Genomic DNA, 90,793 nt, shown 5'->3' with positions numbered 1-90,793 from the left:
AACGCGATGCTCCTCCGACCGATTCACGCACCTATTGCAGTGGAGAGGAGTGCAGCCCTTTCGGGTGTCTCATGGGAGTGCAAAAGAAGCCCAGCTCTGTGTGAATTACACGAGCTGGGCTTTTTGGGGAGAAAGGGAGAAGGGCAAGGGTTTAAAGAGAATTATTTCCCGAGAAATCCGCCCTCTGACCGAATCACCTGCCCGGTGATCCACTGTGAATCATCGCTTACTAATAGGCTAATCCCTCTTGCAGCATCTTCCGGCAAGCCGATTCGTCCCATGGGGAACATGGGTAGGAAATGTTCTTTCATCTCATCGGTGATCCAGCCTGAATCTGTCGGTCCAGGATCGAAACCATTCACTGTAATATGGAGCGGAGCTAGTCCTACCGAGAGGGGCTCGATCAAACCAATCAAGGCGCCTTTGGTCATAATATATGCCAGGTTGTCTGGGTCAGGTCCTTTTGAAACCATGAATATTATCCGCCCAGGTGTGCCTTGAGGTTGGTGCTGTTCAAATCTTCTAGCAAACGCTGTACTAAGTAAGATCGTTCCACGATTGTTCACTTGATAGTGTTGATCTAACAATCGGATATCAAGGGTCTTGTAATTAGAAGGCGCGCAGTAAGTGGCATTATTAATAAGGATCGTGGCGTGTCCGAGTGTCTTTTCCACCTGATCCATAATAAGTGAAGGCATGTCAGAGTTCGTCAGATCTGCCTCCATATGAGCTGCTCTTACCCCTAAACTCTCTAATTCTTCACGCAATTGCTCAGGCCAATCCCTTTGCCCACCGTTCCCTTGCGTTTCATCAAACGCATGCCAATGAGTGAAGAAAATATCTATACCAAGGTTTGCGAGTGAGCGACAGATGGCGGTTCCAATTCCTGTAGATCGGCTTGCGCCGCTAACGATTGCTATTTTGTTGCTTTTGTTCATTTATAAATTCCTCCATTCATGAATAGGAGGATATGCAGGTAATGATCTAAGAGACGCGTATTTTTTAAATCAAAGACGTATAAACGTTGTTATTCGCAACGATTGGTTTATGCGTTCACCCCTGCGTATCCGTAAGGTAAAAGATATGAATACCAAAAAATATAGCGGATTTCGCTATACTCAGCATTAAGAATCCCTACAGAATAATCCACATGACAGGTTGAAGGCTCCTTTATTCGCATCTCTCTATTGATCATAACGATCATCCTTGTGATGATCAATGTTTTATTTAACAGCTCTAACTCGATACCAGCTCATCATCTCAGTTGCATAGGGAATTCAGATTTATCAAAATAGGATAACAATAAAACAAGGCCGCATCTTTCACTCCAATAAGTAAAAGATGCAGCCCTCTCATCAGCAACCTTATTTCAGCACGCTATCTGCTTTCATTTCCTTCAGTAGCTTCTCCGCAAGCTTCAGGTAGTTATCCCAAGCTGTATTGCGAGTGGTGTAGCCAGACTTGCCATAATCACCTGTGTTCTCGATTGCCGGAAGACCGGACAAGTCAAGCATGTCTTGTGTTTTCAATACTTTCGCTTTCAGCTCATCCATCTGCACGTTGAAGCCGATACGGGAAGGTTCATCATAATCTACACTTTCATACTTGGATTGTCTGTAGAACTGCTTCAGCTTTGGATCTTCGATCTCATCGGGTGTATCTGCAAAAATCTCATCATATCGAAGATCTGTAATCTTGCCGTCTTTTACAACCACTTGTAAACGGCCTGTTAAACCGCCGCCTAATACTTCTGCGATACCGTAGTATTTTTCGTTAGACGCCTTCTCTAGTGTGGGTGCAAGCTTCTCAGCCATAGGCACCATGGATTGCAAAATACTATTGGAAGCACCGGATACAGTGTCTACTTCACCCGTAATGCGTTGTTCTGCCAGCATCTGCTCTTCCGCTTTCAGCACACCTTGAATCCAAGCTGCTCCTTTTGCCTCACCCATGGTAAAGTTGTATGCGGACCAGCGTTTCGATACATTCTGGTAATAACGGTTGTAGTAGTTGGGGCGTGTCATTTCGTTAAATTCAATATGAACAAGCTTATCTTTATCTTTGACTACCTCCAAAGTGCCTAAATGCCCCTGTCTAAAACGCTCTTCTGTTTTATAGTAGTCTCCTTTAATAAGCCCAAGTTTCGGTTGCGCACTCCAATCCAGTTTTGTCATCTCTACTTCTTTTATAGAAGAACCGGTAGTGGAGTCGGTCTGCTCTGTATTCTTATTTGCATTAGCGTCAGCGTTAGCATTTGTTTCTGTTTTCTTCGGTTCAGCATCTGCTTTATCTGCTGTGTTAGAGCAACCTGTAAACATTGCAATAGTCATAAGTGCTGCAAGCATGGTGATTACAAACTTTATACGCTTCGATTTCATTCTTTAGTAGTCCCCTTTATCATGATGTCGATCTAACGAGATAGAATCAGCTTCACCAATTTACCTTACATTTCTATTTTAGTAAGTGATTAATTTCACAATCATGTTTGCGATGAATGACCCGTTAGGTAAGAGGTGCAAAGCCGTAGAGAAGATCCCCTTTCTATTGCTGTACTTAGGGAAATCTTCTCACATTTATGCCGGTTTAGAGCTAGTATGAACCTTTGGAACGTGATTGCATAACTGGCCGCTTTCGCCAGAACAAAGACAACGCGATCTTAGCACACCATAACGAAAATGCCAGAAATAACAGGGACCAGAGAAATGCAGGTACCATAGTAGACCTTGCTAGGTTCGCTGCATCCCCAGCGCCACTCGGTTGAGAAATTGCATATATCAGGAGGGAGAAAGGGCCCATAACCGACTCTTCCAGCGAGAGAAACGCCAGTAAAAGATAGTATGCGTTCCGAATTCGTGTTCCTAGGAAATAGAAGACGAGTGTAATCACAACAAAGATTGTAAGCCATAGTAAACCATAGCCATTACGTACGAATAACACAATCATGAGCACGGCGATTCCCGAGATCGAGAGCAATCCCTCTCCTTGTTTTCGTTTGGCATAGCCGTAGAACATGAGCACCGCAAATAATGACGCAGACATATAACCGGAGAGGGATACGAGTGTTGTTCTCCAGCCGTATTCAAGGACTGACAAGGTTGTACCGCTATGGTCGGGATTCAGTGCAATGCTGAGTACGCGTCCGGATAGGAGCAAAGTCGTAACCGCGTGTCCGAGTTCATGAATCATGGTATCCATAATTCTGAACCAGGAGGAGAAGGGAATGAACCGGGTTAGGATGGCTGCGCCTAATAGATACAAAATGGTTTTGAGCCACTTATTCATCGTACAACTCCTTTTCTCTATAGAGCCTCTCTTCAATGGATGAGTGGAGACCTAACTTTTCGTAATTGGGATGTGTGTTAATAGGTTAAAGCTGGTTGTTCATAAGCAGCAGACAGCAGCCCTTTTCCTATGATAAAATGGAACGTATGTTCCTTGGTTACAAGATATAACGGTTTCTAATAGTATAGATGCACAGTAAGAACTTGTAAAAGAACGGCTCAGCGAATAGGCGGGAATGGTATAATTGGTGGAATGATGGAGGTGCGAATTCATGGATCATATCAAGAAAAATAATAAAAGCAATATCGATCTTATTCAGCATACCATCGTACGTGACAATGATATTCGGTTCGCTGAATTCGAGCTAGGCGGTGAGGAGAGGAATATGCCTCTCCCGGCAAGAAATCCGGAAATGGATAGAAATGAAGGTCGAAGTGGAAGCGTCGATATGAGGCAAGAGAAGCGTGCTTTTGCGGAGCTTTCCACGGCTGATCTTAACTTTTGGGATGCGAAAGAACCTTCTGGGTCGATTACAGCGAAAAATTCTTCCGAGACATATGAGCATGAAGGGTACCAAAGTTCTTCTGCTCCGTCCACCTCTGTAACCCCATCCTATGATGGCGTAAGGTACTATTCCCGAGAACAGCAATTTGCCATAAGAGCCCGTGAGTTGGCTTGGCATGTGGAGCCGGAGCATCCATTTGTACCTTTTAAGAGTTATTGGCCTACCTACGATAATATGACTTCAGCACAGTATAAATGGTATTTCTATTGGCGTGAGGAGGTACGCTCAGGGCGTTATCCTGACAGTGATTTATCGTATTTGTTTCTATATATGTATGAGCTAATTAACGGGATCGGGTGGAGTAATCCAGCTCAAGGCTATCAACTGCTATGTAACGTATGGAAGGCTTATAGGGAGCGATATTCTAAGCTGGACACCTATGCGAGAGAATGGTTGTTCGACTTCTCGTTGATCCACGGCTTGGACATGCCGGTAACGGATACCTATAACCGGATTCCGCGTAGTTTGTCCAGTGAGCTGAAGGAGCTGGAGTGGCTGCGCAGATTATCGGCTCAGCCGATCTTGCTGAACTGGGACTTGCTCTCTGACCTGATAGACTATGAGCCTGACAAGAGTCGATTCTATCAGGAAGGTGGGCGTAAGGACATGAAGACGTATGGCCCGAAGGTGGTCGCCCTTGTCGATGCGTATCTTGGGAGAACGAGAGGGCAGCGTCTTATTGAACTGTTCCGCCCTAGAGAGAAGAAGTCTGAAAGATACGTATTCCGTAGCGCTGTATATGACTATGATATATATGGACGTACGGCTACTGTTATGACGTTACCGATCAGTGAACATCCGCCTCTTCGTCATTATATAACGCAGCTCATTCGGATGATGGAGAATAAACTGCGTGAACTGCGTGGATTCAAGGGAAGACTTCGTGGAATTGAAGTGGATCCGGAAATCGAGGAGCTGGTAGCACGTTTCTTGAAGAAAGAGATACAGCCGCCAGTCAGCGACGATTCCAAGGAGAAGGCCGCACAGCCAGAGGTGCAGATCGATGCTGCAAAGTTACGACGTATTCAGCAGGAGTCGGATGATGTTCGTGACATGCTGTTGATCGATGAATCTGAGACCTTAACGAAGTCGACAACGGGGGCAGAAGTCAGTGCGGGATTACAGCGACAGATAGAAGTATCATCTGTATCTACAGGCAATTCGGCGAGGTCTGCCCAATCTGTGAAGAAAACACAGAAGCGAGATGTGCCACTTCAGATGGATATTTTTGATCTTGGTGAAGCTGGGGGTGATCTTGAAGACAGTATGATGTCTGATCCAGTTTCAGTTGGGCATAAGCCGGATAAACAAGTGGCAATAGAACTTGATGCGGGTGAGGTAAATATTGTGTTTGAAGGGATACTGGCCGAACCAGCTTCCCGGAAAGATATACAAGCTAGTTTAGCCCCTACAGAAGTTGTACCATCTCCTGCGGGCATCATCTGGCATACGGAGCATCTGGATGAAGAGTGGGGAGAGCTGGCCGCGCAGCTTAGTCCAGTACATCTTGAAGTATTGTACGCGCTGATATCAGGTCCGGACATGACCGCACTTCAGGCAGCTGCCGAAGGTGCAGGCTCAATGCCAGCCCTGCTAATTGATGAAATTAATGAGGCCGCGATGGAAACGATCGGCGATCTATTGATCGACGGCGAGACTCTCGTGGATGAATATATAACCATGCTTGATCAATTGATGAGGTGATCAAACGATGAAAGAACTGAAGATACCGAAGCGTCTAACCACCGCGCTGGTCAACTCGCTAACGGCTGGGGTGGTGCCCCGGGTAGGACTTGAACATATTGCAGTCGGCCGTAAGCCAGAAGTCGAAGCTATTTTGCGCGATATGGACAATATTGCAGAAGGCGGAGCAGCTTTTAAATTGATTACGGGACGCTATGGCAGTGGAAAAAGCTTCCTTCTGCAGGTCATCCGTAACTATGCAATGGACCGTGATTTTGTAGTAGCAGATGCGGATCTGTCACCTGAACGTAGGCTGGTTGGTACGAAGGGTCAAGGGCTTGCTACTTATCGTGAGCTGATGACCCATCTCTCGACACGTACTCGTCCTGATGGTGGCGCGCTAGAGACGATTCTACAGAAGTGGATCGCAGCGATTCAACAGGAGATGATGCAAGAGACAGGCCTTCGCCCGGGTGATGCTGCACTGAACGAGCAGGTAGAGCTGCGAATTTATGCAGTCACGAGCAGTATGCAGAATCTCGTACACGGATTCGATTTCGCGAAGGTGCTTGCAGCATACTGGAACAGCTATAAGTTAGGTGATGATGACCGTAAGCAAGCTGCGCTGCGCTGGCTACGGGGTGAATATCCGACAAAGACGGAGGCGCGTAAAGATCTTGGGGTTGGCGTTATTATCGACGATGACAGCTGGTACGACTATATTAAGCTGTGGTCAGAGTTTACAGCGGCAATCGGTTATAAAGGATTGCTATTATTCATTGACGAAGGCGTGAACCTGTATAAGATTACGAACTCCATCTCACGTCAGAGCAACTATGAGAAGCTGCTGACAATGTTCAATGATACGATGCAAGGCAAAGCAGAGCATTTAGGTATATTTATGGGCGGCACGCCTCAGTTCGTCGAAGATGAGCGGCGAGGACTGTTCAGCTATGATGCCCTACGTTCTCGTCTGATAGATGGCCGTTATGGGAACAGCGGACTGAAGACATACACCTCTCCAATCTTGAAGCTGGATATGCTCTCTTATGAGGAAATCCTCATCCTGCTGCAAAAGCTTAGAGATATTCATGCCCTGCACTTTCAATACCCAGCCATGCTCACAGACGAGCAATTGATCGCATTCATGCAGCAGGCAGTTTCGCGCTTGGGTGCGGAGGAATTGCTGACGACCCGTGAGGTCGTGCGTGATTTTATGGACCTTTTACACACACTGCATCAGCATCCAGATACTACATTTGAGCAATTACTCGGTAAGATGGCATCGATCGAACTGCCTGCTTCTAAGGATGGGGCAGCAAAACCAGATGATTCGGATGACATGGGTGACTTCTTGGCGGAGTTTGAACTATGAGTGCGAACCCATTCACTAGACTAGCGCCATTTATACAGGAGTTTATATACCGCAAACAATGGGACACGCTTCGCGAAGCGCAGGTTGATGCTTGCAGGGTGCTATTCGATACATCAAGTCACCTGCTCATTGCTTCGGGCACAGCGTCCGGTAAGACGGAAGCTGCATTTTTCCCTGCGCTTACAGAGCTCTATGAACGTCCTTCTTCGTCCGTTGGTATTCTATATATTGGTCCGCTGAAGGCACTGATCAACGATCAGTTTGAACGGATTCAGGAGCTGCTGCGAGAAGGTGAGGTTCCCGTCTGGCACTGGCATGGAGATGTATCGCAAGCGGAGAAGACGAAACTGATGCAAAAGCCTTCCGGTGTTCTCCAGATTACACCAGAGTCCCTTGAAGGTCTGCTCATGAATCGACCAAATGCGATACCAGCGCTGTTTCAGGACCTGCGGTATGTGATCATTGATGAGGTCCATGCTTTTATGGGGGCAGACCGGGGAATTCAGGTGCTCAGTCAGCTGACACGGATCGAACGGATGGCCTCATGCACTCCTCGGCGAATCGGCCTATCAGCGACGCTCAGCGATTATGAGACAGCAGCAGGCTGGCTTGCCGCCGGGACGCGTTATCCGGTTGAAGTGGTGTCGCCTCAGGGCGGCCGAAAGCTGCGAATTAGTGTAGAGCATTTCTCGTTCCCCGATGCGAGGGATGAGAAGCAGGCAGAGCAGCTGGAGCACGCACAGAAGGCGTACTACGATTTTGTATACAACCATACCCATCTGAAAAAAGCACTCATCTTCACCAATTCCCGTTCGGACGCGGAGCTTACAACACTGGAGATGCGGCGAATTGCCGCGAAGCGGCAGCAGCCGGATGTCTTCCATGTCCATCATGGAAGCATCTCCGCCATGCTGCGTGAAGAGACAGAGGCAGCGCTTCGAAGCGGCCCTGGTCCAGCGGTTGCTGCCGCTACGCTTACTCTTGAGCTTGGCATTGACCTCGGGGAGCTGGAGCGGGTGATCCAGCTCGGAGCGCCATATAGCTGCTCTAGCTTTGTGCAGCGTCTCGGCCGATCAGGACGACGAGGGCAAGCGTCTGAGATGCTATTCTTGTGCCCGGAAGAAGAGGACGAAGAGGCACAGCTTCCGGCTCGAATGCCATGGACGCTGCTGCGGGCCATTGCAGTCATTGAGCTGTATGTGCGGGACAAGTGGGTTGAGCCGCTGCAGCTCCGAGATAAACCCATGGGGCTCTTATATCATCAGACGATGAGTATTCTGAAAAGCATGGGAGAAGCTGAGCCTGCAGAACTGGCAAAAGCGGTACTTACACTTCCTGCATTCCGAGGGATTGAACCAGATGAATATCGGATCTTTCTGAATTACCTTTTGCAGACAGACCATATTCAGCGTACTGATGAAGGTCCTCTGATTATCGGCTTGACGGGCGAAAGAATCGTGAATAATTTCCGTTTCTATGCTGTCTTTAAAGACGATGAGGAGCATGTTGTATATAACGGTTCGGAGGAGATTGGTTCGATTACAACGGTTCCCCCGCCTGGATACTGCTTCTCGCTTGCAGGTAAGCTGTGGAAGGTGGAGGAAGTGGATACGAAGCATAAAGCGCTATATGTTAAGTCATCAAAGGGCAAGGTCGATACCCTTTGGCTTGGTGCAGGTGGTGACGTACATACACGTATTCTTCGCAAAATGCGTGAGATTCTGGCAGATCATACGCTCTATCCTTACTTGGCGCCCGGAGCCGTGAACCGATTGGAGAGGGCCCGGCGTCTGGCCCGCGAGAGTGGACTCTTGAAGTGCGCTGTCATTCCGGCAGGAGGCGACTCCATGTTTATTTTGCCTTGGGCAGGCAGTAAGCAGTTCCGTACACTAGAGCGTCTGCTTAAGCACAACCTGACGAATCGTCTGGCGCTTCGTTCGGTCGTGCCGATGGAACCTTATTATATGGTTGTTGCGGGGAAGACGGATGCGGATCAGCTAATGCATGAGATTATGTCTGAGCTAAATGAGTGTGAATCGGTAGGACCAGAGGCATTGCTGGATGCCGATGAAGCTCCTTATCTCGGAAAATATGACGAGTTTGTAGCGCCTGAATTGATCCGTAAGGCCTTCGCTATAGACGGGCTTGATCTGGAAGGTCTAACTGCGGTATTGAAATCAGAGTAAAACTATAAATTTGAGAGCACGGTCCTTATGACTGTGCTCTTTTTGTGCTGTTATCGATAAGCTAACTTGCTCTTTTTACACCGAAAAACGATTGAATCGAGCAAAATTGGTTAAAAACTTATGTGCTATTAATATTTGATCAATAAATGGGTTGGGGTGAAGTGAAAGTGATTGGAAAACTATTGAAGAACACCGTTTTTACTGTTTCAGCAGTCATCATTGCTGTTCTTGCAATACTTGGAGCCATTGTACCGCAAGCATTCGAGAACGCTGCTTCGTTCTTGTTTGATTTTACGACTAATAATTTCGGCTGGTTCTACCTGCTAGCTATATTTGTTATCATTGTGTTTCTAATCTGGGTGGCCGCTAGTAAATACGGCTCTATCCGTCTGGGCGGTGATAAGGAGAAGCCGGAATATTCCTTTTTCACATGGATTGGGATGCTGTTCTCAGCTGGTTTTGGCGTAGGTCTTGTATTCTGGGGTGTAGCCGAGCCGATGAGCCACTTCTTTACTACACCTTTTGCTGGAGTGGAGACTCAAAGTGTGGAATCTGCACGAATCGCAATGGGGTATTCATTCTTCCACTGGGGAATTAGCCAGTGGGCTATATTTGCATTGGTCGGGCTTGTTATTGCGTTTCTTCAGTTCCGCAAGAAGAAGGATGGACTTGTATCTACAGCACTTGAACCTGTGGTCGGTAAAAAAACGACAGTAAAGAACACGATTAATATTCTGGCTGTTGTTGCAACGGTCATGGGGATTGCCACTTCCATCGGACTAGGTGTCATGCAGATGGGTGGGGGTCTGGAATCAGTTGCAGGTATCAGGAACACTTCACTTGTTCAACTTGGCTTGTTAGCATTCATTTTCATTGCTTATATGATTTCTTCAACGTCTGGGCTTGATCGAGGGATTAAATATTTAAGTAACCTCAATTTGGCTATGGCACTATGTTTCCTCGTATTTGTATTGACCATGGGGCCAACTGTGTTCATCATGGAGTCCTTTACGCTGGCGCTTGGGGATTACTTCACCAACTTTATTCAATACAGCTTACGTCTACAGCCTTATGCCGAAGGGACTTGGGTTAGGGACTGGACGATATTTTACTGGGCATGGGCCATTGCATGGTCCCCTTATGTAGGGGCGTTTATAGCGAGAGTATCCAAAGGAAGAACCATTCGAGAATTTATTATGGGAGTCATGATTGTTCCACCACTCATTGCGTGCCTCTGGATTGCTGCATTTGGTGGAACAGCGCTATGGTTCGATCTGCATGAAAGTACGGGAATTGCGGCAGCTGTCAATGCAGATGTCACTACAGCACTGTTCAGTATGCTTGACCAATTACCACTATCGACGTTAATGTCTGTACTCTCGATTCTGCTGATTCTAACATTCCTCGTTACTTCTGCGGATTCTGCAACGTATATTCTGTCCAGTATGACAACAAAAGGGGATTTGAATCCGCCGATGCTTGCCAAAATTGTCTGGGGCGTGTTAATGGCTGCTATTGCAGGTGTGTTACTATTTACCGGAGGACTGGAGGCGCTGCAGACGGCTTCTCTGATTGCAGCCTTACCATTCACCGTGCTGCTCTTACTGCTTATTGTAGCCATGGGAAAACTGCTGCGTCGTGAACCTATACCGATTCGAAAGGCTGATCTGAAACGGTTCCAGCGGCTTGAAGAGGCTTCGAATAAGGATAAGGTGAAAGATGTGACGAATTAAGTTATAGCGATTTACGATTTATTAGGTATTATGCTTATTCTGGAATGATAAAGGGAGCACTCGGGTGCTCCCTTTTGTTATGTCCGGTTATAGTTAAAAGTAAGCTGTCCCTCGATTGGATAACTATATGGAATCAAGGTCCTTCTGCAATGATGAGCTTGGTGTTTGTTTTTCTGAACTTCTGGATCATATTCTTATTCAGATTTGCATCGGTGACAAGGACATCAATCTTATCAAGCGGGGCGATGGATACAGTGACATCTTTACCGAATTTAGTACTATCTGCGGCCACGTAGATTTCTTTCGACATGTCGATGATCTTTTTGCGGGTAATGGCTTCTTCTAGGTTATAGTCGGAAATTCCCTTCTCCAGGGTAATGCCACTTGCACAGAGAAAGGCTTTCAAAATATTTAATTGGTCAAAGTTAAAGATATAATCATAGGCTACGACGGATTGCTCGTTCAGCCTTATTTTGCCCCCGATGATTACCAGCTCGACACTGCTGTTCATGAGTTCATTAACTATGGGAATGGAGTTCGTAACCACCGTTAAGTTCTTGAAATGTTTAATATACTTAGCGATTTGATAGGTGGTTGAACCACTATCCAGATAGATGCAGTCACCATCTTGAATAAATTCTGTACATTGAAGTGCAATTCTTTCTTTTTCCTCCAGATGACTAACCATCCGCTCGTCCATTGATGATTCAGCAAATTTCGATTCTACGAGTTTAACCCCGCCATAGATTTTCTCGATCTTCTCTTGCTTGGTTAGCGTATTCAGATCTCGGCGCAGCGTATCGACGGAGATATTCAGTTCTTCGGTCAACTCTGAGATTTTCAGAACTTTCTTCAGCTTGAGGAGATCCATAATCTTCTGTTGCCTCTCAAGTGGAAACATACAATCACCCATTCCATGTTGTCATCTGTTGGCTGATATTTCAATCCTAGTGTACTCATAGCCACGCTTACATTCAATAGTCTTCCCTCCTTCATCCATTCATTTCGTACTTATCACAGACAAAGTTGGTCAAGAGTTAGTTATAACTTGGTAATTACATATGCATAATTTACGCAGAATTTACATGGAGAGAGATTCGCTTTTACACTTCGACTTTATACTGAGGATGTGTTTAAGGGGGGTGCAACGTTTGCTAAAGCTGCAAAACATACGCAAACAATTCGATGACAAAGTTGTTCTGGAGGATATTGATCTTGTTATCAATACAGGAGAAATCGTTTCTCTACTCGGTCCGAGCGGAAGCGGGAAGACAACATTACTCAATATTATCCTCGGATTAACGAAGCTCGATGGTGGATCAATTATTTTTAACAATCAGGATTTGAGTAGGGTCCCAATGAAGGATCGTGGATTTAATATCGTATTTCAGGACTATGCACTGTTTCCTAACCTGAGCGCCTACGAGAATATCGTATATGCCCTCAAGAATAAGAAGGGTCTGGTGACAGAGAAAGAGGTTCAAGAGTATATCGACTTTTTGGAGCTCACACCTCATTTGAATAAGAAGATTGGGGAGCTATCTGGTGGGCAGAAGCAAAGAGTAGCCTTGGCAAGAACATTGGTGACGAAGCCCCGAATCTTACTGCTGGATGAGCCGCTAAGCGCTCTTGATGGTGTCATAAAGGAATCGATTAAACAGCGCATCCAGTCCATTGCTAGAGAGTTCAAGCTGACAACGATTATCGTGACGCATGATCCGGAAGAAGCACTGACCTTGTCGGACAAAATTCTAATTATTAACCAGGGCCATATTTCACAATACGGAACACCGAGGGAAATCATCAATCAGCCGAGTAATGATTTTGTGAAGGAATTCATTATCGGTCAGCTACAGATTAAGAGGCACAATATTTATAACTTATTCGGTGAGCAATATGCGTAAGGTGAAGCCCGAAATGCGGGTGTTGTATACACTCATCCTACTGATTTTTGCAGGATTTCTGCTCGTACCTCTGGCTATCTTATTCCTTCGATCTTTGCAGACGAGTCAGGGATTTGGTTTCTCGAATTATCTGACCATCCTCTCGAACCGGGAGTTACTTGTTGCCATTGGTAACAGTGTGAAGGTATCGACGGTGACAGCTGTAATTACAACGATTCTAGCATTTACATTAGCGTACGCGATTGACTGCACCAAAATTTATAGTCCGATCAAAACCATGCTACGAACCGGAATCGTTGTTCCAATGCTGCTACCGACCATTACTTATGGTTTCGCGATTATGTATTCCTTCGGGAATCAGGGGCTCATCACCAAAATCGTAGGGCAGAACGTATTCGAAATTTATGGCTTTAATGGACTGCTGATCGGCTATGTGATCTATACGTTGCCGCCGGCCTTCCTCTTAATTCATAACGCATTTAAGTACATTGATAAGAAATTTATTATTGTCTCTAAGTTAATGGGGGACGGAACGCTGAGAAGCTTCAAAAATACCGTGGCTCGGCCGTTATCCGGTTCTCTAGGAGGTGCATTCGTTCTTTCCTTTATCCTTAGCTTTACGGATTTCGGGATACCCGCTTCAGTTGGTGGTACATACTCCGTCGTAGCGACACAGCTCTATCAGGTCATGCTAGGTTCCATACCGGATTTCAATAACGGTGCGGTCATCGCAGTACTAATGCTGATTCCTGCCGTATTCGGGATATGGTTGCTGGGTTATCTCGAGAAGCTGAACTTCCATTATGACAAAACAAGCGAAGTGGAGTTACCGGAGCATAAAGTCAGAGATGTGAGCCTGGGTATGGTCTCAAGCATCATTCTACTAGCTATGCTGTCCATATTCGTCGTTATGTTCATTGCCCCTTGGATGAATAGCTATCCTTACGATCTCACGTTTACCTTCAAGCATGTGGTCAACGTGTTCCAATCGAGTGATTTATCCGGTGTTTACAAAAATTCATTGTGGGTTGCTGCTCTGACTGCTGTCTTCGGGACATTGATCGCGTACAGCTCAGCGCTTCTGAATGTGAGGACTTCCTTGAAGTCGAGATCCTCGCTAGATGTGATATCCATGATGACTAACACTATACCCGGTATGGTGCTCGGGATATCATACCTGCTGCTCTTTAACGGTAGCAGTCTCAAGGGTACATTCACCATTATTGTACTCTGCAACATCGTGCACTTCTTTACAACACCTTACCTCATGGCGAAGAATTCACTCTCCAAAATGAATCCCTCTTGGGAGACGACAGGAGAGCTGCTTGGAGACAGCTGGCTGAAGACAGTAAGACGTGTCATCTTACCGAATTCAGCCTCGACGGTGATCGAGATGATCAGCTATTTCTTCATCAATGCGATGGTTACCGTCAGCGGGATTATCTTTCTGGTCTCGGCCCAGACATCGCTAGTGTCTAGCAAAATCAAAGAGCTTCAGCATTTTGCGAAGTTTAATGAAATTTTTGTCTTGTCGATGCTGATCTTCTTCACAAATCTGCTTATCAAGGTTGGATGTGATTATGCGCAGAAGAGGAGCTCTGTACGACGTTAGGTTAGACATAAAATATTTGTGCAATTGGAGGAAATAGCTTCAACGGAGAAGCGGAGTTATTTTGGAGAAGCGCAGCGGTCGCCTACAAGTTTTCCACAGGAAAACTGCATCGGAAGCATGTGCCTTTGTCCCTGGATTTCAACCATTGATACAAAACTTTTAAAGAAATCCAGGGACAACAGCGATCGGAAGAATAATCCGCATTCGGAGTGCTGCGATAGCTGATCAAATTTTTGTATCAAATACAATTAAAGGAGATGAATTCAATGTTTAAAACGATGAAGGGTATGTTGTTAACGTTACTGGCTGCAAGTCTGGTACTTACGATGGTCGGATGCAGTGGCAAGGCGGCGGGATCTGACAAGGTGGTCATTTATACGAATGCCGACGAAGAAGCGGTCAGTGCCATGGAGACTTCGCTAAAAAACGGAGGTTTTGAAGGCCAGTATGTCCTTCAGTCCCTCGGAACGTCAGAACTGGGCGGTAAATTGATTGCTGAAGGAAGCAAGATTGAAGCCGATCTCGTGACCATGAGTTCTTACTTCCTCGAAAGTGCACAGAGTAAGAATGCTATGTTCAAAGATCTTGAATTTGAAACGGGTGCTATCGATTCCTACCCTGCCTATTATGCGCCAGTGCTTGGTAATACAGGTTCAATCTTTGTAAACACTGAGGTGCTCAAAGAGAAGGGGCTGCCTGTCCCAACATCTATCAACGATTTGACGAAACCGGAATACAAAGGTCTGGTATCGATTCCTAACATTATGGATTCTTCAACAGCGTGGCTATTAGTTCAATCCGTGATTAGTCAGTATGGAGAAGATGGAGCAAATGACGTATTTAAAAAACTGATCGCAAATGTGGGTCCTCACCTCGAAAGCTCTGGATCTGGTCCGATTAAGAAAGTCCAGGCGGGTGAAGTGGCTGCTGGCTTCGGTCTTCGTCACCAAGCTGTTAAAGCGAAGGAATCAGGCGCACCTATTGACTTTATCGATCCTTCGGAAGGAAACTTCTCGCTTACAGAAGCCGTCGCTGTTGTGAACAAGGATAACGAAACAACAAAATTAGCTATGAAAATGGCGGAGACAATCATTAAAGATGCAAGGGCAGAACTGATTAAGAGTTATCCGGTTGCTCTTTATGAAGGAGAGACGGTATCGGATGTGAACAAGCCGGCACATGCCATGAATTTTGAGAGCCCATTGACTGTGGAGCTGCTTAAGCAGCATCAGGATATTTTCAATGCAGCGAAGTAAGGAAGGCCAGTGGATACTACAGACATTTTGAGGAGGAGCGTGAAGCTATGAATACCTATAAACTTTTAACACCTGGACCGCTCACGACAACGAGCACGGTAAAAGAGGAAATGCTCTATGATCGCTGTACCTGGGATGATGATTATAAAGGCATTACGCAAAAAATAAGAGCGCAGCTTCTAGAAATTGCAGGTGCGGACGAAGAGGAGTATACGGTCGTACTTATGCAGGGCAGCGGTACTTTTGCAGTGGAATCTGTGTTAACCTCTACCGTATCAGACGAGGATAAGTTGCTTATTATTACGAATGGCGCATATGGCGAGCGTATGGTTAAGATGGCAAGTTATCTGGGACTGAATTATACAGAATATAACGTGGAGTACAATGGATATCCGGTTGAGGAAGAACTAAGAGCGATCTTAAATGAGGATCAGGATATTACGCATATTGCGATGGTACATTGTGAGACGACCACAGGGATCTTGAATCCACTTAAGATGATCTCAAAGCTCTCCACGGCATATGGAACAACACTAATTATTGATGCAATGAGCAGTTTTGGTGGTATTGAGATCGATGTATCAGAGCTGGGAATTGACTATCTTGTTAGCAGTGCGAACAAATGTATTCAGGGTGTTCCCGGGTTTGGATTTGTAATTGCCAAGCTGGATAAATTGGAGGCTTGCGAAGGCATAGCGCGCAGTTTGTCGCTGGATTTATATGATCAATGGAAAGAGATGCATAAGTCCGGAAAATGGCGCTATACCTCACCAACGCACGTCGTTGCGGCATTCTCGAAAGCACTGGATGAGTTGGCCGAAGAAGGCGGCGTATCCGCCAGATTTGCGAGATATCAGCACAATAATCAATTGCTCAGGGAGCGATTGGCACAGTTAGGTATTCATGCATACATCTCGGATGAGAGGCAGTCGCCGATTATTACAACATTTTTATTTCCGAGCGAAGGGTTTAGCTTTGATGCGTTCTATGCGTATGTAAAAGAAAGAGGGTATGTTATATATCCAGGTAAGCTGACGGATGTGGATACGTTCCGAATTGGGAATATCGGTGAGATCTATGAGGAAGACATTAATACACTGTGCAATGTTATAGAACAATACATGGGAGTGGTGAGCGTATGAACAAAATCGAAGGTGTAATCTTGGATTGGGCAGGTACTGCGGTTGATTTTGGATGTTTTGCCCCCGTGAACGTGTTCGTGGATATTTTCAAAAATGCGGGTATCGAAGTGACGATGGACGAAGCTAGAGCACCCATGGGTATGCTGAAGATTGACCACATTCGAGCGATGCTCTCCATGCCGAGAGTATCAGCTTTGTGGGAAGAAAAGTACGGAAGAGCATTTACTGAATTGGATGTAGAGCATCTTTACGCTGAATTTGAGCCTGCGCTGATGGCATCTTTATCCGAGTATACGGATCCGATCCCGGGTGTCATAGAGACGGTAGAAGAACTGCGTTATCAAGGATTGAAGATAGGATCAACAACGGGATACACGAACACCATGATGGAGGTGGTTGTATCCAATGCTCAGGATAAGGGCTATAGTCCAGACTGTTATTTTACACCGGATGATACGAACTCTTGCGGGCGACCTTACCCATTCATGATCTATAGAAACATGGAACAGCTCAAACTATCGGCAGCATGGAAGGTTGTGAAGGTAGGCGATACGACTTCGGATATTCATGAAGGTGTAAATGCTGGTGTATGGTCTGTAGGTGTAGCCGTTGGCAGCTCCGAGATGGGTCTGAGCTTAGAGGAATTTAATGCATTGTCAGCAGGTGAACAGGAAGCTGCGATTGCAAGAACAGAGAAGTCTTTTGTCGCGAGTGGTGCTGATTTCACGATTAGAACGATGCATGAGCTTCTTGGATTAATAGATCGTATTAATGAGAGAATTGCGGCTGGACAGCGCCCTGGTCATGTTGAATTGCAACTAAAATAATGAGTGCACAAGTGATCGCTGTGAGAAATCGCGGCGATTTTGCTATATAGGAGTATTCTCCAGCATATGGTAAAATAAGCAAGCGGAGTCGGCATAGGTGCCGCCTCTTTGCAGCCAATCCCATTAGCTGAGGTGAGAAGAGATGAGTAGAGTTCAGAAGAGAAAGAACGAGTTAGAGCGTATTATTTTTGTTGGCCGAACGTTTGAAGAGTATATGCAGATGTTTGATCTTGGATTGCAGGAGCTAGTAGGTAAGAACATTCTTGACTGTCCGGCAGGGGCGTGCTCGTTCACCGCGATTGGAAGTGGGAAGGGACTGAATATCACGGCATGTGACATTGCATATGACCATCCTATTGACGATCTAGAGCACAAAGGGCTACAAGATACCGAGCATGCGATCCAAACGATGGAAAGAGCAAAGGATATTTTTCTGTGGGATTTCTATGAGAATGTGCAGGGACTTAGAGGGCATCGCGATCAGGCACTTCGCGACTGCGTGAAGGATATGAGGGAGCGTCCCGATCGGTATGTAGCTGCGACTATTCCAGAGCTTCCATTCAGAGATGGGCAGTTTGATTTGGTCCTCTCCGCGCATTTTCTGTTCATGTACGGGGATCGACTGGATTATGGATTTCATCGTGATGCGTTACGTGAGCTGCTGCGCGTGACAACAGATGAGCTTCGAATCTTCCCACTCGTAGATCTATCGGGTTCGAGGTATGAGTACCTGGATCAGATCATAGCTGAACTGCAGACAGAAGGATTACAGATTGAGGAACGGCGTGTTCCGTATGAATTTTTCAGAAATGCTAATTCCATACTCTGTATAAGGAAGAGTTAGCGACTCTCTCTATATATAGAAAAGGCACAGACCTTAGAAAGACTAGGGTTTGTGCCTTTTTGAAGTTTAAATACATTATTGATTGAAATAAGGGCCAATTCCTGAGGATTGATTCAGCTGCAATAATTGAGAAACGGTCACGAATTGGTAACCTTGTTTCTTTAATGATTCGAGCACTTCAGGCAGTGCATCTGCCGTGGAAGGATGGATATCATGCATGAGAACAATAGAGCCTGGTTTGATATGAGTCGCAATTTCTTTTTTCACGGCTTGGGCGTTTCGACTTTTCCAATCCAGTGAATCAACAGACCATAGAATGATAGGTGTATTTTGATCTTTTGTTACTTTTCTAACAGCGTCATTAATTGCACCATATGGTGGACGAAACAGTGTAGGCTTTCTTCCAATCGCACCCTCAATACGTTCTGACGCCGTGGTTAGTTGCTTACGGACTTCGCTTAAACTCATATTTGCCAGATTCGGGTGGCTTTCAGAATGACTTGCGATCTCATGGCCAGCTTCGGCTACTTTTTTTGCTAATTTCGGATAGTACTCGACCTGTACACCGAGCATGAAGAATGTAGCTTTTGCGTCATACTTTTTAAGCGTCTTTAATACTCGAGGTGTTACCTTCGGGTGTGGTCCGTCATCAAATGTAAGTGCCACATATTTTCCTTTAGGATCTAATGGAGTCGGTTGAGGGATAGGATCTTCTTTCGCTTCCTCATCCTTTTGAGAGATATTTAATTTATCCATAAGATCTTTATTCAAGTAAGCCCGTAGAGATGTTAAGGGGATGTCCACTTCGATGGTTCCTGCAGCACCAGCTGCTACCTCAAACTTATCAAAGTATAGGCTAAATGCTTCATTACTGATAGACCATTTCCATTTTGAAGTATTGCTCAAGACTTCGTTCAGGAAATCATCGAATACATAATCCGCGACATCCTTTTGTTTCTTTAAATTTTCCTTTACATAGGAACTGATATAATCAATTGCACTTTTATTTAACGTCATAATTTCGGATAAAGGTATAATCTTGTTCTCCGTTGTATTGATATTAAATGCTTTCATCGTTGCATTTCCATTGGCTCCACCGGTAATTTGATAGGAAGTGAACACTAAACTGTACATATGATCATTGATTTTATTCGTATCTACTGTGATATTTAGCTCAGCACGGCGATCGCCGTACAGCACTTCTTTATTTAACTCTACATCGTGTAGAAATTGTTCTTCTTGGTCATTAATCCACTTTTGAATAGGAGTATTTAGTTCCTTGGTACTGGTGAGAGGACTGCTGATAGACAAGATATAATGTTTGGATTCTTTGGTTCTCGTTTCAATGTTTAGTCCAGGGTAAGTACTAGATGTAACTTTGATAGTCTCAATATCGTCGTTGTTTCCAGCTGTCACATCTTGCATAATGAGGTTAATTCCGATGATTGCACCAGCCAATAAAAGAACGGCAAATAGCCAAATCGGCCAACGCAATTTTCTTTTTCTTCTGTTCACTTCAAATCATCCCTTAATTTTTTCTAGTCATAAGCTTTAGGCCACTATTAATCGTACTATATATCTCCTATCATTTCAGACGTTAAAATATGGAAAATGATATAACAAAAATATCCTTAACCCATCCATGCGATGGGCTAAGGATATTCGATGTGTTTTGTGAAGATTTGCTAGGCTCGGTGGAGTCATTTCAGCTTGCCTTGGAGGTAAGCGCGAAGTTCCCCGGCGAAATAACCAAGCATAAAGGTAACCATCATAACAAGGAACAGATAATACGTCTTCATGGGTGCCAAGCCGAATGAGATAAACAGGTCCGAGAGCCAGAAGTTATAAGTGAAACTCACACCTAGTACGAGTAGGGCTGGAAAAGTGAGAATGATACGCTTCATGAGAGAGCCTTCTTTGCTTGCGGTAGATTTCATCGTAACCTCCTGTAGAACAGTTGTTATATACATAACGTTTCGAAGGAGGAAGGGTTACGGTGGTAAGGGGGCAGGGCTACGCTAACTAAGCTAGCACCTTGCGGAATTCTTCCGTCAGCAGCGGTACGATGTCGAACAAGTCTCCAACAATTCCATAGTCGGCTACCTTGAAGATTGGCGCTTCCGGATCCTTGTTAATTGCGATAATGACACGCGATTGACTCATGCCAGCGAGGTGCTGGATCGCACCGCTAATGCCGCAGGCAATATAGATCTCAGGTGTTACCACTTTGCCGGTCTGCCCGATCTGCAGCGCGTAATCGCAATATCCGGCATCGCATGCACCTCGTGATGCACCAACAGCACCGCCGAGCAGATCTGCAAGATCCTCGAGCGGCTTGAATCCGTCGGCGCTTTTCACGCCGCGTCCACCGGAGATAACGATCTTGGCTTCAGCAAGATCGATTTTGCCTGTAGTTTTGCGAACGACATTTTTCACAACGGAGCGAAGGGATGGAGCCGGATAAGGGATGTCTACGATGCTAGGATCCCCGGCGCTTGGCACAGGTGCCGCTGCTGCGATATTGTTCGGACGGATAGTCACAACCCAGGGTCCCGACTGGAACGTACGCTTCTCGAACGCTTTTCCTGCATAAAGGGGACGGGTAAAGTAGGCTTCGCCATCGTAAATCTCAATCGCTGTAATGTCGGATATCTGACCCGCATTCAGCGCTGCTGCCGTTAACGGTGCAAGATCTCGCCCTATTGCTGTGTGACCGAATAGTACAACATACGGCTGTGCTTCATGCATTGCAGCTTGAACTGCTGCCATATAGGCATCCGGAGAGTAGTGCTCCAGATCATCATGTTCAATGGTATAGATGGTATCCACCCCGTAAGGAAGGAAGGTAGAAGCGGCTTCTGTAATATTAGATCCTACCAATAAGATGCGAATGAGATCATCGTTCTTTGAGAGTATGCGTGCTGCACCAAGTGTTTCCAAGGCGACCTGACGCAGCTGTCCTCCGCGACATTCGGCGTACACCAGTAGGGTTCTGCTCATAACATGACCTCCCAGATTTATAAATGAATGAGTTCATCAATCAAGTCAAAGGGGGTCCTTGTAAGAGGATGGCATGACGGACGGCCCCTAAGCCATACAATCAGAGTAAGTAAATGGATAATGAAGCGCATGTCATCGGATTCAGAAGTATGATATTAGACTTTGTTATCGGGTTAGATAACCTTAGACTGGGTACGAAGCAAGGATACGAGCTCATGTGCCATCTCTGCCGAAGTACCTTTTAGAATCTGTCCAGCGCCCCGTTCGGGTGGAAGAAATAGTTCTGACTGCTTCGTTGCAGCGATAACATTGTTCTCCGTGATGCCTAGGTCATCTAGCGTAAGTGTTTGGAAAGGCTTCTTCTTCGCTTTCATAATGCCGGGCAGGGAAGGATAGCGCGGTTCGTTGAGGCCTTGCTGAGCGGTGAATAGTGCTGGAAGGGAGAGTTCAATTACTTCAAGGTCACCCTCGGCATCCCGGTGAACTTCAGCTGTACCACCGCTGATAGAAAGCTTCGTGATAGAGCCTGTATGGGGGATACCGAGTAGACCGGCTAAGCGGACGGCAACTTGGCTGGCTCCTCGATCGACAGAGAAGTTACCGCCAAGAATGAGATCGGTCTGTTTGTTCGACAAATACGCATATAGCACTTTGGAGACGGCGTACTCGTCATCAGGTATACGTTCGTCAGAGATAAGAACTGCATCATCTGCGCCCATCGCAAGTGCGGTTCGCAGCGCTTCTGCAGTTCGAGCTGGTCCGACAGCGAGTAGGGTCACACTTCCGCCGTGCTCATCGCGCAGTTTAACGGCTTCCTCAACCGCATACTCATCGTATGGATTAATGATGAATTTCACGCCATCCTCGGCGATCGAACCATGATCGATCACAATTTTTTCTTCCGTATCAAATGTCTGCTTGAGTAATACGACAATCTTCATCAGATTTCACTCTCCCTTCAATTTGAACATCGAATGCTAATCCATGCTGTTTACTTCGCTCCAGTTGAATTAATCCTCACTCCTTGCTGGAAATGCCGTGCAGGAAGAAGCCCAGTGTATCATCAACCTGATCGCTTAACGGATACTTAGAGCCTGAGATCAGCCAGGAGGTTACGGTTTCATCCATAGATCCGAAGATGAGGTTACGTACCAGCTTAATATTTAGGCTAGGGCGAAAACATCCTTCCTCCACACCTTGTTTCAGAATATTCTCGATGAGCACAATATATGGCTTTAGCGCACTTCCAATTTCTTTTCGCAGTTCCAGATCGCTCTGCCGCAGCTCAATCTGTGTAACATAAGCCAGCTCAGGATGGCTCTCAAGCTCAGTAAAGTGGATATAGCAGACCGTACGCAGCGCTTCTACAGGGTCAGTGATACCTTCCACGCTCTGGTGGAATTTCTCAACCAACTCTCCGAGCTTTTCTTGAAACAGGTGGATCAGGATATCCTCCTTACGTTTGAAGTAGAGATAGATTGTTCCGTCGGCCACGCCAGCAGCTTTCGCAATCTTCGATACCTGAGAGCGGTGATAGCCATGCTCGGCGAACACTTTCAGGGCGCCCTGGAGTATAAGGTGGTATTTCTCGTTTTTTTTAGTGGTCAATATGCTCACCCCGGTGTTAGTATACGTTTAAATTTTATGAATGAATACTCATTCATTTTCTGTTCTCATCATAAAATACGTCATAACCATTGTCAATGCAGTACTTGAAAGCGCTTTATATGTTGTCCTATTTTGTGGCGAGCTTAGATGGTTGGAACACAGATTATGAAGAGTAAGGGGTTGATAAGGATGATTTGGCAGATCATCAATGCGCTGCTCTTCGCCTTGATCACCGGCTGGGCAGTCTACATGTTCGCTACGGTTGTGTATCGAAGGTATTTGTACATCCGTGTAGGACAGTCTGTGGATCTAGACCGAGAAATGAAGGAGCGACTACGCCAATTTATCATTCAGGTATTCGGTCAGAGCAAGCTGTTCAAGGACCGAAAGAGTGGAATCATGCACTTTGTTGTATTTTACGGATTTATTATTTTACAGTTCGGAGCTCTCGATATTATCTGGAAGGGACTAACCGGTCGCAATCTGCCGATTCCCGGTCACGACATATTTATTCTGATGCAGGAAATAACCGTGACGCTCATTCTTCTTGCAATCGGGTACGCAGCATACAGACGGTATGGAGAGAAGTTAAAGCGGTTGAAGCGGGGATGGAAGCCAAGTATCGTGGTCTTCTTCATTGTCTCACTTATGGCATCTGTTCTGCTGACAATGGCTTTTGAGAGACTGAAGGAGGGACTGCCTGCATCTAGCTTGGCACCCATTTCATCGTCTGTTGCCACTCTTTTTACTTGGATGCCGAACATCGTGATAACCACTGGCTACTATTTGTTCTGGTGGGTTCACCTCATCATTTTGCTTTCGTTTCTCGTCTATGTTCCACAGTCGAAGCACTTTCATCTCATTACAGCACCGATTAACATCCTTGTCCGAAGAACAGAGCCAGCAGGTCGATTAAGCAAGCTTAATCTGGAGGATGAGGAAGCAGAGGAATTTGGCGTTGGTAAGATCGAGGATTTCACCCAAAAGCAACTACTGGATCTCTATGCTTGCGTGGAGTGCGGACGTTGTACGAGTGTGTGCCCCGCATCCAATACCGGCAAGCTGCTCTCGCCGATGCACATGATTGTGAAGCTTCGGGATCATCTGACGGAGAAAGGCTCCGTACTTACCTCGAGGTCCCCTTGGGTACCCGCTAAAGTGTTTGGCACTTCGGGCGTACACCGGATGGAGGTAGCGGATGAATCTCTTGCCGATTGGAAGGGGGAGGGCATAACGGACATCAGCCCAACGATGGCTACTCAGAAGCGTGCTTGGCATCAGGTAGAAGGCGTGAGTCCTCAAGATGTGGAGCTGCTCGGCGGGGTCATGACCGAGGAAGAGATTTGGGCATGTACGACATGTCGTAATTGTGAGGATCAGTGCCCTGTAGCCAATGAGCATGTGGACAAAATTATCGATCTCAGACGTCATTTGGTACTGATGCAAGGCAGCGTGCCACAGGAAGGACAGCGGGCGATGATGAACATCGAGCGCCAAGGCAATCCTTGGGGCATCAGCCGCAGTGACCGGAGTAAATGGGTGACAGAAATTGATCCGGACGGAACCCTGGGGCTACAAATACCGACGGTGAAGGAGAATCCCGAATTTGAATACCTCTTCTTCGTTGGATCCATGGGCTCGTATGACAACCGCAGCCGCAAGATCACACGTGCACTCGTAAGGCTGATGAACGAAGCGGGCGTGAGCTTTGCGATTCTCGGCAATGAAGAGAAGAATTCGGGTGATACACCGCGCCGGATGGGGAACGAACTATTATTCCAGCAACTGTGCACGGAGAATATTTCGACATTCCAAAAGTATAACGTCAGCCAAATTATCACCGCCTGTCCACACACCTACAATACACTGAAAAATGAATATTCGGAGTTTGGCCTTACGGCAGAAGTTATCCACCACACCGAGTTGTTAGATAAGTTGGTGAAAGAAGGGCGCCTCAGGCCAGCCTATGAGGTTACCGAGACGATTACGTATCATGATTCTTGTTATCTTGGACGTTATAACAACGTCTACGACCAGCCGCGGGATGTGCTGCGGGCCATACCTGGCGTCAAGCTGAAGGAGATGGAACGCAGTCGTGAGAACGGCATGTGCTGCGGTGCTGGCGGCGGGCGGATGTGGATGGAGGAGGACGAAGGAAAAAGGGTGAATCTAGCCCGGACCGAGCAGGCTTTGGCAGTGTCCCCGACTCTGATCAGTTCAGCATGTCCCTACTGCCTGACAATGCTGGAAGATGGAACGAAGGAGAAGGAAGTAGAGGGAAGTGTGAAGACGAAAGACATCGCGGAAATTCTGGAGTTATCGATATTCGGTCCATCACCCAACCAAGAAGGGGAGGTTGTAATGAAATGAGTAAGCCTTTAACGAACAAAGGAATTACTGGCTCTGGTGACTTAAGTAGAAAAAGGACCATTACCAAGGCTGCCGTTATCGGCTCTGGTGTCATGGGTTCGGGGATTGCTGCCCATCTTGCGAATGCAGGCATTCCTTGTCTCTTACTCGATATCGTACCGAAATCATTAACCTCGGATGAAGAAAAAGCCGGGCTTACCTTAGAGCATCCTAAGGTGCGTAACCGTCTCGCCGCTACAGCCGTGGCGGGATTGACAAAGGCTAGCACAGCACCGCTGTATACAACGGATTTCGTCAAGCGGATTACCCCGGGGAACACCGAAGATCACCTGGATCAGCTCAAAGAAGCGGACTGGATTATTGAAGTGGTTACGGAGCGGCTGGAGATTAAGAAGAGCATTCTTTCTCTTATTGATAGCGTGCGTAAGGAAGGCGCAATCGTCAGCACGAACACCTCCGGTATTTCTGTTAACGAGATGGCAGAGGATTGCAGTGAGGAATTTCGTCGTCACTTTCTCGGAACACATTTTTTCAACCCACCCCGCCATATGAAACTGCTAGAGATTATCCCTGGCTTCGATACCGATCCTGATATTATAGCCTTTATGTCAGGTTTCTGCGAGAAACGGCTTGGCAAGGGTGTTGTTCTGGCAAAAGATACACCGAATTTTATCTCGAACCGGATCGGTACGTATGGTCTCCTCATCACACTTCGAGAAATGATCGAGAACGGATATACGGTAGAGGAAGTGGATGCTGCAACGGGTCCTGTGCTTGGGCGCCCGAAGAGCGCGACATTCCGAACGCTCGATCTGGTTGGCATAGATACCTTCGTACACGTAGCGCGAAATGTGTATGATAGCGTACCAGAAGGGGCGGAGAAGGATGCATTTACCGTTCCAGAGGTGATGAATGAGCTAGTATCCCGGGGGTGGATCGGAGAGAAGGGCGGTCAAGGTTTCTACAAAAAAGTGAAGGGTGAGCATGGCAGCAAAATTTTATCACTCCATATCTCTTCAATGGAGTACAAAGCTAGCGCCAAGATAAGCTCTCCTTCCTTGGATGCAGCCAAAGCTTCCAAGGGCGCTCGTAACAAAATCAAGGCATTCCTCGGCACAGAGGACCGATACTCGGAACTGGCATGGAATGTGTTGAAGCAAGTGCTGGTGTACGCTGCGGAGAAACTCGGTGAAATCGCGGATTCCATTGAAGATATCGACAATGCGATGAAGTGGGGCTTTAACTGGGAGCTGGGACCCTTTGAAACATGGGATTTAATCGGCTTGCCGGCATCTGTACAGCGTATGGAAGCAGAAGGAATGATCGTGCCAGCATGGGTCAAGGACTGGATTGCTGCTGGAAACGAGTCTTTCTACCAACAGAAGGATGGAAGGTTATTTCATTATTTCAAGGGTGAGTACACCGGAATCGAGGAGAAGCCAGAGATCATCTCCTTGCAGACGCTGAAAGCCCAGAACAAGATCATTCGTTCGAATACAGGTGCGAATCTGATTGATCTAGGAGATGGTGTTGCTTGTCTTGAGTTCACCTCGCCTAACAATGCGATAGGGGCAGACATTCTGGTGATGATTCAGCAGAGTGTGGAGGAGGTCCTTGCTAATTACCGGGGACTCGTCATCGCTAATGAGGGACGAAATTTCTGTGTGGGTGCAAATCTGATGCTCATGCTGATGGAGGCCCAGAGCGGGGATTGGGATGAAGTAGATGATATTATCCGCTTGTTCCAAGGCAGCATGATGAAGCTGAAGGGACTTGCGAAGCCTGTGGTGGCAGCTCCACACCGGATGGTGCTGGGCGGCGGTGTAGAAGCTTGTTTACCTGCAGATCGAGTGGTGTTCTCAGCTGAAACGTATTTTGGACTCGTAGAGACCGGCGTAGGTTTAATTCCTGCGGGTGGGGGTTGTAAGGAGATGGCACTTCGTATCAGTGATAGTCAGTCGGACCCTGAGGCTGATTTACAGCCAGCTATTAATAAGATTTTTGAGACAATTGCCTTGGCGAAGACATCTACAAGCGGACATCATGCCATTTCAATGGGATATGGACGGCAGACAGACAGCGTTGTGATGAACCCTGATTATCGCATTTTCGAAGCAAAGCAGACCGTTCTCTCTATGGATCGCGCTGGATATATACCACAGCAGCCAGGTCTTGTCCGCGTTGTCGGACGTGAAGGCCGTGCCGTTCTGCATATGGGCGCGCTAGGCATGAGACAGAGCGGCTACATTAGTGATCATGATCTCCTGATCGCGAAGAAGCTGGCGCATATTTTGACAGGGGGAGATGTACCTGCAGGTACCGTGGTACCGGAGCAGTATATGCTCGATCTCGAACGGGAGGCATTCCTCAGCCTGCTTGGGGAAGTGAAGACCCAGCAACGCATGCAGCATATGCTCGCAAAAGGCAAGCCGCTTCGTAACTGATGACCCATTTTGAATGAATGAGGTGATTGACATGAGAGAAGCCGTTATCGTATCTCTTGCCCGTACAGCGGTTGGCAGGGCGAAGAGAGGAAGTCTTGCTGAGACACGCGCCGAGGATCTAGGCAAAGCGGTACTCGAAGCGGTTATTGAACGGGCACCCGGTCTTAAGAAAGAAGACGTGGAGGATGTCATTCTCGGCTGTGCGATGCCGGAAGGAGAGCAGGGGCTGAACGTAGCCCGGATCATCTCCTTATATGCAGGTTATCCCGTGACCGTACCTGCCCTAACGGTGAACCGCTTCTGTTCCTCGGGTCTTCAAGCCATTGCCTTTGCGGCGGAGCGAATTATGCTCGGTCATGCCGAGGTCATTGTAGCTGGTGGTGTGGAGAGTATGAGTCATGTACCGATGACGGGCTTCAAGCCGGCACCGCATCCGGGGCTGGTGGAGCAAATGCCAGAGGTCTATATGGGCATGGGTCATACCGCAGAAGAGGTGGCCCGCAGGTTTGGTGTCAGTAGGGAGGATCAGGATGCGTTTGCTGTCAGTAGTCACCGGAAGGCAGCGGTAGCGATTCAAGAGGGGAGATTTCGGGATGAGATTGTTCCGCTAAGCGTGAAGCTGACAACGTCTGATGATCAGGGGAGTATCCGGCGCAAAGCATTTGTTTTTGATACCGATGAGGGGGTGCGACCTGACACTTCGCTAGCGGCTTTATCCAGGTTGAAGCCTGCATTCGCCCTTGGAGGAACCGTCACAGCTGGGAATGCATCACAGACGAGTGACGGTGCAGCGGCTGTTATAGTCATGAGCCGTGAGAAGGCAGAATCACTCGGTCTGAAGCCGCTGGCAACGTTCCGCTCTTTTGCTCTTGCTGGCGTAGATCCGGAGATTATGGGCGTGGGCCCTGTTGAGGCCATTCCCAAAGCGCTCAATATGGCCGGAATTACGCTGGATCAGGTAGATCTGTTCGAGATTAATGAAGCGTTCTCTTCTCAATGCCTTCATATTATTCGTGCACTCGATCTGGATGAGCAAAAGGTCAACGTGAATGGAGGAGCCATTGCTCTGGGGCATCCACTGGGCTGTACAGGTGCCAAACTGACAACGAGTCTAATCTCAGAACTGAGACGCCGTGGTGGCGGCTTTGGTGTTGTGAGTATGTGTATTGGAGGAGGGATGGGTGCTGCAGGCGTATTCGAGGTACACGGTTAGCTCATAAACGGTGAAAGGGGAAATCAAGCATGCGTGAGAATCAAACGAAGCAACCCAAAATCGCAGGTGGCGGATTTGTGATTGAGAACCCGGATATAGACCGGATCCTAACACCTGAGGATTTCACAGAGGAGCATCGTATGATTGGTGAGACCGTTCGTGACTTTGTTGAGGGAGAAATTATTCCGCAGGATGAACATATCGAGAAGCTCGATTATAACCTGACCGTAGAATTACTTCGTAAAGCTGGGGATCTTGGCCTCCTGGGTGCCGATATTCCCGAGGAATTCGGTGGTGTAGGACTCGATAAGGTAAGCTCCACGATTATTAATGAATCGCTCGCGAAAGGGTCTTCCTTCGCCCTATCCTTTGGCGCCCATGTTGGGATAGGCACCTTGCCTATCGTGCTTTTCGGTAAAGCAGCGCAAAAACATAAGTATCTCCCGGATCTGGCTACCGGAACCAAAATCGCAGCTTATTGCCTTACAGAGCCGACTTCTGGCTCAGATGCAATGAGCGCGAAGACAACAGCGCGCTTGTCGGATGACGGTGAACACTACATTTTGAACGGGTCCAAATTGTACATTACGAACGCCGGATTTGCAGATATTTTCATAGTATACGCCAAGATCGACGGGGAGCATTTTACCGCATTTATTGTGGAGAAGGGCCTTGAGGGCTTCTCGCTCGGACCGGAAGAGAAGAAGATGGGCATTAAGGGCTCGTCCACTCGTCCACTTTTCTTCGAAGATGTGTTGGTGCCGAAGGAGAACCTGCTTGGTGAGATCGGCAAGGGTCACCGAATCGCATTCAACATTCTGAACATTGGACGGTATAAGCTCGCGGCAGGAACGCTTGGCGCAGCGAAGGAATCGATTGAGCTGAGTGCGGAATATGCAAATACACGTAAGCAGTTCGAGACACCGATTTCGAGTTTCCCACTGATGCGTAAGAAGCTTGCGGAGATGAATATCACCTCTTTTGTGATGGAGAGCATGGTATACCGGACAGCCGGTCTCCTGGATGAAGCGATGCAGGACATCGACTACAGCAGTGATGATGCAGGAGCTCAGGTGGCAGCCGCTGTATCTGAGTATGCGATTGAGTGCTCCATTAATAAGGTGTATGCCTCGGAGGGACTAGATTTCATCGCGGACGAAGCGGTTCAGATGCATGGAGGCTACGGGTATATCCAAGAGTATAAGGTTGAGCGGATTTACCGCGACTCCCGGATTAATCGGATTTTTGAAGGGACAAATGAGATCAATCGCTTGCTCATTCCGGGTACGCTTGTCAAAAAAGCGTTGAAAGGCCAGATTGCGCTGTTAGAGAAGGCTCAAAGCCTTCAGGGCGAACTACTTCAGCTTATTCCGGGTCAGACGTTCGAAGGTACACTTGAGCAGGAAGCTCATTATCTCGATATGAGTAAGAAAATTTTCCTTCTTGCTGGTGGTCTTGCTGTACAGAAGTTCGGTACGAAGCTTGAAAAAGAACAAGAGGTGCTCGCGAATTTAGCGGATATGATGATTGATATCTATGCTCTAGAGAGCGCACTACTGCGCACCCGGAAGCAGGTGAACCGTACATCGGAAGAGAAAGCGGCTAACATGATTGAAATGACGCAGGTATTCGCCTACGAGGCCTTCCAGCGTATTGAAGCGATCGCTAAAGAAACACTTGCCTCGGTGGATACTGGAGATATGCTGCGTATGCAGCTCTCGATATTGAAGAAGCTGACTCGCAGTACACCTACGAATACGGTAGCTCTTAAGCGTAGCATTGCGGCACGTGTGGTACAGAACCAGCGTTATACCGTGTGAGGGCGGATGTATTGCCTGAGCACGTAAGATAAACGTTACCCTATACCTTTCTGATTCATTACGAGATAGCCCACTTCTTAGATGAGAAAGGGCCGCGTAAATTTTCACATGGAGTAGGAGTGAAGGAAGCTTACAGCATCCCTCAGGAAAGGGTTGGTTTTGTATGAATGCAAAGCCTTGGCTGCCGTTTTACCCAACTGAAGTAGCCCCTACTTATGAATATCCGAAACAGAATTTGGCGTTGTTTCTCGTAACATCTGCACAGAAATATCCGGATCGGCCTGCACTGTATTTTATGGGTAAAAGCATAAGCTACAAAAAATTACTAGAGTTGTCCTACCGGATGGCACATGCACTTCGAGGTAAAGGAGTGAGTAAGGGAGATCGGGTAGCAATTATGCTGCCCAACTGCCCGCAGGTGGTCATCTCTTATTATGGAACGCTGCTAGCCGGAGCGGTTGCTGTAATGACGAATCCGCTTTATGTGGAGCGGGAGATTGAGCATCAGATGAGGGATTCTGGGGCCAAAATAATGATCACCATGGATTTGTTCGTGAACCGGGTGGAGAAGGTCATGTCAGAGACAGAGCTCAAGCATATCATTGTAACCTCCATAGCAGATTATCTCCCTTTTCCCAAAAATAAATTGTATCCGATCAAGGCCAAAAAAGACGGCCCACTTCCCGTAGTCACTTATCGTGATTCCGTTCATTCGTTCAAGGCGGTTCTCGCTGCTGCAGCGGACATTCCTGTTTGCGAGAAGATTAACAGTGAAGTGGATTTGGCGCTGCTTCAATATACGGGGGGAACGACGGGTGTGCCCAAAGGGGTGATGCTTACCCATTCGAATCTCATTGCGAACACGCTCCAAAGTGCCCATTGGTGTTACAAGGTAGAAGAGGGAAAGGAACGCTATCTGGCGGCGCTGCCTTGCTTCCATGTGTTCGGTCTCACGGTATTGATGAATCAGGCGATTTACAGAGCGGGAGAGCTGCTTCTTGTGCCAAAGTTCGAGGTAACGATGATTCTAGAGCTGATCCGAAAAAGAAAACCGACCCTATTCCCCGGTGCCCCAACAATGTATATAGCACTCATTAATCATCCACGTATTTTGGAGTATGATCTATCTTCCATAAATGCATGTATCAGTGGTTCGTCAGGGTTACCAGCAGAGGTGCAGGATAAATTTGAGGAGTTAACAAAAGGACGTCTGATCGAGGGCTACGGCCTGACAGAGGCATCTCCTGTGACACATGTGAATCCAATCTGGGAAAGACGCAAGTTGGGTACGATCGGGCTGCCGATGCCAGATACGGAGGCGATGGTGGTGAATCCAGACACGGGGGAAGAGGTGCCGATTGGCGAGCCTGGAGAATTGGTAGTTAAGGGTCCACAGGTGATGAAAGGTTACTGGAACCGCCCAGAAGATACATTTGATACAATTCGCAATGGCTGGCTATTCACGGGTGATATGGCGACGATGGATGAGGAAGGGTACTTTCGTATCATCGACCGGAAGAAGGATATGATCATTGCCAGTGGTTACAATATATATCCGCGCGAAATCGAAGAGGTACTATATGAACATCCGTCTGTGAAAGAGGCTGTTGTCATTGGCACACGGGACGAATATCGCGGGGAGACGGTCAAAGCGTTCATTGTGCTGAAGGATGACGCGAAGTCCGATCCTGAGGATCTAGAGAAATATTGCCGCAGCCAGCTAGCAGCCTACAAGGTACCACGCCAGTATGTATTCCGGGATTCACTGCCTAAGACGATGATTGGGAAGGTTCTGCGGAGAAAGTTAATTGAAGAGGAGGATGAGGGGAAATAACGGAGCATAGCGCATCATGACAGAGGCGAATCGTCCGCTCGTCCGCATGAATAAGAAGTATTTTGGTTAATCAATGAATAGTTAACGAAAACACGAAGAAGGGAGGTACTGTCTTTATGAATCATGCCGATACCGGACCAAGCATGTATCCGAAACCGAATGAAGAGGAACGTGAGGCATATATACAAGCGATGAGCAAGGCTGCAGAGCCAACCTTCTGGGGATACCTGGGCTGTCAGATGGAGTCTGCAAGTGAGGAGGAAGTGGTTGTTACACTGGATGCAGAGCCGCATCATATGAATATGATGGGCATTGTTCATGGTGGTGTCCTGTCCTCGCTGATGGATAATGCGATGGGGATCGCAGTCATGTTAGAGCGCCCTGGGGATCGGACGGTAACGAGTAATTTGAACGTTCACTTTCTAACTCCGGCAAGAGAAGGGAAGCTGACAGTGAAGGCAAGTATCATCCATCGTACACGGCGCTCGGTTACAGTGGAATCTCGGATTTCACATGAGAATGGGGAGCTGGTGGCGATCAGCACGGGATCTTTTCGGGTCAAATAGCGTCAGGTTATGCACCCTCGTATGCAGGTTTATAGCAGGTAACATCCGTGGTCTGCCATTCTTCATTGATGAAGAGGGAGGCCACTTTTTTGCGTTGTCAGGGGAAGTGATACTACTAGTAGTGAACTTCCTAAAATCACCATGTCTGTCTTGTCAATCCTTTGTAGCTATGCTACAATAAGAATGCTGTTTTTATATGTGAAGATGTAAGTATACTTATTGTAATAAATTTAGATGTCTACTCGTTTAGGAGGTGGAAGTAATGGGAATGTTTTTTGAGGTGCTGCTTGTTATTTTCTCGATCGCGTTGATTGCAATTGTTCTTCTGCAGAAAGGGAAAAGTGCAGGTCTTTCCGGTGCCATCTCCGGCGGTGCGGAACATCTTTTCGGTAAAACGAAAGCCCGCGGTATGGAGCTCGTGTTGCAACGTGTAACGGTTGGTGTTGCAGCGGCATTTTTCATTCTAGCCATTGTCGTAGCCGTTTTGAAATAACTCACAAACATAACCTTCGCTTTTTCATCTATGGAAGAGCGGAGGTTTTTTTATTTTTTTCTCATATACATAGGATATGATGCTAAGGATACCCGGGATTAATTTCGTGTATACTAGGGTATGAGTAATAAGTAGGTAAACATTGGACGACATTTGTATTTTAGACGAACAGGTTTGCACGTTCCCTCGAGGTGATAATGATGATAACAGAAGAAAACATATTGGATTTAATGCGGGAAACCGATTATAAACCGATGACGTATCAGGAATTAGAGAAGCATTTTGGAATTAATGATGCACAAGAATTTCGTGAATTTTTAAAGCTATTAAACGAATTAGAGGAATCTGGAAAGATCCTGCTGACTAGTAACCAGCGCTATGGTGTGCCAGAGCGGCTTGATTTTCTGCGTGGAAGACTTCAAGTTCATGCGAAGGGCTTTGCCTTCCTCATTCCGGATGATCGCGAGCATCCCGATGTATATATCCATGCGAATGACCTGAAAAGCGCTATGAATGGCGATATCGTGCTGGCACGTGTTCATTCGAAGAGCGTCGCTGGTGGCAAGCTGGAGGGTGAGGTGGTTCGCATTGTGACACGCGCGGTTACCCAAGTGGTTGGCGTGTTCCAGAATCATGAGGCGTATGGCTTCGTTCTACCGGATGATAAGCGGATTAATCGGGATATTTTTGTACCCAAGCATGCGATAAATGGTGCAGTAGACGGCGTGAAGGTTGTTGTGAAGCTGGTGAGCTATCCAGAAGGACGCGCCGCTGCTGAGGGTGAGATTATTGAGATTCTTGGACATAAAGATGATCCGGGTATCGATATTCTGTCCATTATTCGGAAGCATCAACTGCCTGAAGGATTCCCAGAGGATGTGCTGGCTGCGGCGGATAATGCACCGGACTCCATTACGGAGGAAGAGATCGCACAGCAAGGCCGCCGGGATCTACGCGGACTGAATATCGTTACAATTGATGGCGAGGATGCCAAGGATCTTGATGATGCGGTTAATGTAGAGCGTTTGGCTAACGGTCACTATAAGCTTGGCGTACACATCGCAGATGTAGGCTACTACGTACGCGAGGGTTCGCCACTGGATATTGAAGCCTATAACAGGGGTTGTAGTGTGTACCTGGTAGATCGGGTTATTCCGATGCTGCCACACCGGCTCTCGAACGGGATTTGCAGCTTGAATCCTCAGGTGGACCGTCTTACATTGTCCTGTGAGATGGAGTTCGATGAGCAGATGAAAGTTGTGAAGCATGATGTGTTCACAAGCGTGATTCGCACGAAAGAACGGATGACCTACAATAATGTCCGTAAAATTTTGATCGACGAAGATCCAGAATTAATCGAGCGCTATAGTGATCTCGTTGATGATTTTAGACTGATGCGTGAGCTGGCACTCAAGCTTCGGAATCGCCGGATGCAGCGCGGAGCGGTGGATTTCGATTTTGTGGAATCCAAGGTCATTGTAGATGAGAACGGTAAGGCTGTAGACATTGTCAAAAGAGAACGCTCTATTGCAGAGCAAATCATAGAGGAATTCATGCTTGCGGCGAATGAGACCGTGGCAGAGCACTTCCACTGGCTGAAAGTGCCGTTTATTTACCGGATTCACGAAGATCCGGATCAAGAGAAACTGCAGAACTTTATGGCATTTGCTGCGAATTTCGGTCATCACGTCAAAGGACGGGGCAACTCGATTCACCCGCGTGCACTTCAAAGCTTGCTTGAAGACATCCAAGGTACGAAGGAGCAGACCGTACTTAGCACGATGATGCTTCGCTCGATGAAGCAGGCGAAATACGATGCAGAAAGCACGGGCCACTTCGGACTTGCAGCAGAGTATTATTCTCACTTTACATCCCCGATCCGCCGGTACCCGGACCTTGTTATACACCGGGTTATTCGGGAAGTTATTGAGAACAACAATATATTGTCAGAGAAGCGTCAGGAGTATCTGGCAGAGAGAATGCCGGATGTTGCACAGCAATCATCCGAGCGGGAACGTGTTGCAGTCGATGCTGAGCGTGATACGGAAGCTCTTAAGAAAGCGGAGTATATGCTGGATAAAGTCGGCGAAGAATTCGAAGGTATTATCAGCAGCGTAACAAGCTTCGGGATGTTTATTGAGCTGGAGAACACGGTTGAAGGCTTGATCCGTATGGGTGGCCTTACTGATGATTACTACCACTTCGATGAGAAGCACATGGCCCTGATTGGTGAACGGACATCTAAGGTGTTCCGGATCGGTGATGAGGTGAAAGTGCGTGTAGCGAACGTGAACATGGCGGAGCACACCATCGACTTCGAGATGGTAGATATGAAGCCACGCGGAGGCCGTGGTGGCAATCGTGGTGGAGCTGGATCAGGCGCCGGAGGCCGCGGTTTCGGCGGTGGTTTTGGTGGTAATCGTGAAGGCGGCAATGGTAAAGGTGCCGGCCCTAAAGGCGGCGGACGCGGTAAACGTGGCGGCGATGCACCAGCTACTGGCGGCGGCGAGAACGGCAGCTATGGTGCAAGACGCAGTAAGGGCAAGCGCGGTACTGGCGATCCAGCAGCGCGTGGTAATGAGAGCGCAGGTCATACAAGTGGCGGGCGTGGTAAACGCAGCGGTGATGCTGCTGGCCAGTCCGGTTCAGCGAGTCAAGGAATTGCGATCAACAAGGGTGAAGTAAGAGCACCTGAATCGGCTGGTGGCGAAGAGAAGCGCAGCTTTGCTTTTGGCTCAGGTAAAGGTGGATATAGCTCGAAGAGTGGTGGCAATCTTGGGTTTGACCGTAACTCCCGTAGCGGCGGAAGCGGCAAGGGACGCCGGAAGAAGACAACGGGCAGCGGGATCTTCATCGGTGACGGACCTACTCCTGGTCAAAGCGCTGGCGGTGAGAGCAGCGGTAACGGTGGTCGCAAACGGAAGAAAAAAGGCGGCAACAGCACAGCGGCTTTTGTACGGAAGAAGAAAAAGTAAGTAATACTGACGGGAATATCCCTTGAAGTGATGTGGTCGTGGATACCGACTGCAAATGAGAGGTATAGTGTGTCAAATACCCTGAAGTCAGAGAGATAGGGAGCACGAAAGCGGGTACGAGTGGTTTCATATTCTCCTACGGGATGATCGATCTTGCTTAAACCCGCGCTCCTTCTCGCATGTGAGAACGGCGCAACCGCCTGTCCTTTCTTGCTTTTGACCCATTCAGTTGGTACAATGGACTTCTGGTATGATTGCTGTTTGAGGCGGTCTTCCGGAAGTCCTTTTGATTAATAATGAAGTGATATGACGATGATAAGGAGTGAGACCATGGGTAAGAAAAGTGACGGGAAGGTTCTGGCCCAGAACAAAAAAGCTTCCCATGATTACTTCATCGAAGATACGTATGAAGCCGGTATGGTGCTGACAGGTACGGAGATAAAGTCCATACGTAATGGCCGTGCGAATATCGGGGATGCGTTTGCTACGATTCGAAATGGCGAGATTCATATCCATAACATGCACATCAGTCCTTTTGAACAAGGGAACCGGAATAATCCCACAGATCCGACGCGGACCCGGAAGCTCTTGATGCATAAGGAACAGATTCGCAAGCTGCTCGGTCAATCCAAGCAGGATGGATATTCAATCGTACCACTTAAGGTATACATTCGTAACGGTTACGCGAAGCTGCTGCTTGGTCTTGGTAAAGGTAAGAAGCAGTACGACAAGCGTGATACGGCTGCGAAGCGGGATGCACAGCGTGATATCCAGCGTGCTCTTCGTGAGAAGCAGAAGATTGCGAGATAAGCTGAGATTTATATGAGAAATATGAATTTGGCATGATGATTAATTCTTGGACATATCGTGTAATGATATACACAGTGGATGGCAGCAATTAGCTGCTTTCCCTGTTAAATATATATCACTGTACAGCAGAATGTGATATACTAAGTGATATAAGAGATCACTAAGATCATTGAAAACAAGCTTTAAGCTTCGTCATTCTTTCTTGGAGGGAAAGAATGCGGAATAGATCGATCTGCTATGGCTGATCGTCTTTGATCTAATCCGGAAGCCCTTTTGAGTAGACAGTTGACCTTATAAGGTAGATACTGTTTCTCATATTAAGGGGGCGTTTTTGGATTCGACGGGGATAGTTCGGGCATGAGTAGCGGGTAGTGGGGACGCGTCCACTTCATCAACGCTAAAGCCTATTAAACGGCAAACAACAAAACAACTACGCTTTCGCAGCTTAATAACCTGTGAGCGTGCTCTCGCTCTGTATCGCCCATGTACCGGGATGAGGGCCCAACTTTAGTGGGATACGCTGTCACATCTCCGCCTGGGGTGTGCTGAAGAAGACAATCAGGCTGACCCAAAGTAGAGCCGGTTACGGGGCGCTACTCGGGTGACATCAAAACTGTAACTACACCCGTAGAAGCTTGTGTTGTCGTTATCTTCGGACAGGGGTTCGACTCCCCTCGCCTCCATACATAACACTAAAAAGACCGCCTTTTCAGGCGGTCTTTTTTTACATTTAGAAGGATAACCAATTGTATAGTAGAGATTTTGCTTACCTTGATAGTTTTAAGAGAGATAATGTTAAGGAATTAGCTGTGTGCTTCTTTGTTCTCGATGTGACAACTTCCTTTAGATCAAAAATTTATAAGCCTGGAAGGTTAATATGTACTGAGACTGCCCTTGAGAATATTATTATGTGGTACATTGAAATAGTAAAAATTTAGGATGATAGGGGTTAATGAATTCTGTGGATGCCATAAATGTATCGAGAAAAGAAACTCATAAAAAGAGCAAACACAGAGATAGGTTGCTATTTTTATTGGATGAAATACTTTGGAATAGAATTTTATGGGGAATATTAGTTAGTGCTTTCATCAATTTGGCAGCGTATAGTTTTATCACGAATAATTTTAGGACCTATATGGCTACGGAAGAAAATGTAAGGAGTATATTAACAAATACAGTTACAATTGTATACGGCATTGATAGTATAGAGAAAGTGAAATTTAATTATAAAATTGGCGAAGTAGATTATGATAAGGATAAAGGAATAAAATCTGTGGGAATAATCTTTCAACCTCTTGACCCTGCTTTTGATGCTTCCGATTTTGTAGTTAGTACAGGAAGCGGAGAAAAAATGGAACTTGATAATGTTAGGATATTTGGTGAAGGAACCTTTGGGGTTTACATACAAAACAGAAGAACCAATGAAGTGGTAAATAACATGTTCTCATTAGGATATACATTACGTGATGAGATAGAAATAAAAGAGATTTTAAAAACCGAGTCTACATCAACATTTGCAAAATGGTTTTTAGACACTTTTAAATAAGATGATCTTAGTTTAATGAGTGTATGCGTAATTTTTGAAAAACTTTAAATCACATCAGAACTGTAACTACACCCGTAGAAGCTTGTGTTGTCGTTATCTTCAGAAAGGCCTTCGACTTCCCCGATTACATACAATATTAAAATCCACAACCGCCTAAGGTTGTGGATTTTTGCTATGTGTAATGAAACGCTAATTTTTCTCGATTCGTTAGCAAATATCAACGTACACTACATTTGAAAATCCCCGTGTACTTTCCTTGCTTCTCAACAGCAATCAATGCTTCTCTTAACGTCTTATTCTATAATTCAATCGGGTACTCAAAGCTCGCCTTATACTTCTTGCGATATTCTGAGGGAGAGATTCCCTCCTCCCGGCGAAACGCCCGTGTAAAATGATGCTGATCGTCATATCCGAGTCTGTCTGAAATTTCCTTCATTGAATCGGAGGTAAACAGTAAGAGCTCTTGAGCTAGCTGCAGACGGAGCTGGGTGACGTATTTCATCGGAGATAGACCTAACTCTTTCTGAAACAAAAAACGAAGATGCTCCTTGCTGAGTGAAACAAGCTTGGCAAGTTCCGTCAGTGACGGGCGCTCGTGCAAATGTTTCTTAATATAGTCGCATACATCATAGACACGATTATCGTAAGTCACCGGCTGTTCAGGCAGCTTATGCTGTAACGATTCAAATAACAGATGGACCCACAGATTGCCTAAGGAACGAATCTTAAGATACTGACTTGTTTGCTTTGTATCGAAAATAAAGACAGGGTAGTCCTCGTTTCTTGTTTTTCCTCGCTCTGGGCAGTTCAAATTCTTTTCATTGAGACCATGAAGTAGGCGTTGAAAGTTATCCGAGAGCTCGAACCAAAGACGGACCAACTCTTCGTAATCGCGATGGTCGGAAAGAGTTGTATGGTTAGGGAAGCGGTATAACCGCAGCAGATCGAATGCACCCACTTTAGCCTCGCAAGCAAGCGAAAGATAATGAAAGGGTCCTTCGCTCCCGAGGGAAATCCATTTATGATAAGATTGCGCGGGAAGCGCCACAATATCGTATTTTTTTACCTCGTACACGTCCTTGTTGAACTGCATCGTAGCGCTTCCTGACAACACCAGCCAAAACGTATTATAGGGCAAGGGCCCTTCGCCCGTATGTTTAAGACTAGAACGTCTCCATTCCTTCATCCAGCGTATGTTGATGTATAGATTATCCAAGGAACTTCGGTTATTCAATTCCATCTGCAGCATTTGCATGCCCCCTTATTGATGTCTTCTAATCGTGATTTCTCCGGGTGAAAGTCGCGAGGTCATCTGTATTTTTGAAACATTTATCCCCGCCTTGGGTACATCCGAATGTTCATCGATATGGTAGAGTTAGGCACAAACCTGAATATTAGGGATATATGATGAAAGCTGGTTATGCGAATTTTTGACCGCAGCAAAGCTTTTTAAGTCCCATTATACATTGACATCCAATAGAGGAGGGCCATTATAGATGAGTAATCAAAATAGCAGTACAGGCGTCAAGCGTCCAAACGTTATCTGGATTTTCGGCGATCAGCACCGCGGACAGGCATTAGGCTGCAGTGGAGATCCGAATGTATATACGCCAAACATTGATAACTTGGCAGCTTCCGGAGTGCATTTTACCAATGCGGTAGCAGGGACTCCCTTGTGCTGCCCGTGCCGGGGATCGCTAGTAACTGGGAAATATCCGCATCTTGCAGTACCCGGCCATGAACATAGGCTTCCATCGGATCAACTGACAATAGCACATGTCATGAACGAATCTGGATACAAGACAGCATACTTTGGGAAGTGGCATCTCGACGGGTTCAAAGAGCGACATGGCAGAGCGGCCTTTCATATCATCCCTCCGGAGCGGCGGGGCGGATTCAGCCACTGGGTTGGGTATGAAAATAACAACAGCCAGTGGGATTGCTGGGTTCATGGCGGTGAAGGCGCTAATGCCTTCCATTACCGCTTGCCCGGCTACGAGACGGACGAGATGACCAAACTGTTCGTCAAATACTTGCAGGAGCGAGGGGACGAACAGAGGGAACAAGAACAAGATCAGCCTTTTTTCGCCGTATTATCGGTTCAACCGCCGCATGATCCATACATTGCACCGGAATCATTTCGCGGGAGGCACAACGCTGCCGGCATTAAACTAAGGCCCAATGTTCCGTCGATCCCTCGCATTGAGGAACAGGCTCGCAAGGATTTGGCTGGATATTATGGGATGATTGAAAATTGGGACTGGAATATAGGACAGATCATGACAACGCTGCGGGAGAATGGGCTTGCGGAGGATACACATGTCATGTTTTTCAGCGACCACGGGGACATGCACGGTTCCCATGGCCAATTCCGCAAAATGTCGCCGTGGGAAGAATCTATCCGTGTACCGATGATCATCAGTGGGGAGCAGTCGTTCTATGGGCGCCAGACAGGAGTATCGAACATCCCGTTTAACCATGTCGATGTTGCCCCAACTACGCTTGGCTTATGTGGAATCACTAAACCGGATTGGATGCAGGGTACGGACTTGTCGGCTTTGCGACTAGGTGGATCCGTTCCAGAATTGCCCGATTCCGCCTACTTGCAGTCCGTCATACCGACAGGTCATGGCCACAGCGTGGATCGTCCGTGGCGGGGAATCGTCACAACGGACGGTTGGAAATACGTATGTCTGGAGAATACGCCATGGTTGATGTTCAACCTGAATGAGGATCCTTACGAGCAAGTAAATATGGCTTACAATTCGCTCTATAACCAAGAGCGTAAACGCCTTAACGACCGTTTGCGGCAGTGGGTAGCGGATACGGAAGATGAGTTTTTGCTGCCTACGGTTTGATACCTGTGTTACTTTTCATGAGGGCACCCGAGAGGGTGTCTTTTTGTGTTTAATAAGCAACATAGTTTTGTGCATAAAAATCTCTAGGAATAGTCCTAGTCTAAAGTCTAGGATCAGATACCTCCTCAGACGGTTATGTCGACTCAATAACGCAGATATAATGGACTTATAATTCAGTGCGTGATTGATGAAGCCAAGGGAGTGTTTGAATATGAAGGCAACAGAAGCGACTGCAGCGGCGCAGTCAGGGAAGGTGAATTGGGTGCTGTTTAACTCAAAAACCTATGCAACGATCCTCTATTTACTGTTAGCTCTCCCGTTAGGGATTATTTATTTTACAGTAGCGGTTACAGGAGTTGCATTGTCCATCGGCTTAACTCCGGTACTTATCGGAATCCCGCTGTTTTTTGGGGTAGCTAAGCTGCTCAATGGGATTGTGAATTTTGAACAAAATATTATCAGACAAATTTTAGGGCTACCTACTCCTCCTGTTTCTTATACACACAAGGGACAAATGGAAACCGGACAAAATTGGTTGAAGCAAATGGTGAGAGGATTTGATGGAGGATTATTTATCCGAAATTTGCTTCTCGTATTCCTAAGATTTGTTACGGGCATCGTATTCTTTGTGATTATGATAACGGCCCTTTCACTTGGACTCGGATTTATTGCACTTCCCGTTGTGCATATTATTTTGATGAATGAAATGCAGCTGGATATTCTAGAGAATAGCTTGTTTAGCTACTTCCATATCGATTGGACATATAATCAGCAATATTTACTGTATGTAGGTGTTGGACTTATTCTTTTCTGGGTCGCGCTTCGTATTGTGAATGGACTTATGCAAATTCAGCGCAGAGTCATGTATGTGGATGAGCCATATCAGCAGTCAGCCATGCCGCAGGATGAAGCCCCCATCGATGAACTTGTTCAATCTCAATATTTCGAGTATCATGCGGATCAACCCACGCAAGGGACGATGCAACCAGCCCATAGAGAGCTTTAGAAGCCCTCTTGTTTAAGGAATATTGGAGGTTGTAGACGCGGGGAATAATAAGTTTAAAAGCAGCCTCTCCTTTCGGGAGGCTGCTTTTTTTATGTAATCTATGAATTCGTTTGTTGCTCTAGCAGCTCTTTGATTTCAAGATACTGCGTATTCGTTATGTGTTGAGATTGATGAATAGCATCTAGTTTGTCTTCTATTTTTTTCAGGCGAAGCTGTGTTTCTTCTTGGGTTTGCTCGGTCTTCTTTTGAGTTTTGGAGGTATCCATAATGACTAATATGGTTAGGCCCGCGCTAAAGACGGTTAACCCTCTTGCGATTTGATTCAAATCGGGCTGTTTCAAGGCAATCAGGCAATCGGCAAATCCAGCTCCGATGAGTAGACCACCAATCGTGACAATCCCAGTCCTTTTCCATCGATCCAGAATGATATTTAAGGGTTGCTTCATGGGGTAGAGATCTCCTTCAGCTAGGTATTATAGTATGGCGATTAGGAATCTATATTTACTAAAGCACAAATATTGGAATAGGAAAAGGAGAAACGTTTAATAAGATAGGATGACTTTAAAATATGTCGTATTGCTTGGTTACCCATACCCGTTGAAATGTTGCCTGTGATGTTTTTCATATTATGTAAATGGATTATAAGAAATAATTACCACAACAAAGGGTTGTGCAAAAAGGAACAAGGAGGTTCGAATCTACTGGCTTGCAATCGGTTTCAGTTAACATGCTGGCGAAGCTCTTTTAAGTCTTCGCTTTATGGGTTTAGCCATGATCTTTCGTGTTACGTTCTTGTAGAGATGTAACACGGGTGTGGTGCACATGTGCTACCGTGATTATCCCTAGGTGTTGAGCTGTTTTATGCTAAATGAGGTTATTTGTAAAGCCGTTTCTTTTTGTGTAATCGTGTTACTTTTCGAATGAAACGTGTTATTTATTCAGCACATGACAGAGGGAATAAGACAGCGAAAGAAGGTAGGTAAAGATGAGTAAGCATCTAGATACATATGTAATAAGAGAGATTGAGCTCCATGAGTTGACCTCGGTTATGCGTTTCGTACTGGAGATTATACGGGAAGTGTTTCCTATGCTTGACCCGAACCGCATTCCCCCGGATATGGCAGCATTTCAAGAGACTTATTATCGATCAGATACAGCGACCTTTCTTGCCGCATTCGATAAAGAAGGGGCTATTGCAGCTACCTCAGCTTTTCTTCCGTATGATGATCGGATCCCTGAAATTAAAGGAAAATACGTACCGAAGGTTACCGCAGAGTTGGTTAAATGCTATGTCAAGCCGGAGCTAAGACATCAAGGACTGGGGACGGAATTAGTCAAAAGATTGCTTCCGATTGCTCGTGCCAAAGGGTATGAAACGATGTATTTGCATACGCATCGATTTTTGCTAGGAGCAGTACCCTTTTGGGAGAAACAAGGGTTTCAATTCCAGCTGGAGTCATTTGATTCCTTTGAAACCGTGCATATGGACAAGAGACTGGGATAAGTTGGCAGGATGAGCATTTCCAGATTGTTCGTTCGTTATAGTGCCTAACCGGCCTGTCCAATAAGCAAAAAAACGAAAGTCTTATCAAAACTCAAAATCTAAAACTTTAAGGAGAGTTACATCCATGACAAATCCGCCTAATCGTTCATTTAAATTGACTTACCTGCTAATCATTATGCTTATATCTTCTCTTCTAGTCACTGCATGTAACGGAACGCCTTCGGGATCGGCGGCAGAGAATAGTAACAGCTCTAAGGCCGAGGGAAAGATCATTCGATTCTCGTCTGCTAACGATATTGGCCCACTCAATCCCCATATGTATGCTCCAAACCAAATGTTCGCGCAAAATATGGTCTATGAATCACTTGTTAAATATGTTGAGGGGAAAGTGGTTCCTCATCTGGCTGAGAAGTGGGAGATCTCAGAGGATGGTAAGGAGTATACGTTCTTTCTTCGTCAAGATGTTAAGTTCTCTGATGGCTCTGACTTTAATGCGGACATTGTGGTTAAGAACATCAAAGCGGTTTTGGCTAATAAAAAGCGCCATAGCTGGCTAGAGTTAGTGAATCAGATCAAAGATGCAACCAAAGATGGGGAATACCGCGTAACCATCTCTTTACATAATCCTTACTATCCGATGCTTCAAGAGCTAGCCCTAATCAGACCCCTTCGTTTCTTGGGAGAGGCGGGATTTCCTGCAAGCGGCAATACTTCGGAAGAGATTAAGGCACCGATTGGAACTGGACCTTGGGTCTTGACGGACTACAAGATTAATGAATACTCCGAATTTAGTGTTAATGAGAACTATTGGGGAGAGAAACCGAAGGTAGATCAAATTCGCATCGCTGTAATACCTGATGGGGAATCCAGAGTGCTGGCATTTGAAAATGAAGAAATTGATGTGATCTACGGTGATGGGAGCATCAGCCTGGATTCATTTAAATATTTGAAGGAGACAGGCAAGTACGAGACAGCCATTTCTGCCCCTCTCTTTACGAAATCCATAGCCATTAATTCAAGTAAAGGTCCCCTTCAAGATATAAACGTGAGAAAAGCTATTGAGCACGCCTTCAACAAACAATCAGTTATCGACAATGTGTTTTACGGTACGGATAAACTTGCGGACACCCTATTTCCAGCCGACTTTCCGTATTCTAACGTGAATCTGACGCCTTATACATACGATGTGAGTAAAGCGGAACAATTGCTGAATGATGCGGGTTGGGTATTACCTGCGAAGAAAGAGTTTAGAGAGAAAGATGGAGCTGTACTGGAATTGGAGCTCAGTTTTGATAGTGCTAACAATGTACATAAATCTATCGCGGAAGTGCTGCAAGGTGACCTAAGGAAAATTGGGATTCAAGTAAAACTAATTGGTGAAGAGAATCAATTATTCGGACAGCGTCAAACAAATGGTAATTTTGATATGATCTTCAGCGATACATTCGGCATACCGTATGATCCTCATGCAATGGTATCATCCATGCGAATACCTTCACATGCTGACTATCAGGCACAAGTAGGATTACCGATGAAAAAGGAACTTGACGAGAAAATTGAGGAGGCACTACTAAGTACAGACGAGGAAACACGGCAAGAGCTATACACCTATATTCTCACTACACTTCATGAGCAGGCTGTGTATCTCCCAATATCGTATGGTACGAACTTAACGGTCTATCATCAGAACATTAAAGGTCTTCAGTTTGGACAAATGAATAGTGAGATCCCCTTTGAGAAAATGGACAAGGAATAGGAGTTAATGTGGGATGGTCAGGTTTATTGTAAAGCGAGTGCTCAGCATCATACCCATTCTATTGGGCGTTTCTATGATTACATTCCTGCTTGTTCGTCTCTTGCCCGTCGATCCAGCTGAAGCGTATTTAAGGTTATCCAAAATCCCTATCACCGATGATGCAATTCAGCTTGTCCGGACAGAACTCGGATTAGATCAACCGCTATTTATTCAATATGTGAATTGGTTAAGCGGTGTTCTCAGACTAGACTTTGGCAATTCTTATATAAGTAATAAGCCTGTGTGGGATGAGATTTTAAATTACCTCCCGGCAACACTAGAGCTTACATTCTCATCAATTGCTCTTGCATTTATTATCAGTCTGCCGATCGGCATCTTCTCAGCACTGTATAAAGATCGAATGTTCGATCACTTTAGCAGGACACTCTCATTTATCGGAGCGGCTACACCTAGTTTTTGTCTAGGATTTTTGCTTATTTACATTTTTTCATTAAAGTTGGGCTATTTTCCTGTATCGGGGAGGGGAAGTATACTGCATCTTATTCTACCTTCCCTCACCCTTGCCTTGGCATCCGTAGCCGTGTACACACGGATGCTCCGAGGCAGTACGATGGACGAATTGCATCAACCCTATGTTCTTTATGCCAGAGCAAGAGGGGTTCGAGAGAAACTCATTATCGGAAAGCATGTGCTGAAGAATGCAATTACCCCCCTGATTACAACAATGGGTATGCATATCGGTCATAAATTAAGCGGTTCAATTATTGTGGAAAATGTATTTGCATGGCCAGGCATGGGACGTTATTTCGTCAATGCTTTGTCTGCTAGGGACTACCCGGTAATTTTATGTTATGTGGTGCTTGTTACAACGATTATTATTATTTGCAATTTATTAATTGATATTTTTCATGCGGTTATTGATCCGAGGGTACGCAAGAGAGGAGTGTACTAGTATGGATGCCGTAGTGTTCAAAAAGCTGGTAAGCAATAAACTAACAGGGATCAGCTGCCTTATGCTTGTCCTCATGCTTGTTCTAGCCGTCTTCGCACCGTGGCTTGCGCCACATGATCCCAATTTCGTTAGTCTTGAGCATAAGCTAGAAGGGCCTTCATCTACATATCTGCTTGGTACAGATCACTTAGGAAGAGATATTTTATCCCGCTTGATCTATGGTACACAAATTTCGCTCGGGATCTCATTTATCGTGATGCTGTTGATTATTTTAATCAGCGTAGTTGTTGGAACGTGTTCGGGTTATATCGGCGGCGTTATAGATCGTATTTTTATGCGTTTTTGTGATCTATTCATGGCATTTCCCAGTCTGATTCTGTCACTCGCTATGCTAGGTATCCTTGGGCCGGGCATGGGCAATGTTATTTTTGCTATGGTGATGTCTTACTGGGTTTGGTACGCGCGCTGGATCCGAGGCATGGTTATTACAGCTAAGCAGCAGAACTTTATTTTAGCAGCCAAAATTGCTGGAACGCCAACTTATAAAATCATTTTATTTCATATTATCCCTACCATATTACCTCCAACCATTGTACTGGCCACTTTAAACTTAGGGAGCATCATTTTAAGTATTTCGGGTCTTTCATTTTTGGGGCTAGGCATTCAGCCGCCTATACCGGAATGGGGGGCCATGCTAAATGACAGTAAGCAATTCTTGAAGAGCAGTCCGTTGCTAATGCTATATCCGGGTGTATGTATTATGCTGGTCGTCATGGCTTTTAATTTTATCGGAGATGCTTTGAGGGATGCGTTAGACCCTCGCCAAGAAAGAATTGAGGTTAAGTAAATGAACAATCCCATCGTTTTAAATGTCGAGCACTTGCATATTCGTGTTTCCACGCTACAAGGAATGAAGAAGATTGTGAACGATGTCAGCTTTCAACTGAAAAAAGGAGAAGTATTAGGTCTCGTTGGAGCCAGCGGAAGTGGTAAAACCATGACTTGTCTTGCAATTATGGGCCTGCTCCAAGAGTCAGCAATCATAGAGCAAGGATCGATACATCTGGGGAGTAGAAATCTACTTCAATTAAATGCCAATCAAATGAGAAGTATGCGCGGTAAAGAGCTTGCAGTCATTATGCAAAATCCGATGAGTGCCTTCAATCCTACAATCACGATTGGTAATCATTTTATAGAAACCCTTCGAGCACATGGTTCATTCTCACGTGTAGAAGCTCATGAAATGGCCGTGACATATCTCGCCAAAACAGGTCTTCCTCATCCCGCAAAAATAATGGATCAATATCCGTTTCAATTGAGCGGTGGGATGCTCCAGAGAGTGATGATTGCGATAGCGATGTCTTTACAGCCAGCTGTATTAATCGCCGACGAGCCGACTACGGCCTTGGACAGTGTACATCAGGTGAAACTGCTAGAACAAATGTATCTATTGTGTCAGGAACAGAATACAGCAATGCTGCTTGTTTCCCATGATCTTGGCGTCATTGCATACATGGCAGATGAAGTGATGGTCATGAACAATGGGAGTGTTGTAGAAAAAGCCCCAGTAGCTAAGCTATTCGACCAACCAGAGCATCCGTATACCCGTATGTTGCTAGAAGCAAGACCTGGAATGGGGACAGCTATACCTGAATATGAACAGCCGGAAGTTAGGTAGAGGTGAGCATATGCTTGAATTATTAAATGTGAACAAAAGTTATACCCTGGGTGCGGGAAGCATGTTTAACAACAAAAAGCTAAAGGTGGCGGACAACATATGCCTAACCTTAGACCAAGGGATGTGCCTGGGTCTGGTTGGAGAGAGCGGTTCCGGTAAAAGTACACTGGGAAAGATGATCCTTGGTCTTGAGAAACCAGATCAAGGAGAAATCCGGTTCGAAGGAAAAGACCTGGTGACCATGAGCAAGAAAGAGCGTTTAGTTGTTCGTAGAAAAATCCAAACCGTATTCCAAGATTGTTATAGTTCATTAAATCCTAGATGGCCTATTTATGAATCGATAAGAGAGCCTCTAAGAAATTTCGAGAAATTAAGCGCCCGCGAAGAGAAGAGAACGGTACAAGAATTATTGGTGTCGGTTGGATTACATCCAGAGGATATAAAAAAGTATCCTCATCAATTCAGTGGTGGGCAACTACAAAGAATAAGTATTGCACGAGCCATTGCATTAAAGCCCAAGTTGATCGTGCTGGATGAGGCAGTCAGCAGTCTTGATGTACTTATCCAGCATCAAATCTTGAAACTGCTAGATGAGTTGAAAGAGCGGTATTTGTTGTCATACCTATTTATTTCGCACGATATTATGGCGGTTCGCTCTATCTCAGATCAATTGGCCGTTATGAGCAAAGGTCAACTTGTCGAGACAATCAGCTGTAAGGACCCACTTTCTTCTATGAAACACCCTGTATCTAAGCAGCTCCTGGCATCTATTCTCCCCAGTCACCCGAGAGATCGAAATAAAGCGGGACCAACTCCATCAAAGGGTGAAATGCAAGAGCCTTTCCTTGAAACGAATGTACAACAACGGATCGTAAGGAGTGGACAAACATGTTAGAAACGGAACATAGCTATGAGGTATGGTGGAATAATGAAGCTGGCGAATCCCTAATGGAGGAAGGACATAAAGAGGGCTGGATGCAGCTCATTTCAACCTTGAAAGAAGAGAATTTATCGGAATATTCCGTTCTGGATTTCGGCTGTAATCGAGGTGGATTCTTAAGACTTCTTCACCAAGTTAAACCGTATAAGGACGCGGTAGGCATCGATTTAGGACAGAAATCCATAGAGATAGCCGATGAAAGAAAAGGGAATTTACCGATTGATTATATCGTATCGGGGTCACCGGAACAGTTTGAAGGTAGGTTCGATCTTGCTTTTTGCTTGTCGGTCATTTATTTGATCTATGACTTAAAAACCCATGCATGGAAATTGAGCAAAGCGCTAAAGCCTGGCGGAGTTTATTATGTAACCTACATGGATCTAACGTCTAACCCCAGCGGGGAATTTTACAGAGAAGAGATTGAAAAGTACAGTCACTTAAAGGCCAATATGCATACCCTTGACGATATTGCTTCAGCCTTTAGTCATGAGGGATTTGGAGTAGAGCTTAAGCGAAGAGTGCCGTCTGATTATATTTCAGTTTCTAGCAGTGAGAAATATTTCAAGAGCCTGCATGATGAGATGACAGTAGCTTATGAGAATAGTTATATATTTCGATTTACGAAGTTGTAAAGAAGGAGGTAGGGTGCAGTGGATGATTCGTCATTAAAGAGATTTGGTGTTTCAATGGAGGGGCATTTGCTTCGAAAGTTTGATTATCTAGTGACACAGAAAGGATATACCAATCGTTCTGAAGCTGTACGAGATCTTATACGAGATGCGCTTATTCAGCAGTCATGGGAAATGGAGGATCAAACCGTAGCGGGGAGTATCCTTTTATTTTACAACCATCACCAGAGAAATCTGCTTGAAGAGCTGACCAATATTCAGCATGATATGCATGATAACATATTGGCTACCACCCATTTTCATCTAGATAAATCGAGCTGTCTTGAACTGATCATCGTGAAAGGAAAAGCGAGAGATATCAAGGTTCTGAGCAACAAAATGACTAGTTTAAAAGGGGTGGAATATGGGAAATTTATAGTGGCCCCGATAGAGCAAGTATGAGTTGAAGAAATGCACCTATATTTATTACTTTTGTTGCATCGAATTGGAGAGCTAGTCCACCAAAAGGTCTAGCTTTTTTGTTATACAAAAAATTACATAGTCAAACTAAAAAGTCCATTTTGTTCCATCCAGTTTCATCGTGATTACCATCGTCAGATGAGTACTCGTTCCTAGTTATGAGAAGTTAGTCACAGCTTGCAATAAATTTACGTTGTAGAATCAGTAACCATATGGTGAATATAACCATTTTATGAAGTCAAGTAATCCATAGGAAAGAGGTGAAGAGAGTGCATTTGAATCCAGTTGAGAAAGAAAAACTACTCATTTTTCTAGCGAGTGAATTAGCATGGAAACGAAAAGCGAAAGGCCTTAAGTTGAATTACCCCGAAGCAGTTGCTGTTATTACTAGTTTTATTTTTGAAGGGGCAAGAGAAGGAAAGACGGTAGCTAAGCTGATGGAAGAAGGGAAACACGTATTAACAAGAGAGGATGTTATGGACGGGGTTCCGGAAATGATTGCAGATATTCAGGCAGAAGCGACTTTTCCAGATGGAACTAAACTCGTAACAGTCCACAACCCGATTTCGTGAAGAATAGCATGAGGGTTTGAAAGCGTTAACAAAATATCTTGTTAAGAAATAGCATCTAAAACCAGGGGAAATTAAAAAGGGGGATAGAACAAATGAGTGATCAAGCTGTAGCAAATGATTATATCGTACCCGGTGAATACCGCTTAGCAGAAGAACCTATAGAGATTAACGCAGGCCGCATGAAAATTAAGATTCGTGTAGCCAATACCGGGGATCGACCGATTCAGGTAGGCTCACATATTCACTTCGTGGAAGTGAACCGCGAGCTATCATTCGAACGTGAAGAAGGTATCGGCATGAGGCTGAATATTCCAGCAGGTACTGCTGTTCGATTTGAGCCAGGTGAAGAGAAGGAAATTGAGTTAACCGAAATCGGTGGTGCTCGTCGTGTCTATGGGGTTGCAGATTTAACCAACGGTTCAGTTAACAACAGGCAAGAGATTCTAAATAGAGCTAAGGAATTAGGATATAAAGGAGTTGAATAGACGTTGAAATACAGTAGACAGCAATATGCTGCCAATTACGGTCCAACGGTTGGCGATAAAGTTCGCCTCGCGGATACGGATCTATGGGTTGAAGTCGAGAAGGACTACACCGTTTACGGAGAAGAGTCGATGTTCGGTGGCGGGAAGGTCATTCGTGAAGGTATGGGCCAGAATGGTACGAACACTCGGACTGAGAATGTCCTTGATCTTCTCATTACAAATGCACTTATTCTTGATTACTCAGGAATTTATAAGGCAGATATCGGTGTGAAAGATGGTTATATCGTCGGCATCGGTAAAGGCGGTAACCCAGACATTATGGATGGAGTTACTCCGAATATGATCGTTGGCGCAGCTACAGAAGTCATTGCTGCCGAGGGCAAAATTGTTACGGCTGGCGGAATTGATACCCACGTACATTTTATCAATCCGGATCAGATTGACGTGGCTCTCGCTAATGGGGTAACAACCTTGTTCGGCGGTGGGACTGGACCAGCGGAAGGATCTAAAGCGACAACCGTCACTCCAGGTGCATGGAATATAGAAATGATGTTAAAAGCAGCGGAAGGCTTTCCAATTAACGTTGGATTTCTAGGAAAAGGCCACGCTTCGTCTCTCGCTCCTCTCATCGAACAAATCGATGCGGGTGCAGTCGGTCTAAAAATTCACGAAGACTGGGGAGCAACACCAACATCGATCGATCGCAGTCTGACAGTAGCAGACGAAGCTGATGTGCAAGTTGCTATCCACTCGGACACACTGAACGAAGCAGGATTTCTTGAAGATACACTTCGTGCCATTAATGGCCGGGTCATTCACTCTTTCCACGTCGAAGGTGCTGGAGGCGGACATGCTCCAGATATTATGAAGATGGCTGGTCAGCCGAATGTATTGCCTTCATCAACGAATCCAACAAGGCCGTTTACAGTAAACACGATTGACGAGCATCTGGATATGCTGATGGTCTGTCACCACCTTAAGCACAACATACCTGAAGACGTTGCGTTCGCGGATTCAAGGATTCGTCCGGAAACGATTGCGGCTGAAGATATTCTTCATGATCTGGGCGTAATCAGTATCATGTCTACGGATGCTCTTGCGATGGGGCGGGCTGGGGAAATGGTCCTTCGCACATGGCAAACGGCAGACAAGATGAAAAAACAACGTGGTGCACTGCCTGAAGAGAAGAACGGATCCGATAATATTCGTGCTAAGCGGTATGTAGCAAAATATACAATTAATCCAGCGATTGCACAGGGAATTTCGCATGAAATTGGTTCCATCGAAGAAGGGAAATTTGCCGATCTTGTTCTGTGGGAGCCGAAATTCTTTGCCGTGAAAGCCGATCGAGTCATTAAAGGTGGATTCATTGTTTCTGCGCAGCTTGGTGACCCAGGTGCATCGATTCCGACACCACAGCCAGTGATGTATCGTCGTATGTTTGCCGCTTACGGAAGTGCGATTTCTAGCGCCAACATTACCTTTATGTCGAAGAGAGCGATTCAGCAAGGAGTGCCAGATAAGCTTGGCTTGAAGCGACGGATTGGGGCTGTGAAAAATTGCCGCAATATTGGCAAGAAGGATATGAAGTGGAATGACGCGACGCCGGATATCGACATCAATCCAGAGACGTACGAAGTTAAGGTGGATGGAGAACTTATTACGTGTGAACCGTTTGAGAAGCTCGCTATGGCTCAAAAATATTTCTTGTTCTAGAAGAAAGGTTCAAGTGCACGGAAAGAGATTCGGATTAGGTACTATTGCACGAAGTTAAAGGAGGGCAAAAGGATGGTTATTACAACGACAAAAGGAAATCTCAAGGATTATACGTCTTCTAATAAAAAGATTGATTGGATTGAGTTGGAATGGGAAGAGCTCAATAAGAGAATCTTGCGCAAACAAACAGAAGGCGGTACCGATGTCTCTATATCACTCGATAATGGCGGCCACCTGCATTATGGAGATGTACTGTATGAAGATGAGGATACCTTGATTGCCATTCGTACAAAGCTGGAGAAGGTGTATGTCATCAAGCCGAAGACGATGAAGGAAATGGGGAAGGCAGCTTTTGAAATAGGTAACCGTCACACGCCTTGTATTATCGAGGATAATGAAATTCTGGTCCGTTATGATCATACGCTTGAGAAATTAATGGATGAAGTGGGGGTTACCTATGAACAATCAGAGCGGAGGTTCAAAGAGCCCTTCAAATATAAGGGACATCAACACTAATCCGTGGTTCCTTCATCTTATTCAAATCCATGATTCCGCGTTTCCAACCGGTAGTTTTGCGCATTCCTTTGGCATGGAAACCTATATTCAGGAGAATCTCATTCGTAATGAAGATGATTTAAGAGAATTTTGTGAAATGTATGTTCGTCATAACCTTGCTTCAACGGATGCGATCCTTGTTAAGGAAGCCTATGAACTAGCAGGAAAGTTCGACAAACAAGGGCTTATCCACCTCGAAAAGATATGTCATGCCATCAAGTTATCTCCCGAGACAAGGAAGGGTAGTGCGATGATGGGTAGGCAATTTCTACATATGGTATACCCATTACACGAAGAAGAGCTGCTTAGGTTCTGGTATGAACAATTAAAGAGCAAGAAAATCAAGGGACATTATCCCGTGATATACGGCATATATACGGCAACTTTAGGTGTGGATCTGAAGATGGCGGTTGAAACATTTCTCTATTCATCCATAACAGCGCTTGTTCAAAACGCTGTCCGTGCGGTTCCTTTAGGGCAGATGAGCGGAGTCAAAACGACCTTTTCCTTACTGCCTGTCATACAAGAAACGGCAAGGCGAGTGATGACGCTGGACTTGGACGATCTCGATAACAATTCTATTGGGCTTGAGATTGCATCCATGAAACACGAATTTCTTCATTCACGTTTGTTTATTTCATGATACGCACGGATATGTCAAGGTGCACAGCAGGTCATTGTTGAGGTGAAGGTCCTTCAAATCCCCTTCACCAGTCAACAACGTACCTTGATACGTAACGGACTCATATCTAGCTAATATCATTTCATGATACCGGGATACACTTCTTTTCATATGGTTGCACCCAGATGAGAAGAAGTGGCCCCTTAAATGAGGTCCTAAGATGATTATACTGGATTCTCTCAGCGTATCCAAATGAGTGACTTTTAAATTTTGTAGGCATAAATAGACCGAATTGAGATTTTAAATCATGTATAGACGAGGAGATTGTGAATATGAGAACAATACACCTTGGCATTGGTGGACCCGTTGGTTCCGGTAAGACAACGCTTGTCAAAATCCTTTCAGAAGCACTGAAAGATCAATATAATATCGCTGTTATTACCAATGATATTTACACGAGAGAAGACGCTGACTTTTTGATCAACGAGAAGGTTCTTGAACCCGATCGCATTATCGGTGTTGAGACGGGTGGATGCCCTCATACCGCAATACGTGAGGACGCGTCAATGAATTTTGAAGCCATTGATGAATTGAAACAGCGATTTGAGAACTTGGATATTATCCTGCTAGAAAGCGGCGGCGACAATCTATCGGCAACCTTCAGTCCTGAATTAGTGGATGCATTTATCTATGTAATTGATGTTGCCGAAGGTGGAGATATTCCGAGAAAAGGTGGCCCTGGTGTTACCCGTTCCGATTTACTTATCGTTAATAAAACGGATCTTGCTCCTTACGTTGGCGTAGATCTTGACAGAATGAAGAGTGATACGAAGAAGTCTAGAGGCGAAAGACCGTTTGTTTTTGCAGACATTAAAACGAAAAAAGGCCTTGAAGAAGTCGTTTCCTGGATTAAATCTGATTTATTACTGGAAGTGATATCGGATGAGTCTGCAAAACAGTTCAAATAAACGACTGCATCACAATGGATCTTTGTCATTAACGTTTAACCATCGCGGGAACAAAACAATCATGATGAATTGTTACCAGACTCCCCCGCTTAGAGCGAGCAGAGCCATGTATCTTAATCCTGCTAAGCCATCTGAGGCAACGGTATATATGGTTGAAACCTCAGGTGGTCTTCTGGCAGGGGACCAAAACCAATTTAAAATCGATGTCCAAGAAGGAGCACATGTCTGTCTTATTCCACAATCTGCAACCAAAATCTATCCTTCATATAACGGAATATGGAGTACGCAGAATATTGACGTGACGATCGGCACAGGTGCTAGTCTTGCATGGAAAACAGAAGCAGTTATCCCGTTTGAAAGTGCAAAATTTAGTGGGAAAACGGTTGTTCATATGGCACAGGATGCTGCGCTTCTGTGGGGTGAAATTCTATCTCCAGGCCGTGATAAGCGGGGAGAGCAATTTCAATATCATGATGTAAAAACAAATTTTCAAGTGTGGATGGATGAGGACTGTTTGATTTATGATGCCCTCTTATTTTCTCCTGACCACATGAATCTTGGACAACTAGGTTTGCTAGAAGAGCATTTATATATCGGATCATTGTGGTGTGTGTCTCCTAAGCTACAGCAAATGGACATCCGAGAATTAAATGAAAAACTTCAGCGGTTTGAACATATTCAGGCAAGTGCCGCGCTGCTTGAAGGAAAAGCAGTGAATGTCAGATGGCTGGCGTCAGACTTGGTGTTATTAAAACAAGAAATGAATAACACATGGGATGAGCTTGCCTCCTACTTGGCATGATCTTGCGTAAATGCCTATACAATCTAAAATATATTGGGAGTGAAAGATTTGGTTAGTAGTAGTATTCAAAATAATGTTCAGGTGGGACAGCGCGGAGCATCCAATGCTCGGGCCTATGTGCTCCTCTTGATCGGTATCGCTGCACTCGCATTTACTGCCCCTTGGGTAAAACTATCGAACTTCGAACCAGCAACATCAGCGATACTTCGCTGTTCGATCGGGCTTTTGGCATTGCTCCCATTTGCCTTTAGAGAAGTGAAGAAGATCGGTGCGCTCAACAAAAAGGGTATTCTTCTTTCAATTCTTGCAGGATTGTTTCTCGGAATTGACTTCACAGCATGGAACTATTCCATTTTCTACGTCGGATCGGGTATTGCCTCGATTTTGCTGAATCTTCAGATTATTATTTTGCCGGCTCTTGCATTTTTATTTGACCGGGAAAGAATTCCTAAAACTTATTTCATTATTGCTCCGATCATGATATTAGGTGTTGTCATGTCTGGTGGTGTGTTTGATGGAGGTGGGACTTCGGAAGGGCCAGCCACGATCTATGGTATGAATATTGCTATTCTTGGAACGATTGCTGGTATGGTATCCGGGGTGTGTTACGGGATTTACCTCTATACGAGCCGTAAGGCAACTAAAGTGAATATGGGTCAGATTGTCCAGCCTATGGCATGGGCGACAGCTGCTCAGCTAGTGGCTCCTGTGATTTTTATGACCTTTTTCTCCGATCGCGGTTTTGATCTGACTCATGGGGTTATGGTCAATGGTGCACTTCCAATGAATCCAGAAACGACCCTCGGTGATCCAATCACTGCAATGAACTGGGTATGGATGCTTGTGTTAGGTATCGTAGGACAAGCTATCGCATGGACATTTGTTCAGTATGGTTCCGTTCGGTTGAATTCGACTATTGTTGCGGGACTCCTGTTGCTAAGCCCAATTTCTACGGTTGCTATCATCTCTATTATTCTATTTAGTGAAATACCGTCTGTTATTCAGATTCTGGGCGTCGTTGTAGTTCTTGGAGCGGTAGCCTATCAGAATAATCTGCACGCAGGAATCATGAAGAAGTTTAAAGGGGAAACATCCGCAGGATTACCCTAACGAATAAACATAACGATTATTAAATTCAAGCCCTATTATAATAGAAGCTTTATGAATTATTGGACAGTAACACAGTCGCATGTCATCAAACATAGCTAGAAAGATCCAGCGAAAGCTGGGTCTTTTTTTGTGTGCAAAGTTTTCTTAAAAATTACTTAGCTGCTTGGGTATACGAATATCGTTCATATTTGCGCAAGCATTAAAACTACTCTATAATCTAGGCTAATCCACACATCGTTAGGAGGAAATGATGGATTTTATCAAAAATCAACTAGATGGCTATGGACTAAACGAATCTTTAACGGGTGTTCTATCAAATCTGATCATGGCTGTTTTTATAGCTTTGATCTGCATATTAGCTAACTTTATCACCAAGAAAATTGTACTGAAGTCGATTACGCATATCATCAATAATAACCGGTATACGTGGGACAATATTATTTTGGAGAAACGAGTATTTCATAAGCTTTCACATCTTGTCCCAGCAATTATCATCTATTCTTCGGCCTCTATTTTTCCGTTCTATCAAATTGTGATTCAAAAATTGGCCGTAACTTACATCATTATCGTAACGATTACGGTGTTTAGTGCGTTACTTAATGCTGTTGAAGCTATTTATCGTACATTTGAGGTTTCCAAGATCAGACCGATTAAAGGATATATACAGGTGACAAAGATCTTCTTGTACATTATCGGTACGATTGTGGTGATCTCAGCCCTTATCGGTCAGAACCCTGTAATTATTCTTAGCGGACTTGGTGCCTTATCAGCTGTTCTGATGCTGGTCTTTAAGGACTCTATACTAGGTCTTGTCGCAGGTGTCCAGTTATCATCCAATGATATGGTTCGGGTCGGAGACTGGATTGAAATGCCTAAGTATGATGCAAATGGTGATGTCATTGATATTACACTGAATACGGTCAAGGTCATGAACTTCGATAAGACCATTACGATGCTTCCAAGCTACGCCCTGATTTCAGACTCCTTCAAAAACTGGAGAGGTATGCAAGTATCCGGTGGGAGAAGAATTAAGCGAAGTATCCAGATCGATACGAGCAGCATATCTTTTTGTACCCAAGAAATGATTGAGGAATTTCAAAAGATAGATTATCTTTCGGAGTATATCACGACAAGATTGGAAGAAATCCATACGTATAATATAGAACATGAGATTAATATGGAGAGTAACGTCAACGGGAGACAGCTTACGAATATCGGTGTGTTCAGGGAATATATTCATCAGTATTTGAGAAATCATCCTAAAATTCATAAGGATATGACGCTGATTGTTAGACAGTTAGCGCCTGGAGATAACGGGCTGCCGCTAGAGATCTATGCATTTAGCAATGATATTAACTGGGCGGCGTATGAATCACTTCAAGCTGATATCTTCGATCATATTTTTGCAGTCGCGCCGACATTTGGTCTTCGTGCTTTCCAGAATCCTACAGGCCACGATCTTGTTCATTTGCAAGAGAGTAAAGAGTATGCGCGTGAGTACTGAAGACATACCCTTATTAAAGAGGTCCCGCCATCGTTAGATAATGCTAACGAATGGGGGACCTTTTTGGATTGTCCATATCAATAAGTAAGCGAATTAGCTGGTTCGAATCGATAAGCCCATAAATACCCTTTCGACTCTAGAAGAGAGGAGCCTGATTGCTTTGCTCCTTCAATGATAATACTGTTGTTAGATTTCATGATGTATCCATCATTCATTCGTTCGATGACGATGGGAATGTCTAGCTCCATGAACAGCTGACGCATGCGATAGATGGTATTGTACAGATTCGAGAGCGCACGCTTTTCCTCTACATTCGTCCAGAGATCATCGACAATTCTCCATTTGTAGCACAATTTATTCTCATGAAGTAAGAAATAGAAGAACAGCTCCTCCGTTATACGAGTAGGCCATTTCACGAGTTGCTCTCCCTTTTTGACATATGATTCTCCGTATAACCGGACATGCAGCTCCTTTTTACTCGAGAGCTTGGGCCTCTGGCCATAGTATTTCTGAAGGCGCTCATCTAGCCGTTTAACCATATTTAAGGTCATTGGCTTCAGGATATAATCGAGGGCTTGTACACGAAAAGCCTGTACGGCATATTGCTGGTGAGCTGTTGTAAAGACCACGGGCACGTCAATCCCTTTCTCCACGAGGCTTTTAGCGAGCTCGATTCCTGTCATCCTCGGCATTTCAATATCTAGTAAGATGGCGTCCACCTCAAGCTTCGGTATTTCCTCTAACGCATCGAATGGTGATGTAAAACAACCTACAATTTGAAATGGGCCATAGGTTTCAAGCAATCGCTCATGCAGGCTCAATATCGGTTTCTCATCTTCTACGATGATGATCTTCCACATGTTCTTGTCCCTCCTTCAGGGGAATAATTATATCAATGGTTGTTCCTATGCCTGGTACAGAACTAATCTCAAGTCGTCCATGGGTGAGATCATGTACGCGGCGGCGTACATTCGTAAATCCGATGCCGCTATGCGTATTCGCTCCCTCCATCAGCTCGACACATTGGGTCGTGGACATGCCTACACCATCATCTGCAACCTGTATGTTTAGAAGTGAGCCTTGTTGAGAAATCGTAATCTGAACATGTCCAGGACCTTCTTTGTCGAATAGGCCGTGGCGAATCGCGTTCTCAACTAAAGGCTGTAAGAGCAAGCTCGGGATCCATACGTTCTCTGCTCTAATGGATGGATCGATGTCATAACCAAAGGTTAATCGTTCACCAAATCTAGCCTTCTCTACCTCTACATAAGCCTCTATCGTTTCCAGTTCTTTCTGAAGAGAAGAGAACTGGTCGTCCCGATTCGTTTCAAATATATATCGCAGGTAAGAACTGAGCATGGTTAGAAGATAAGCTGCACGCTCTCCATCGGTGTAACAAAATGAAATAATATTACTGAGTGCGTTGTATAGAAAATGCGGCTTGATCTGCGTCTGCAGAAAGGCCATTTCATACTCTATTGCTTTATGCATAAACAGCTTTGTTTGTTCCGTAGCATTCAGGCGTGCCATCAAGGTTTCTGTTGAAAAAGGCTTCATTAAATAATCATTAGCTCCAGAATTAAAGATCATCTCAATATGTCTTGGATATTCGGAAGAAATCATCATCAAGATTGGCAGTTCCATTAAGGAGGCCCGTGTACGGATTTGCTGAAGCAAATCCAGACTGTTCATGTCACCCGGAATAATATCATCAATAACCATCATCGCAATTTCTGGATGATTATCGTAGTATTCAAGCGCATCTTCCGCCGTATAAGCAACCCGGACCTGGTATATATCTTTGAGCATTCCCCTTATAACTTCTGCGTGAACCACATTGTCTTCCACGAGAAGGAGTGTCTTTAGCTCTCGCTCTTCTTGGGACACCGCAGGGGGGATGTTGTAATCGTGCTCATCTGCATGAGCGGGCTCTTTATAGTCGCTGAAAGCAAGTCTGACGGTGAAACAGATGGCGTTCTGCATACGTTCATACGTAATACTTCCGTTCATCTGCTGAATCAGCTCTTCCGTCAACATGAGTCCCGATGAGCTTTGGCGTCCATCATTCATTGTTGTCCATTCGCGTGAAGCTGCTACTTGAAGCAGAACATCGTTACCAACCTGTTCGGATGTAATGGTTAGGATGTCTTCCGCAGTTTCATGGGATATTTCTGTCATGACGCGGATAAGTATTTGTGTCAGACGCTGCTCATCGGCCCATACGTAAAGCTGATTTGAAATATGTTCGTTTATTTCGATTTTCTTCTTCGTAAATGTAAGTTGCATCAATTGAATGACATGGAGCATGACCATCCGTAGATTGGTTGAATGAAGCTGGACTGCATAATCATCAAATCGCAACCGAGTATAATCGTGAAGATCTCTCAGTAAATAAACCATGTTCCCCATTAGTTGCTCAGCGATGTATAATTGCTCGCTTTGCTTCTCGTAATTCTGCTCACGGGTAATCGTCTTCATTAAATGAATGGCATCATGCAGAGGTCTTTGCAAATCCTGTGTAGTGACTTTCAAAAAAGCATCTTTCGCATCGTTTGCTTTCTGCAGTTTAGCGGTTAATTGTTCCGATTCTTCAGCCCGATTCATTAGACGGATGCCAAGAAAGATATTCATGGTCATCATAAATCCGATCAACCCGATCCTGTTCAGATCATTGCGACCCGTAAAATACAGGTTATCTGATGAAGAACTTATAGCGAATATGGCTAGAAAAAGAAGCATGAGCATGAGGATGATTGCTTCATTTTTCCGTATGTTAATTCGATCTTTGACCGTCAAATAAAAGATGCGAATGATGATGCCGAGGAACAATACATCATTGTAGTAAAAGAACAGGTACTGTGCTCCTGATACCGTTCTGGCCGGGAGAACGGCATTTAACAATGCATAGACCAGGAGCGGGAGAATAAGCAGAAACAGCGTTTTTTGCTTCATAATAGAAGGAATCATTTTAGTAATAAAAACAATAAGCAAAAGCGATGTCAGGAAAGTAAGGGTATCTTGCAGGCGAAAATAGAGTTCGAAAGGAAATGACGGGAACTGATGGATTAATAGTCGCTCTCCTCGCAGTACAATAACAAAGGCCAAGAGGAGAAAGTGCAGTCCGCTATACAGAAAAGCTTCGTCCTTCGTTCTTAGTAAGTAGATCGTTAAATGGAACACGCTGAACAGCAATAAACATAAAGTCGCGGTCCACTCCAGTGAAAGATCCTGATTCACATCTTCCTTCATCAGTTCGGCATCACCGATATCAATCGGTAGCACGATACCGCCCCTAGTGTTGTAGAAATTGGATGCATGAATGGTGATAAGTAGCTGGCGTGCGTCTGGTTTAAAGTACACCTCATAAGCTGGATTCTCCGGTAAGGTATCCTGCTTATTCTCCGCGACCTTCCCTTTTTCCGATATGGGAATCCCATCGACATAGATCGTGTGAGCGGACCAAATATTCCGAACACGAAGTCCAACTTCTGACCAGGCATCGGGTAGATATACAATTAATTGATAGGTTCCCCACTGCACGTTGGATGCCCAAGGACCGGGTACCTCTAGATTGTGAGCTTCACTCTCAAAGTCTGCTGGGGGGACAAATGATTCGGCTGTGAACTTCCAATCACCGGCTAACGACACGGATGGTGAATCTGACAGTGCTCTTAGGTCTAGCACACCATCAACGGCTTTGATCTTGGCGGGATTTGCGCCTTGGTCACTAAAAATCATATACAGAATGGCAATTAAGGCACATGCGACACCTAAGTAACCAATCCATTTTTTCATGATGTCACGCCCCTATGTTTCACACTTCTGTGTGTTTAAGATTTCTTATAAAGCTAACAGATGATATCGGTTGTGTTTGAGAGATTTTTGAGAGATGTCTCTGATATTTTTATATTAGAAATTTTTAGAAGTTACTAACTTACAGAATAGGTGGAACAAATGAAGAAAAAATGGATTTCAATGATCGTGGCATTCGTGTTCATTGTTGCGAATACTTCAATGGCATATGCACTATCACCGGTAGCAGAGGTCTACTACAATGTGGGAACAAGTTCATATGACTCTAGTGATTTTGAGAGTCAATTAAATGAAGCGGTTAAAGCTAAACTGATTGCCGCAGGCGTAAATCCTAAGTATGTGTCTATTATGGATGCGAGTGCAGACCCAGCAACCGTAACGGATACGACGTATGTACATTCCGGTTACGACAGTTGGTATATGGGATATAACAAACCGCTTGTTGAGACGGCGGATTATAATCATGTTCAGATCACTAACAATGGAAAAACATTAACCTTTTATGGTTATACCGCACCTGCTTATAAGGATTTCATGCTGACAAGTGGAAGCCCTGAGGGTAAGAAGATCATCACCTTCGACATGGATGAGTCCAAAGTGGACTATCACAGTATGGAAGGCGGAGGTTTCCTATTCAATACGAAGGTTGATGTTGACGGGAAACTAAGCGGTTATGCCATTTTATATGTGCAAGGTGCCGTGAAAGTTTATAAGCTGGCTGGGATAGATCAAAAGCTGCTGCACGATGAGACTGGAAGTCTCTTGAGTGAGATGAATGGCGTCTCAGAAATCGGTCATTATACCAAAGGCTCATCGACGAACCACAGCATTAAAATTGTTGCCACCAGTACGAAGGTGAGCATGTGGGATAATGGTGAATCCATTATTAATGGATTGACCCTTGATGCGGAGTACGGGGATGAGTTTGGTCCAATCGTTAGCCATGTAAGTCATGGCTGCGGTATCATCTCGATTTTTGCATTTGATAATATGAAATTGTATTCGACGTCCCCAAAAACGCTGGATGTGGCTGTAGACAATATCCTTTGGGAACCAAATGCACCCCTGCGTTATGTTGTAAATATTAACGATGACCCTAGCGTCAATCTGGACGGAGGAACGAACCAGTCTACTCTAACGGGTTCATTCAATAACAATGGCGCGCAGTATGTGGGCGTAACAGATGCCACTTATACAGAAACGGATCAAGCTTTTATTGACAGCCTTGTTCATGGTGGATTGCATGTCGACGCTGGTCCAACTGGCACAGATATCATTGATGCCATTGCTGATCGGATCGTTAATCAGATTACTACGAATTATAAAGATGCTATCTTGGCAATCGAAACAGCTGAGAATAAGACAGATGTGAAGTTTAATGGTGGAGATTCGAAAGGTGCAGTGCAGAACAATCTCACACTGGAACAAGACGAGGGTGTTACAACAGTCTGGTCCTCTGACCAGCCATCGATCATCGCACCTGACGGAACCGTGACTAGACCAGTTATTGCTCAATCAGGAACATACGTAACATTAACAGCGACCATGACAAAAGACGGACTTACAAGCGAGAAAACATTCACGGTCTATGTGAAGGCAGCAGATCCGGCTCCATTAAATACGCTGTCGGCTACAGCAGGAAATGGACAAGTAACCTTGAAATTCCCTGCTCTAACAGGAGCAACAAGCATTGTTGTAGAGCAATCTACAGATGGTGAGACATTTACGCCGGTAAGTTCACTTGAGGAGCTGGATGCTTCTTCAACGAGTGCAACCATAACGGAATTAACGAACGGTACAACGTATTATTTCCGATTGAATGTCGGATCTGGATTTTTTACAGGTGTGTCTAATGTTATTGAAATTGCACCTTCACAATCTTTGACTACGTTGTCGGCTACAGCAGGAAATGGACAAGTGACCTTGAAATTCCCTGCTCTAACAGGGGCAACAAGCGTTGTTGTAGAGCAGTCTACAGATGGTCAGACCTTTACACCTGTAAGCCCAGTTGAGAAGCTAGATGCTTCTTCAACGAGTGCAACCATAACGGGATTAACGAACGGTACAACTTATTATTTCCGTCTTCAAGTTGAGTCAGGTCCGAATGCAGGCGTATCCAATGAGATTACGATCAAACCTACGGCACCGCCAGTAACTGTACCTTCAACCCCTGAGACTTCTGCTCCTGGACCTTCTGTTCCAGTAGTTCAGCAGCCTACCATGAAGACGGAAGTTATCGTATCCGATTCAGCGAATGGTGGTAAAGTCGTTCAGGATCCCATCACCAAATTAATCGGAGACAACTTGAAAGTATCCGGTAAAATTAAATCGGCAACGGGTCAAGAACTTAATTTGCCGAGTGTGCTTATGAGTAAAGATGGAAGCTTTGCGCTTCCGAAAGTAGCACCAGGATCTTATATTCTGTCTTTGAATGTAACTGCACCTAATGGAGAGAAGCTGGCTGGTCCTGCTGGCAAGCTCATTGTCGATAGTAACGGAAATGCTAAGCTATCTATTGATCTGGTCGATCCATATGGAACGATTCTTGATGAGGTAACAGGCGAGCCCGTTTCAGGCGTCGATATGAAATTGTACTGGGCAGATACGGAACTGAACCGTTCCAAAGGAAGAGTCTCAGGCACAGTGGTCAAACTGCCAGAATTGCCAGATTTCTCGCCTAATAAAAACCATAACCCGCAAATCAGCACAGACAGCGGTCAATACGGCTGGATGGTATACCCGGATGGAGATTACTACTTCCTAGGTGAGAAGAATGGATACACCATGTTTGATAGCCGTAAAGATAAGCGTGAAGAACGCTTTGGGCATGACAGCTATATTAAAGGTGGCCTCATCCATGTTGGTGAGACTATCGTAAAATTCAACTTCTCCATGCAACCGAAAGTAAAAGCAGCAGGTGCGCATAAACCATACATGGTAGGCTATCCTGATGGTACATTTAAGACAGATCGTGGCATTGTCCGGTCTGAGGTTGCTGCGATCTTGTCTCGTTTGTACACACCGTCAGCGAGTGCGAAGAAAGTATCTTACTCCGATGTAAATGCTAAACACTGGGCAGCTAATGCAATCACGAAAGCGACTAATAATAAATGGATGGTTGGTTTCGGTAATAACACATTTAAGCCGAACAAGCAGATTACTCGAGCTGAATTCGTCCAAATTCTCACGAATTTGTATTCATGGGATGCAGCTCAGGAAAGTTCCTATACAGATGTAACGGGACACTGGGCTGAGAAAGCTATTGCTACGGCTGAGAAGCAAGGAATCTTGTTCGATTATACGGAGAAGACATTCCACCCGAATCAGCCGATTACAAGATTAGAAGTGGTTCGAATCTTTAATCAGCTGCTTGATCGCAAACCGTGGGATATTAAGCTAGCGCAGAAGTGGACGGATGTTCCGGAGACGCATAACAATTATACGGACATTATGGAAGCTTCAATTCCACATCCATTTGAGCTGTTTGAGACTGGAATTGAGAATTGGAAGTAGAATTGATTTCATGAACAAACTAGTTCAGCAACAAATTTAATAAACATCTATATTATTAAATTGAGCTCAGCCATATGTAAGTTGGCTGAGCTCTTTGCTGTTCCTTTACTTCCGTTATCAACTTGACAGATACATCTGAAATAATGAAGATAGAGGCAGGGGAACCGATTGTCCCGGACTTGCATGAACAGAACAGTCTACTAGGGGAAGGATGAGTATCAATTGAATGAAGCCTATTGGTTAATGAATGTCCGCTTGGAGAGCGGATATCGATATGAAGCAGGTCTAGTTACAGAGACCATGACGGAGCAATGCCATGTCTTAATTGAAAACGGTTACATATCTAGGGTTGTCCCATACACTACAGCGATGACTGACAATCTGCCGAAGAAGGACGCGGCAAACCTGCTGGCGCTGCCTTCATTTATTGAAAAGCACTGCCATCTGGATAAGACACTGCTCGGCGATTCGTGGAGAGCAGTACGACCTGCCTCAAGTATATTTGAACGATTCGAGATCGAGAAAAATGTGCTTCCAACTTTATCGACAACGCTACAAGAGCGGGCTGAATCGTTGCTAGGCCAGCTGCTGCAAGCAGGTTCCACCCACATTCGTACGCATGTCGATATCTATCCGGAGGTGGGACTAAAACATCTGGAAGCCATTCAAGAGGCACTAGCCACTTACGATGGTAAATTGTCGCACGAGATCGTAGCGTTTCCGCAGCATGGTCTGCTCCGTACCAACAGTGCGAATTTGGTCAGAGAAGCACTTCGCCATGGAGCCGGATTAGTCGGGGGCGTTGATCCGGGGACTGTAGATGGCGACATGGAAAGATCTTTGCAGCAGATGATGGATATTGCGGTCGAAGCGAACGCTTCTGTAGATTTGCACCTACATGATGGGGGGCATCTGGGCCTTGCGACCATCAGACGGCTTGCAGCGCTCACGGAAGAAGCGGGCTGGCAGGGAAGGGTGTCGGTGAGTCATGCTTTCGCTCTAGGAGATATGGCTGGACCGGAAGCGGATGAAATCACGCAGATGCTTGCTGAACTTGGAATCACGATTATTACGAGTGTGCCTATTGGCAGGGCCATCCCTCCGGTTAACTTCCTTCATGAGAGAAATGTACCTGTAGCCGTGGGGTGCGATAATATTTTTGATTCGTGGTCTCCTTTCGGAAACGGAGATATATTGGAGCGTGCGGGCCGTTTGGCAGAGCGCTTCGGAAGAAGCACGGAATTGGCATTGGCTGAAACTTTAGGGTTTATTACAGGTGGGGTTACCCCGCTGAACTCAGAAGGAGAGCAGGTGTGGCCAAAAGTAGGAGACGAAGCGAGCATGGTGCTCGTTGAAGCAAGCTGCTCTGCGGAAGCGGTGGCGAGAAGAGCGAAGCGCCAAGCTGTGATGTATCAAGGCAGCATCGTTTCAGGTACACTGGGTTGATGAAGTGAGAGGGTGTGCCTATGAAAGCAGCGATTATTAAGAAATATGGTAAACCAGAAGTGCTACATATTGATGAAGTGAATGAGGTTTATCCTGATCGGAACGAAGTGAAGATTCAAGTGCGGGCAAGCTCAGTGAATCCGGTTGATTTCAAAACCAGATCGGGAAGCATATTCTTTATGTCAGGTTTTAAGTTTCCAAAGGTGCTTGGGTCAGATTTCTCTGGGGTCATCACCGAGTGCGGCGCAGGAGTCAAAGATTATGTTCCTGGGGATGAGGTATTTGGATTTACCAATGCTGTCACAGAGGGAGGGGCATATGGTCAGTTTCTATGCGTCAACACCTCGATTATTGCGAAAAAACCAGCGAACTTAAATTTCCTTGAAGCAGGGGCTATTCCGCTTGCGGCCTCGACCGCTTATCAAGGTCTCTACAATGAAGGTGGAATGGCTTCGGGGATGCGAGTCTGCATAACGGGTGCCACCGGCGGAGTGGGTCATCTTGCTGGGCAGATTGCCAAGGCTGCGAACTGCCATGTTACAGGAATCTGCCATTCTCGTAATAAGGAGCTTGCTCACCAGTTTGGATGCGATGAAGTGCTTCCTTATGACCAGATTCAGTTGGAGAAGATGAACCAGCAGTTTGATCTTATTTTTGATGCCGTGGGCAAATATAATTATTTCACCTTTAGGCATTTACTGAACAGGGGCGGTACCTATGTATCAACCGTACCCTCATTTTCCACTGTGTTCAAGCCACTCCTATCTTCCATATCGAAATCTAAAAAGGCGTGTCACTTTTGGGCAAAATCCAAAACGGCGGATTTAACCGCGCTCTCTTGTCTATCAGAGCAAGGTGTATTAACACCATTCATAGAGAGTGTTTATACTATAGAAGAAATTGCAAAGGCGCATGCGCTAAGTGAGACTCAGAAGGTCAGAGGGAAGATTAGTATTGAGGTTGATTTCTAAAATGACAGAATAACCCGTAGGCAGAGACTGCACTAGAAGTTTCTTGCATACGGGTTATTTTTATATAAGGTGTAATAGTATGTCAGCGTAAATTCAAAACTTAATCGTCCTCGGGTATACGCTCAATCGCGGTAAAAAACACATCCAAAAGCTCTTTATCAAACGTACCTCTTATGTATTCTCTAATCAGGTCTAATTCTTCCTTGTTATCGTACTCCAGGCATGCTCGTCCCTCGCACCATAACACTCTGCATTGATATTGCTGCGCTACTTGCTCAATCACATAATCCTGCTCTACACATTCACGGATAGCTCCGGTCAATTCTCTCACATCCTATGATCTAGTGTCATTTCCGGCTACAAGCGTTGTTATCTTTATTATTCAAATTTAAAATATATTTTCGACGACATTTGTCACATATGATATTTTTAAAATTCGTTGTAACGTTTATCATCATTTACGGATATATAACTTGAGGAGGTGAACAGATGCAGGACACCGAGGAATTATACAGGGAATATTCAACCCAAGTTTATAAATTCGTATTTAGTCTTTGTCATCATCATTTGTTGGCAGAAGAGATCACCCAAGAAACCTTCTATAGAGCGATAAAATCGATACATAGATACGATGGAACCTGTAAAGTATACGTCTGGCTCTGTCAGATTGCGAAGCATGTCTGGTACCAAGAGCTGGACAAGCAGAAGAAACGACCCTCTGACACATTGGAAGATCCTTCTCTAACGGATTCGTATACGACTGAATCACAATTTATTTTGGCTCAGGACAAAATGGAGTTATTCAAACAGCTTCATCTACTTGATCCGAATACAAAAGAAGTATTGTACCTGCGTTTGACCGGAGAGTTTACCTTTCGAGAGATCGGAGAAATTCTCGGAAGGGATGAAACGTGGGCGAGAGTTACTTTTTACCGAGGAAAACAAAAATTGATGAAAGGAAGATTATCATGAAATGCGATATGATTCGGGATCTATTACCCTCCTATATTGAGCAGCTTACCTCGCCATATAGTAATGAAGAAATTGAGAAGCATCTGGATTCCTGCGAAGCCTGCCGCCAGTTTCATAAAGAGATGAGCGATGATACGGGTTTTGGTATGCCTGTAATTGATCAAGGAGAGGCAGAAACCGTAAATTACTTGAAAAAAGTGAAAAAAGTGAACAAGAGGAAGCTTGTTCTCTCGATCTCTGCGGTGCTGATACTGGCTGCAGCTACGATTTGGCTATTTGCTATTGGGACAGGAGTCTCGTCTAAAGATGTAGACATTGCGTATAAGAAGACAGGTAGTCGTCTGGAGGTTCAATTAGCTTTGGGGAACGGCAAGGATCTGCTGGTCTCAGGAAAGAGCAAGTTTATTTACGATGAGAATGACAATGTCATTGGTTCTGAATTGAGATACATCCCTAAAGGGGTGCTTCATAACCCGCTTGATAATGTCGGTAACGAGTTTACGTTGGGGACGGAAATCCATAACGAATTGGATTATACACAAACTTTGATTATCGAATTTAAAGACAAAGAGATGACATTTATTAATGGTGAGTTGGTAGAATGAAGAGTGTTAGCATAGCTATCATTTGAAGTTTACAGATCTGAAATGGTTGATCTACAGATATATGTTATATTAGGCCAAGTGACTATGTTTTAACGAATATAATATATATTTTGGAGAGAAGAGAGCTTGAATAAGATGATCATCGGCATGGTGTCCGCAATTGTAATGTTGTTCGTAATCCTTATCGCAGCAAGTTTTTATTTCTATAACGTAGCTATTGCTAGGGCCTCGAAAGACTTTTTGAGTGAAAGCCCGGATCTACAGACTAACCCTGAGATTCAAGAGATGCAGGATAGTATTAGTGCAGATAAGGAATGGTGGGAGAATCAGAATTTCGACCGCTGGCATATAGATTCGGATGACGGAATTGCTCTGCAAGCATACTACTTGGCTGCGCCCACGCCTTCTGATCGAACGGTTATTATCGCTCATGGATATGCTGGTAATGCTACTCAAATGAATGCATACGCTCGAATGTATTATGAGAGACTCGGATATCATATTTTGCTGCCAGATGCTAGAGGGCATGGTGAGAGTGGTGGAGATTATATTGGTTTTGGCTGGCCTGAGCGTAAGGATTATATGAAGTGGATTGAACGTGTGCTAGAAGTGAACGGAGAGGATACGCAAATTGTTCTCCATGGTGTCTCGATGGGGGGAGCGACGGTGATGATGACAAGTGGTGAGGCCATACCTTCCAATGTCAAAGCCATTGTTGAAGATTGTGGTTATACCTCGGTGAGAGATGAACTGAAGTTCCAACTAACTCGGATGTATCATTTACCTGCATTCCCGATTCTAGATACAACCAGCTTGTTAACCAAGATTCGAGCAGGCTACTTCTTCGGGGAGGCTTCTTCTCTTGAACAGATCAAGAAATCGAAGACGCCGACCTTGTTTATCCACGGAGATATGGATACATTTGTACCGACAGAGATGGTCCAGACCTTGTATGAGAATAGTCCGGTTGAGAAAGAGCTTTACGTTGTGCATAATGCGGGACATGGAGAGGCTTACCGAATGGACTCAGAGGAATATGAGCGGATCGTGTCTAATTTTATCGGAAGATTTGTGAAGTAGATGCTAAATATAATAACCATGACAGCGCATGCCGAAATTTGAATGGCATGCGCTGTTTAGGTTTGTTTGGAATTTGGAATTCGTATAATGATTAGGACGCATAACGTTTGGCTTGGGTATCTAAAAAGAGCACCAGCGATGGTGCCCTTAGGCTTTCTAGGGTTCTAATGATAATTGCCAGATTCATTTTCGCTGAATTTGCCATTGCTATCATGCTGTGCTTGCTTCCGGCGGTCATTACGAGCCTGTTGCTTCTGCTGAGCATCGAGGCTGTTGACAGGTGTTTCTTCTAATGCTTCCACCGTGTTGATCAGGTTCTTATCTGGTTGATTTGTACTCAAGTGGGTTGGCCTCCTTGGATGTTACTTGGTTATGAATGTATTATGTGTTGTTAGGGACAATATATGTAATGAATTAATGTGAATTTCGTTTACCATTTTATACATAGCCTAAAAGAGTATCTATATAACTTCATATGTGCTATAATCAATATATCGAAAGCGATCACCTAACGAATTCACATAGCGTAGAGGGTTATTCTTGAGACGACAATAACCTTGTACCATATGTGAATTTTTATTTTTTTAGAGATTTTGTAAGAGATTTTTTTGGGATAAGAATGGCATGTAATTTAAAATTAGGTGGTAATTATATTATGCAAACAGGTACAGTGAAATGGTTTAACGCAGACAAAGGCTTTGGTTTTATCGAGGTTGAAGGCGGAGAGGACGTATTCGTACATTTTAGCGCAATCGCTGGTGACGGATTCAAGTCTCTGGATGAAGGACAACGTGTAGAATTTAACGTGGTTCAAGGCAACCGTGGCCCACAAGCCGAGAATGTTGTAAAACTCTAGAGTTGAGAAATGATCCCCAAACGTATCGTTTGGGGGTTTTTTTATAGAAAGGTGGCGGATATTTATGCAGGTGTTTGAGGACTGGAATTTAAAGGTGAAGAAAACATTTAACGCTACAAGTAACAAGGAAGTATTGACGGTGTCTGAAGCGGGGAGTTTGCTTGGTCTGTCTAAAGACCAAATGAAAAGCTACGTAGATCAGCATAAGTTGACTAAAGTTCCGATCATGAGAAGTGTTCACAGGTACCTTTTGCTGAAGAGTGAAATTGATAAAATACTGAAGAAGATCTAATATAACGTTCATAAATAGGATAGATCCATTGCAAAAACCCGCTCAAATGAGCGGGTTTTTATTCTTGAATGGCATCAAGCACCATGGCAGTTAGTTGATCAACAGTATGCTCATTTACTGGCCGCTGAAGTTCGTACATATCAATATGGCTTGCTAAGCGGGCTGTTATGTCAAAATGCCATTTTGTTAACCCACTATCGTGGAGGAGGGATTTACGGTAGGTATGGCGATATAGAAGGGGGAGCCGTTCTAACTTCTGAATCGCTCGAATCTGAGGCTGACCACAGTCAGTCTTGATGAGTTCAAATATACCGGCTAGCGGGAGGGTGTCGGAGGAGAAGTGGGATTCTACAGGAATTGCGAATTTGGTCTCGCGTTCGAACAGTGGACGGAATTGATTCGAATCCATACCAAAGGTATCGAGACTTTCCTGCCAAAGCTTCTGTTGTGGGTAAGCGGGTGTTACATAGGGAATATTCTGATCATCCAGTGTTACGGCAATAACGTCATCCGTTAATAGCTGATAACCTTGTTGCAGAAAAGACGAAGCGAGTGTCGATTTACCGTGTCCGGAGTGACCAACGAATGCGTATGCTTTTCCGTTAATGACAATTGCGCTGCCGTGCAGAGGTAAGATTTTTCGCTGCATCAAAATAGCGCCCATACATGTTCCAAGCACATATAAGCGAATTTTATCTTCCTCGGCATCCTTGTCAGGGGAAATCGAAATGGTCGTTCCATTTTCTACGGCAAAAATAGCTAGATCGGGAATCCTAAACATCACCATATTCTCAGTGCATACGAATGTTTTCGATTCAATCGAGAGCTCTGGCCATCTGTTATTCAAATCGGCGTAGCAAATCACGATATCGGCGTTATGATCAGGGTTCCCTAGTTGCTGTACCTCTGGTAAGGCGATAGCGCTATGTATATAATGCCCAAAGGCCGTATATAGGTTTTTGTTAAGAGTCTGAGTCACGGTCCTCACTCCAATGCTCGAATTACGTTATAAAAAAAAGGATAGCCCGTATACCCAATAAGGCGTATAGGGGCCGTGGTTACTTAGGAGATAATAGCTTTTAAGGCTTAGCTGTAGTTTGTGATTTCGTCCGGATCTGGTTGAACTGCATCTGGAATTGCTGTACCAGGACCAGCCATCGTCATGTTAACATCAAGAACTTCCAAAGTGGGAACATTCCATTCTTTTTTCATATGTATATTTCACCTCCTTTCAAAAGTTTCTCTGTAGAAATCGGTATAGGATTAAGCTGCGCATTAACAGCTTAATGGGCGGTTGATAGGCTTGCTCAGGCTTCAAGCCAAGGCGTGCTTCTGCTAGAGCGTCGTGAATGACAGACATATTTACAATTTGCTTCATTCGAGAATCGTTGCTCATATCATCAAGTTCATTAATAAAGTCAGGCCAGTCATTTAGCAATCGGTGTATAGAGTCAGCTGCTTGTATCCCTCTTGTTCGTTGATTAAGCCTTATAGGATCAGGAAGAAAGCCTTCTGTAGAACGCCTAATTAAGGCTCGATCTATACCATCTTGAACGAATTCCTTCATAGGGGTCGAAAGGCAGAAGCGGATAACTCGCAGATCATTAGTCGGATCATGACTCCACACCGAGTAACGAAGAGAGAGCTTGCAACCACTTGTTCCAGTGATACTCCATATGTTTATTCGATTAAAATGCTGTCTTCTTGCCTCTAACGGATCTTTTGGTACATCCACAGTAGAGCCGATTCCAATGAATTTTGGGTCACTAAGTTTATCAAATATGCCGGTTCGTTTAGCAAAATCCGTATGGATTACTTGCGGAATATCTGAAAAAGTAGGGGGAGGCTTTAATCGATCAATTACGGGAAAAACTTTACGGCCAACCATGGAATAGATTGATTTACGACCGAGTCCCATGTTCCTACCATATTGCCGAACTTCCCTTGTTAAGCGAAATAGGTTGAGTTTCTTCATGAGTTTAGCGTAATAGTCGATAGCGGAACCCCAAGAAATGCTGTAATTTCCTCTGGCTCCATTAAGGAGAATGCCGATTCCACGTTGCTGAGCTTGTTCATAAATCCCCCGCAACCAGAAGGTATTATCAAAGAACTTATAAGGTGACTCCATGATATCGAGCCAATCATCGATTTCTGAGAAAGAGCTTCGTCCATTGAAGCTCAAATAATTTTCATGTATATTTCCGACATACTTAACGGTCTGCTGGATGAGCGGCCTTTCGTCTGCAAGTCTGCGCTTGGGTGTCCAATCCACAAATCCATCCTCTGGCACATAGCTGAACGTATGAAGTGCGCGGTTATCTTTCTGCAGAGCTTTTGCAGCGAAGCTGGCAACAGAACCTGAGTCCAACCCCCCGCTAAGATGTGCCCCTACATTCAGATTCGTCCGTCGGATTCTTGAGGTGACGGCTGTTTGGAATACTTCTTGAAATGCCTCCACATAATCTTGCGATGATGCAAGCTTTAAAGGAACAACATCTGAAAGGCTATGGTATCTGGCTATGGATACTCGATCATTCTTAATGGATATGGTATGAGATGGCGGAAGCTGCTCAATATGTTTATAAATTGAAGTTGCCACATCTGGTGGTTCGAAGACACCAGTGATCGCAAGAAATTCAGCTAGCCATAGCTCGTTAAGCTCTTTATGTATATACGGTAAGGATAATAAAGGGTTAATGACTGTACAGAAGGAGAATAGCTCCTTATTACGGTGATAGTAGAACGTTCGAGCACCAGAGAAATCTCTTGCCCCAAAAAGGGTCTGATTACGTTCATCCCAGATCACGAAGGCAAAGTCTCCAACAAGCCTTTCCGGCATTTGTTCAGCCCAGCGATCATAAGCCAGTAGGAGAATTTCACTGTCTGTCATATCGGAGCGTAGGTTTCTAGGAACCTGCAGCTGCTCCATTAGTTCTTCTCTGTTGTCGATAATGGCATCTGCTGTAATGGCTAGACCCCGGACCGGATCATAAGAAGGTAATATCTCCAGAGTAGATTGTTCAGTAATCCACTGGGCATGACAGCCTAGCATTATGCGGTCTTTGTTCCAAGTCCCACTCTGATGAGATGGATGCTTCCTCAAAGACTCCATTACAAGTCGGCCATGCTCCATGTTGACCGGTTCTCCATTAAAACGATATATACCGGCAATTGCACTCATTTGATTCCTCCGTTGTGGCAGCGACAGTAAATTTGGTCATTGATACATTTTGTATCATGAGTGTATTATATATCATGTATACGAATTGTATCAATGGTTTTTTGTAATATTATTAATAATTATTGAAATGTCATATTTTTTTACTGAATAATACCAAACAAAAAATATATGCAAGAAGTACTCCGAGGGAATCAGTAGCTATATCATAGATCCTTCCACCCCGAAAGAAGAAAAGCTGAAGAATTTCTGTAAGTGCGGCATAAAAGATTGTTATATAAAATGCAGATTTATATCTACCGTAGTCAGATGAAATAAGAGCGAGGATAAAGAAACCAATAAGATGGCCAATTTTTCTTAAAATCCATTCGTGACTTGACCACTGGAAATCAAGCTTTAGAAGTTCTGACCAATCAGGGGTTGGGTTAAATTTGAAGTTAATGATGTGATACTTGATCAAGAGGTGGAAGTTCAAAGAGCAAGTGAATATGAACAGTGCGAGGGCCCAAATGACAGTAAGAAAAATTCGCATGTAAAAACTCCTTTTTGAGAGCGCTTCTATTATATAGATATTTATTAAAGATAGAAGCAAATAAAGCACAGATACAAAAAGTATCTTATTAGTAGTTAGTATAGTATATCAATTTCGAAAAGTTTCAAGGTCTAAGATTTTATAATTGGGTGAAGGATATGAATTCATCTGGGCAGATTCATCAATCATTTTAAGAATAGATACACTACTATATCAGAAGGAGGCGATGAGTATGGCCAAACAATCAAAATACATGAAAATGAATAAATGGTCATCTACGGATGCTATGCTTCCGCAAGATGTAAGCGTTAATTTTGACATGATTGATGAAGAATTGAAAGACCGTGGAATTAACGTTAAATGGTTTGGAGCTATTGGAGATGGTAAGACAGATGACACTGCAGCTTTCCAAGCAGCAATGGCAATGTGCGATAAGCGATATAAGATGTTTATTCCCGCTGGTGATTATCGAATTAGACAAACTATTGAGAATAACAGCCGTGGAATCTATGGGATTGGACCTTATGTGGACAGTGGACAGATGGGATCGAGGATCATATGGGATCCCCTCGATACTTCTACAGATTTGCTCCCATGTATAAGAATTAGAAACTCTGGTGTAAAATCTGTTTTTGAGGACTTCAGTGTTGTTGGAATTACTCAGTACAGTTCAAGGAACTTATTGAAGTGGGTTAATAAAGATCTATTTGAACAAAGCTTGTACGAGATGTTTGAAGTAGGTGCAGCAGCAATAGAAATTGCAGGATCAGCAACACCGATATTTAGAAACATTACTACTTCTGGAGTGAAAGTTGGGCAATTGCTTAATAGCACCAATGGACATATATCTTCCTATGATTGCTCTTGGAACGGGTTGGTTGGAGTATATTGCCGTATCAACTCCGGAGATTATTTCTATCAAGGTGGAGGTATATCGGGATCTTTTAGCGGAGTCCTGTTAGGTACGATACTAACAGCAGGACATCGAGGAGGATTTAATGCATTTATGGATAGAGTTCACCTTGGTTTTGCTCCATATGCCATTTACCAATGTATTGATAGTGGGCTTAACGATTATAACAATGCGCCTTCTGTTGTAGGGTTAAGTGGTATCTACATGAATACTTTATTTGAACAATGCGGAGAAGCAGCAATAAAATTACTGACGAAATCTTTAACTTCAAATTTAAGAATATTCGGCTTTGGATTCTCCTGGTCTGTGATAACTTTCTCTGGTAATTCTTCGAGTTGGGAATATTCCCTACCTGATGATTTAAAAAAACCTCATGAGAAACAGCAGTATGCGGCTTGGTTTGGAACAATTACTGCTCCGACTGTATTTAATGAGGATCTCGGAATGTTAAAAAAATCAACTGCTCAGGGTGCGATGGGTTCGGCATATATCGATACTTTAACTGGTGATAAAGAATCTGATTTGTCTGGATTGGGGTTCATGGATACGGTAATTCGTCGGAAATTAACTCCTCTATACAGAAACGTAGATTTACAAGCTCGCATGCAGGAAAGAGAACATCGTACGCTAATGCCCGTTTCCGCACCCAATTTGCTTAGAAATCCAGAGGTGCTTTCCAATTGGACAGTGACGAATGGATCAATTAGTTTTGTAACAGTCGATCAAGTGCCTACGCCTATTAGTATCGAGATGAAACAGATTATTGGGAATAAACCCGTCATTATGAAGGTAGTTCCAACTGGAGGTAATTCACCGAGCGTTAGAATAAAGTTTAACGCGCAGACTTTACCGTACCAAGGAGATGCTAATCGGAATTTAGCTATGCAATATTTTATTTTAGAAACTGCATTTGAGAGCTCAAATATTTATAAGTCTATCGGACGTATTGCAGCCCAAAATGCTGAGTATATCTTCAATGACGCTTTAACCTGGAAAGATAAAGGTTGGAAACATCTACGAGGAAGGGAGTTGGCTAGTAAAACAGGCTTACTTTACGAATTCAGCATAGGCGCCTTGCCAAAATTAGGTGAAATCTATATTGCCGGAGTGATGGTGACGTGGGATCATGTAGGTTCATACTCACCTTATCCGCATAGTTATTTGGCTGATTCTTTGGAAATTGGCGGAACAGGAAATGGAATCATTCTCACGGACTCTATTACAGGTATTAGATATAGATTATCCGTTGAAAATGGGGATTTAAAACTGGATTCCTCTAATTCATAAAATATATTTTGCTGTTATTAAGAATCAATCTCGTTGCTAGCTATCTAGTCAACGGGATTGATTCTTTTTTTGATGTATGAGGACAAATAGTTACAAGAAAAAACCATTTAATGTAAACGTTTTTATGACACGGGTTAGATACAAATTGTCACAATGGTTGATATTTTACACAATATAACCTTGACATGATACATATTGTATCGTAAATTATGGGATATAAATTATACATACTGTATCGTAAATGTACGGGCAGCGAATTTCACGTGGACATTAAATTTTTTTATATATCTTACTTTCAGAAATTAAGCGGGAGGTTACACGTTAATGGAACTTAAACAATATTTTAGAGTCTTGCTAAAAAAATGGTGGTTAATCGCAACAATCGTAATTATTGCGATTGCAGCAACAGGAGTTAAAAGTTTTTATTTTACAACACCGATCTATGCTGCTAACGCGAAGCTAATCGTTAATCAGTCTTCGGGTGAAGGCGGGGCAGGCCTAAATGCAAGCACAATCCAGACAAGTATTTTTCTTATAAATTCTTATAAAGAGATTATTAAATCGTCCGCGATTATGAATAAAGTTGTCGAGGAATATCCGAATTTGGGGGAAAACGCTTGGAAATTATCTGCCAAAATATCCGTTACATCGGCAAATAATTCACAAGTTATGAACCTGATTTATCAGGACACTTCGTATACTAAAGCCGCAGAAGTCGTAAACGCTGTTTCCACGGTGTTTAAAGAACAAATTCCTCACATTATGAATGTTGATAATATTACGATCTTAAGTGAGGCAGACATATCAGCATCTCCCGCGCCAATTAATTTCAATCCGGTTATGAACTTATTAATTAGCTTCGCTGTCTCGCTTATGTTAGCAATCGGACTTGTATTTCTGCTGGACTATCTGGATGACACATTGAAATCAGAATCGGATATCATCGAGGTTTTGGACGTTCCGGTTCTTGCCGTCGTAGGCAAAATGAGCAAAGCAGATTTAAAGAAGTCCGCGAGAATGAAGGCAGCACAAAAATCAAAAGTAGGTGAAAGTCAATATGCGACGATCAATCAATGATAGCAGCCTAATTGTATCCATGAATCCCAAATCACCTATTTCAGAGGTGTATCGTCTGCTACGAACTAAAATTCATTTTTCTTCTAAAGATCAGGAATTGAAGACCCTTATGATTACATCGACGCAGGTCGGAGAAGGGAAAACCACAACAATTAGTAACTTAGCTGTTACTTACGCACAGGAAGGTAAAAAAGTGCTGCTTATTGATGCAGATATGCGTAAGCCTTCGCTTCACCGGGTATTCTCTCAATCAAATCACCATGGTTTAAGCACACTGTTAACAGGTCAGACGAACGTACAAGATTCAGTTCATGAAACGATCGTCGATCAATTATGGCTAATTCCTTCCGGACCGATACCTGCAAATCCATCCGAACTGATGGATTCAGTAGTAATGAGAGGGTTACTAGAACAACTTAAGCAGGAATATGATGTGATACTAATTGATACACCCTCGGTGCTATCTGTATCCGATAGTGTCATCCTTAGTTCATTATGTGATGGAGTTGTGATGATTGTTGCTGCAGGCAAAGTTCGGAAGGAACATTTGAAGAAAGCGAAAGAGCAATTGGACCATGCAAATGCACGAATGCTAGGCATTGTGATTAATAAAGAAGCGAGATAATCCTTTGAAGTACGAAACCGCATATCGCAGATTAATTGCTAACAGTTAGCAGAAGCAAAGGTAATGTCTACTGCACCTCTTTCACTGTAGACACTCGGTCACGCTGTGGGTTCTATGGACCTTAGACATTATTGTCAAGGGTGTGATGTGAGGATGGGTTAAATGCCCTATTTAGAAAATTTAGCTATGTTTTTTTCAGGGGGAAGAGCGCATAGCTAGATTTTTCTATACACTGGCAAACATTCCAGGTAAAGGTATCAAGAATATAATAGAGATGGGTAGTGAATGAAAGATGAAGAAAGTGAAAAAGGCAATTATTCCTGCTGCGGGTTTAGGGACGCGCTTCTTACCCGCCACGAAAGCAATGCCGAAAGAAATGCTTCCAATCGTAGATAAGCCCACCATTCAATACATTGTAGAAGAAGCGGTGGCATCAGGGATTGAAGACATTATCATTGTGACGGGTAAAGGCAAACGCTCGATTGAGGATCATTTCGACCATGCTTTTGAACTGGAAAATAATCTGTTCAGCAAGGGTAAATTTAATTTGCTTGATGAAGTAAGACGTTCCTCGAATGTAGACATTCATTACATACGACAGAAGGAAGCTAAGGGACTTGGTCATGCCGTTTGGTGTGCTCGCAACTTTATTGGGGATGAGCCATTTGCCGTGCTCCTTGGAGATGACATCGTACAATCCCAGACACCATGCACACGGCAGTTGGCGGAACAGTTTGAGCGGTTGCAGAAATCTGTAATCGGTGTTCAGACTGTCCCCTTTGATCAAACCCAACGTTATGGAATCGTAGCTCCTCTTGAAAGATTCGATCGTTTATATGAAGTAGATTATTTTGTAGAGAAGCCACAAGCAGGTCAGGCCCCATCACGATTGGCAATTATGGGGAGATACATATTAACACCAGATATATTTGATTTTCTTGAAAATCAGGAGGAAGGTGCCGGTGGGGAGATTCAGTTGACTGATGCGATTCAAAAACTAAATGTGAGTCAGGGGGTTTATGCTTACGATTTTGAAGGTGTTCGCTATGACGTAGGTGAGAAGCTCGGCTTTATCATGACTACGCTAGATTTTGCATTGCAAAACAGTGAACTTCGGAAACCGTTGTTGCAAGGCATGGAAGCCATTCTCGAACGAGAATATCTTAGTAAAATAAATCGCTAATGAGGTGAAGGTAAGTGTCTCCCACTCCGCAACGAAACGATATAGAAGTTGTACTCGAGGGGAACTCGATTTACACCAATTACATTCAAGAAAAGGGTAAGCCCAGAGTTCTGTACCTTATGGTCAAAAGGATTATGGATTTCATCTGCGCATTTATCGGCCTAGTGGTATTAACTCCCCTTTTTATTATTATCGGTATATTAATTAAGCTGGAGGACCCACGAGGGTCTATTTTTTTTTATCAAACACGTGTAGGTAAGGATGAAAAACCTTTTCGAATGTATAAGTTCCGTTCTATGGTATCAAATGCTGAAGAGCTTCTTGATGATCTTCTTGAAAAGAATGAGATTAGTGGCGCCATGTTCAAGATGAAGGAAGACCCTCGTATTACAAGGGTTGGTAAATTCATCCGTAAGACCAGTATTGATGAGCTACCACAGTTATGGAATGTAATTCGTGGAAATATGTCATTGGTAGGACCTAGGCCAGCCTTGCCAAGAGAAGTCAATCAATACACCAGTTATGACAAACTAAGACTGGTAGTTACTCCTGGGTGTACTGGATTATGGCAGGTAAGTGGACGTAATAATATGGGTTTCCATGAGATGCTTGAATTAGATTTAGAGTATATTGAGCGCAGAAGTTTATGGCTTGATGTAAAAGTATTGTTTAGAACGGTGAAGATTATTGTGTTTCCGAATTCAGCCTATTGAATATGGAGTGTTAAAGAATGGAAATGACTATATGTGTAATCGTTCCGACGTACAACAGGGTCGAAGTACTCTTGAACTGTATACAAGGAATCGAAAGACAAACAAGATATCCTGATGAAATCATAGTCGTTGTTAGAAAAACGGATGAGAATACATTGAATCAGTTATCTGCGATTTCTATTAAGAACTTGAAGATTGTTCTTATAGAACAGACGGGTGTTATAGCTGCTTTGAATTTTGGGATTGAGAAAAGTGTAGGTTCTATTGTGGTTCTAACGGATGATGATACAGTTCCTCATAAGAACTGGCTTGAAAGAATTGAGAAATATTATCTAACGGAACCGTGTGTAGGTGGGGTTGGAGGGAGGGATATTGTTCATTCCCAAGGAAAACCGATCCCAGCCGCAAAGGAAAAGGTTGGGATTATTAAACCGTATGGTCGGATCATTGGTAATCATCACATAGGAACAGGTAATGCTCGTGAAGTGGATATCCTAAAAGGAGCCAATATGAGCTTTCGGAAAGATGCACTTATCGGATTGAAATTTGATGAAAAGTTAAAAGGTACTGGTGCTCAAGTATATAACGAAATGGAAATAAGCCTTTCTGTTAAGAAGAAGGGTTGGAAACTAATATATGACCCACAATTGTGTGTGGATCATTTTCCCGCAGAAAGATTTGATGAGGATCGAAGGAATAGTTTTAATGAGATAGCTTTTTTTAACATGGCCCATAATGAAACATATTCTATTCTGAAACATTTCAAATCATTTAATAGAATCTTATATTTAACCTGGGCAGTCATTGTAGGAAGTAAATCATCCCCTGGTCTTGTTCAATTCATAAGAATACTTCCTAGTCAAAAAAATATAGCTTTGAGAAAGGTGATATTGGCACTTAAAGGTAGATGGGGTGGCTGGAAAACGTGGAGAGGTTCACTGAAAAAGGCATTTTTGGAACCCGTTTCAGATTAACATTTCATGGACTGCTCAAACTGTTCGGAATAATTGCGCTTGGGATTAGTATAGGAGTTGTTGGATCAATCGATTCACTTCATACGAAACTTTTAGAATTTACGCTACTTTTACTAAGTTTGTTTATTTCAATGCATATTTACATCTATAGATCGAAGCTATTACTCCCATATACATTGCTGATATGGGTAGTGAGTCCAGAGATAAGACGTATCGTTGATTGGACCATTCAGTCATATACTGAGACTTCAATTATCTCACTTATACCTTATTGTGTAAGTTTGACATTGCTACTACCCATTGTCAAAAACATTAAGTTGATTGATCGTAGAGTCAGCATGATTCTGAAAATTCTTGCAGTTGCTTTGATTTACGGATTTTGTATCGGTTTTTTTAAGTACCGGTTCTCTTCTGTCTATGATCTTTTGAATTATATCGTTCCATTTCTTGCTTTTGTTTATGTAAGTGTTAGTAACTTCGATAGTGATGTCCGTGATAAGTGGTTAAAATCATTTTCATTTCTTGCTGTAATAGTTGCTTCATATGGAATATACCAATACTTATTTCTTCCACCTTGGGATAAATTTTGGATGATAAGTTCTGAAATGAATTCTATAGGGCTCCCAGAACCGCAGAAGTTCCGAGTCTTTTCTTTATTAAATTCTCCTGGTCCAGCGGGGGTGTTCCTCGGTTTAGCATTAGCTATCATGACGGTTCAGAAAAGATGGAGATCGTTTGGGATTTTTGGGATGATGATTGTAGCATTTGCACTGCTTCTTACTTTGGTTCGCGTCGGATGGATAGCTTATGTGGTCATGGTTGCAGCATACTTCATTAGATCTCACTTAAAAAGCAAAATGAACTTATTAGCCCTTGCTGTTCTTATATTTTTGGCATATACATTTATCCTTCCTATTTTACCAGGCGCCAACAATGTTACTGCTCGTATTGAAACCCTCGGATCTTTAGAAGAAGATCATTCTTTTAATGAAAGGTTGAATTTTTCTAGTAATATCATATCCCAGCTATTCTCTAATCCTGTAGGTAGGGGGTTGGGGAGCTCAGGTCTCGGTGCAAAACTGACTAATAATACAGATACCTTGGTAGCATTTGATAACGGTTATCTAAACATATTGTATACATTTGGACTGCCCCTAGGATTAGGTGTAATTGCCACTTTGATATATTTATTTTTTTACCTTTTTAAATTAAGCAAAAATGAGAAAATGTACTCTCCCATATCGCTTGCTGCAATTAGTGCGGTCCTATTTCTTCTATTCGCAAGTAATGTTCTCCTTGGATTAAGTGGATATATTTTAATGTTTGTTATTTCCATAGCATTTTTACCAAAATCCTCAAATAGAGAGGAGATTACAGAGTGTTAATTGTTTTTTTAGGTGATTCTATCGCAGAGGGACTGGGAGTAACAAGGTCTAAAACGAGCTATGCGAACTTGCTACAGATGAAACTTAGAAATTCTTATTCACAAGGGGTTCAGATTATTAATTTTGGAGCCAGTGCAATGCAGATCAATGAATCAAGGAAAAAATATGAAAAAAAGATCTTGGATTTAGAGCCTGATATTATCGTTCTTGCACACGGAAATACTGAATCGATCGTAAGAGAGCGAAAAAAGTATCTTAAGTTTCTACCAAAGAGATGGAGAAAGGCAGGATGGATGGATCCAAGACCTTATTATTCATCGAGAATAAGTAGGAGATGGCTGGAGAAGATAGAATCTGGTCTGAGGTGGAGAGTTAAAGTCACGCTTATTCATCTATTTGGTGGGGAGCCATGGATGAGCTTAACAGAGTTTAGACAACAAACAACAGATTTTGTAATGGCAAATCTTAATCATAATACAAAAACCAATATTATCCTTTTAACTCCTGGTGATATAGAGGCAAAATATTTCCCTAAATCGCCTGAATCAATGAGGGAGTATGGACGGGTCTTAACAGAAATTTATGATTGTACAAAATCTAGTAATAGAGTGTTCTTATGTGACTCACAAAAATGTTTGCATCGATGGAGTGATTACTTCTATGATCGATTTCATCCGAATGAGGCTGGTCATGATAAAATTGCACAAGCCCTTTTGAAAACAATCATAGAAAATTCACTTTTGAATAATAACAAAGCAATGAAAGAGGCAAGCTTATGAAAATCTGCTTCGTTACACATGTCGTAAGAAAAGGTGACGGACAAGGAAGAGTGAATTACGAAGTTATTATAGAAGCATTGAAACAAGGACATGAAATTGTGGTTATATCATCAGAATTATCTGAGGAACTCCAAAATCATGATCAAGTTGAATGGATTAAGATCAAATTGAGTAAAATCCCGACGGCTTTATTACGATATCAATTTTTTGCTTTGTTTTCAGCTCTCTGGATATGGACACATAAGAAAAAGATAGATCTTACCATCGTTAACGGATTTATTACTTATGCCCGCTCTGATATTAATTGTATTCATTTTGTTCACAGTTCATGGGTTAAATCAAAGTACCATCCTTTTTATGAACAAAAAAACATGAGAAGCAGGTATCAGTTTGTATATAACTGTGTGAATGCTTTCTTAGAACGTTATGCATTAAAATCAACGAAACAAATTATTGCTGTTTCTGAACAGGTTAAACAGGAGTTAGTACAGGACGGAAAGATAGAATCCCAGCGAATATCAGTTATTACCAATGGAGTCGATCTAGCCGAATTCTATCCGCGATCACTTAATCGATTGGATTTTAATCTTAACCCCAACATAACTTATGCATTGTTTGCTGGAGATTTAAAATCTTCTAGAAAGAATTTAGACACAGTTCTTGCAGCCATGGCTAAGGTAGAGGATATTAATCTTCTAGTACTGGGTTCTGCTGAGAAGAGTAAGTATCCAAATTTAGCTAATGAATTAGGGATTAGGGATCGGGTTCATTTTCTAGGATACAGAACAGATATTGCAGAAATCATGTCACTAGCTGATATGTTTATTTTCCCTTCAAGATATGAACCATTTTCACTTGTTGTATTGGAGGCAATGGCTACAGGATTACCTGTTATTACGAGTAGTAAATGTGGTGTTGTTGAACTTTTATCGGGAGATACTGCAGTTGTTATTGAAGATCCTGATGACACTTTAACTTTAATAAAGGCACTTCATGAACTTGTATCCGATAAAGAAATATTGAAGAAGATGGCGTTAAGCGCCAGAGAAGATGCTCTTAAAAATTCGTGGGGAAATATGTCCGCTAAATATTTAAGAGTAATTAATTATATTTGTAATGCAAGTCTAACTACCCGTGAAGCAGATATGAAGGGGTAAATACATATGGCATTAATAAATCTGAGTACGCGAGGTAGGAAATTAGGAAGTTTAGGAAACGTGGTACAAATATTTGCTTCAAATATATTTATTCTCGGATTAAATGTATTAACAGGAATTATCATAGCTAGGTTTTTAGGACCAGATGGACGTGGAGAACAGGCGGCAATGATTATGTGGCCTAGTTTCCTAGCATATTCATTGACTTTAGGAATTCCAGCATCGTTAGTTTATTTTATGAAGAAAAAAAATGGGGATCAGGGTTCGTTATATATCACAGCAATGTATTTGAGCCTTATACTCGGTTGTGTTGCGATTGCAGTAGGTACTATGTTTATACCATATTGGTTAAAGGGATATTCTCAGGAAGTTATTAACTTTGCAACATGGGCATTGATCATGTCACCAATAGCAATGCTGGGTACGATAAATACAGCTGCTCTTCAGTCTAGAGAAGAATACCATCTATTTAACTTTATCAGATATATCCCTGTACTCAGCACGTTAGTTCTTCTTTGTGTGCTTGTCATTACAGGAAACGTAACTCCGTTCTATACAGCTGCAGCTTATCTTCTACCTATAATCCCAGTAGCATTATGGATTACTATAAGATTAGTCTCAGAGTATAAAATAAAACAACAAAGAAAGATTGAATCCGGAAAAAAATTGCTGAGTTATGGAATTAGATCCTACGGTACAGATGTAGCTGGTACATTCTCTGGATATATCGATCAAATCTTAGTTGTAGGATTGTTGTCTCCAGCTAGTTTGGGTTTATATGTGGTTTCTCTGAATCTGGCTAAAATGTTAAACACAATTCAAGGGGCAATCACCTTAGTATTGTTTCCTAAAGCATCAGGGCTGCAAGAAACGGAGGCCCTAAAACTGACCTTCAAAGTATATAGAATTAGCACAGTTGTAACGATTATTGTTGGTACTGGAATTTTTGTAGTTGCTCCTTATCTGCTGATACTTTTATACGGGCAATCATTTGTTGAGGCAGTCTCAGTGTTTAGGATTTTGATCTTCCAAACAGCTGTAACCAGTATTTCATGGATCCTTTCCCAAGGCTTTATGTCGATCGGTAAGCCAGGGACTGTAACGATTATGCGATTAATAACACTTGGACTTAATATTGTTCTGTTAAATTTATTGATCCCTCTCTTAGGAATAGAAGGTGCAGCTATATCGTTGCTGATAACATCAGTTGTTGAGTTGTTGGTGGTTTTTGTTATATATACGACCCGGCATCATGTTAAAATCAAGGACTGGGTCCTTTCAAAGGATGATATCGTATGGTTGCTAAAACGAATACGTAACCAATTGCGTAGTAAACAATCTGTGTAGTGAAAGAGGATATTTGATACATGAATGAGGTGAGCGCATGAATATTCTCCATATAGCCAATCATGTTAAGCAGTCTGGTAATGGAATCGTCAACGTTATGATTGACTTAGCTTGCGAGCAAGCTAAGTTGGGCCATAAAGTAGCGGTGGCATCTGAAGGCGGACAATATGCAGAATTGCTGCAGAAGAATAACATTCAACATTTTAAATTAGATCAGACCAGAAAGCCGGCACAGATGTTGCAGGCTTTTTTTAATTTGCGGAAGTTGGTTAGACAATTTAAGCCTGATATTATCCATGCACACATGATGACGGGTGCACTATTATCTTACATTTCAAGAGGGTTTCATAAATATAAGATTGTGACCCACGTTCACAATGAGTTTCAAAAAAGTGCAGATTTAATGAAAGTCGGCGATTCAGTAATCGCGGTAAGCCAGGCAGTGGCTACGGCGATGCTAAATCGTGGTGTACAAGAACAGAAACTTCACATCGTTTTGAACGGAACTGTTGGAAGTTCTCGAAAGGAAACTCCCAAAGATATTTTGCTCAACGGATTGTCCATTGTAACTGTAGCCGGTCTTTATGAACGTAAAGGCATTAATGATTTGCTTGAAGCTTTCGAAATTGTTTCCGCTGAATATCCTGATGCCAATTTGTATCTTTTAGGCGATGGCCCGGACAGATCTAAGTTTGAATTGAAAGCTAATCAATCTATGGGTAGAAATAATATTCATTTCTTAGGATATCAATCTAATCCGCATAATTATATGAGGGCTGCAGATATTTTCGTGTTACCTTCGCATAAAGAATCGTTTGGTTTAGTACTAATCGAGGCGAGGGAAGCCGGCTGTGCGATCGTTGCAACAAATGTGGATGGAATTCCAGAAGCTCTTGATTTTGGCAAGTCAGGGTTATTAGTACCTCCAAAGTCACCGGAAAAGTTAGCGGAGGCAATGATTACGATGATTCAAGACTCTGAATTGAGAGACCAATTTCGGAATCGAGCTATGGAGGGGTTGGAATATTATTCAGTAGAAAGAGTCGCGAAAGATACGCTGAAGATATATGAGCGATTACTAATTAGTTAAAAATTATATTGAATATTGAGGAGAAGAGAAATAATCATGAATGTGCTATCGACTGGAATGGGCTGGATCGATATCCAGTACGGAGGGCTGAACCGTTATTTTGCCGATTACTCTAGTGCCATGAAAGAACATGGGCATTCTGAACTCGGCTTCATTGTAGCACCACAGGGATCTGAAATAAGTACGGATCTGAATATCAAGAATGTCACACATGAAAATGATATCAAGCATTATTTGCCCCGAATGAGATTAGTCAAAAAGCATACGTATCAAGCGGTGCGTTCTTTTCATCCAGATGTCTTTAACCCTCATTTTGCATTTTATACCACGATGATTACGAGAAGGCTCATCCCTTCTCACATACCGATAGTTACACACTTTCATGGACCATGGGCCTTGGAAACAGAGGTCCAACAAGAGAACACAAAAGCTAACGCCGTAAAAGAAACCAAGTTCTGGATCAAAAAACAAGTAGAGCAACTAACGTATCGCCGTTCGGATAGCTTCATCGTACTGAGTGAATATTTTCGAGATGTATTGACTGAAACCTACGGTGTAGACGAGCGGAAAATACACATCATTCCCGGCGCAGTGGATCATAATCGCTTCCGGCCGCATCCTAACCGCAAGGAATTGAGATTACAATTAGGTATCGCTGCGAATCAACCTTTGCTCTTCTGCATTAGAAGACTTGTTCGTAGAATGGGTATTGATCGTTTGATCCATGCTATGGCGCATGTCGTTCGTGTACACCCAGAGGTTCGATTATTCATCGGTGGAGATGGGCCAATGCGTGCAGAATATGAGGAGCTAATCCGTCAGCTTGGTCTTTCTTCTAATGTTAAACTGCTGGGCAGGATTTCAAATGAGGAGCTCGTCCAGTACTATCAGGCTGCGGATATCAGTCTTGTTCCGACACTCACGCTCGAGGGATTTGGCCTTATTACAGTAGAGTCCCTTGCATGTGGAACACCGGTGCTTGGAACTCCATATGGAGGGACGAAAGAGATTTTGCATCAGGTATCGGATGAATTGATGTTTAAAGACGGAACCTCAGAATCGATAAGTAAGAAGATTATCGACGTGCTGAACAAGGATTCTTTCCTCCCTTCCCGGGAAGCGTGCAGAGAGCATGTATTGAATCGTTATACATGGAGTAGAGTGGCAGAAGCAGTGACTGAGGTTTTTACAGAAGAAGTTGAGAAGAGAAAGGTATTCAGAAGATGAAAATCGCCTTTTATAATCATACAAGTATGATCAGTGGTGCGGAGATCAGTCTCTTGTTGACCGCTAAAAATTTACCGGAGGCACACCCGATTATTTTTGCCCCTGAAGGAGAATTGCTGCAGAAGGCACGCAGTGAAGGCATCGAGGTTGTTGCTCTCCCTAGTTTTCGGGCTAGGATGACACGAAATCCTATTCTTCTTATCGTTTACATGATCGGAATGCTATGGGCAGGATGGAAACTTGCTCTTCTTATGAAAAAAAGTCAGGTGGATCTCATACATGCTAATTCAATTCGGGCTGGTATGATGGCTGGAATTTTTAGGTGGTATCACCGGTTACCCGTTGTATGGCATGTAAGAGATATGCCCCCGCAGGGATTTATCGGAGAGCTTATTAAAAGGCTTGCAGGGAGTACATCTCAAGCACTTATCGGCATCTCCGAGTCGGTCATTCAAGGGATTGATCATCCTTCTGTAGCTGGACGGTGCCATCTTGTACATAATGGTGTTGAACTAAAGAGTTTTAGTAAGATACGAAAACAATTGATAAAAGAGAGAATTCGTGCAGAATTACA

At 44.0% G+C, this 90,793-nt stretch carries 79 protein-coding genes and 1 other RNA gene (1 of these 80 only partly in view); 61 read left to right on the top strand and 19 right to left on the bottom strand.

Translation table 11 applies throughout. From position 1 onward, the window contains the following. Window positions 1-161: 161 nt before the first annotated feature. The 3 genes from AC3WJJ_RS18320 to AC3WJJ_RS18310 all read right to left on the bottom strand — a co-directional run bounded on the left by AC3WJJ_RS18320 (window position 162) and on the right by AC3WJJ_RS18310 (window position 3,282). On the bottom strand, window positions 162-938 hold the full coding sequence (locus tag AC3WJJ_RS18320; protein ID WP_492542924.1) for an SDR family oxidoreductase: 777 nt from the start codon (window positions 936-938) through the stop codon (window positions 162-164). A 426-nt stretch (window positions 939-1,364) separates the two neighbouring features. Then, window positions 1,365-2,378, bottom strand: a complete 1,014-nt coding sequence (locus AC3WJJ_RS18315; RefSeq protein WP_492542922.1) for a hypothetical protein — start codon at window positions 2,376-2,378, stop codon at window positions 1,365-1,367. Window positions 2,379-2,589: 211 nt separating this feature from the next. Beyond that, on the bottom strand, window positions 2,590-3,282 hold the full coding sequence (locus tag AC3WJJ_RS18310) for a M50 family metallopeptidase (protein ID WP_492542920.1): 693 nt from the start codon (window positions 3,280-3,282) through the stop codon (window positions 2,590-2,592). 271 nt (window positions 3,283-3,553) lie between these two features. Here AC3WJJ_RS18310 and AC3WJJ_RS18305 point away from each other — a divergent pair, with 271 nt between their 5' ends. From AC3WJJ_RS18305 to AC3WJJ_RS18290, 4 genes are all read left to right on the top strand, one after another. After that, the gene (locus tag AC3WJJ_RS18305; RefSeq protein ID WP_492542918.1) at window positions 3,554-5,551 is read left to right on the top strand and encodes a TerB N-terminal domain-containing protein; all 1,998 of its coding nucleotides are present in this window, start codon (window positions 3,554-3,556) and stop codon (window positions 5,549-5,551) included. 7 nt (window positions 5,552-5,558) lie between these two features. Continuing rightward, window positions 5,559-6,905, top strand: coding sequence for an ATP-binding protein (locus AC3WJJ_RS18300; RefSeq protein ID WP_492542916.1), 1,347 nt, complete (start codon window positions 5,559-5,561; stop codon window positions 6,903-6,905). Continuing rightward, entirely contained in the window at window positions 6,902-9,091 is a 2,190-nt protein-coding gene (locus AC3WJJ_RS18295) for a DEAD/DEAH box helicase (RefSeq protein ID WP_492542914.1), read from the top strand. The genes AC3WJJ_RS18300 and AC3WJJ_RS18295 overlap by 4 nt, the downstream gene beginning before the upstream one ends. Window positions 9,092-9,237: 146 nt before the next feature. After that, a complete protein-coding gene (locus AC3WJJ_RS18290) occupies window positions 9,238-10,824 on the top strand; it encodes a BCCT family transporter (RefSeq protein ID WP_492542912.1) in 1,587 nt (528 codons plus the stop codon). Between the two features lie 133 nt (window positions 10,825-10,957). Here AC3WJJ_RS18290 and AC3WJJ_RS18285 read toward each other — a convergent pair whose 3' ends face one another. Continuing rightward, window positions 10,958-11,725: a DeoR/GlpR family DNA-binding transcription regulator gene (locus tag AC3WJJ_RS18285; RefSeq protein ID WP_492542910.1), complete on the bottom strand. Its 768-nt coding sequence runs from the start codon at window positions 11,723-11,725 to the stop codon at window positions 10,958-10,960. 250 nt (window positions 11,726-11,975) lie between these two features. Between AC3WJJ_RS18285 and AC3WJJ_RS18280 the strand changes: the two genes are divergently transcribed. The 6 genes from AC3WJJ_RS18280 to AC3WJJ_RS18255 all read left to right on the top strand — a co-directional run bounded on the left by AC3WJJ_RS18280 (window position 11,976) and on the right by AC3WJJ_RS18255 (window position 18,409). Beyond that, window positions 11,976-12,728 carry an ABC transporter ATP-binding protein gene (locus AC3WJJ_RS18280; RefSeq protein WP_422659256.1) on the top strand — a complete coding sequence of 251 codons (753 nt, stop codon included), beginning with the start codon at window positions 11,976-11,978 and terminating at the stop codon, window positions 12,726-12,728. Continuing rightward, the gene (locus AC3WJJ_RS18275) at window positions 12,721-14,340 is read left to right on the top strand and encodes an ABC transporter permease subunit (RefSeq protein WP_492543097.1); all 1,620 of its coding nucleotides are present in this window, start codon (window positions 12,721-12,723) and stop codon (window positions 14,338-14,340) included. Before AC3WJJ_RS18280 ends, AC3WJJ_RS18275 begins: the two co-directional genes overlap by 8 nt. A 266-nt stretch (window positions 14,341-14,606) precedes the next feature. After that, a complete protein-coding gene (locus AC3WJJ_RS18270; protein ID WP_492542908.1) occupies window positions 14,607-15,596 on the top strand; it encodes an extracellular solute-binding protein in 990 nt (329 codons plus the stop codon). A 47-nt stretch (window positions 15,597-15,643) separates the two neighbouring features. Then, complete coding sequence (phnW, locus tag AC3WJJ_RS18265; RefSeq protein WP_492542906.1) at window positions 15,644-16,738, top strand: 2-aminoethylphosphonate--pyruvate transaminase; 1,095 nt, start codon at window positions 15,644-15,646, stop codon at window positions 16,736-16,738. Further along, complete coding sequence (phnX, locus tag AC3WJJ_RS18260) at window positions 16,735-17,565, top strand: phosphonoacetaldehyde hydrolase (RefSeq protein ID WP_492542904.1); 831 nt, start codon at window positions 16,735-16,737, stop codon at window positions 17,563-17,565. Before phnW ends, phnX begins: the two co-directional genes overlap by 4 nt. A 142-nt stretch (window positions 17,566-17,707) precedes the next feature. Next, the gene (locus AC3WJJ_RS18255; RefSeq protein WP_492542902.1) at window positions 17,708-18,409 is read left to right on the top strand and encodes a methyltransferase domain-containing protein; all 702 of its coding nucleotides are present in this window, start codon (window positions 17,708-17,710) and stop codon (window positions 18,407-18,409) included. Between the two features lie 75 nt (window positions 18,410-18,484). Here AC3WJJ_RS18255 and AC3WJJ_RS18250 read toward each other — a convergent pair whose 3' ends face one another. From AC3WJJ_RS18250 to fadR, 5 genes are all read right to left on the bottom strand, one after another. After that, window positions 18,485-19,924, bottom strand: a complete 1,440-nt coding sequence (locus AC3WJJ_RS18250; RefSeq protein ID WP_492542901.1) for a polysaccharide deacetylase family protein — start codon at window positions 19,922-19,924, stop codon at window positions 18,485-18,487. 185 nt (window positions 19,925-20,109) lie between these two features. Continuing rightward, window positions 20,110-20,346 (bottom strand): hypothetical protein, encoded by a 237-nt coding sequence (locus AC3WJJ_RS18245; protein ID WP_492542899.1) that lies wholly within the window; start codon window positions 20,344-20,346, stop codon window positions 20,110-20,112. Between the two features lie 85 nt (window positions 20,347-20,431). Next, window positions 20,432-21,409, bottom strand: coding sequence for an electron transfer flavoprotein subunit alpha/FixB family protein (locus tag AC3WJJ_RS18240; RefSeq protein ID WP_492542897.1), 978 nt, complete (start codon window positions 21,407-21,409; stop codon window positions 20,432-20,434). A gap of 173 nt (window positions 21,410-21,582) precedes the next feature. Beyond that, window positions 21,583-22,350 (bottom strand): electron transfer flavoprotein subunit beta/FixA family protein, encoded by a 768-nt coding sequence (locus tag AC3WJJ_RS18235; RefSeq protein WP_492542895.1) that lies wholly within the window; start codon window positions 22,348-22,350, stop codon window positions 21,583-21,585. A 76-nt stretch (window positions 22,351-22,426) separates the two neighbouring features. Further along, complete coding sequence (gene fadR / locus AC3WJJ_RS18230; RefSeq protein ID WP_492542893.1) at window positions 22,427-23,017, bottom strand: fatty acid metabolism transcriptional regulator FadR; 591 nt, start codon at window positions 23,015-23,017, stop codon at window positions 22,427-22,429. A 189-nt stretch (window positions 23,018-23,206) separates the two neighbouring features. Between fadR and AC3WJJ_RS18225 the strand changes: the two genes are divergently transcribed. The 11 genes from AC3WJJ_RS18225 to AC3WJJ_RS18175 all read left to right on the top strand — a co-directional run bounded on the left by AC3WJJ_RS18225 (window position 23,207) and on the right by AC3WJJ_RS18175 (window position 39,088). Continuing rightward, complete coding sequence (locus AC3WJJ_RS18225) at window positions 23,207-25,387, top strand: (Fe-S)-binding protein (RefSeq protein ID WP_492542891.1); 2,181 nt, start codon at window positions 23,207-23,209, stop codon at window positions 25,385-25,387. Then, window positions 25,384-27,831 (top strand): 3-hydroxyacyl-CoA dehydrogenase/enoyl-CoA hydratase family protein, encoded by a 2,448-nt coding sequence (locus AC3WJJ_RS18220; RefSeq protein ID WP_492542889.1) that lies wholly within the window; start codon window positions 25,384-25,386, stop codon window positions 27,829-27,831. Before AC3WJJ_RS18225 ends, AC3WJJ_RS18220 begins: the two co-directional genes overlap by 4 nt. Before the next feature lie 31 nt (window positions 27,832-27,862). Then, entirely contained in the window at window positions 27,863-29,044 is a 1,182-nt protein-coding gene (locus AC3WJJ_RS18215; protein ID WP_492542887.1) for an acetyl-CoA C-acyltransferase, read from the top strand. 29 nt (window positions 29,045-29,073) lie between these two features. Further along, the gene (locus AC3WJJ_RS18210) at window positions 29,074-30,864 is read left to right on the top strand and encodes an acyl-CoA dehydrogenase FadE (RefSeq protein ID WP_492542885.1); all 1,791 of its coding nucleotides are present in this window, start codon (window positions 29,074-29,076) and stop codon (window positions 30,862-30,864) included. Window positions 30,865-31,027: 163 nt separating this feature from the next. Further along, window positions 31,028-32,698 (top strand): long-chain-fatty-acid--CoA ligase, encoded by a 1,671-nt coding sequence (locus tag AC3WJJ_RS18205; protein WP_492542883.1) that lies wholly within the window; start codon window positions 31,028-31,030, stop codon window positions 32,696-32,698. A 116-nt stretch (window positions 32,699-32,814) separates the two neighbouring features. Continuing rightward, a complete protein-coding gene (locus AC3WJJ_RS18200) occupies window positions 32,815-33,264 on the top strand; it encodes a PaaI family thioesterase (protein ID WP_492542881.1) in 450 nt (149 codons plus the stop codon). Between the two features lie 262 nt (window positions 33,265-33,526). Continuing rightward, window positions 33,527-33,757, top strand: coding sequence for a preprotein translocase subunit SecG (gene secG / locus AC3WJJ_RS18195; protein ID WP_422659271.1), 231 nt, complete (start codon window positions 33,527-33,529; stop codon window positions 33,755-33,757). Window positions 33,758-33,957: 200 nt separating this feature from the next. Beyond that, the gene (rnr, locus tag AC3WJJ_RS18190; protein ID WP_492542879.1) at window positions 33,958-36,732 is read left to right on the top strand and encodes a ribonuclease R; all 2,775 of its coding nucleotides are present in this window, start codon (window positions 33,958-33,960) and stop codon (window positions 36,730-36,732) included. Window positions 36,733-37,062: 330 nt separating this feature from the next. Then, a complete protein-coding gene (smpB, locus tag AC3WJJ_RS18185) occupies window positions 37,063-37,542 on the top strand; it encodes an SsrA-binding protein SmpB (protein ID WP_422659273.1) in 480 nt (159 codons plus the stop codon). A 321-nt stretch (window positions 37,543-37,863) separates the two neighbouring features. Then, window positions 37,864-38,228, top strand: a transfer-messenger RNA (tmRNA) gene (gene ssrA / locus AC3WJJ_RS18180). 266 nt (window positions 38,229-38,494) lie between these two features. Further along, window positions 38,495-39,088, top strand: a complete 594-nt coding sequence (locus tag AC3WJJ_RS18175) for a hypothetical protein (RefSeq protein WP_492542877.1) — start codon at window positions 38,495-38,497, stop codon at window positions 39,086-39,088. Between the two features lie 298 nt (window positions 39,089-39,386). Here AC3WJJ_RS18175 and AC3WJJ_RS18170 read toward each other — a convergent pair whose 3' ends face one another. Next, entirely contained in the window at window positions 39,387-40,337 is a 951-nt protein-coding gene (locus AC3WJJ_RS18170; protein WP_492542876.1) for a helix-turn-helix domain-containing protein, read from the bottom strand. A 247-nt stretch (window positions 40,338-40,584) separates the two neighbouring features. Here AC3WJJ_RS18170 and AC3WJJ_RS18165 point away from each other — a divergent pair, with 247 nt between their 5' ends. Together AC3WJJ_RS18165 and AC3WJJ_RS18160 are read left to right on the top strand one after the other, a co-directional pair. Further along, window positions 40,585-41,946, top strand: a complete 1,362-nt coding sequence (locus AC3WJJ_RS18165) for a sulfatase family protein (protein ID WP_492542874.1) — start codon at window positions 40,585-40,587, stop codon at window positions 41,944-41,946. Window positions 41,947-42,157: 211 nt separating this feature from the next. Continuing rightward, a complete protein-coding gene (locus AC3WJJ_RS18160; protein ID WP_492542872.1) occupies window positions 42,158-42,952 on the top strand; it encodes a sensor domain-containing protein in 795 nt (264 codons plus the stop codon). A gap of 98 nt (window positions 42,953-43,050) precedes the next feature. Here AC3WJJ_RS18160 and AC3WJJ_RS18155 read toward each other — a convergent pair whose 3' ends face one another. Next, a complete protein-coding gene (locus AC3WJJ_RS18155) occupies window positions 43,051-43,398 on the bottom strand; it encodes a BAR domain-containing protein (RefSeq protein ID WP_422659287.1) in 348 nt (115 codons plus the stop codon). Between the two features lie 539 nt (window positions 43,399-43,937). Between AC3WJJ_RS18155 and AC3WJJ_RS18150 the strand changes: the two genes are divergently transcribed. The 17 genes from AC3WJJ_RS18150 (at window position 43,938) to AC3WJJ_RS18070 (ending at window position 59,204) form a co-directional block, all read left to right on the top strand. After that, window positions 43,938-44,456 carry a GNAT family N-acetyltransferase gene (locus tag AC3WJJ_RS18150; protein ID WP_492542870.1) on the top strand — a complete coding sequence of 173 codons (519 nt, stop codon included), beginning with the start codon at window positions 43,938-43,940 and terminating at the stop codon, window positions 44,454-44,456. A 124-nt stretch (window positions 44,457-44,580) separates the two neighbouring features. Then, a complete protein-coding gene (nikA, locus tag AC3WJJ_RS18145) occupies window positions 44,581-46,212 on the top strand; it encodes a nickel ABC transporter substrate-binding protein (protein WP_492542868.1) in 1,632 nt (543 codons plus the stop codon). Window positions 46,213-46,225: 13 nt separating this feature from the next. Continuing rightward, a complete protein-coding gene (nikB, locus tag AC3WJJ_RS18140; protein WP_492542866.1) occupies window positions 46,226-47,164 on the top strand; it encodes a nickel ABC transporter permease in 939 nt (312 codons plus the stop codon). Between the two features lies 1 nt (window position 47,165). Continuing rightward, window positions 47,166-48,011 carry a nickel ABC transporter permease subunit NikC gene (gene nikC, locus AC3WJJ_RS18135; protein ID WP_492542864.1) on the top strand — a complete coding sequence of 282 codons (846 nt, stop codon included), beginning with the start codon at window positions 47,166-47,168 and terminating at the stop codon, window positions 48,009-48,011. Continuing rightward, window positions 48,012-48,842, top strand: coding sequence for an ABC transporter ATP-binding protein (locus AC3WJJ_RS18130; RefSeq protein WP_492542862.1), 831 nt, complete (start codon window positions 48,012-48,014; stop codon window positions 48,840-48,842). It begins immediately after the preceding gene. Window positions 48,843-48,852: 10 nt separating this feature from the next. Beyond that, complete coding sequence (locus AC3WJJ_RS18125) at window positions 48,853-49,737, top strand: ABC transporter ATP-binding protein (RefSeq protein WP_492542860.1); 885 nt, start codon at window positions 48,853-48,855, stop codon at window positions 49,735-49,737. Beyond that, complete coding sequence (locus tag AC3WJJ_RS18120) at window positions 49,731-50,414, top strand: class I SAM-dependent methyltransferase (protein WP_492542858.1); 684 nt, start codon at window positions 49,731-49,733, stop codon at window positions 50,412-50,414. The genes AC3WJJ_RS18125 and AC3WJJ_RS18120 overlap by 7 nt, the downstream gene beginning before the upstream one ends. A gap of 18 nt (window positions 50,415-50,432) precedes the next feature. Beyond that, complete coding sequence (nikR, locus tag AC3WJJ_RS18115; RefSeq protein ID WP_492542856.1) at window positions 50,433-50,852, top strand: nickel-responsive transcriptional regulator NikR; 420 nt, start codon at window positions 50,433-50,435, stop codon at window positions 50,850-50,852. 287 nt (window positions 50,853-51,139) lie between these two features. Next, window positions 51,140-51,442 (top strand): urease subunit gamma, encoded by a 303-nt coding sequence (gene ureA / locus AC3WJJ_RS18110; protein ID WP_492542854.1) that lies wholly within the window; start codon window positions 51,140-51,142, stop codon window positions 51,440-51,442. Between the two features lie 122 nt (window positions 51,443-51,564). Beyond that, window positions 51,565-51,927 (top strand): urease subunit beta, encoded by a 363-nt coding sequence (locus AC3WJJ_RS18105; RefSeq protein ID WP_492543095.1) that lies wholly within the window; start codon window positions 51,565-51,567, stop codon window positions 51,925-51,927. A 3-nt stretch (window positions 51,928-51,930) separates the two neighbouring features. Further along, window positions 51,931-53,643 carry an urease subunit alpha gene (gene ureC, locus AC3WJJ_RS18100; RefSeq protein ID WP_422659297.1) on the top strand — a complete coding sequence of 571 codons (1,713 nt, stop codon included), beginning with the start codon at window positions 51,931-51,933 and terminating at the stop codon, window positions 53,641-53,643. A 72-nt stretch (window positions 53,644-53,715) separates the two neighbouring features. Next, on the top strand, window positions 53,716-54,159 hold the full coding sequence (locus AC3WJJ_RS18095) for an urease accessory protein UreE (RefSeq protein ID WP_492542852.1): 444 nt from the start codon (window positions 53,716-53,718) through the stop codon (window positions 54,157-54,159). A 73-nt stretch (window positions 54,160-54,232) separates the two neighbouring features. Continuing rightward, window positions 54,233-54,841 carry an urease accessory protein UreF gene (locus AC3WJJ_RS18090; RefSeq protein WP_492542850.1) on the top strand — a complete coding sequence of 203 codons (609 nt, stop codon included), beginning with the start codon at window positions 54,233-54,235 and terminating at the stop codon, window positions 54,839-54,841. 311 nt (window positions 54,842-55,152) lie between these two features. Further along, window positions 55,153-55,788: an urease accessory protein UreG gene (gene ureG / locus AC3WJJ_RS18085; protein WP_492542848.1), complete on the top strand. Its 636-nt coding sequence runs from the start codon at window positions 55,153-55,155 to the stop codon at window positions 55,786-55,788. Then, a complete protein-coding gene (locus tag AC3WJJ_RS18080) occupies window positions 55,763-56,590 on the top strand; it encodes an urease accessory protein UreD (RefSeq protein WP_492542846.1) in 828 nt (275 codons plus the stop codon). The genes ureG and AC3WJJ_RS18080 overlap by 26 nt, the downstream gene beginning before the upstream one ends. Before the next feature lie 48 nt (window positions 56,591-56,638). Continuing rightward, the gene (locus tag AC3WJJ_RS18075) at window positions 56,639-57,700 is read left to right on the top strand and encodes a DMT family transporter (protein ID WP_492542844.1); all 1,062 of its coding nucleotides are present in this window, start codon (window positions 56,639-56,641) and stop codon (window positions 57,698-57,700) included. 250 nt (window positions 57,701-57,950) lie between these two features. Beyond that, window positions 57,951-59,204, top strand: a complete 1,254-nt coding sequence (locus AC3WJJ_RS18070) for a mechanosensitive ion channel family protein (protein WP_492542843.1) — start codon at window positions 57,951-57,953, stop codon at window positions 59,202-59,204. A 77-nt stretch (window positions 59,205-59,281) separates the two neighbouring features. Here the strand turns inward: AC3WJJ_RS18070 and AC3WJJ_RS18065 are convergent, their stop codons facing one another. Next, window positions 59,282-60,064 carry a LytR/AlgR family response regulator transcription factor gene (locus AC3WJJ_RS18065; RefSeq protein WP_492542841.1) on the bottom strand — a complete coding sequence of 261 codons (783 nt, stop codon included), beginning with the start codon at window positions 60,062-60,064 and terminating at the stop codon, window positions 59,282-59,284. Then, on the bottom strand, window positions 60,036-62,999 hold the full coding sequence (locus AC3WJJ_RS18060; RefSeq protein WP_492542839.1) for a histidine kinase: 2,964 nt from the start codon (window positions 62,997-62,999) through the stop codon (window positions 60,036-60,038). Before AC3WJJ_RS18060 ends, AC3WJJ_RS18065 begins: the two co-directional genes overlap by 29 nt. A 159-nt stretch (window positions 63,000-63,158) precedes the next feature. Here AC3WJJ_RS18060 and AC3WJJ_RS18055 point away from each other — a divergent pair, with 159 nt between their 5' ends. The 3 genes from AC3WJJ_RS18055 to AC3WJJ_RS18045 all read left to right on the top strand — a co-directional run bounded on the left by AC3WJJ_RS18055 (window position 63,159) and on the right by AC3WJJ_RS18045 (window position 68,947). Next, window positions 63,159-66,530, top strand: a complete 3,372-nt coding sequence (locus AC3WJJ_RS18055; protein WP_492542837.1) for an S-layer homology domain-containing protein — start codon at window positions 63,159-63,161, stop codon at window positions 66,528-66,530. A gap of 222 nt (window positions 66,531-66,752) precedes the next feature. Beyond that, window positions 66,753-67,976 carry an amidohydrolase gene (locus AC3WJJ_RS18050; protein ID WP_492542835.1) on the top strand — a complete coding sequence of 408 codons (1,224 nt, stop codon included), beginning with the start codon at window positions 66,753-66,755 and terminating at the stop codon, window positions 67,974-67,976. Window positions 67,977-67,996: 20 nt separating this feature from the next. Further along, window positions 67,997-68,947 (top strand): NAD(P)-dependent alcohol dehydrogenase, encoded by a 951-nt coding sequence (locus AC3WJJ_RS18045; protein WP_492542833.1) that lies wholly within the window; start codon window positions 67,997-67,999, stop codon window positions 68,945-68,947. Between the two features lie 100 nt (window positions 68,948-69,047). Here the strand turns inward: AC3WJJ_RS18045 and AC3WJJ_RS18040 are convergent, their stop codons facing one another. After that, complete coding sequence (locus AC3WJJ_RS18040; protein ID WP_492542831.1) at window positions 69,048-69,269, bottom strand: hypothetical protein; 222 nt, start codon at window positions 69,267-69,269, stop codon at window positions 69,048-69,050. A gap of 167 nt (window positions 69,270-69,436) precedes the next feature. Here AC3WJJ_RS18040 and AC3WJJ_RS18035 point away from each other — a divergent pair, with 167 nt between their 5' ends. The 3 genes from AC3WJJ_RS18035 to AC3WJJ_RS18025 all read left to right on the top strand — a co-directional run bounded on the left by AC3WJJ_RS18035 (window position 69,437) and on the right by AC3WJJ_RS18025 (window position 71,604). Beyond that, entirely contained in the window at window positions 69,437-69,919 is a 483-nt protein-coding gene (locus AC3WJJ_RS18035) for an RNA polymerase sigma factor (protein ID WP_492542829.1), read from the top strand. Further along, a complete protein-coding gene (locus tag AC3WJJ_RS18030) occupies window positions 69,916-70,524 on the top strand; it encodes a zf-HC2 domain-containing protein (RefSeq protein WP_492542827.1) in 609 nt (202 codons plus the stop codon). Before AC3WJJ_RS18035 ends, AC3WJJ_RS18030 begins: the two co-directional genes overlap by 4 nt. A 135-nt stretch (window positions 70,525-70,659) precedes the next feature. After that, the gene (locus AC3WJJ_RS18025) at window positions 70,660-71,604 is read left to right on the top strand and encodes an alpha/beta hydrolase (protein WP_492543093.1); all 945 of its coding nucleotides are present in this window, start codon (window positions 70,660-70,662) and stop codon (window positions 71,602-71,604) included. A gap of 164 nt (window positions 71,605-71,768) precedes the next feature. Here the strand turns inward: AC3WJJ_RS18025 and AC3WJJ_RS18020 are convergent, their stop codons facing one another. Further along, window positions 71,769-71,945 carry a hypothetical protein gene (locus AC3WJJ_RS18020; RefSeq protein ID WP_422659312.1) on the bottom strand — a complete coding sequence of 59 codons (177 nt, stop codon included), beginning with the start codon at window positions 71,943-71,945 and terminating at the stop codon, window positions 71,769-71,771. 314 nt (window positions 71,946-72,259) lie between these two features. Between AC3WJJ_RS18020 and AC3WJJ_RS18015 the strand changes: the two genes are divergently transcribed. Both AC3WJJ_RS18015 and AC3WJJ_RS18010 read left to right on the top strand, forming a co-directional pair. After that, window positions 72,260-72,460: a cold-shock protein gene (locus tag AC3WJJ_RS18015; RefSeq protein ID WP_422659314.1), complete on the top strand. Its 201-nt coding sequence runs from the start codon at window positions 72,260-72,262 to the stop codon at window positions 72,458-72,460. Between the two features lie 64 nt (window positions 72,461-72,524). Further along, entirely contained in the window at window positions 72,525-72,752 is a 228-nt protein-coding gene (locus tag AC3WJJ_RS18010; RefSeq protein ID WP_422659315.1) for a DNA-binding protein, read from the top strand. A 58-nt stretch (window positions 72,753-72,810) separates the two neighbouring features. Here AC3WJJ_RS18010 and AC3WJJ_RS18005 read toward each other — a convergent pair whose 3' ends face one another. From AC3WJJ_RS18005 to AC3WJJ_RS17990, 4 genes are all read right to left on the bottom strand, one after another. Continuing rightward, window positions 72,811-73,731 (bottom strand): phosphoenolpyruvate carboxykinase (ATP), encoded by a 921-nt coding sequence (locus tag AC3WJJ_RS18005; RefSeq protein WP_492542824.1) that lies wholly within the window; start codon window positions 73,729-73,731, stop codon window positions 72,811-72,813. Between the two features lie 107 nt (window positions 73,732-73,838). Further along, on the bottom strand, window positions 73,839-73,964 hold the full coding sequence (locus tag AC3WJJ_RS18000) for a paeninodin family lasso peptide (RefSeq protein ID WP_492542822.1): 126 nt from the start codon (window positions 73,962-73,964) through the stop codon (window positions 73,839-73,841). 19 nt (window positions 73,965-73,983) lie between these two features. Continuing rightward, a complete protein-coding gene (locus tag AC3WJJ_RS17995; protein ID WP_492542820.1) occupies window positions 73,984-75,933 on the bottom strand; it encodes an asparagine synthase-related protein in 1,950 nt (649 codons plus the stop codon). A 130-nt stretch (window positions 75,934-76,063) separates the two neighbouring features. Continuing rightward, a complete protein-coding gene (locus AC3WJJ_RS17990) occupies window positions 76,064-76,462 on the bottom strand; it encodes a VanZ family protein (protein WP_492542818.1) in 399 nt (132 codons plus the stop codon). A gap of 232 nt (window positions 76,463-76,694) precedes the next feature. Between AC3WJJ_RS17990 and AC3WJJ_RS17985 the strand changes: the two genes are divergently transcribed. The 13 genes from AC3WJJ_RS17985 to AC3WJJ_RS17925 form a co-directional block, all read left to right on the top strand. Further along, window positions 76,695-78,662, top strand: a complete 1,968-nt coding sequence (locus AC3WJJ_RS17985; RefSeq protein WP_492542816.1) for a glycosyl hydrolase family 28-related protein — start codon at window positions 76,695-76,697, stop codon at window positions 78,660-78,662. A 324-nt stretch (window positions 78,663-78,986) separates the two neighbouring features. Continuing rightward, the gene (locus tag AC3WJJ_RS17980; protein ID WP_492542815.1) at window positions 78,987-79,739 is read left to right on the top strand and encodes a YveK family protein; all 753 of its coding nucleotides are present in this window, start codon (window positions 78,987-78,989) and stop codon (window positions 79,737-79,739) included. Beyond that, window positions 79,720-80,364, top strand: coding sequence for a CpsD/CapB family tyrosine-protein kinase (locus AC3WJJ_RS17975; RefSeq protein WP_492542814.1), 645 nt, complete (start codon window positions 79,720-79,722; stop codon window positions 80,362-80,364). The genes AC3WJJ_RS17980 and AC3WJJ_RS17975 overlap by 20 nt, the downstream gene beginning before the upstream one ends. A gap of 292 nt (window positions 80,365-80,656) precedes the next feature. After that, window positions 80,657-81,547: a UTP--glucose-1-phosphate uridylyltransferase GalU gene (gene galU, locus AC3WJJ_RS17970; protein ID WP_492542812.1), complete on the top strand. Its 891-nt coding sequence runs from the start codon at window positions 80,657-80,659 to the stop codon at window positions 81,545-81,547. Window positions 81,548-81,561: 14 nt separating this feature from the next. Beyond that, a complete protein-coding gene (locus AC3WJJ_RS17965; RefSeq protein ID WP_492542810.1) occupies window positions 81,562-82,260 on the top strand; it encodes a sugar transferase in 699 nt (232 codons plus the stop codon). Between the two features lie 17 nt (window positions 82,261-82,277). Beyond that, the gene (locus tag AC3WJJ_RS17960; protein ID WP_492542808.1) at window positions 82,278-83,234 is read left to right on the top strand and encodes a glycosyltransferase family 2 protein; all 957 of its coding nucleotides are present in this window, start codon (window positions 82,278-82,280) and stop codon (window positions 83,232-83,234) included. 338 nt (window positions 83,235-83,572) lie between these two features. After that, on the top strand, window positions 83,573-84,619 hold the full coding sequence (locus AC3WJJ_RS17955) for an O-antigen ligase family protein (RefSeq protein WP_492542806.1): 1,047 nt from the start codon (window positions 83,573-83,575) through the stop codon (window positions 84,617-84,619). Beyond that, window positions 84,613-85,398, top strand: coding sequence for an SGNH/GDSL hydrolase family protein (locus AC3WJJ_RS17950; protein ID WP_492542804.1), 786 nt, complete (start codon window positions 84,613-84,615; stop codon window positions 85,396-85,398). The genes AC3WJJ_RS17955 and AC3WJJ_RS17950 overlap by 7 nt, the downstream gene beginning before the upstream one ends. After that, window positions 85,395-86,555 (top strand): glycosyltransferase family 4 protein, encoded by a 1,161-nt coding sequence (locus AC3WJJ_RS17945; RefSeq protein WP_492542803.1) that lies wholly within the window; start codon window positions 85,395-85,397, stop codon window positions 86,553-86,555. Before AC3WJJ_RS17950 ends, AC3WJJ_RS17945 begins: the two co-directional genes overlap by 4 nt. Window positions 86,556-86,561: 6 nt before the next feature. Next, complete coding sequence (locus AC3WJJ_RS17940) at window positions 86,562-87,902, top strand: lipopolysaccharide biosynthesis protein (RefSeq protein ID WP_492542801.1); 1,341 nt, start codon at window positions 86,562-86,564, stop codon at window positions 87,900-87,902. 37 nt (window positions 87,903-87,939) lie between these two features. After that, window positions 87,940-88,992, top strand: coding sequence for a glycosyltransferase family 4 protein (locus tag AC3WJJ_RS17935; protein WP_492542800.1), 1,053 nt, complete (start codon window positions 87,940-87,942; stop codon window positions 88,990-88,992). Between the two features lie 36 nt (window positions 88,993-89,028). Beyond that, window positions 89,029-90,219: a glycosyltransferase family 4 protein gene (locus AC3WJJ_RS17930; RefSeq protein WP_492542798.1), complete on the top strand. Its 1,191-nt coding sequence runs from the start codon at window positions 89,029-89,031 to the stop codon at window positions 90,217-90,219. After that, a protein-coding gene (locus AC3WJJ_RS17925; RefSeq protein ID WP_492542797.1) for a glycosyltransferase family 4 protein crosses the window boundary here: on the top strand, window positions 90,216-90,793 show its 5' end (the start). The gene runs 619 nt beyond the window's last position; 578 of the gene's 1,197 nt are visible here — the first part of the coding sequence; it begins with the start codon at window positions 90,216-90,218; the stop codon falls past the right edge of the window. The genes AC3WJJ_RS17930 and AC3WJJ_RS17925 overlap by 4 nt, the downstream gene beginning before the upstream one ends.

Source organism: Paenibacillus sp. FW507-14B1B (assembly GCF_058781425.1).
The sequence above is the reverse complement of the archived record's forward strand: the minus strand, read 5'-3'. Positions and strand labels throughout refer to the sequence as shown.

What these genes read in the sequence shown, in the direction of transcription:
- AC3WJJ_RS18320 (WP_492542924.1), bottom strand. Translation starts at nt 938, where the DNA reads ATGAACAAAAGCAACAAAATAGCAATCGTTAGCGGCGCAAGCCGATCT.
- AC3WJJ_RS18315 (WP_492542922.1), bottom strand. Translation starts at nt 2,378, where the DNA reads ATGAAATCGAAGCGTATAAAGTTTGTAATCACCATGCTTGCAGCACTT.
- AC3WJJ_RS18310 (WP_492542920.1), bottom strand. Translation starts at nt 3,282, where the DNA reads ATGAATAAGTGGCTCAAAACCATTTTGTATCTATTAGGCGCAGCCATC.
- AC3WJJ_RS18305 (WP_492542918.1), top strand. Translation starts at nt 3,554, where the DNA reads ATGGATCATATCAAGAAAAATAATAAAAGCAATATCGATCTTATTCAG.
- AC3WJJ_RS18300 (WP_492542916.1), top strand. Translation starts at nt 5,559, where the DNA reads ATGAAAGAACTGAAGATACCGAAGCGTCTAACCACCGCGCTGGTCAAC.
- AC3WJJ_RS18295 (WP_492542914.1), top strand. Translation starts at nt 6,902, where the DNA reads ATGAGTGCGAACCCATTCACTAGACTAGCGCCATTTATACAGGAGTTT.
- AC3WJJ_RS18290 (WP_492542912.1), top strand. Translation starts at nt 9,238, where the DNA reads ATGGGTTGGGGTGAAGTGAAAGTGATTGGAAAACTATTGAAGAACACC.
- AC3WJJ_RS18285 (WP_492542910.1), bottom strand. Translation starts at nt 11,725, where the DNA reads ATGTTTCCACTTGAGAGGCAACAGAAGATTATGGATCTCCTCAAGCTG.
- AC3WJJ_RS18275 (WP_492543097.1), top strand. Translation starts at nt 12,721, where the DNA reads ATGCGTAAGGTGAAGCCCGAAATGCGGGTGTTGTATACACTCATCCTA.
- AC3WJJ_RS18270 (WP_492542908.1), top strand. Translation starts at nt 14,607, where the DNA reads ATGTTTAAAACGATGAAGGGTATGTTGTTAACGTTACTGGCTGCAAGT.
- phnW (WP_492542906.1), top strand. Translation starts at nt 15,644, where the DNA reads ATGAATACCTATAAACTTTTAACACCTGGACCGCTCACGACAACGAGC.
- phnX (WP_492542904.1), top strand. Translation starts at nt 16,735, where the DNA reads ATGAACAAAATCGAAGGTGTAATCTTGGATTGGGCAGGTACTGCGGTT.
- AC3WJJ_RS18255 (WP_492542902.1), top strand. Translation starts at nt 17,708, where the DNA reads ATGAGTAGAGTTCAGAAGAGAAAGAACGAGTTAGAGCGTATTATTTTT.
- AC3WJJ_RS18245 (WP_492542899.1), bottom strand. Translation starts at nt 20,346, where the DNA reads ATGAAATCTACCGCAAGCAAAGAAGGCTCTCTCATGAAGCGTATCATT.
- AC3WJJ_RS18240 (WP_492542897.1), bottom strand. Translation starts at nt 21,409, where the DNA reads ATGAGCAGAACCCTACTGGTGTACGCCGAATGTCGCGGAGGACAGCTG.
- AC3WJJ_RS18235 (WP_492542895.1), bottom strand. Translation starts at nt 22,350, where the DNA reads ATGAAGATTGTCGTATTACTCAAGCAGACATTTGATACGGAAGAAAAA.
- AC3WJJ_RS18225 (WP_492542891.1), top strand. Translation starts at nt 23,207, where the DNA reads ATGATTTGGCAGATCATCAATGCGCTGCTCTTCGCCTTGATCACCGGC.
- AC3WJJ_RS18220 (WP_492542889.1), top strand. Translation starts at nt 25,384, where the DNA reads ATGAGTAAGCCTTTAACGAACAAAGGAATTACTGGCTCTGGTGACTTA.
- AC3WJJ_RS18215 (WP_492542887.1), top strand. Translation starts at nt 27,863, where the DNA reads ATGAGAGAAGCCGTTATCGTATCTCTTGCCCGTACAGCGGTTGGCAGG.
- AC3WJJ_RS18210 (WP_492542885.1), top strand. Translation starts at nt 29,074, where the DNA reads ATGCGTGAGAATCAAACGAAGCAACCCAAAATCGCAGGTGGCGGATTT.
- AC3WJJ_RS18205 (WP_492542883.1), top strand. Translation starts at nt 31,028, where the DNA reads ATGAATGCAAAGCCTTGGCTGCCGTTTTACCCAACTGAAGTAGCCCCT.
- AC3WJJ_RS18200 (WP_492542881.1), top strand. Translation starts at nt 32,815, where the DNA reads ATGAATCATGCCGATACCGGACCAAGCATGTATCCGAAACCGAATGAA.
- secG (WP_422659271.1), top strand. Translation starts at nt 33,527, where the DNA reads ATGGGAATGTTTTTTGAGGTGCTGCTTGTTATTTTCTCGATCGCGTTG.
- rnr (WP_492542879.1), top strand. Translation starts at nt 33,958, where the DNA reads ATGATAACAGAAGAAAACATATTGGATTTAATGCGGGAAACCGATTAT.
- smpB (WP_422659273.1), top strand. Translation starts at nt 37,063, where the DNA reads ATGGGTAAGAAAAGTGACGGGAAGGTTCTGGCCCAGAACAAAAAAGCT.
- AC3WJJ_RS18175 (WP_492542877.1), top strand. Translation starts at nt 38,495, where the DNA reads ATGAATTCTGTGGATGCCATAAATGTATCGAGAAAAGAAACTCATAAA.
- AC3WJJ_RS18170 (WP_492542876.1), bottom strand. Translation starts at nt 40,337, where the DNA reads ATGCTGCAGATGGAATTGAATAACCGAAGTTCCTTGGATAATCTATAC.
- AC3WJJ_RS18165 (WP_492542874.1), top strand. Translation starts at nt 40,585, where the DNA reads ATGAGTAATCAAAATAGCAGTACAGGCGTCAAGCGTCCAAACGTTATC.
- AC3WJJ_RS18160 (WP_492542872.1), top strand. Translation starts at nt 42,158, where the DNA reads ATGAAGGCAACAGAAGCGACTGCAGCGGCGCAGTCAGGGAAGGTGAAT.
- AC3WJJ_RS18155 (WP_422659287.1), bottom strand. Translation starts at nt 43,398, where the DNA reads ATGAAGCAACCCTTAAATATCATTCTGGATCGATGGAAAAGGACTGGG.
- AC3WJJ_RS18150 (WP_492542870.1), top strand. Translation starts at nt 43,938, where the DNA reads ATGAGTAAGCATCTAGATACATATGTAATAAGAGAGATTGAGCTCCAT.
- nikA (WP_492542868.1), top strand. Translation starts at nt 44,581, where the DNA reads ATGACAAATCCGCCTAATCGTTCATTTAAATTGACTTACCTGCTAATC.
- nikB (WP_492542866.1), top strand. Translation starts at nt 46,226, where the DNA reads ATGGTCAGGTTTATTGTAAAGCGAGTGCTCAGCATCATACCCATTCTA.
- nikC (WP_492542864.1), top strand. Translation starts at nt 47,166, where the DNA reads ATGGATGCCGTAGTGTTCAAAAAGCTGGTAAGCAATAAACTAACAGGG.
- AC3WJJ_RS18130 (WP_492542862.1), top strand. Translation starts at nt 48,012, where the DNA reads ATGAACAATCCCATCGTTTTAAATGTCGAGCACTTGCATATTCGTGTT.
- AC3WJJ_RS18125 (WP_492542860.1), top strand. Translation starts at nt 48,853, where the DNA reads ATGCTTGAATTATTAAATGTGAACAAAAGTTATACCCTGGGTGCGGGA.
- AC3WJJ_RS18120 (WP_492542858.1), top strand. Translation starts at nt 49,731, where the DNA reads ATGTTAGAAACGGAACATAGCTATGAGGTATGGTGGAATAATGAAGCT.
- AC3WJJ_RS18095 (WP_492542852.1), top strand. Translation starts at nt 53,716, where the DNA reads ATGGTTATTACAACGACAAAAGGAAATCTCAAGGATTATACGTCTTCT.
- AC3WJJ_RS18090 (WP_492542850.1), top strand. Translation starts at nt 54,233, where the DNA reads ATGGAAACCTATATTCAGGAGAATCTCATTCGTAATGAAGATGATTTA.
- ureG (WP_492542848.1), top strand. Translation starts at nt 55,153, where the DNA reads ATGAGAACAATACACCTTGGCATTGGTGGACCCGTTGGTTCCGGTAAG.
- AC3WJJ_RS18080 (WP_492542846.1), top strand. Translation starts at nt 55,763, where the DNA reads ATGAGTCTGCAAAACAGTTCAAATAAACGACTGCATCACAATGGATCT.
- AC3WJJ_RS18070 (WP_492542843.1), top strand. Translation starts at nt 57,951, where the DNA reads ATGGATTTTATCAAAAATCAACTAGATGGCTATGGACTAAACGAATCT.
- AC3WJJ_RS18065 (WP_492542841.1), bottom strand. Translation starts at nt 60,064, where the DNA reads ATGTGGAAGATCATCATCGTAGAAGATGAGAAACCGATATTGAGCCTG.
- AC3WJJ_RS18060 (WP_492542839.1), bottom strand. Translation starts at nt 62,999, where the DNA reads ATGAAAAAATGGATTGGTTACTTAGGTGTCGCATGTGCCTTAATTGCC.
- AC3WJJ_RS18055 (WP_492542837.1), top strand. Translation starts at nt 63,159, where the DNA reads ATGAAGAAAAAATGGATTTCAATGATCGTGGCATTCGTGTTCATTGTT.
- AC3WJJ_RS18045 (WP_492542833.1), top strand. Translation starts at nt 67,997, where the DNA reads ATGAAAGCAGCGATTATTAAGAAATATGGTAAACCAGAAGTGCTACAT.
- AC3WJJ_RS18035 (WP_492542829.1), top strand. Translation starts at nt 69,437, where the DNA reads ATGCAGGACACCGAGGAATTATACAGGGAATATTCAACCCAAGTTTAT.
- AC3WJJ_RS18030 (WP_492542827.1), top strand. Translation starts at nt 69,916, where the DNA reads ATGAAATGCGATATGATTCGGGATCTATTACCCTCCTATATTGAGCAG.
- AC3WJJ_RS18025 (WP_492543093.1), top strand. Translation starts at nt 70,660, where the DNA reads ATGATCATCGGCATGGTGTCCGCAATTGTAATGTTGTTCGTAATCCTT.
- AC3WJJ_RS18015 (WP_422659314.1), top strand. Translation starts at nt 72,260, where the DNA reads ATGCAAACAGGTACAGTGAAATGGTTTAACGCAGACAAAGGCTTTGGT.
- AC3WJJ_RS18010 (WP_422659315.1), top strand. Translation starts at nt 72,525, where the DNA reads ATGCAGGTGTTTGAGGACTGGAATTTAAAGGTGAAGAAAACATTTAAC.
- AC3WJJ_RS18000 (WP_492542822.1), bottom strand. Translation starts at nt 73,964, where the DNA reads ATGAAAAAAGAATGGAATGTTCCCACTTTGGAAGTTCTTGATGTTAAC.
- AC3WJJ_RS17995 (WP_492542820.1), bottom strand. Translation starts at nt 75,933, where the DNA reads ATGAGTGCAATTGCCGGTATATATCGTTTTAATGGAGAACCGGTCAAC.
- AC3WJJ_RS17990 (WP_492542818.1), bottom strand. Translation starts at nt 76,462, where the DNA reads ATGCGAATTTTTCTTACTGTCATTTGGGCCCTCGCACTGTTCATATTC.
- AC3WJJ_RS17985 (WP_492542816.1), top strand. Translation starts at nt 76,695, where the DNA reads ATGGCCAAACAATCAAAATACATGAAAATGAATAAATGGTCATCTACG.
- AC3WJJ_RS17980 (WP_492542815.1), top strand. Translation starts at nt 78,987, where the DNA reads ATGGAACTTAAACAATATTTTAGAGTCTTGCTAAAAAAATGGTGGTTA.
- AC3WJJ_RS17975 (WP_492542814.1), top strand. Translation starts at nt 79,720, where the DNA reads ATGCGACGATCAATCAATGATAGCAGCCTAATTGTATCCATGAATCCC.
- galU (WP_492542812.1), top strand. Translation starts at nt 80,657, where the DNA reads ATGAAGAAAGTGAAAAAGGCAATTATTCCTGCTGCGGGTTTAGGGACG.
- AC3WJJ_RS17960 (WP_492542808.1), top strand. Translation starts at nt 82,278, where the DNA reads ATGGAAATGACTATATGTGTAATCGTTCCGACGTACAACAGGGTCGAA.
- AC3WJJ_RS17955 (WP_492542806.1), top strand. Translation starts at nt 83,573, where the DNA reads ATGATTCTGAAAATTCTTGCAGTTGCTTTGATTTACGGATTTTGTATC.
- AC3WJJ_RS17945 (WP_492542803.1), top strand. Translation starts at nt 85,395, where the DNA reads ATGAAAATCTGCTTCGTTACACATGTCGTAAGAAAAGGTGACGGACAA.
- AC3WJJ_RS17940 (WP_492542801.1), top strand. Translation starts at nt 86,562, where the DNA reads ATGGCATTAATAAATCTGAGTACGCGAGGTAGGAAATTAGGAAGTTTA.
- AC3WJJ_RS17935 (WP_492542800.1), top strand. Translation starts at nt 87,940, where the DNA reads ATGAATATTCTCCATATAGCCAATCATGTTAAGCAGTCTGGTAATGGA.
- AC3WJJ_RS17930 (WP_492542798.1), top strand. Translation starts at nt 89,029, where the DNA reads ATGAATGTGCTATCGACTGGAATGGGCTGGATCGATATCCAGTACGGA.